Below are 111,221 nucleotides of genomic sequence, written 5' to 3' on the forward strand. Positions count from 1 at the left end.
CGATGGCCGGGCCGAAACGGAACGATTCCGTGAGGGCGCACTCTGGCGCGCGGATATGCTCCATGGCGTTGACGGCGCCGCGCCACTCGTAGATCTGCTGGTATGGGTCGCCGACGTAGATCACCTGCGACTGCTGGGCGCGCAGCACCGACAGCATGAGGCCATCGGCATCCTGCGCTTCGTCGAACAGGATGAAGTCGGCACCAATGCGCGGCCGGCTGCGCTCCCACCTCTTTACATAGACATCGTGAACGATCGCTGACGGGGAAGCGGGATCGAGGTATTCATCCCACAGTCGCTTGACATAGGGCAGCAGCGAGTCGCGCAAATGCTCCGCCTCCTCCTCCTTCACGATAGACTCAACAGGAATGTGACAGGCAAGAGGCTCGGCCTGTGCGGAGCGGCAGAAACGCGCTGCGCCGTCCATCACCATCCGGGCGACCTTGCTGGCGCTTAGTTCAAGGTCTTTTCCGATCGTGGTCGGCAGGCGCAGCTTGGCGAGACCGTAGCGCAAAGCGAGCTGATGCGGAGGCTCGACCGGGTTCTTGAGCTTGCGGGCGAGTTCCGGCGGTGTGGCGCTGTACGCGAGCGAGTGGACGGTCCGGCAGCGGGTGTTCTGCGGGAATTTCTGGGCCGCCTCGGTGGCGATGTCCTTGTTGAAAGCCAGATACAGTCCTCGCGCGCGGCCGCGCGCCTCGGCTGCCAGGCGCAGCGTCGACGTTTTGCCGGCGCCGGCATATGCCTTCACTTTCAGCGGCCCGCCGGCCTTAACCGCGTCGACAACAGCGGCCTGTTCGTCTGTGGGGACCATCAGGCGATCTCCAATGCAGTTTGCTCGGGCAGCGACGCCAGAACCCGTCGACGGATGGCAAGGGAGTCTGCGCGTGCGGCTTGCGAGCGTCGCTCATACTCGCCGCTGACGGCGTCCACGATGTAGGCAAAGTAGAGCGCGGTGGTGGGTCCGGTCCAAGCCTGCCACTTTGCGCGGATCTCGGCCCGCTGCGCTTCCGGGAGTGAGAAGTAGACGGCGCGCTTCTCGCGCCAGATGCTGGCGTGCAAAGCACGCATGGTCCTCTCAAGGTTGTCGGATCGCCGTTGCCGGCGCGCAAGTTCCTCGTCGGGAGAATGCTGCTCGGCCGCCACGTGGTCCGCAAAGAGCGGGTACCTGTCGCGCTCGCGCTGCTGTTTGCGCGCGAAGGCGGCCTGGCGACGGGTGTTGAAATCGACGGGGGTGTGGCGTTCGAGGCGGGAAAAGCGCATGGCGGGAAGGTCTGGATTGCTCTGACATCCAAGATACCGAGGCCTTGGCGAAGTCAAGGCGGCGGCGCGCATGTTGCGCCGCGTACCATTCTCAGGCCGATTTCCGCCGCACCTTCCCATGAAAACTATAGAATTTGCCGCGTCATTTACGGAAAGCTATGCCTGATCCCGTTACTTCCAAGTTCCGCGAGGTGTCCCTCGGTGCGCGCCCGAAGGGCGAGCGCGAAGCCATTCCACCGGGCGATCCGTCCTACGGCGATATCGCGCTGATGGATGCACTCACCTTCCGGCGCTATCTGGATCGTGTCTTCTGGCACCCGCGTAGCGAGGTGCTGCGCTTCGAAGTGCGGGCCGTGCCCTCGCTGAGGGGCAGGACCTATGACGTGGTGGCGCTGGTCGCGCCAGGCGAGGGCGAGGTCTGGTTCTCTGAGCAAGCGGTGCCAGCGCGGTGGGACTACGTGGCGATCACCGAGATCAACTACGGACTATCGAAGCGGCTCCGGTCGGAACTCAGGGCCGCAGGTAAGATCCCCGACGACTACCAGGCCTTCGACGATGGCCCATTGCCTGACTTCTCCAATCTGGAGAATCCCGAGGAGGTGGCGCAGCGGCGCTGGGCTGTGGTCCACCGGCTACGCGAGGCCAGCCGGCGAGCTCGTAACGCGGCAAAGCTCGGCTGAGGCAGTGCGACAAGCGCTGGGTCCTTGTCCCGGCGTTTGAGGCGCGGTAACATTCGCTCGACTCTACGCGCTACTGCGCATCGACACTGCCGGCGTACCGGCCATCAGCTTTTTCACCCATTGGGGCTATTCCCAATGGGGAAGGCCCCATTTTTTGGAGCCTTCTCATGCGTATTTCTTCCCGTATCAGCACGCTGGCTGTTCTTGCAACCGTCATCAACCTGTTCGCGGCGCTGTACTTCCTGGTGACGACTGGTGACGATCGTCTCGTTGCAATGCAACTGCACCTCGTTGCCGAAATCGAGTTCCTGGTGCTGATCAGTTGGCTTCTCGCGAAGCTGCTGAATCTGGATCAGAGCCCTGCCATCGCTCGCTGACCGTCCTGGCCAGCTGCCAATCCACTACCCACCGGGGAACGCTCCCCGGTGGGGCGTTTCCCGGAGCCACATCCAAAGGAAACGCCATGTTCCAGAAATTCCTCGAAATCGAAGTCGGTCCCGCACCGTGGGGAGAAGAATGCGCGCAGGTCGGCAGCGATGACTATGCCAAGCGCTCTTCTATGGAGTGCGCGGTGTACATCCGCCAACTTGGCCGGATCTTCGGTGTGCACGCACCCGAAGTGCTGTCGTTTGTGCGCAGAAGCTTCCCTCACGATTTCGGTCGCTACCACGAAGTGGTGGCCTGCATGAATGCGGCAGGCCACGCGCTGTTCGATGAATCGCGCTTGCCTGCGCAGTGGGATCACGTCGCCCGGGCCGAACTGGCCTGGCTATGCTTGAGCGATCGCTACCGCGGATTGCTGCGGGATGGCGAGTGCGAGCTGCAGGACGTGCCGGATCTGTACCGCCTTAGGTCGGTTCCGGATTTTCCGGATCATCCGGTCGCGCACTGGCTGGCGCTGGGTCTCGTGCCGATGCCTACCGGCCCTGCGCTGGCGTTCCACTGATCTAGCCTACGGTAGAGCAGATCGACGACTTCGCCGGTCAGCCTGCTGCCCCTTTTTGACCCCTTCGGGAGACCTCCCGTCGGGTGGTCTCCCATGCCATTCTTGAGAGACCACCATGTACAAAGAAATTATTGAGCAGTTTATCGCCGCACAGAAAGCGGCCCACGCCGCGTATGCTGCGGCCGCAGCTTTCGAACGCGAGACCGTCGCTGCGATCCCTGACCACTATCGATCGGTCGAGCTTCGCAGCGAATACCGTACGGCGCAAGAACTGGAGAAGTTCTGCCGATCGGTCGCCAGCGGCGTCGTCAATCGCGCCCGGCGCGAGTTCGCCCCTCAGGGCGCGCGTCTCGATATTGTCCACGAGGACGAGTACAAGCGCGCCGGGCTGGATATCGACGCGGCCCTGAGGGCCGGCAAGATCCCAGACATCGATGGGCTGTGGGCATCGATGGCCCGCCGCTACGGCGGCCATGGCGGCGCGGAACTGGCCTACCAGCAGGCGGCCCAGCGGATCATTTCCGGCTTCGGCCTCAACCGCAAGCGCGAAGTCAAGCGTACCGCCTCGGCAGTGGTCCTGCGCAAGCACGTTACCTCCGAAGCCTGCTATCGGCGGACGGCGCGCAAGGTGGGCTACTACAGCTACCAGAGCACGGCAGACTGCCTGTCCGGCCTCGCCACCTTTGCCACTAAGGCGGGTCATCAGTTGCTGGCAGGCGGGCTAAGCCAGGTCAACGTGCACGACGTCGAGTACAACTACCGTGAAAAGCTTAGCTACCCCGGTCTGGACATCGTGTTTTTCAAGGACGCGTGGGAATTCAAGCTTTCCCACCAGGTCGCAGACGATTTGATGCTCTTCCTCGGCGAGTACGGCGAGGCCTTCATGCAGGAAGCCGCGTAGGTCCCATGTAAACTTTCACTTGTGGTGCCTACGGGCGCCTCGTCTTCCTGGAGTAGAAGTACATGTACAACGCACGCATTGAGACTTTCCGCGCAGGGGAGACTCTCGCCGGAGGCCAAGGGACCGCACCAGCGTCTGCCGAACTCAAGCGATTCTGCCGCAAGCAGGTCGCCGAGATTATCCAGCGGGCTGGTATTGAGTTTGGCATCGATGGTGTACCTATCGCCATCGACGAAACACGGCTGCCCATCGACGGCTATCCCAACATCTGGGAGGCTATCCGGGCCGGTGTCGTGCCGGATCTGGATCGCTTCTGGAACCTGCTGCGCGAGACGTATGAGGCGGACGGGCCGGCGAAAGCCGAGCGGCAGACGGCGGCCACGCTCGTTCGTGCCTTCGGCCTGGTCAGCAGTTCGGCCGTGCGCCGCTCCACCGCCTTCGTTCGGCTCAAGCTCGTAGCGTTATCGGAGACGGTCAGCGATGCCTCGCGGCCCTCGCGCCAACTGCATTTCGGCTCGCTGGAGCCTGTGACGCAGGCGTTCGCAGCGCTCGCAGTCTTTGCTCGTCGCAATGGCCACGCCGTTCTGGCAAGCTGCCTCGCGCAGTTCCATCCCGCCGATGTGTTTGAGTCCCAGCAGCGGCGAACTTTTCCTGGTCTGGACGTCATCCAGTACAACGAGTATTGGGAGTTGCGCTTCGCCACGCCGGTCGCTGATGCGCTGCTGGCATTCGTCCAGCGGCACGCCGGAATATCACCTCAGTCCGCATAGCCGAACACGGCTTGCATTCCCCTTAACGCCCCGTCAGTGACTTTCACCGACGGGGCTTTTTGTTTTCTGGAACCCATCATGTCTACTACCTGGTACGCGCCCTTGCGGGCGATTGTCAGTCTTGGCTCTCAGGCCGAGAAAATCGCTCATCAGGGCGAGTTGTACGCGGCGCGTCAGCGTCATCTGTCTCAGTTCTTCACGCCCGACGCCATTGCCCGCTTGATGTGGGGCGCGGTAGCCCACTGGCAGCCAAACCGTAAGGTGTCGATACTCGATAACTCAGCGGGATCGGCACGCCTGCTGCAGTTCGCGGATCCGGGCACGCACAGCCTGTATGGCGTGGACGTGCACCAACCTACGATCGAGGCGGTGCAACTAGCCGTCGAGGCGGCTGGCTTTGACGGCAGCTTTCGGCACGCCGGCATGGAGGAAATCCATCCTGCTCGCTTCGATGTCGCCCTCATCAACCCGCCGTTCTCAATCCACCTCGAATCGCCGCATCTGAAGCCCTACGACTGCACCACCTGGGGGCCGCTTCGGCGCGGGCACCAGTGCCCTGAGCCACGAGTATGCGCTGTCACAGGCACTGGACGCGGCGCAGGTCGTGGTGGCACTACTGCCCACGACCTTTGTCGACAAGTTCGCCGGCCGGCTCATCGCTCACGGGGAGCCATTCAGCGATGCCGCCAGGCGCGTGGTGGGCGTCTTCGACTTGCCATCGAGCGCCTTCCGGGAGGAAGGGGCGGAGGTGCGCACCTCCATTGCCGTGTTCGCGCGCTACCGCATGCGAGCCAGCGATTTCGTGCGGCAAGCCGTGTCGGATCTGACCCAACCGCTGCCCGCACTGGAGCTGCAAGCCGAGGATCGCCTCTATGGTGAGCCGCGGCTCGGCCACCAGCTGCTGGACGACGAAGGTCCGGCCATCACGCGTCCAGTGACCTCGCAGAAACGGGTACGCATCTCGCATTTATTCCCCCCAACTATCCATACATAGTTAGAGCTAGATAAGCGGCATCTGACCCCCAACACCCCTGAAGAGGGAAGCTTTCTGTTCGGAATTTGATAAAGCTATTCCCTAAGCACACATATTGTGTAGAAGACGCACCGTCGTACATCGCAGCACTGATTGTTTCGAGTAGCTCGGCTTTCTTTGAAAGCCGAGTAGCCGGTGGGGGTCCGGGGGAGGGACAGATGAGGCGTCGGACTGTGGATAACTTGACTCTGGAACGCTGGCGGACGCTAGATGCCCTTGGGGTGCTGGAGAAGCTGGGTGGCTATGCGAAAGCCGATAACACCTACGAGCCGGTCAGTGCGCACGATACGAAGCGCTACCACGTCAGCATTGGGGGGCGCGACTTTGAGTTGCTACTTCGGGGTTCCAAGTTCTACGACACCCGGCTTGCCCGCGGCGGTGGTGGTGCGGTGGATTTGGCCATGCATCTGCACAACCTCGACTTCAAGGGTGCCACTGCGCTGCTGCGCAGCCTTGGGATTTAGGTCGCAGCATGTTCGTGACCATCAAGGCCCGCGTCTACACCGACGCCACGGGCGTCTACACGGAGCTCCCAGCACTGATGACGCCAGCCGGCGTGCTGGAGCCGTTGCTCGACTATTGCCTCCATCGCAGCCACGACCGCAGCCTGACGTGGATGTCGAAGGTCGCCCGCTCGGTGCGGATGTTCCTCGAATACGTGCAAACCAACCCGGCCGAGTGCGACACCTACCGCCTGTTCCAGAACTTCGCACAGCGGCTCTACACCGGAACCTTCGACCGGCAGACTGGCCTCGACCCCAGCTGCCTGTGCTGGGCGCCACGCTCGCCGCAGGATGCCTCCCACATCATCACCCATCTCTCCGACTTCTTCGATTGGCTCGGTGAGATGCGGCCCGAAGCGGCCAAGGTGAATCCCCGCTACGCGGGTGGCGCCTTCGACCGACAGACCGACGAGGCCGCCTACCAGTACCGACGCAGTAAGGCCTTCCTCGGATACACCTGGGCGGCAAACGCATCCCCCGCCGAAACCGGACACCGTATGCGAGGTCGACGGCTGCCCAAGGTCGAACAGGGTGAACCACCAGCCTTCCCGGAGGAGCGTTTCGAGGAACTGCTGACCAAGGGGTTCTGCGCGGGCGGGCGCTATGACTACCGCGGCATGCTCATCACCTTGCTGCTGCACGGCGCGGGCTTCCGCGAATCGGAACCGTTCCACGTCTACATACCCGACGTGTTCCCGGACCCCGGCAACCCGCACCAGGCCCAGGTCCTCATCCACCACCCAAGCCACGGTACCGCCCCCGTCGACTGGCGCGACGAGCGCGGACGATCCCGTCAAGGCAACCGCGCCGATTACCTCGCCCACCAGTTCGGCCTGGTGCCGCGCACCGACCTCATGGACCGTCGTCACGCCGGCTGGAAGGGCGGCACCCACGATGCCGCCTACTACAAGCGGGCGTACTGGTTCCTGCCTGAATATGGCGAATGGTTCCTGCACCTCTGGCGCTGCTACCTCGAACAGGTCGCACGCGTCGAACGTGGCCACCCCTTCGCCTTCATCAACCTGAACCGCGAGCCCGTCGGCGCCATGTACACGCTCACCCAATACAACAAGGCGCATGCCGCCGCGTGCGAGCGCATCGGGCTTACGGTCGGCAAGGCACTAGGCACGACGCCACACGGACACCGTCACGCCTACGGCCAGCGACTGCGCAACGCTGGCGTCGACAAGGCATTCATCCGCCGCTTTATGCATCACGCCTCGCTGGAGAGCCAGGAGGTCTATACCCAGGCGAATACCCGCGAGGCCTTGGCCGAACTCCATGCGGCCGCCCAGCGGCTGCGCGGCAAGTACGCCAGGCCACAACCGGCGACAAGACTGCCTCTGCCCGGCATCGAACTCAACGACTGAGGAACCTCATGGCCGAAAGGACGAAAACGACTGCATCCAAATCATCCGCCACCTCAGCCCGAAAGGTAAAAGGTGTGAAGCGGGATACAGATGTCACGCTCGGCTGGGTCGCCCGCGAATATCCGCAACTCGCCGCCTGGCGTGCCTTGGCCGTGGAGTGGTTAAAGGGCGAAACTCAAGGCATTGACTCTAAATTGGCTGCCCTCGTGGCCTTCTTCGAGCGCTACCTTGTCCGGCAGACGCTACCGCTCGACGTGGCGGTGCTCCTGGCGCGCACCACCGTCCTGCCAGACTTCTACCGGACGGCTTGCCCGGATTCAATTGCGGGTATCAAGTACAACAACTATATCCACGCCTTTCTGCACTTCGTGCTGATGCACGAGTGCAGCGAAGCCGCCGACGACGGCCAGCCGGTGGTCTCGCCGGCCTTCCGCAATCCCGTGCCACGCCTTTCCAATAGCGGCATTCCGAAGCGCGACGAGAGCGTGCATTCGCCGCTGCCCTACGGCTACATCGACGAACTGCGCCAGATGCTTGCGGCAGGCCCGTACTTCCGCGACTGGCAGTGGGCGCAGAGTGCGCTGGGGGCCGAAATCGGTCAGCGCGGGAGTTCCGGCCCCGACTGGTTCGAGGTGACCAAAGACCAGATTGACTGCAACGACCGGGACTGCGTGTGGCGAGTCCGCTCGGTGAGCCGGAACAATCGCCGCGTGCAGGTGCTGGAGATGTGGAGCCCGGTCCGCTGGGTGGCCCTGCTCACGAAGCTCATTCTGCCGCTGCGGAGCGTCCAGGTGCGCATGCTCGACTCGGGAGAGGCCGATACCTGGCGCTACGCAGCAGGGCACTGGACCCAGAACCCGAACCGGCTCGCGCAGGGCAGTGGACGCCGGCCGCTGCAACAGGGGATGTTCCGCCGCAGTGTCCCGCTCGCCGATGGCGAGCCGGTTCCGACCGTGCTCTACATCAACACCAACAAGACCGCCGACATGGCCAAGTCTGGCGCCGACAAGGGCTATGTGTTGCCGTGGTCCTTCGGCGGGCCGGTGTACCAGGACGTCTTCCACTGGTTGGAGAGGCTGCGCGACTGGCAGGAGAAGTACAACCCCGTCTCGCGGTGCACGGCCTGGGCGGAACTCGATGGTCGTCATATCAGCGCGAAGAGTGAGGTGCAACTGGCAGGCTATCCCGATGCCTGCTTCCTTTTCCGGATGGCTGAGGCGGGTGATGGCGAGTGTCATCTTCCGCTTAGCGAAAGGAGCCTGGATCCGCCATGGTTCAGCCTGCTGCAAGCATTGGAACAGCGGCTCGCCGACCGGCGAGAGACGCATCGCAACGGTGCACCGATTTGTTTCCTTCCGCCTCTCGAAGAGCGGCGGAACGGGGGAAAAACAACGCTCTTCCCGCTGCACAGCTTGCGCGTTTCCCTCATCACCGCGTTGGCACTCGAAGGCCAGGTACCGTTCCCCGTCCTGCAAAAGCTGGTTGGGCACAGCCGCCTGCTGATGACCTTGTACTACACCAAGCCCGGCGCGTCGCACATCCGCGACGTGCTGCTCGCCGCGGCCGAGCGGCTGGAGGCGAACAAGGAGGCCAGCATCCAGAACTTCCTGCTCGACACCAAGCATGAGGACCTGTTGCAAAAGGCCATTTGCAACAGCGTGCCCAGCCTCGCCGCAGCCATCCCGCAGCATCCGGCTGCGCGCAATCCGGCGGGCTGGATGCCGATGCACCATGGGCTGTGTCTGGTCGGCGGCAACACCAGTGAGGTCGAGGACAACGGCTCAGTGGGCGGCTGCTACAACGGCGGGCCGAACCTCGGCTCAGCTGCCAGGCCCAGCTATGGGCCTGTTCCGGGCGGCAGCCGCAACTGCGTGCGCTGCCGCTGGTTCGTGACCGAGCCGCATTACCTGCCGGCGCTCGCGGCCCACTTCAACACGCTCGCCTACCACTTCGACGAGGCGCGCAGCGCCTGTCTTACTCGCGAAAATGAGCTTCAGGACTTGAAGAAGCAGAAGGCCGATGCGGAAGAATCTAGTCAGCCGTTCAACCGACTGGACACTTTCCGGCAGGCTGAGCGGCTCTGGGAGAGCGCCCTGAAGCGCTTTAGCGACCTCGCCGAAGACCTGGTGGCCTGCTGGCGTCTCATCGAACGCTGCAAGGCGGCGCTCGAAGCGCAGGGTAACGGCACACAATTGGTGGCCGCAGGCACGGGGGGCGATGTACAGGTCGGCTTCGAGGAAACGGAGTCGGAGCTGCTCCAACTCGCCGGCGTGTGCGAAAGCGTCGAGGTCTACCCCGATCTGGAACCCGGCAAGGCAGTGTTGCGGCGCAGCCAGTTGCTCGATGCGGTCCTTTACCGAGACAACCTCCCGCCCGTGTTCATCCTGTTGAGTGAACAGGAGCAACTGCTCGTCGGCAACGCCTTCATGCGCCGCCTTGCCCAGCAGATAAATCCGGAGAATCCCGCGCTGGGCAAACGCCAGGTGATTCGCCTGATGGACGCAGGACTAAGCCTCAGCCGGCACTTCGATATGGACCTCGCCTCGCTGCTGCCGACCGCGAACCCCGTCATGGCATTCCCCGCCGGGCGCCAGGCCCTCACCGGAGATGAAGCATGAATGGCAAAACAGCGATCCAGCCGGACGCGGTCCTGGAGGCGTTGCTCGCCAAGGGCGGGCGCTCGAACCGGCGCGCAAGCCTGGCAAAGATGCACGAGCTTTGCCGTCGGCATTATGAAGCCGGTTCGCGTGATTTCTCGCTGTCCGCCATCGGCCGCCTGGCCGAAGCCGAAGGCATCATGAAGGGCCGCGCCCTCTACAACGCTCCGTCCGCCGACTACCGCGCGCTCATCGGAGCGTGGGCGGTCTACGCCGGACCTCCCGCACGGAAGCCGCCCAAGACCCTGGCGAGCCACGACTACCTGATGCGCATCGAGGACCCGGCCATCCGCTCCATCATGCAGGCCATCATTGCGGAGCGGGACAAGCTCAAGGCGCAACTTAACGTGCTGAAGGCCAACATCCAGGTGACCGTGGACCGGCGCCCGCTGGGCGCGGCTATTGCGGTCGCGCCAGGAGCGCAGCCGGTGACCGTGCTTGCCATGGCCGCGCAGCTCACGCCTTCAGAGCGCGAAGCCTTGCAGAAGGCGGTGTCGGCCGACTATCTCGAAGAGCGGGGCTTCCGGGAAGGCCGCCACGGCGAAATCGTCAACGAACGGGGCCGGACGTTGTTTGAGGTGGGGTTCGCGCGGGCGATTCGAAAAATACTTGCGTAGGCGAAGCAAAAATGAAAAGGAGAGGACCACATGAGTGTGACTTACTACCTTGCCTTGAGTCCGGGCAGTATGTGTGGGTAGGGGCACTAGGACCGAGCCGCCAAGTTATGCCGGAAGGGCAAGCCGACGCGATATCGCGCATTGCGCTGGCCCATCGTGGCAAGCCGCTGGTTGTGGTGAGTGATACTCATCCGATCCTTGATGATGGAGAGGAGTGGGAGGCATCGCCCGAGGCATAAGATGTAGAGAGTTGGACTTGGTCGGACAGACGATGTCAGATCGTCTGTCTCGGTTCGGCCAGAACGCGTCTTTCGCGCGCTCCTATCTTGAGACATTCGAGCGTCCGCCGGACCACAAAGCCTCCGTTCGAAGTCGGCCATGATGCACGCCGTCTCAGCGCGCCTTGGGACATCCTGCGAGCCGTGGCGTCGATGGGTCTCCAGTGTTATGCAGCGAATTGCGTACGCCGGCCAGACCTCGGTTATGCTTCAATTGCAGGGCATATAACGGACAGCAGACACGAGTACCACGGGAGCGAAGCAGTATTGAGCCTTTGGAGGCGAACGATGAGTGCAGACAATTCTGCAGGTGAGTCGGGTAAGACGTTGGTACAGCGCAGCGAGTTGGTCCTGAATGCGTTTGGCTACTGGCCAACCTTTCACGATTCTGAGGTTGTCACCTTCTGTATTAGGCTGGCTGAGGAATCAGGCCGGTATGTAGCTAATGCATCTATTTCGGTACGGCATGACGGCCAGGACAATCCAAAGTGGACGGGTTCAGGCGTGGATCGGATCGTTGAATTCCTATGCCGGGATATAGGTGAGACCAACATCAATCTCAATGAACTGTCTGGCGGTGGTTGGCTGGACGAGATCGTTATATCGACGCAAGACAATGGTCGCCTTAGCTTTGATATGAGGCCTCTCGCCGGCTTTGATGCTCGGTTCAATTGCCGATCTATCGAGATCCTGAGGGTTAGGCCGGTGCCCTCCACGTGAATTCAGCTACCGTCCTTCCGATCGCGCCGCCCAGAGTTTGAGGCGGTTCGACAATGACCTGCCGCCCTACAATTTCAGACGTCGTATTCCGGCGCTTGGACGGGGAGTTGCAATGGATACAAGGTTGTCCGATCCCGATAAAGAACTCTATCGAAGGGTCGACGAGGTTCTGCATTACATCTGGGATCCCATCGGCATCTCGACAGTTCCATCGGCGCGCGACGAATACAATGCCTACGTGCCTCATGTGTTCGAGCTTTTGAAAGAAGGTGCAAGCGCAGCGGTGATCACGGAGTACTTGATCCGAGTTGTTCGCGATCGAATGGGAATGGGCCAAGAGGTTGCTCATACCCAGAAGGTCGCCGATGTATTGATGGCTTGGAGAGAGGAAGCCAGGAGCGGAGGTTGATCCCAAGAAAGGCCGACATCATGACAACCGAAAACCGGTGCAGCGCAGTGGTAAGCGACGGCCAAACAACGCTAGTCGCAGAGGCTTACGATCGAGAAACTGACAGCATTATCCAGACCTACAACCTCGACGTTCATGACATTGCAGGGCTTTGCCGCGCACTCGGGGTTGAGACCTTCGAGTCGTGGGCGAGCTACGAGTTGGATAAGACGGACATCGAAACGCTCAACTGTGGCTATGGTTTCGGAATACATCATGACGGGCGGGTAACACTGAGGATGCGCGGCAAGGTTGACGAGCATCCCTACTTGCTGCATACGAACCGCGAACTGTTGCTTATGCTCCAAGGGCGCAAGCCACTTAGTGTTTTTACTGACGATGGGCCATCAACAGATTCCGTATCTTCGCTTTTTCCAGAAGCAAAATTTGATACACATGTGGAAACGGGTCGGTTCGTGAAGTATGCATATGCTGAACCGGTAGACAACGGCCTGCGTCGAGTTAGATGGGTGTTCTACGCGCTCCCTGAGGAGGCGTGGAGAATTAAAGCCTATGTTCTTCTATTTGAAACGTCAAAGCGCTCGGGGTGGAACGAAGGATTTGAGCGAATGCAGGGCTCGCTACTAGGCTATTCCGAGCAAGAGAACGACATCAATATCGAGCTCCAAAGGAAGCGCGCCCAGCGCCATGCATGACTTGACCACGGAGCTTTTGATGTCTGCTTCTACCGCTGCCAGAGGACCGCTTTTGGGTCGGTAGTCGCCTCTGGCGCCGGCATGCCCCCGCCCAAGTGGACCGAGGGCCGAGACCGGCCAGAAGCGGCCATCTGAGGGGTTCTTCCAAGCGTTCGGTAGGCAACATACGCGTCGAAGGCCAGACTGCCAACATTCAACGAATTGGCACAATCCGGCGCCCGAGCAAGTCGACAAGCGCGGGCTAGCTGTGCCGCGATAGGTCTGCGGCTATGTCCAAGCCGTGAAATTGGGCTAACGTACAAGCAGAAGAACCGCCAACTACACGATTCTAATACCCTAAGACGTCTCCGGGGTCGCCTGTTAAAAGCCAACTAAGTTCGTGTTCCAATAATCACGGTATGTCAGACCAACTGCTAATAGTCTTCCACTCTGGGAAGGTCTATAGTTACTCCGGCACTAGGCAGGAGACCTCGTCCTACTTCGGCGGTCCCATTTCAGGCAAGCTTTCAGGAATACCTCATGGCCCGGCCCTTCCGCATCAAGTGGCTAAGTTAGATCGCGCGGATCTTCCGCTACCAAAGGGCGAAAGCGAACTATCTGACCTCGTGCTGATCTATGGCTTCCGCTTTGACGGCTGCGAGTTGGAATATGAAATTGGTTCCGGTTGCGAAATCAAGATCGTTGCATCGGTCCAACGGGAGTCATCCGACGATTGGCCATATCAGGACTATCCTCACGAATTCCCGAAGGTATTTCTTGAGCTGACCGGTACACGAGCGATGGCCTATGAGGATTTCTCCTCGGAATGGCCGAACCTCCCTAGGTTGCAGCCGGCCGAGATTGTGGTATTGGTGCCTCCGCCATCAACCTTAGGAGTATCCCTTTGGGGGGAAGATGGAGACGCCGAGGGCGTGACGGTCGTCTTCGAGTGTGACCCAGTGAAAAGGAAGGTCAGAACTTACAATATCTGTAGCTAGCTGAATAGCCGCAGGGAACGGATCGTCATTCTGAATGAAACGTCGAAGCGCTCAGACCACGGGGACTATTCCTCCCGCATGCATTCTGGTGCTGCCGGAAGGCCGCTTCGGGTCCGAGAAGCGCCGATCGGCGCCCTCCCCCCTCAGTTGCCCGAAGCCGGCCTGTTTCAGTCTGTCGCTGGCCAACGACTGCTTAGAGCGGGACGCGCCGGCCACAATCGGTCATAGAACGAATCGAAGTCGGACCTCCCACGGTTGCAAGAGGCATGGACGGCAGCCGTTTAGCCGCCCATGTTTGCCAACGCACACGCAAGCTCGTCTGCGCTTGATAGTGTGTGGCACGTGCCGGTAATCGCAGATTTTCTACCTCGGAGAAACGGTCATCAAGATGCGGCAGGCAACTTTCGATATAGAACTGGCATTGTTGAGCCCAAGCAGCGTGTGGAAAGAGTTGCAGCGGCGCCTCGGTGATACCTGCACGTTAGAGGATCGGCTTGAGCAGGGTTGGGGATTAGTCATCCGCCCAACCAATCCCCATACCGGTTCACTTGCTGAGCAGATGCGAAATTTTCTGTCCTTGCTCGCGGGCAATGAGGCGCTGATTTGCAAGTGTGACCCTATTTTAAGAATTGCAGCCTTTAACCCAAACGCGAACCTTACCGTCCTTGTCGAAGAGTTGGACCGAGTTTACTCGCTGGGAGCCAGCGTTGAACTAAGTGTCTATCCGGTCGAATGAGTGCAGATACCCTTGGGGCGAACTTCGATAACTCCATTTACCTGGCGCCTAAGCGTAAGCGTCCGGGCAACCCGTCTTGAATTGCAGTGAGGATATTTACTCTACTGAACCAACTAACCGCAAAACCGGCCACCATAGGTTCAGGCCTCCAATGCGTCGAGACATGAATCGGTCAAATTCATATCTTTGATCTACAGCTGAATACTAAAGTGAACTAGGCACTGGCACAGGACAGAAGAAGAATTGTCCAAGTCAACAGGAGATTGATGTGACAGAAAATAACCGACGGTATGTAAATTATGAAGACCCAGCTTTTATCGAAATCTGCGACCAGTTTTTCTCTAATAATCAGGAATTCATCTTGATCTGCAATGACAAATCCCTAGAAAAATGCAGATATGCTGCAGAATTATATTTGAGATACGACTTGCAGCGGCCCAAAAAAAAGTGGGATAACCTAAAATCGCTTGCAAGGTTGGGGGCGGCAGGGATGAAGGTACTTCCTCTCATGGTTGTCTGCAACAAGGCTACGCTGCTGGGCTGGACAGTTGTTGTTGGAAACGAAACCAATCATGTCCTTTACGTAACTCCCAAGGCGCCGAATAGCAACAAACCATTCCCAAGCCCTACAGGCTGATAGGCCTTTGCTGGGTCGAGAAGCGGAAACTTTTTTGCTTTACACGGGTTTAGCTGGCGACACTTCTGGTCACTGGATTATCGCTAGCTGTACACAGTGAATGTCCTTAAACCGAGCGCGACTGGCCGTTATGGGTCGGCTGCGGTCCTTCCCTTACCCGCTTCTGTAAATAGAGCGTGTTGAAATGAAGAGGCCGGCGTTTCCACCGGCCTGCTGTGTTTGTATGTATTGCGATGTATCGATACATACATCGCCAGTGTACCTAAATCCCTTTGCTGGCAAGGCGTCCAGCAGACCATCCGCTTAACTATGCATGGTTAAGGTATAAGTCTCGCACGACGGCCGCCGCATCGTGCTTGGGTTCGACTGCGGGTTCGTCGAGGCGATGGTGCTCAACCGAGTGCTGGAGCGCCGCATCGTGTCGATGGAAGGCCAGCGCCTGCCCCGTGGCTTTCGCTACGCAGGCACGGGCCGCCTGGATATGGAGGCTTACCTGCTGCACCCCGAACCGATCGCGGCATTGGGCGATCTCGTCGGCATGGTGAAGGGCGCCGGCGGTGAGCCGGAGTTTGCGCCGGGCTTCCTCGAGCACTTCCGCCAGCGTATGCGACGCAGCATGCGTCAGGCGTTGCCTTTGCGCCATGCGGTCTGGACGACGGGCGTAGGTGCCGCCGATACCATCCTCGGTACGGCGACGAAGACGCATCTTGTCGATTCGTCGGTTTGGGGCGGCCCAGTTATTAAGGCCGGCCAGGTAGTACGCTTCGAACGGCAGCCCGATGGCCGCTACCAGTACACGGTGCGCGACAAGTGCTACGTCGTCTCGTTGGACGAGATTACCACCCGCTACAGTGTCGAGAAATCGGCGCAGGCATGGGAAATCGTGCATGAGGGCCTGGCCACGCGCTATCCCGGGCAGGCCGAGCGGCTGCGCAAGCGGTTGCTGGCGCTGGGCATCGATCGCTGGCTGAACTGGCAATTCCAACAGGACGACCTGGTCGAGCTGCTGCTCAAGCCCAACGGCGCGGTGGCGGCGTGGGAGCAGGGCTGCGGCAAGTCTCGTCTCGCGGCGGGCCTGATACTGCTGTCGGGAGTCAAGCACGGCATGATCGTCGTCGAGGCACGCCTGATCGCCGAGATGCGAGCCGAGCTGGAGCAGGTCATGCCAGCATCGGACGTGCACGTGATTCAGTCGCCTGAGGACTTGGTGCAGCTGGGCCGCCTCAATCTGATCGCCTACGAGCGCCTGCGCATGCCCGTCGACCGGCAGGCTTCGCCCCGTGTCACCTACGCGCACCGGCTGCGTCGTCGCATCGGCCTGCTGGTGGCCGATGAGGGTGAGCGTCTGTCCAACCCGGCCAGCGACCAGAGCCGGGCGCTCTGGCAGCTATCGGCAAAGCGGCGCTATATCCTGACCGGCAGCCCGATTGCCAATTACCCGCGCGACATCTTCGGACTGATCGCCTTTACTGGCGGTGACGGCACGGCGGCACAGCCGTATGGCTACCGGCGTGGCTACCTGGAAGCTAGCTGGCTCGCTTCGGTAGAGCATGCCGAGCGCGGCATCGACCGGTTCCGCAGCGACTTCGTGGTGCTGGAGTGGGTCACTTGGGAATTTGCCGAAAGCCTGCAGGATGGGGCCAAGCGTGAAGTGCCCAAGATCGGCAACTTGCCGCGGTACCGGCAGATGCTGGCGCCGCACGTGAAGCGTCGGTTGGTGTGCGAGCCCGAGGTAGCCCTCTATATCCGCATCGAGCCGCCCGCAGTCGAAGTGCTAGAGACGGACTGGGATCCTGCGCACTTGTCGCTCTATCTGCGGACGGCCGACGAGTTCGCCCAGTGGTACCGGGACGTGCGAAAGGTGGAAGGGAAGTCAACCAACCTGATCGCGATCCTCGCCCGCATCCGTGCTGTGCACTTCGCCGCCAACTACCCGCAGCATGGGGTGGACGGTGTCGGAGCGCTGAGGCAGCTGACCAGCAAGCAGCGCGCGGTGATCAAGCGCCTCGAAGCCATCGCCGCGGAGGGTAAGCAGGCAATCCTGTTCGCCGAAAACCCGGGTGTCATCAACCTGATCGCCACGCAGTTGAAGGCGAGGGGCGTTGAAACGGTGCCGTTTCACGGCGGCATTCCGATTGCGAAACGCGTGGCCGACAAGGACAAGCGTTTCGTGGGCGGCAATGCCACAGGGCTGCTGTGTACCAAGGCGTCGGGCAGGGCCGGCTACAACCTGCCCAATGCCGACTACGTCCTCTTCTATGACCGTTCGTGGACGTGGCGCATTGAATATCAGGCGATGCGGCGTGCGCTGCGGTGGAACCGAAAGGGGCAGTTGAAGGTGGTGTACTTTCACTTACCGGGGAGTCTCGATATCTATCAGGACCAGATGGTGGCGCACAAACGGGACGCCATGGAGGCGGGCCTGGACTGGGCGACGCCGGAACTGGAGGACGAGGCGTTTCTGCACATGGACACGCTTTTGGACGAATTTGTAGACGATCTCGCCAAGCTGCACGGCCGTAAGGCCCGGGATCAACGTGACCTGCTCAAGGAGGCCGCATGAAAGCGAACGAGTGCAGCATCAACATCGGCGAAGGAATGGCAACGATCAAGCGACGCGGCACGCGTAGCACGACCGTTGCCCAAATTCTCGGCACCATCGAGGTGGACGGGATGGAAGTCATCTGCCTCGACCGTCTCGTCCATGGCATCTCCGAGAGCGAGATGGACGGCTGGCAGGTTAGCGGCGCGGTGACCAGCGTGCTGGCCAGGCCGATCGGACCCATTCCGGCGAAAAGCAGTCGAAATTGACGAACTTTCGGTGGATGATCCAGGCACGAACCATCTTATGATCAATTCCGTAGCGTGCCCCGCTACGGAATTGCCCTCTCAAGATGTACCCGTTCCCTCAAGCCCTCCTCGTGAGGGCTTCTTTTTTTTCCAGTCTGCGAGGTGACCGAGGGGCTGAGAACGACCCGTTTGAGACGTCCGGTGCAGAGCCAAACGGACGTCGGGTGCGGGATTGCAACGGCCGTTAACGCTTCTGGCGGAGCACCCCGCGCCGGTCAGGCAGTAGGGATAAGCTCCGGATGCTGTGAATCAATCAGAATGACCCCTTCCGCGACTCGTTCGCGGATCTGCCAGCCTGCTAAATCTTCTCGGGCGGTACCAGAATCCCTAGGGAGATTCCACGTTTCGCAGCCTGGGTTCGCTTAGTTACCTCCAGTTTTCCGAAGATGTGCTTGATGTGCGTCTTCACTGTCTCCGGCGCAATGTTGAGCACCCGCGAGATTTCCTTGTTTGACTTCTCTTGTGCGATCAAAGTCAGGATGTGTCGTTCGCGTGGACTCAGGATGGTGCTGTTAGGGCATAGAGCTTGCGAGGTCGCCGCAACGCTCGGCTCGGTGAGCGCATGAAGTAGCGACGCTGCCGGCCCCTCCAGAGAGCGTGCGACAGGCGTGGTGGAGAAGGATTTCAATAGCGAGGCGACGGTTGACCCCGCATCCAGCAATGTTGCCTTGAATCCTTGTGGTCCGGCGAGCTCGAAATAGCGCGCCAAGGCCGCGTTAGAGCCGTCCCGCTGTCCGCCAGCGGCCAGGGCAACAGCCAGAAAAGCGGCGCAGTGAAGAGCCAAATAGTAATCGCCACGATCGTTTGCCCAGTCGTACCAACCACGTAAGCCGGCTATAGCAGCCTCGGTGTGGCCTTGCGCCGCGTCAAGCTGACAGCGTGACAGTGAAGCGAGCATTGCCATTTCGACTCGGATATCGGCGTCCGAATGTGGCTGCGCGACCAAGTGCTCAATGCGCTTGACGCATGCCTGTGCTTCCCAAAGACGAGAATTCCTTAGCAGGAGTTGTTCACGCTCATAGAGCATGACCACTTCCAGGTGCGCGAAGCCGAGCCCGTGTGCAATGGAGCAGCCTTGTTCGAGGATCTCGTTGGCCCGCTCGATGTTACCTTGCCGACATTCCAGGCGTGCGGCGACGGTAAACGCCGCAACAATCGCATCTCCAAAGCCCGTTGCGGAAACAATTGAAAGACGTCCTTCCAGGAGTTGCGCCGCTTGATTTAACTCCATTCGCTCGTAATGCAGTCTTGCCAGCACCACCGCAGGCAGTGTCGTCGGAAGCGATTGCTCCCCCGTATGGCGCATACCGAGTTGCAGTGCTTCGTTCAGGTTCTGCTGCGCCGCGCTGGCTTGCAGTTGCTGAAAGTGCCCGAGGCCTCGCAGGGTGAAGCGGTAGATCGAGCTGAACACATTGCTCTCGTGCTCGCCCTCGCGGTACGGCAGCACGGGAGAAGCGTAGAAATCCGCCCAGCGCCGAGCCTTGAGGTGACAAAACACCAAGACGTTGTAGGTCGCGTTGACCATCCATGCATCGCCTTGCGGGGCGCGCACGCACGCGTCGGCGATCTGGTGAGCTGCACAAGGTTGCTCCCCCTGTGCGAGGGTAATGGCACGAACGACTCGGCACTCCCAGTGGATGCGCGCTGCCTGCCCCTGGTCAGCCTGACGGGCCTCTTCTTCAATGGCGTCAAGCAGCCGGACATTCTCGGGCTGATACGCGCCCAGGACGTGCGCCCACAGGATGGCAAGGCGCAAGGATAGAGGGCAGCCGATCAGTGCGGTACGAAGCTGACTTTCCCAGTTCAGCAGCGTTAGCAGGTCGCCGCGCTTGACCAGGGTCATCGCACATTGCTCGATCCATTTCACCGCTTGCGTTGCGTCCCCCGCCAGCAGGGCGTGCCGAACTGCATCGGACCAACTGGATTCCCGTGCATACCACTGACTGGCGCTGCGGTGACACGCCTGAACGGCTTCGCGCCCGGTGGACCGAAGGCGCGCAATCAGGACATCCCGCAGCAATTGGTGGCTGGAGAACCAGATGCCGTCTTCCGTTAGACGGGTTAACAGCATTCGACGCTCTAGCCGCTCCAGCATCGCCTGGCTACTCGTCATGCCAGTCATTGTCTCGCATAGCGGCGCGCACAGTCGCTCGGCGACGGAGGTGTGTTCGAGAAACGCGACTTCATCGGCGGGCAAATGCGCCAACAATTCGCGTGCCAGTTCGCTCAGGCGGGCCGAACCGCCCAGCTTCGGCCCGGGTGCGACCTCCTCGCGATTCTGTCGGGCAAGCACCGCAAGCTGCAGGGCCGCCGCCCAACCACCTGTGAGCTCCTGCAACTCATGGGTATAGGTCGCGGGCAACGTGTTGGCGAGCAACAGGCTGTCAGTTTCGCCAGCGGTAAAACGCAAGTCGTGCGCACCCACTTCCAGCAACTCGCCATGCGCACGGAGGTGACTGAGCGGCAGAGCCAACACCTCTCGCGATATCAGTACCAGGTGGAGGTTTGAGGGGGCATGCCGCAACATGGTCATCACCAATTCCCGCGTCTTTGCGCCAGCGAGGTGATGGAAGTCGTCGATGAACAGGTGAACCTCTTCACCATGCTCCATGACGTAATTTAACGCCGAGGAAAGCAACTCGTCGGCGCTGGCACCGATCTGGCCAAACCATCCCGCGCCTTCGCCGGCGTCGCGCGCCGACGCAGGTTGTTCCAGCGCTCGAAGGACGTAGTGCATCAAGCGCAGAGGATCGTCATCTTCCGGGTCGAGCGACAGCCAGGCCACCAGTTCCCCATGACGGCGCAGCGCGTCTGCCCAGGCCAGCGCAATCGTCGTCTTGCCATAGCCTGCAGGGGCACACACCACGGTCAGCAGGCTCGTCTCGACCTTGTCCACCAAATCCGTCAGGCGTGGCCGGCCGATCATGCCCAACGGTGGCCGAGGCGGTGTCACCTTCGGCTTGAGGAAGGACAGACCGTCCTGATGCGAGGGGGGATTCCTGGAAGACTTCACGGGTCAGGTGGAGCGGCGCGTACGTTTGATCACTTGGATGCCCGACAGTATGGCGGCAAGGCATGCCAAGGGGGATGGCTGCTAGGGTTTTTCCCATCCCCCATTTTGTGCCTATGGCGGGGGATGGTGGGAGAGGTGGCGGAATGCCTAGTATTCCGTCATGACAACGACGGCCGCAGCGACCTGCGAGCCGTTCACTCCCAGGAGACCACGATGACCACCCAGGCACTGCAGGTGAGCTTGCCACCGACCGGATTCGAGGCACCGCTGAGCGAAGTGGAGCAGGCAATCCAGCATAGCACCCGAAAATTCGCGCAGACGGTCATGGAGCCACTTGCCGCACGCCTCGACAAGCTGGGCGCAGCCGAAGCCATCGAGAAGGACTCTCCCTACTGGCATCTGTTCCCCGAGTTTGGCAAGTTGGGTCTATCGATCGGAGAGTTGCTGCAACTTCCCGCCGAGGAGCGCGGCCGTCTGATGCCGATCATCTTCGAAGAACTTGGCGCAGGTGACGGCGGCTTGGCCATCTCTCTTGGGGCGTCGCTCCTGCCGTGGCTGATGATTTATGCCACCGGCAAGACAGGCCTGCTGGCGCGTTACCCTGAAGGTTCCGGCATCGGCTGCTGGGGAATTACCGAGCCCGACCACGGTAGCGACTCGCTCGACTTTGGCCGCATGTGCGCTCAGCCGGGAAGCGAGTATGGCCGCCCCAATTGTATAGTCCGGCCGGATGGTGATGGCTTCATTGTGTCAGGGCAGAAGTCCGCCTGGGTGTCGAACGGCACGGTGGCGCAGCTCTGCGTGCTGTTTGCAGCCTATGAAAATGGCGGCGGCGAGCCTGCGCAATGTGTAGTGCTGGTTCCATTGGACGCCGCAGGCGTCACGCGTGGCAAGCCGCTCGAGAAACTGGGGCAGCGCGCGTTGCCACAGGGCGAGTTGTATTTCGATGAAGTGCGCATCCCGGCCGACCACCTGTTGGCCGGCCCCGGCGCCGAGTACGAGCAGGCGGCCTACGCCATCCTTACCGAAGCTAATGCACTGATGGGCAGCATCTGGGTCGGAGCGGCGCGACGTGCCTATGAGCACGCTTTGAACTATGCCCACGACCGTAAACAGGGTGGCGTGCCGATCATCCGCCACCAGAACGTACGTTATCGGCTGTTCCACATGATGCGCCGCGTGGAGGCTGCGCGCGCGCTCAACCACCGCGTCCATTTTTTTAATGCTACCGCGCCGGTGCCTGCCCTGCAGGGTTCAATTGCCACCAAGATCACCTCCACGCAGACGGCATTCGATGTCGCCAGTGACGCGATCCAGATGTTCGGCGGCAACGGCCTCACTCGGGAATACCCGGTCGAAAAACTGATGCGTGACGCGCGCGCCTCGATGATCGAGGACGGTTGCAACGAGATGCTGGCGATCAAGGGCGGTACGTTGTTGATCGACAGCGAGCGGATCTGATAGGGCCATAGAAATGAAGATGAATGCATATGTGGCCGGGGTCGGCATGACGACCTTCGGCAAGCACGCCGACAAGACGCTCAAGGCGCTTGCCGCTGGCGCTATCCGTGCGGCGCTGGAGGATGCCGGTATTGCGGCATCCGATCTGGAGGCGGCCTGGATGGGCAACGCTGCGGCTGGCGTGATCACCGGCCAGGAGATGATCCGTGGAGAGGTGGTGCTACGCGGGATGGGAATCGGCGGGATTCCGGTGGTCAATGTGGAAAATGCCTGCGCGTCGTCGTCGACTGCCCTGCAGCAAGCCGCTGCTATGGTCACCGCCGGCTATCACGACATCGTGTTGGTGTGCGGCTATGAAAAGCTGTTCCACGAAGACAAGTCGCGCAGTCTGGGAGCGTTCTTGAGTGCGGTTGACGTGGAAGACCCCGAGGGCGCGCTCAATGTCGTCAAGCGAATCGCGGCGGCTGCGGGTGAGCCTTATACCGATGCTGGTCCGTCGTCGGCCCGCTCGGTGTTCATGGACATCTATTCGATGATGGCGCGTGGGCACATGAAGGCATATGGCAGCACTGCGGAGGATTTCGCAAGAGTGGTTGAGAAGAACGCCTTTCACGGCAGCCTCAATCCTCGTGCGCAATTCCGCGAGCGGCTGACGGTTGAGGAGGTATTGAAGGCACGAGCCATTGTCGATCCGCTGACGTTGCCGATGTGCTCGCCAATCGGTGACGGTGCCGCCGCCGTGGTACTGGTCAGCGCCCGTAAGGCCCGCCAACTTGGGCTGAGCAACCCCGTGAAGATCGCGGCGAGCGTGCTGGCAACGGGCTGGGATGGCAGCATCGACGAACACGACAGCGTGGGGGGCTTGGCAGCGCGGCAGGCGTACGAGGCCGCTGGTGTGGGGCCGGAGGATCTGTCATGCGTGGAACTGCACGACGCGTCAGCGCCGTCGGAACTGATTGCGTATGAGTACCTCGGCTTGTGCGCCACCGGGGGCGGCGCCTCGCTGCTGGCGGGAGGTCATACCCGCCTGGGCGGGCGGATTCCAGTCAACGTGTCGGGAGGGCTCCTGCGCAAGGGGCACCCTATCGGGGCGACCGGCTGTGCCCAGATTGTCGAACTGACCGAACAACTGCGTGGGCGCTCCGGTGCCCGACAGGTGGAAGGCGCTCGCCTTGCGCTGGCCCACAACGGCGGCGGCGCGATCGGCACCGACGCGGCGGCCACCGTCGTCACCATTCTTGAACGTGAGTAGAGCCATGGGCCTCGAAGAAAATATCTTCGGCCATATTGTGGCCAACCGGGCGCAGACCGACCCGGATCTCGCCATCGTCACCTTCGAGAGTGACGGGGGGCGCGATGACGTGCGGACTTACCGGCAACTGTGGGAAAACGGCCAGCGCGTCGCGCAATGCCTGATCGAGCGTGGCATGCAGCCCGGCGAGCACTTTGCGCTGCTGATGGCGAACCACGCTGAGTTCGTGGACTGCATGGTGGGCTCGTCTGTGGCTGGAACGGTATTCGTGCCGATCGATCCGCGTACGCGTGGGGACAAGCTCGCCTTCATGCTCAACAGCGCACGCTGCAAGGGCGTGATCGCTGCCGACTATGCGCTGGCGCAGGTCGCCGAAATCCGCGACCAGGTGCCCGGCCTGCAATGGGCGATCGGTCTGAAGACCGATGAAGGCGCGCAACCGATTTCGTCCTTTTCCGGCGTGACCGACTACGCTGGTGCGCTGCCCGCAGACGTGCCCTCGTTCGTCTCACGCACAACGGACCCGGATTGCGCGATGGAGATCATCTTCACGTCAGGCACCACAGGCGACCCTAAAGGCATTGTCATGACGCATCGGCGCTTCTGCGAAACGTCGGCGATCGTGCCGCGCGTGGTCGGATACCAACCGGGTGACCGCCTCTATTCCGGCTTGTCGCTGACGCATGCAAATGCGCAGGGGATCACGCTTGGGGCCGCGCTGAGTGCGCATATCCCGTGCGTACTATCGCGCCGCTTCACCAAGCGCCGACTTTGGGACATCACACGCCGCTATGGTTGTACGAGCTTCACCCTGCTGGGCGGCATGACAACGGCTGTCTATACCGAGCCGCCGCGCGAGAACGATGCGGATAACCCGGTGCGCTTTGTTGTCTCGGCGGGCATGCCCGCAGCTATCTGGGAGTCTTTCGAGCAGCGCTTCGGCCTGCGCGTGCTGGAATTCTACGGTGCAGCGGAAGGCGGTCTGACCTTCAAGCCGATTGGCGAGGGTCCGGTCGGCAGCATCGGCCGCGCCGCGCCTAATCTGCAATACCGCATCGTCGATGAAGATGGCAGGGACGTGCCCAAGGGCGAACCGGGCGAGCTCCTGTTCCGGCCGAAAGATGGTTCCGCCTTCCACGTGGCCTACTTCGAGAATCCCATAGCCTCGGCCGCCAAGGGCAAGGATGGCTGGCTGTGGATGGGGGACATCGTGCACGAGGATGAGGCTGGCTGGCTGTTCTTCCACTACCGCAAGGGCGGCGGGCTTCGCCACAACGGCGATTTCGTCAACCCCGGCTTTGTGGAGAAGGCGATCGCCGATAGCGGTCTGGTCGACGACGTCTACGTCTGGGGCGTGCCGGCCGCTAGCGGTGCGCCAGGCGAGAAAGACGTCGTGGCCACCGTGATCCCGAAACCCGCAACGGCTTTCGATCCGCAGTCCATCTTCCGTGCCTGCCGCAACGTGCTGGAGGCCAACTTCGTGCCGAGTTACGTGCAGGTCATCGATGCCATTCCCAAGACTGCATCCGAGAAACCGCAAGACCGCTTCCTGCTGGAGCAGTTCAATGCCAGCCGCAGTTCCATCTTTACCGAACAGTTGCCAAGCACTACCGGCTGAGCACGCCTCTTTTTAGCAACGTCCCGACAGGGACGCCAAGAACATCCAACAGGAGACACCACATGAACACCAAACATCCTATCGTCGTCTATGGCGTGACAGGCTATACCGGCAAGCTGATCGCCGAGTTCCTGACCAAGCGCGGCCTGCCGTTTGTAGCCGCTGGCCGAAGCCGCGACAAGATCGCCGCCGAGTTGGCCACGGTACCCGGCGATCACCAGGTCCAGATTGAGGCCGTGAGCCATGACGAGACGGGTCTGAAGAACCTGCTGGCCGGGGCCAAGCTGGTGATCAACGTCGTCGGCCCCTTTGGTCAACTTGGCGAGCCGGTTGTCAAGGCGGCGCTGGAAACCGGCTGCCATTACATTGACACCACGGGCGAGCAGGACTGGACGGTGTTGTTGCGAGACAAGTACCACGAAGCCTTCGCGAAGAAGGGCCTGCTGCTGTCGCCGGGCTGCTCATTCATGTGGACCGCGGGTATGATCGCAGCGGAAATCGCGTTGGAAGACCCGACGGTGGACTCGCTCGACATCCTCTATGCACCCCAAAGTGCCCCGACCGTGGCGTCGACGCTGTCCTTCCTGCGCATGCTGTGCCTGCCGAACCCGCTCAAGCAGTACGGCAGCATGACCGCGTGGCCGGCCAATACCGTGGTCGATGTGGCGGTCCCGGGCTCGCACGTCATTCATGCTGGTTTGCCGTGGGGTGGCGGCTTCGAACCCATCTGGCTGGAGCGCGAGCAGGGCGTGCTGAACTGCTCGGTGCTGGTGGCTTTCCCGAAGGGCCCTCTGGTGGACTTCGTCGTCGCCCGGATGAAGGAGTATTCGGAACTGGCCAAGACCAAGTCCCCGCAGGAGCTGGAAGATGTCACCAACGCCTGGGGCATGTCGATTGCCACCACGCCCGTCCGTGAGGTACCGAAGATCAACCAGACCATGATTTCAGTCTGGGCGCGCGGTACCACAGGAGGCAAACAAATCCTGCTCCATGTGACTTCGCCTTACCTCACCACCGGCGCGCTGTCGGCCATTGCAGCAGAGCGCATCCTTAAGGGCAAACTGCTGGGCGTCGGCTTCCAGCCCGCCACACGCGCCTTCGGCCATCGCCAGCTCATGGCCGGGCTTGCGGAGGAAGGCCTGCACTGCTGGAGCGAACAGGTTCGCTGATGTCACGAGCCGGCCGGGCACTTTTCCGGCTGGCCGCAACAATCCCGCTCGGGAGAGTTCACCATGACCCGACGAGCACGGAGTCATTTCGCCGTCGCTGCGGTCTTCAACTTCCCGATCGCCGCCGGCCTGGGCAGGCCGTTGCTGGCACTGCTTGTCGCGCGTAGATGCCACCAGAGGCACCAACGCCATGTTGGCCGACCTGCCCGCCGTGCTGATCGAGGGCCGTGGCTAACGGTCATCCCAAAGGAGCCTACGGCCTGAACAACCATGAATCGCTATTGGCGCTTCATGGTCCACGCCGAGAACGGGTTCGCCATATTCCTGTGTTGTGCCCACGTCGTCTTGCACACGCGACACTCATACCCCTGTGCTTCGGAGAGTATGCCCATGCCAATGCAGCGAAAATACTTGCCAGAGATCGGATGCAGCGCGCTATGACCGGTGGCGCAGTGCGAATCGCGCTGTAGGCCTTCGCAGTGCCGGCAAAGAGCCGCAGGCGGCAAAGCTTCGCCACTCCTGCGCTCTTCGCTGACGGAGCAAAGATGTAAAGAGCGCTTCCCGGCCGGTGTTCGGCCTAATGCCTCAACGCCTGAATCGCCTGCTCGGGATACGCTCGCCGTGGGACGCTGCATGCGACGCACTGCGGTCCAGTAGAGGACTCGTATGGCGTCGGATCCGGTGTGGATTGCAGCAAGTCTGCAGCGTTCTCCCTGATGGCGAAGAGTGAGTCCGATTTCCGCCGCCGATGCAAAGCATATGACTTTCTCGCGCGCATCGGCTCGTTCGATCTGCTCGTCGATCAGCACCGCAGCGTGCGCTAAATAGTCCGCATTACTGCCCCAGGCCCGCTTGGCCGCTTGGCCATGCACTCGCCGGGTCATTGCGCGGACCTCCTTTTGAAGCATGGCCAAGCCGGAAAGCAGGCCGCCACTGGCTTTAGGTTGATCCTGCATATCGGCTGGCAGACATTGCGGCGCTACGCAGAGAAAGAACTTCTGTACGGCCCATGGCGAAATCGGTTACCCCCTGAGTGGTCATTGCTTGTCGCGCACGCCATTCGGAAACGCAGCAACCGAACTGCTTGTTGAACCATCGCGAGAATGTACTCAGGGACGAAAAGCCCACGAGAGCCGCCACTTCGGAAAGCCGCCTTTCACAATTGTCGATGTAGCGGGTGGCAAGCTCGATGCGCACAGCATTGACAATCATCGAATAACTTTCGCCGCCACGCTTGAGCTTGCGGTGTACCGTGCGGCGGTCGATTCCCAACTGTTGTGCCACGCGATCGATCGAACAATCGCCCTGTGGAAGCAGGGTGGATACGAGCCGCCTTACATTGTCAGCCATGCTGTTGTTGGTTTTTGCCAGCATCGTATCGAGGTACTGCCTGACTTGTTGCGCCATCGCGGGATCATGGGACTTCACGGGAATCTGCAGGTCGGAGATACGATACACAATCCCGTCGAACTCCTGGCCGAAAGACACTGGCATGCCAAAGAATCGCGTATGGGTGGCAGTGTTGGCCGGGGCTGCATGCGTGAAGCAGACCTGGAATGGCGTCAGTGAAGCACTGTCCCTTCTGCCGAGGAAGCAATGCAGCGTGCGGTATAGGACGCCAACGACGAGTTCGACGGATTGACGCAACATGCCAGGAATCCCGCATATCAGTGCCGTCCGGATCATGAGCAGGTCGCCGGACTCCTCAATCCGGATGGCGAGGGCTTCGTTATGCAATCGCAGATAACGGACCAACGAATCGACGGCATTGCGAAAAGTGGGCTCTTCCAGCAATGCGAAAGCCAGTGGACCCAAGTCGGACAACTGGCGAGACTCTGCCATCCGCAGCCCAAAGTCGATATGGCCGGAGATTCGAGCGGATGCTTCAAGCAAGCCGCTCACGGCTTCAACGGGGATCCTGACCTCCGTGTTGAGCAAAACGTGGCGGTCGAGGCCAACATCGCTGAGCTGCTGATAGGGATTCAGCCCAACGCACCGCGCAACCTCGACGTAGTTGGCGAGGCTTGCGCTGCGCAAGAGATAAGGCATGTTAGTCTCCGGCGAGATCGATGACGGATTCTGCGATTGCCCACCTTCACGGTGTGTCCGCGAAGTCCAACTGCAACATCACCTTTCCATCAATCTCATCCACCTGGAAGCTGTGCGGGCACAGTCTTCCAGGTTCAGTGGGCTTCGCCAGGTCGAAGCGCAAGCCGTGCGCGGGACATTGCAGCACGCTGCCCTCAAGGCGACCGCTCGCCAGTGAGGCACCGTTGTGCGGGCATGAATTGTCGATGGCCCGATAGGTGCCGTCGATATTGAACAAGACAATGCTCCGGCCGTTGATAAAAATCAGCTTTCGTTGACCCGCAGAAAGCTCATTGGCGAATGCGATCTGTACTTGATTTTTCATGCTCTCAGTGTGCAACGGGCTTTCATGCCGCAGCGCGGTTGCCCTCGGCGGGTTCGTGCTGCCCGGCAGCCAGCTCGGTGAGCAAGATCGGCGCACCAAGGCTCATCGTATGAATGCCTAGCAAGCTGACGACCTGCAGGACTGCAGCGATCTCTTCCTTGGTGGCGCCTAGTTCAAGGGCCTTTCGGATATGGCGGCGCGTGCCTGGCGCGTACAGATGCGTACAAGAGGCGTCGACGGCAATGGCGATGAACTCGAGCACCTTCGGCTCCAGTACGCCTGCCATGACCGGATGCATGCCCGCTGCGATGAATTTTTCGGTCCAGACCGGATCGAGCTCAGCGGCTGCATCCCAATCGGGATTCCAGTATCCGCTGGCTCGCAAGTGATCGCAGAAGGGCGTGACAGCCGCGTCGGTCTCGGGTGTCATGCACGGACTCCAGCGTGTTCGCCATTGCTGGCATGCTCGCGCAGCAGCTTCTTGTTGATCTTGCCGACGCTCGTCTTCGGGATCTCGGCAACGAAGGCGATGCGGTCCGGGCCGGGCACGGCGTACTTGCTGATGCGCTTCGCATCGACGTGCTGCATTAGCCCGTTACGGATAACCTCCACGCCCACGTCCGCGTCCGGCTTGCACACCACGAACGCCATCGGCCGTTCGCCCCACTTTTCGTCACGCACGCCGACCACTGCGCACTCCTGCACGCCGGCCAGGCCAGCAATCAGGCTCTCGACCTCGATCGACGACACCCACTCGCCACCCGTCTTGATTACATCCTTGACGCGATCGACGATCTGGACGAACCCGTCCGGACCCATGACGGCGATGTCCTGCGTATGCAGGTAGCCGCCGGCCCAGAGTTCCTCCGATGCTTCCGCCTTGCCGACGTAGGCCTTCGTCAGGAATGGTGAGCGAAGGACCACTTCGCCCTGTTGCTTCCCGTCGCGCGCAACATCGTTCAGGTTCTCATTGACGATGCGGAAGTCGACGAAGGGCACCGGTCGGCCCGTCGCGCAGCGCATCCGCACTTCTTCCTGGCGATCCTGCGGCTGGTATCCCGGCGGCAGTTGCGCGAGCGAGACGATCGGTCCCGTCTCCGACATGCCATAGGCGGTGAAGACGTCCATGCCACGGTCAAGCGCCGCCTCGCACAGGACAGGCGACATGGCGGAGCCTCCGATGATCAGCTTCCAGCCGGACAGGTCCTTGCCTTGAGCGTCGGCAGCGTGAAGCAGCATCTGGAGAATGGTCGGCACGCAGTGCGAGAAGGTCACGCGCTCCGCCTCGCGCAGGCTTACCAGCCGTTCGGGGATGTAGCGGCCGGGCAGCACGGTCTTGAGGCCCAGCATGATCGCGATGTACGGCATCCCCCAGGCTAGCACGTGGAACATGGGCGTGATCGGCATGTACACATCCTCGCGATGCAGGCGCTGGCCCTCGCGCGGCGAGCACAGGCTCATGGCGGTCGACATGGCGTGCATGACGATGTCGCGGTGACTGTAGGCCACGCCCTTGGGGTCACCGGTGGTGCCGGTGGTGTAGAACGTCGCGGCCCGGGTGCGCTCGTCAAAGTCGGGGAAGTCGAAGTCGACAGACGCGTCATCCATCAGCGCTTCGTACTCGCCGGCCACAGGGACGGAATTCGCCGGAACTGCTTCACCGTCGGCGATGACGATTACGCGGCGCAGGGACTTGAGTTCGGCCTTGATCTCTTCCAGCATGGGGACAAAATCCGCATGCACGAGGACGACCTCCGCCTTCGAGTCGTTCAGCGTATAGAGGATCTGCTGCGCCGACAGCCGCACATTCACCGTGAACAGCGTGGCGCCCATCATCGGGATGGCGAAATAGCTTTCGAGGTAGCGGTGGCTGTCCCAGTCCATGACCGCGACGGTGGTGCCATGGCGGACGTCCAGCCCGCTCAGCACGGATGCAAGCTGGCCGATGCGCGCGCGGAACTGGCGGAAGCTGTAGCGCCGCTCGCCCCGGTACGTGATTTCCTGGTCGCCATGGATGCTCATCGCATTCAGCAGCAACTGCTTGACCAGCAGCGGGAAGGCGTAGGCCGACGGTGTCGGCGTGATCAGGTTGTCTTGCATGTCGGTACTCAGAAAGGTTTGCTGCCGATAATCCCGGCACGCTCCATCTTGCGATGGCTCGGCGGATAGTCCATCACGGCATAGTGCTGCGTCGCGCTGTTGTCCCAGATCGCGATACTGTTCGGCTTCCAGCGCCAGCGCACCTGGTACTCCGGGACGTATGCTTGGCTGACCAGGTAGCGCAGCAGGTCTGCTGCCCCCGGATTGGCATCGAAGCCGTAGCGCACCCGGGCGGGGGTGTGGAAGTTGGTGAAGTGAGTCGTGAACACATTGACGTAGAGGACTTTTTCACCGGTTTCTGGGTGCGTGCGAACGACGGGGTGTTCCGCATCCGGGTACTGCGCCTTGAGCGCCAGCCGCTTTTCGATCGGCATGATTGCGCCGAACACGGCCTCGATGCTGTGCCGGGCACGCAGGTCAGCGATCTCGGTCTTAACGTGGTCCGGGAGCTTTTCGTAGGCCAGTACCATGTTTGCCCACGTGGTGTCTCCCCCAACCGGCGGACACTCGACACAGCGCAGTACTGCGCCGAACGGCGGCGCTTCACGCCAGGTGGCGTCCGAGTGCCACGCGTTTTCATACCGGTCGTTCGGCTGTTCCGGCGTACGGTAGATTCGCACGAGGCCGGGATGCTCAGGATCGCTGCCTGCTACCGGGTGGTCCTCCAGTTCGCCGAAGCGGCGGGCGAATGCGACATGTTCTGCCCGGCTGATTTCCTGATCGCGCAGGAAAAGTACACGGTGCTTCAGCAGCGCCGATCGGATTTCGGCAAACAATCCGTCGTCATGAATGGCGTCGGCCAGTTTCACGCCGGTCAGTTCGGCGCCCAGGGCGCAAGTGAGTTGCTCGATACGCATGATGATGTCCTTAAAGCAGTGAACCTCAGATCACGAAGACCGAGGAGCCTGTCGTCTTGCGCGACTCCAAGTCGCGATGAGCCTGCGTGGCGTCCTGCAGGGCGTAACGCTGGTTGGCCTCGATCCGGATGCGGCCCGATGCCACGTGGCCGAACAGCTCGCCGGCCAGTTCGGCCTTCTCAGCCGGATCGGCGATGTAGTCGGCCAGCGCCGGCCGCGTCAGGTACGGCGAGCCCTTGAGGCCGAGGACGTGTGGATTGAACGGCGCGATTGGACCGGACGAGGTGCCGACGCAGACGATAAGCCCCCGGCGCTTGACCGAGTCGAGCGAGGCATCGAAGGTGTCCTTGCCGACGCTGTCGAGCACCACATTGACGCCGACGCCGTCGGTCAGTTCACGCACGCGCTTCGCGATGTCCTCGGTGCTGTAATTGATGGTGTGGTCGCAACCATGCGCCCGCGCTACCTCGGCCTTGGCTTCGCTCGAGACCGTGCCGATCACGGTCAGGCCGAGGAGCTTTGCCCATTGCGACACGATCAGGCCAACCCCGCCCGCGGCGGCGTGCAGCAGGATGGTGTCGCCGCGCTTGTAGTCGTAAATGCGGCGCATCAGATAGGCGGAGGTGAGGCCGCGCATCGTCATAGCCGCAGCAGTCTCGCAGGTAATGCCGTCGGGCAGCTTGATCAGCGGCGCGGCCGGAATCAGGCGTTCGGTGCAGTAGGCCCCCAGCGTGTTGTACGCGCCGGTGTAGGTCACGCGGTCGCCGACCGACACATTGGTCACGTCCGGCCCCACGGCCATCACCACGCCTGCGCCCTCGGTGCCGATGCCCGACGGCAGCGGCGCCGGATACAAGCCGGTGCGGAAATAAATGTCGGCAAAATTGAGCCCCACCGCCTCGTGGCGCAGGAGCACTTGGCCGGGGCCGGGTTCGCCGACTTCGACCTCTTCATAACGGAGGACCTCGGGACCACCGGTTTCATAAAAGCGGACAGCCTTCGCCATCTTCGTTCTCCAAATTCATTCAATGATTGACTGGCGGCTTCACCGGACGGCGGCCGCGCGGTCGCGAGCAAAGCCGGCGTACCAGGCCAGGCTCTCGGGATTCGCCATGGTGTCGGGATTCGCCACTTTCTCAAGAGGCTGGCCCAGCAACAGTTTCTTGATTGGCAGTTCCATCTTCTTGCCGGACAGCGTGCGAGGGATGGCGGACACCTGGAACACGTCGTTGGGCACGTGCCGGGCGGACAGCGCCACCCTGATGCGGTCGCGGATGGTGCCCGTCAGTTCCGGCGTCAATTCGACGTCCGGCCGCAGCACGACGAACAGCGGCATGTAGGACTCGCGGCCCAGGTATTCGAGGTCGACGACCATGCTGTCGAGAACTTCCGGCAACTCCTCCACCGCGCGGTACAGCTCGCTGGTGCCCATGCGGATGCCGTACCGGTTGATGGTGGCGTCCGAGCGACCGTAGATGACGGCGCCGCCGCGCGGCATGATGCGCACCCAGTCGCCGTGGCGCCAGATGCCGGGATAGGTGTCGAAGTAGCTGTCGCGATATCGCAGGTTGTCGGGGTCGTTCCAGAAGTACAGCGGCATCGATGGCATGGGCGCGGTACAGACCAGTTCTCCAACTTCGTCGATGAGTGGCTTACCGGCTTCGTCGAAGGCCTCGACGCGCGCGCCCAGGCAGCGGCACTGCATCTCCCCGAGGTAGACGGGCAGCGTCGGCACGCCGGCAACGAAGCAGCCCGCGAAATCGGTGCCGCCGGACAGAGCGTTGATCCAGACCGGACTGACGTGGTCGAGGATCCAGCGGTGGGCCTCGGGCGACAGCGGCGATCCGGTCGATCCGATGCCGCGCAGGTGCGACAGGTCGGCCACGGCGCGCGGCTCGACGCCAGCCTTCAGGCATGACTGGAAGTACGCGGCACCGGCGCCGAAGAAGTCGATCTTTGCCTCGCCGATGAAGCGCCAGAGCATCTCCATGTTCGGGTAGCCCGGGTTGCCGTCGAACAGGCACACCGTCGCCCCGGCGAGCAGGCCGCCGACCTGAAGATTCCACATGATCCAGCCGGTGCTTGCCTGCCAACAGAAGCGGTCGCCCGGATTCAGGTCGAGATGGAGCGTGGTGAGCTTGACGTGCTCCAGCACGATGCCGCCCTGGGAGTGGACGATGGGCTTGGGCAGGCCGGTCGTGCCGGAGGAGTAGACGATCCAAAGCGGATGGTCGAAGGGCACCAGTTCCGGGTCGAGCGGGACGTTCATCGCCGTCGCTTCTGGCCAGGGGATGCCGCCGCGGAAGTCGTAGCACGACGATTGCTCCGCGAGACCGGGCACCAGGATGACATGCTCCACACTCGGCAATTGTTCCACCAGCGCCTGCAGCAGCGGCCGGCGGTCGAACGCCTTGCCGCCATAGCGATAGCCGTCCACCGCGATCAGTACCTTGGGCTCGATCTGGCGGAAGCGGTCCAGCACCGCCAGCTCGCCCATGTCCGGGGCACAGGCAGACCACACAGCGCCGATGCTCGCCACCGCCAGGAACGCGACGATGGTCTGCTGCGTGTTCGGCAGGAATGCCGCCACGCGGTCGCCCGGGTCCACGCCCATGCCGCGCAGCGTTGCCGCCACCGAGGCCACCTGCTGCTGGAGCTCGGCCCAGCTCATCTCGCCCGTCTCGCCAGACTCGTTGCGATGGACGATGGCGGGGCGCTCCGTCGTGGCGTGGCGGAACACCTGCTCGACGTAGTTCATCCGCACGCCGGGAAACCAGTTCGCGCCCGGCATGCTGGCGTCCGCGAGTGCCACGCGGGGCGCGATCGGCGTCGGGATGTCGGCCCATTGCCACAGCGCCAGCCAGAAGGCGTCGATCTCTTCCACCGACCACTGCCACAGCGCGTTGTAATCGGCGAAGGCAAGCCCGCGCTCTTGCTCGAGCCAGCGCATGAAGGCGGTGATGCGCGCGCGGCGGACGATGTCGGGCGATGGCGCCCAAGCGGGGGCCGCGGCTTCAGGCAGGCGGGGGGCGGAAGTCGGGATGCTGGAATAGCTCATTACTGGGTACTGATAGTGGCTGCGTCGTGTCACGGCACAGCCGAGAGAAGTGGGGACCAGACGCAGCGTCAAGCGGATACGGCTGCCGGCAATGCAGTGGGCGACGCGGCATCCATGCGGATGTCGGCGACACTGGCGAGATCTTGTTCATAGGTGCGCATGGCGCGCAGGAAGCACAGTGCGGCAATCACGCCGAAGGCAGGCATTACCGCGAGCGCCGTCTGCAGGCCCCACGCATCGGACACCAGGCCGCCCACGAAGGGACCGACAGCCAGGCCGAAGAAGTTCTGGAACAGGCTCAGCACCGCCGCGCCGGTGGAGCGCACGCCAGGATGGACGACGTTGAACACCACGCTCGAGGCGGGCGCGACCGTGCACATCATCATCAGGCCGCCCAGCGCAATCAGCAGGAACTGGCTGTTGCGGTCCATCGGCAGGCTGAACGCGGCGATGAAGATCAGCAGCGTCGTCGTGGTCAGCGAGGCCATCAGCACGAGCTTGTTGCGTGGACGGCGCGCTGCGACGGCGTCTGCCGCCACGCCCCAGAAAAACGAACCCACCGCGCCACAAAGTACGATCACCGCGGCCAGCATGGCGGCCTTGTCCGGAGTGGCCTCGTGATAGCGATTGAAGTAGCTGGGCAGCCACGCCCAGATCGTCGAGACAACGACGAGCTGGCACGCCGCACCGACACACGTCCACCAGACGGTAGGCGAACCGGTCAGTGCCACGGCGGTTTGCCTGATGAACCCCATCGCCGATGGCCGGCGCTCGACGCGCGGCGCCATTTCGACAGTCTTGTAGTCTGGTACCAGCAGGTACAAGACGGCCAGCACAAGACCCGGCACGCCGACCACGCCGAACGCGGCTTCCCAGCCCCAGCGGGCTGAGACGACGCCGCCGAGCACGACGCCCAGCACGGAACCGATCGATGCCGCCGCGAGAAAGGCGCCAAGCAGCGTTGCGCGCAGCCGCTTCGGAAAGAGGCTCGCGATCAGCGCGCCGCCGACCGAGCCGTAGCCGGTCTCGCCCACACCGACGACGGCACGGGCCAGGAAGAGCTGGCTGTAGTTGCGCGTGAACATGCAGGCAATCGTGGCGAGGCTCCACACCGTCGCCATCACGAAGATGCTCTTGACGCGTCCGAAGCGGTCGGCAAGCAGCGCCACGGGCAGGCCGCCGATGGCGACGACAATCGAGATGATGGATACCAGGCCGCCGAGCTGCATGTCCGACAGGCCCCACGCCGCCTTCAGGTGCGGGAACAGCGACACGATGACTTGCCGGTCGATGTAGTCGAACAACATCAGCGCGAACGTCATCGCGAAGGCAAACCACGCCTTGGGCTTGCTGACAAGATAGCCATCGCGGCCGTCAATGGCCGGGGTGGCGGAGTGGAAGTTCATGGTGGTCTCCGGGGGGGGCGGGCACTTTTCCTTTGAAAGCGCCCTGTGTGGTGCTATGCCCGGCCGCCCTGCGGCAGGCCGGACAGGTGGCGTCAGGCCGCCGCGCGCAGCGGAACGCCGCGAACGCCCGGGACGCGGTTAGGGGTCATGCCGTTGGCGGCCAGCGTCTCTTCGACGCTGTCGTACCAGGTGCCGACGCGGTAGATCTCGCGGGCTTCCTTGCCGCTGGCGATCTCGCGGCCGAGTTCGTTCGCGACGCGCACGCACTGCTGGATCTGCTGCACTGAGGTCATGCGATTGCCGCGCTGGTCGGTCAGGGTGTCTTCCGTGCCGACGCGCGGATGGAAGCCCATGGCCATCGACATCATGTTGATCGGCAGTACGCTGCGCAGTAGCGACTCGGAGGTGATGCAGATGCCGTCGGCAGCGCGCTGCACGAGGTACATGAAATTCGACGGATTGGGACCATCAACGCCGCCGGCAATGCCGATCCAGGTCAGGTTCACCGGGCCCTTGTAGATGCCGCGGCGAATCATGCGCTCGAGCGTCTCGTAGGAGTGGATGCCGGCGAGTTGAAAGTGCGGCTGGATGCCGGCGTTTTGCAGTCGACGCAGGTGTTCCTCTACCCAGCCCGGACCGGCCGGAACCGTCATTTCGCGGTATGCGTGCTGCAGGGCCGGTTCGGCCAGCGTGGTACCCGCCACGGCGTCCGGCGTCATCAGCTCCATGATGTTCATCTGCGTGGTGTTGATCGCGATCGTCACCTGGTCCGGCTTGGGATCCAGTTCGGCCAGCATGTGGCGGGTGTCGTCGGACAGCCACTTGGCGGCCTGGCCTTCATCTTCTGGCGCAAATGAGATGGAGCCGCCGACCTGGATGATCATCTCCGGCACCGCCTTGCGCACGCCGGCAATCAGTTCGTTGAACTTCGACAGGCGCTTGGAGCCCTTGCCGTCGAGTTCGCGCACGTGCAGGTGCAGCACGCGGGCGCCGGCCTCATAGCAGTCGACCGCTTTCTGGATCTGCTCCTCCATCGTCACCGGGATATCCTCCGGGAAGTCAGAGGGCATCCATTCGGGCGCGTACGGCGCGACGGTGATAACCACCTTCTGCTGGTTTTCGGGGTGGAGCGAGTCGTCGAGGAATTGCATGGTTGTCTCCAGTGTGAGGGATCACCGCCGGTGTGGCCCGCATCTTCAGGCCCTGCTTGCTTTCCGGTTCGGTGCTGGACTCCACTGTAGGTCTTTCATACGGTAGACTTTTCGCATCCGGCGCCAAATTTTTTCGTTTTCGCGCCAACCGCGTAAACCCCAGTGGAGAGTGACGATTAGTCGCTTCCCCGGCAAATCAAGGCAGGAGCGAAGCATCGTGGCGGAACCCATGGTCCGTGCAAGGGCGTTGAGTGGCTATCTTCAGGTGGCGAGGCGATTGGGGTTCTCCCCGCAGGAGCTGTTGCGGCAAGTCGGGCTGGATGCCGCAGTCCTGGCGAACCCGGAGCACCGGATTCCCATCACGGCCGTTTGCCGGTTGCTGGAGGTGGCGGCCCTGAAAGCAGATTGTTCAACGTTCGGACTGCAGATGGCTGACACGCGCCAGCCATTCGATTTCGGTATCGTCGAGCTGCTGTTGTCGCACAAACGCACGTTGCGCGAGGTCCTGCTGGCCGCCGTCCAGTACCGCCACCTGATGAACGAGGCATTGGCCATCCATGTCGAATCCGGAGGCGACAGCGTGGTGATCCGCGAGGAGATCGTGGCGGAGCCGGGTACTCCCACGCGCCAGGCAACAGAACTTGCGGTCGGGCTGCTGTCGCGCAGTTGTATTGGCCTGCTGGGGGAGCACTGGAAGCCCTGGAGCGTAAATTTCGTTCACTCTGCCCCGTCGGACCAGCGCTTTCATCGACAGTTCTTTGGCTGCCCGGTTGTCTTCGACAGCGATTTCAACGGCATTGTCTGTGCTGCGGCGGACCTGGACCGCCCGAATCCCAATGCCGACCCGGAGTTAGTGAAATACGCGGAAAGTCTGGCAAGACCACTCAATGTGTCGGGGCCGGAATCCATTGTGCTGGACGTGCGCAAGACCATCCATCTTCTGCTGCCGATCGAACAGGCGACCGTCGAGGAGGTTGCACTGCATCTGCATCTGAGCGTGCGAACCATGCAGCGTCAGCTTGAGACGGCGGGTACGAATTTCTCTGATCTGGTCGATGGGGTACGCCAGGAGCTCGCAGTACGCTATCTGACCAATCGGCGTTACACGATCGGACGGGTCGCGGTGCTGCTCGGATATTCCCGGCAATCGTCGTTCACCCAGTGGTTCACCGCACGCTTTGGTACGACGCCTCGCGCATGGCGGAGCGCGCAGGTGGGATGATTCCTGCGTTTTCTCGATCCTTCTCTGTGGCTTGCGTCACTTCCTCTCTTTCGCACGCCACGCTCTCGGGGCCATCCCGAAACGTCGTGAAAACCATTGGGTAAAGGACGCCTGCTGGGTGTAGCCGAGCATCGTGGCTACCCGACCGATCGGGTAACGTTCGTTGCTCATATAGCGCACCGCCAAATCCTGCCGTACCTCGTCGACCAGGCTCGAAAACGTGGTCCCTGCTTCTTCCAGGTGGCGCTGCAGGGAGCGCACACTGACGTGCAGGTGTCGCGCCACGTGTTCGATCGAGGCCTGCTCGACAGGGAGCAGCAAATAGATGGCGTTGCGTACTGCGGCAGCGATCGTGAGCCGACCGGCCGCGCCCGCAGATTCAGCAAGTCCCTCCGCGTAGCGAACCAATTCGGGATCCGCCATGGGGTTCGGCTGATCCAGGTCGCTGGCGAGGCAGATGAATCCATTGAAGTCACTCTCAAAGACCAGTGGGCAACCAAGTACCCTTCCGTGGACCCTGAGGTCGGCCGGTGCCGCATGCGTGAAATGCACGCTGACCGGCCGCCAGTTCTGGCCGAGTACGGCGGCACAAGTGCGAGCCAGGACACCAACGGCAAGCTCCATCGTTTGCCGTGGCCAGACACCAAGGTCACAAAGATTCTCCTCGCGAATGATCACCTGGGGCCCCGCCGTCTCGAGGTAGAGCCCGAGGGCATCGTTGAGCAGGTGGCGATAGTGAACCATCGCAAGCAGGACTTCACGGAGCGTGCGCTTGTGCGCGAGAAGCAGCCCGATCACGCCGAAGTCGAATGCCGTGCGGGCTTCCGCCATCTGGATGCCGACGGAAGGCGTTGAGGATTCCAGCGCGGTCGCCTCAAGCAGGCGGCACAGCGACGCGAACGGAATGCGTTGTTCGCGGTTCGTCAGGGTTGCCGGATCCAGCCCGAACCGGCGCATGAATTCGTGGGGATTCAGCCCAAGACGCAGTGCCACCTGCGGATAGCTCGACAGGGCTGCCGCCCGGGCATTGGGTTCAGTTCCCGACACTTGATATCGCTGACGGATCGCCATGGCAGGTCTCGGTGTTTACGCGTAGTGGCGTGGTTACTAAAAACATTGGCATGGAAACTAAAGTTGATTTTCCACGCTGCCATATAGTAGCCAACAAATTCGCAGCGTGCCCGATCAACGGGGCCTCGCATCGATGCGCCACTCTTTACTGGAGATCTCACATGCCTCAGGCAATCCGTTTATATGAAACCGGCGGCCCGGAAGTACTGAAACTCGAACGCGTGGACGTCGGTGAACCCGGGCCTGGGCAAGCACGCATTCGACATAGCTATATCGCCGTCAATTTCATTGACGTCTATCACCGGACCGGCTACTACCCGCTGGCATTGCCGAGTGGCCTCGGATCCGATGCCGTTGGTGTCGTCGAGGCTGTCGGCGCCGATGTGAGCGATATCAAGGTCGGAGACCGGGTCGGCTACCTGATGGGCCCGCAAGGAGCCTATTCAGACGTCCGCGTGATGCCCGCGAACGTGCTCATTCCCCTGCCCGAGGGCGTATCGGACCGCACCGCGTCCACGCTGATCATGAAGGGGATGACCGCGCAGTACCTGTTCCGACAGGTCTACCCGCTCAAGGGAGGCGAGACGATTCTCTATCACGCCGCGGCCGGCGGCGTGGGTCTCATCGCCTGCCAATGGGCACGCGCCCTGGGCGTGACGATGATCGGTACCGTCAGCAGCGACAAAAAGGCTGAAATTGCCAAGGCGAATGGTTGCACGCACACCATCGTCACGTCGCGCGAGAACATCGCCGAGCGCGTGCGCGAACTCACAGATGGAAAGGGGGTGCCCGTGGTGTTCGATTCCGTCGGCAAGGATACGCTGCAGTCCTCGCTGGACAGCCTTCAGGTGCGCGGCACGCTGGTGAGCAACGGAACCAGTTCCGGTCCCGTGACATTTGATGCGCTGAGGCTTGCGCTGAAGGGATCAATTTGGGTGACGCGTCCGGCGATGGCGCATTACGCAACGCCGCGCGCGCACATGCTGTCGATGGCCGAAGAGCTGTTCGACCTGGTGCTGGCCGGAAAGATCACGAGCGAACCAAAGCAGACCTATGCGCTGAGCGATGCCGCGGACGCGCATCGCGCTCTGGAATCGCGCCAGACGACCGGCGCCACCGTTCTGGTGCCCTGAACCCTCGCACTGAGCGGGACCCCTATACCGACCAAAGTTCATCTCCTGCTATTGCATCATGCGAATCGAGCAACTGACTTATGCCTTGGGCGCTGAAATTACGGGCGTCAAGCTGGCCGATGCCATACACGACGACGGGCTGTTTGCGGAACTGCGCAAGACCTTGCTCACCCACCGGGTTCTGTTCCTGCGCGGGCAGGATCTCACCCCGGCACAGCATGTCGCGTTCGCGCGTCGCTTCGGCGAACTCGAGGATCACCCCGTTGCGGGCTCGGATCCCGAGAATGCCGGCCTGGTCCGCATCTACAAGACACCGGACCAACGGCCTGACCGCTATGAGAACGCGTGGCATTCGGACGCCACTTGGCGTGGAGCGCCGCCGTTCGGCGCAGTACTGCGCTGTGTGGAATGCCCGCCGATCGGCGGCGACACCATGTGGGCGAATATGGTTCTCGCCTACGAAAAGCTGCCTGAGCAGGTCAAGGCTGAGATCGCGGGCCTGCGTGCCCGCCATAGTATCGAGGCGACGTTCGGCTCCGCGATGCCCATCGAAAAGCGGCTGGCACTCAAGACACAGTATCCCGACGCCGAGCACCCGGTCGTGCGAACGCACCCCGAGACCGGCGAAAAGGTCCTGTACGTCAACGTCTTCACCACCCACTTCACCAACTTCCACACCGCGGCGCACGTCCGCTACGGGCAGGATGCCAACCCCGGCGCCGGCGAGCTGCTGCGCTACCTGATCAGCCAGGCATACGTCCCGGAGTATCAGGTCCGCTGGCGCTGGCAGCCCAATAGCGTGGCGATCTGGGACAACAGCGCCACGCAGCACTACGCGGTCATGGATTATCCCCCGTGCTACCGCAAGATGGAGCGTGCCGGGATTGTTGGCAGCAAGCCGTTCTGACGAAGTGCCGTCCTGCCAGAAAACGCATCACCACAAGTACTTGTGGGTCCCTCAGGCATACGCCATTAGCACATAAAGCTTGCTGAAATGCATCCAACCATCCTTATCGTACCCGGTCTGCGTGACCATGTGGCAGAGCACTGGCAAACGCTGCTCGAAGCGAAGTTGACGAACGCTGCTTCCGTCCCCCCACTCGAGCAAGACAAGCTGAGCTGCGCCGCGCGCGTCGCGGCAATTGATGAAGTGTATGGACGGATTAAAGGTCCCGTGATCCTCGTCGCGCATAGTGCCGGGGTGATGATTGCCGTGCATTGGGCAAGACAGTACCGCCGGCGAATCCATGGGGCCTTGCTTGCTACGCCACCGGATTTCGAGACGCCCTTGCCAGCGGGGCATACGACCCAGGACGAGCTGGCCTGCAATGGGTGGCTGCCGATTCCCCGGCAGGCGCTACCTTTTCCGAGCATCGTTGCGGCCAGCCGGAATGATCCGCTGGCACGCTTCGATCGCGTTACCGAAATGGCTGCGGATTGGGGAAGTCGCCTCGTGGACTTGGGTGAGGTTGGCCACCTGAACCCATCCGCCGGCTTTGGCGAATGGCCCGCAGCGGAAGAACTGGTCCGCGAACTCTGCTGAGCGAAGGAAAGACGCGCCCCGCGGCCATTCGCAAATCGGCTTTTACGGACCTCATTTTCAGGGTGCAGTACGCGCGCGGTTGGCATGCGTACTGCGATCGCATCGCCCTAAGCCATCCAACCTTCCAACTAAGGAGACAGTCGTGCAATTCCTTGATGATTCCCTCTTGCCTGAGAATCAGGAACCTCTTGTTATCCAGGTCGCTCCCTATGGCCCGCAATTCCTCCCGCGGGATTCGGATGACATCCCCGTTAGCATGGAGGAGCAGGTCCAGAAGGCCGTGGATTGCTACAACGCCGGAGCTACTGTCCTGCATGTGCATGTGCGCGAAGCCGATGGCAAAGGAAGCAAGCGCCTGTCGATGTTCAATGAGTTGCTGGCACGGCTGCGAGAGGCGGTGCCGAAAATGATTCTGCAAGTGGGTGGATCCATTTCATTTGCCCCCGAAGGGGATGGCTCGGCCGCGAAATGGCTGTCGGATGACACCCGCCACATGCTGGCCGAACTGAATCCCAAGCCGGACCAGGTCACGATCGTGGTCAACAGCGCTACGATGAACATCACGGAACTTCACCCCAAGGAAGAGTTCGCGGGAACTTCGCTTGCCGAACCGGCCTTCTACGAGGCCTATCGCAACATGTCCTACGAGGCTGGCCCCGTGTTTGTGGAGGAACACCTCAAGCGACTGCAGGCCGCCGGCATTCAACCCCATTTCATGGTAGGGCAAATCGGCAAGCTGGAATCCATCGAACGCCTGATCCGCCGCGGCATCTACAAGGGACCGCTGCTGGTGAACTGGGTTCAACTTGGGGGAGGATCCGAGGGACCGAACCCGCGCAACCTTCTGGAGATGGTCAACCGTCTGCCGGAGAACGCAGTCTTCACCGTCGAGTCCTTCATGCGCTACGTCCACCCGCTGACCACGATGGCGATTGCCATGGGTTTCCATGTGCGTTGCGGCATCGAAGACACGCTTTGGGGCCGCAAGGGCGAGCCCCTTACCTCCGTCCAGCAAGTCGAGCGCCTGGTGAACATGTCTCGCAGCCTGTATCGAGACGTGGCCACTGCCGATGAAGCACGCCGCATCTACCGGATCGGGGAGCAATACAAGACAGTCGACGAAACGCTGCAGAAGGTCGGCTACCTGCCCAATCGCCGGGAGAACGAGCGCGGTCAGCCGACCTGGGCCGTTGCATAGGCGCGATTGGCGTCGACACGGGTCGTCCTGCGCGGGAGGTCCCCGGCCGGATGACCCGTGGATTGCCAGCGCGGCATGAATCAAAGATCAAAGGAGACCTGGATGTTGATGTGCCTTTTCCGAAATGCGTGGATTCGAGCAGTGCTCTGCGCGGCGTTTACCCTGACGGCAACAGGTGTTGCTCATGCCTGGACTAACAAGCCGGTCAGGGTAGTGGTACCCGCTGTCCCGGGCGGATCGATGGACGTGGTGGCGCGCGTTCTGGCCGATCAGCTTTCCAGGGATGTCGGTACTTCGTTTGTCGTCGACAACAAACGCGGTGCGGGCGGCAACGTCGCCGTAGCATCCTTGTTGTCGTCGCCAGCGGATGGACAGACAATCATGATTGCCATCGACAACATTCTCACGGAGATCCCGCACGTCATCAAACAGAACTTTTCGCCGCTCAAAGATGTCATGCCGGTTGCAGCATTTGCGCGGTCCGGCTTCGTCCTGGTCGGAAGCCCTGATCTGCCTGCGACAGACTTCAAAGACCTGATCGCTTATCTCAAGGCCAATCCGCAAAAGGGTACCTTCGCTTCCTACGCTGTCGGCTCAGCTTCCCACTACGCCGGGTTGATGCTTGGCGAGCGTGCCGGCCTCAAGCTGCAACACGTGCCTTTCGTCGGATCTCCGCCCGCGCTGATCCAGGTCATGGGCGGTCAGGTTTCCATCATGGTCGACGGTATCGCAACTTCGCTGCCACTGATTCGCGGCGGCAAGCTCAAGCCCTACGCAGTGATTGCCAAGAACCGCTCGCCAAGTCTTCCAAACGTCCCAACCTTCGCTGAGCTGGGATACCCGGAGATCAACTTTAGCAACCTGGCCGTGGTCATCATTCCATCCGCCGTTCCTGCGGAATTGGCAGAGAGGATTCGTATTGCGACCTACAAGGCCGCGTCGGCCGGGCCGGTGCAAAAGCGGCTGACGGACTTGGGGCTGGAGCCAGTGCAGCCGCAATCGATCCACTCGCTGGAGAAAGTCGAAAGAGATGGCTTCGAGAATATTGGAAAGATTATCAAGCAGTTCAATGTCAACCTGAACCAGTAACAACAGCGTGGCCGCCTGAGCGACTCAGGGAAGAAAGGCGGGCCGCTTATTCAGAAATGGAGTGCGGCACCGGCTGGCCCATGCCGGTTGCGCCGAAATCCGGTTTGACTTCTTCTTGCCGCGCGACAACAGCGATGGCTGGCGACCGGTCCCTCACACAATTCGAACGTCCGTTGACGGAGCCGGTCCGGTCGCTTGAGTGACAGTGCTGATCGCCAGAGCGAACGGCCGAGATTGGCCGAATTCTGACCTAAGCGAGCGGGGAAGGGCTGATAGTTGCTCGCCCATACAGAATTCGAGTATCCTTACATCACATTCCGCGTCCCTGACGCATCGACCCCGCACCTTTTGGTGCCAAGTTCTGCAGTATGGTGGCAGCCGGCTTTGCCTGGCAGTCCATCCTTCCATCCCATCGGGAACCACGTTCCCGGTGCGGCAACGGGTTCCCATTCCGTCTCGGAGAACCCAACAATGCAAAATCCCACCGTTGTCATTGGCAAGATCCGTCCTGGCCGTAACCCGCGCAAGTACTTCGATCCTGCCCAGATGGCTGAACTGACCGAGTCCATTCGCGTGGACGGTATCCTTCAGCCGATTCTGATTCGTCCCGTTGAGGGCGATGAGAATGGACATGAGTATGAAGTGGTCGCCGGTGAACGCCGCTATCGCGCCGCACTGGCCGCGCATGGCGATGGATACCATATCCCCGTCACGCTTAAGGTGATCACCGACGCCGAGGCTGACCGCATGGCGTTGATCGAAAACGTGCAGCGTGCCGACATGGCGCCTTCCGAGGAGGCTGTGGCAGCATCGAAGATCGTGGGGCAGCTGAAGGGCGACCGCGACGAAGCGGCCCGCCTTCTTGGCTGGTCGCGCTCGACGCTCGACAAGCGCCTGGCGCTCATGAACTGCAGCGACTCGGTTCTGGATGCGCTCAACACGCGTGTCATCCAGCTCGGCCACGCCGAACTGCTGGCGACGCTCGCCAAGGCCACGCAGGACAAGCTCCTGCCCGTCATCGTGAGCGAGAAGAAGTCCGTATCCGAGTTGAAGAAGACCATCGAGGCTGCCGCTTGCAGCCTGGAGAAAGCCATCTTCGACAAGGCGGAATGCGCAAGCTGCCAGCACAACTCTTCGTTACAGACGGAGATGTTTGGCGAGGCTATCGCGACGGGCAACTGCACCAACCGCGCCTGCTATACCGAGAAGACCGACCGTAAGCTCGACAGCATCAGCTACGGGCTCAAGGACGAGTACCAGGTCATTCGCATCGTACGCCCCGGCGACAACCACACCCGCATCCAGCTTCAGGTCGATGGCCCGACTGGTGTGGGGGAGGAGCAAGCCAAGGCCTGCCACGCCTGCGAGAACTTCGGTGCTGCCGTCAGTGGCCTGCCCGATTCGCTGGGCAAGGTCTACAGTGGCCAGTGCTTCGACACAGTCTGCAACCAGCGGAAGGTGGCGGAACGCCTGAAGGCGGAGCGCGACGCGAAAGCGGCGGCGCAAAAGCCTGCAGGGGGTTCTGCCGGTTCCGGCAAGCCCGCGACTGCGAAAGGCGGGGACAAGTCGTCGGCGCCAGCCGAGAAGCCTGTCACGTCGATCAGCGAGTCGGAGAAGGTCAAGAACTACCGGACCGATCTCTGGCGCAAGGCGCTGCGCAAGGAAGTCGCGCAAAACGCCGACCAGGCCAATGCCTACCTGATCTCGATTGCCCTCAACGGCCTCGCACGCAACATCGGCGGGGACAAGATGGGCAAATTCTTCGAGAAGCTGACGGAGCAGAAGGCGTCTTCGACGCTGCAAGGCTGCCTGACTGCGGTGCATGCCCTGGACGCTGGCAAGCGGCAGCAGCTAACCGTGGCGTTGACTGTCGCGGCAATCGACGGCATGGAGGTGCCCAGCCTGAAGGAACTGTGCCGCTACCACAAGCTGGATCTGCGCGCGCACTGGAACCTGCAGAAGTCGCAGGACTTCCTGGAGATGCTCACCAAGTCCGAGATGAAGGTTCTCGCGGACGAACTGGGCATTCGCAAGGCGCTGGGCGATAGCTTTGCCAAGCTGTTCAACAAGCCAAAACCCGAAGTCATTGCCGGCCTGCTGGCTGTTGATGGCTTTGACTACACCGGCAAGGTGCCCAAGGTCCTGGGCTACTGATCTCTTTCACTCTGCCTTAGCGCAGGGCGCCAACCGGCGCCCTGCGTCATCCCATTTCCCCAAAAGGATTCACCATGTTCACTGAATTGGCGCCGCTCGTCCGCGCGAGCGACAAGGTTGTTGTTACGCTGTCCATGCAGGGCGATGTCATGTCCGTTGTCGTGCTGCCAGTCATCAAGAATGCCGCGGATGCCGCACTGACTTCGCCTCTGGTGCTGTCGGCAACGCCCGCGGAACTGGATGCCGAGTTCGCGTCGGCCGTCACAAGTGTGAGCGAAGCGCATCGCTCGCTGGCCGAACAGGCCGAGGCAACGAAGTCGATTCTCGATGCCGCCAAGTCCACGCAATCGTCCAAGGCGACGAAGGCGCTGGCCAAGGCCGCATCGCCATCGGCGTCGGAGGCTTCAAGCGCGTCGGATGATGATAACGAAGCAGGCGATGCCGAAGACGGTGATGCTGCGCAGACCGAGGCGGACGCCAAGGCGATTGCGCCGGCCTCGGCCGGCACGGATCTGGCGTCCCTGCTCTAAGGAGACAGACATGGCACTCGAAATCAAGAAGCTGCTTCGTCAGTTCTCCTACAACGGCATGACCCTTGTGGACCCTGGTCCGGCGTTTACGCCAGAACAGGTGCGCGACATCTATTCGGCTCAGTATCCCGAGCTGACCACCGCCTCGGTGGATGGCCCGGAGGTGAAGGGCGACGTCGCGAGCTTCACCTTCGTCCGCGCCGCCGGCGCCAAGGGCGCGCATGCGCAAATCTGACCTGATGAACGCACTGGCCACCGGTCAGTTCGCTACCACTACGGAGCCGCCCAAAAGGGCGGTCTTTTTACATTCTGAGGAGACCCAACAATGCTGTTCGATCCTCGGTCGTTTGTTCCAGAGGTCGATGCAGGACAACCCGCATGGGCGCCTGCGCGACAACATCCCGTTACCGGACGTCGACCTGCCCATGATTTTCTGACGCTGCCGGCCATCCCTGCTGGGGTTCCGAATAGCGGGCTGCTCACCTTCGGGGACGAGGTCGATGTGATGGACCTTGTCCGTGCACAGTTCGCCGCCGGCGTACTGCGGGCGAGCGATGTGTCGAACCCAACCGGTGCTGGCGATGCCTTCGCCCAAGCCATGTTTGCATGGCTGCGCGCCCGCACCCCAGAGTGCAAGCGACTGAGCTTCGGCTTCTCGCTGATCGACATTGGCGCTGCTAAGGATCAGTTGATGCAATTCGGCTGGGAAGACGAGATCGAGGCGCCGCTGTATCTCGCCATCGACATGCCCGGCGACGACGTCTACTTCATCGGTGAAGCGCGCACGAGCGCGCTGCGAGCGGCGCATCCGCACCTGCTCTACACCGCGATGTCGCTGGTCAACACCGCCAGCGCGAAGTCGCTCTTCCTGCGCACCCCTGAAGTCCTGCTTGACCTGTTTGCGCGGTGGCACTGGGAGTACGACAGCACCCTTGCCGACGACAACAACGCCAGGGAATTCCTCGCGGAAAGTTGTGGCATGGATGAAGGCGAAATCGAGCGATACCTGCCGTCTGTTGTGAGGCCGGAACTCGCACCGGATGACGTATTGCCACCGGCCTGCCACGGCTATCCAGCGTCGAGCAAGCTGAGAGCATTCGGCAGCCGGAAGCTCTATGAGCTGTCTCGTACCAACAATGGCTGGGTCAAGGACCTATGTGTCGCGCTGGCCGAACTGAACCTGACCCTGAAGAGGCAAGGCGATAGGTCGGCCGTTGCAGGATCACAGTGGGCCGAGCCGGCATACTCCGCGGCCACGCTCGCCTATAGGCAGTCGGACTACGTCACGCAGGTCCTCGATGACCTCTATGACGGGCTCAATAGCAACGGCGACGCGACGATGTTCCAGTGCTTCATCCCCGTTGCGAGCGAGCCTGTAGCGATCCGTCAGCAGTTCAGAGACCTGGACGGCATGCTGAAGACCATCTCGGCGCTCGATCGCGTTCTCACACTCATTTCTGACTAGGAGGGCCACATGGCCGAAATCCTGACCGCTACGCGGTCGCACGATGTGGCCCTGCAAGGGGCCATTTTGCTTTATGGGCAAGGACCAGGGCAGTTTTCCTACGCCACGGCCCATCGCATCGAGCCGGATGGTTCGGGTCGGCCCGTCATTGGCGCCGGCACGCCGTTGAACCGTATGGCGTTGATCCACGCAGTCCGTGAGGTGGCAGAGGCCTCGCTCCCCAAAGGCGAGTTCCTCACACCCAACGTCCTGTCGATCAGCCCGAGCGCGGTGACATGGTGGTGTCCAGCGGCACAGCGGCGCGTGTTCTTCGATTGCAAGGAATTCGGCAAACGCAGCGCGGTGGTGCCACACCCCGCGCTGGTGTTCCAGGCATCGCAGTCCGGGTTCCGGGTCTTCGCCCTGAAAGGGGACGAGCGCCCGGTACCGGCCAGCGAGCTTTGCGAGCCGCCGTACTTCAACACCTGGGATCACGGGAAGATCTGCATCGGCTCAGCACATGTGCCCAAGCAGATTGACGTGGCATCCATTGCAGGCTGGGAAGCCGGGTTCTTCAACTCGGCCTTCACCCATCCCAACCATGGCGCCAAACGCGTGACATATGAGCGCGGCGCCTATGCCTTCTGGAAGGACATGCTTGACGGGCAGTTTCCCGACTACCCAAGGCAAGTTCTCGTTCCCATGAAACTCAAGCTGGGCGATCTGATCGCCGGCAAACTGGACAAGTCATTATGAATCCTGCTGACGCTGCTCTGCAGCAATCCTTTCCTTCTGTGATGGTGCCGCGCTTCGGCGCGCTCGCCCCCATGGAACGGTCCGGCGAGCGTCTGCTCATCGCGGCCAACGGCGTGTTCCTTGAGATCGTCCGCCCCTGGCTGCGTGTCGTCCGCCATCTCGGCGCTTTCCAGCATCGCACCGCGATTCCCTACGGTGAGGCGATGGAAGCCACCGAGCTACGCTGCGGCCGTATCCCGGAGAGCCTGATTGGTGAGTTCGCCATGATGGCGCGCGTCACGCACCCCAAGGAAACGGGCGGATGGGTAGTTTGGAATGCCGCAACTGCGGCATTTCGGCTAGTCCCTGTGCAGATCTTGGAGCATAGCGGTGGTCATCTGAAGTACGACCGCCCCGCGCTCGGGAACGACGAGGTGCTGGTAGTCGACTGCCATTCGCACGGCCGTCATACCGCGAAATTCTCGCCGACGGACAATGAAGACGACCGGCACGACGTGAAGTTTGCGTTCGTGATGGGCAATTGCGATGCGCCAACGCCTTCGATGGCGCTGCGGCTGTGCGCCAAGGGCATTTTCGAGAACGTGGAGAAGGTTCCAGCCGACTGGTATGCCGCTGCGCGCGAGGAGGTGCTGGCATGACCTTCGAGCATCGCATTCCTTCGAGCATGACGACCCAAGCATGGAAGGTGGCAGTGGTTGGCGCCGGCGGCACCGGCAGTGCCTTGCTACCCAATCTGGCGCGGCTGCATCACGCCATGCTGGAGCTGGGCCATCCGGGCGGCATCGATTGCACGGTCTACGATGACGATACCGTCAGCGAGACCAATATCGGTCGTCAGGGCTTCTATCCCGTTGATGTTGGCCAGCACAAGGCCACGCTGATCGTGAACCGGCTGAACAATCTGATGGGGACGCGCTGGGAAGCGCAGACGCGTCGGATCGGCAGCGGGGATCGCTTAGTCTGCGACATGGTGATTGGCTGCGTCGATACGCGGGCCGCCCGCAAGGCGATCCTTGGAGCGATGAATCGTGGCACAGGTGGCTATTATCTTGACTGCGGCAACGAGTCGGACAGTGGCCAAGTGATCCTCGGCCAAGTGCGAGGCAAGGCGGCGCAGCGCTTGCCCCATGTGGGCGACCTGTTCCCCGAGCTGCTGAACCCGAAAGGGGACAAGGCCGACACTGCGCCGTCCTGCTCGATGGCAGAGGCGCTGCAAAAGCAGTCTCTGGTGATCAATCAGGCGATTGCGGTGCAGGCCTACAACCTGCTCTGGACGCTGTTTCGCACGGGGGCGCTGAAGTACTGCGGCGCGTTCGTGAATCTGGCTGTGGGGCATACCAACCCCTTGCCGGTGGACCCGCAGGCCTGGGCGCGGTTCGGGTATCACTTGCCCGAACCGAAGCGGCGCGCTAGACGCGCCACTCGAGCGGCCGATTGAGCCAGCCATCCCCGATCGCTTGGGGATGGCTTTCTCTCTTGGAGCGTCTCGGTCGAGACGCATCGAATTTTTATTCACCCACCCGGGGCACACCACCCTGGTGGGCTGTGCTTCGGGCAATCTGGAGCACACCACTATGCAAGACCCCCATGCACCTTTTTCTCTCGAATACCAACCGGTTCGGGTATCCGGCGACTGGCTACCGGAGAACTTCTCGGTTGACGCCTACTGGAACGGAGTCAGTTGGAACGGCTTCCTGGTGCCGCTGTTTACGCTTGCGTCAGCGCTGCAATTATGTGAGTCGATGCCAGCGCTCGAGTACGTAGCAAGTGATTCTTCCTTTCTGCTCTCCGATGAGCACGGTGCAGTTTCCATCCAGGGAAGGCCGCATCGCGTTGGAGGCGCAACTCTGATTCTTTATGGGATCGGCGACAGTTGGTGTTGGCGTGACGCAGAATGCGGCTGACCGGAAGCCGATGCGGGGTAAGTAAGCTGCGCCGATTGAGTGGCTCCACAAATCCGCTCGACGCTGCTAACATAGCTGCACCTACCGCGTCTCCGACGCATCGACACTTCCGGTTGTATAGCCGGACATCCCTTTTCTTCCCCCTACGGGCCTTCCTGCCCGTGGGCATGATGGCTCCATCTTCGTTGAGGCCATCATGTTCAAGCGATTCTTTCTGCTGTTCCTTTGCTGCGCCGTTTTCACCGGCTGCGCTGCACAGCCTACTTCGCCCAATACCTACCGGGCGACGGAAGCGCTGCGCATCAGTAGTGCGGAAGCTGTCACCGTCGTCAGGGTTCGCCCGGTCACGATTCTCGACAGGGACGGCATTATGTCGGCGCAATCCGGCGTGCCGGGTGTTCTCGGCGCCGTCGTCGGCGCGGTGCTTGGTGCGCGCATCATCGGCGACGGCAATGGCCGCTATCTGGCCGGCGCCCTGTCTGGCACCGTCTCAGCGGTCATCGCACAGACGGCGGCGAACCAGTTGAGCCGCCGCGATGGCGTGGAAGTCATTGTCCGCACGGATAGTGGCCGCCAGGTCGTCGTTACCCAGGATGCGGATCAGCAATTCGTCTCTGGCGAGCGGCTGTATCTCGTCTCGGGTGCCGGCGGCTACCGTCTCACTCGCTAACGAACTTCGGTTCCAATCCTGCAACTTCCCGCGCGGAGTCCCCGCGCGGGGCTCCGTGCGTTCATCGGAGCATTCCATGCCTGCATGCGCAGACGCACGACTGAAATTCGCACACGTCCTCACCGAGGGCAAGACCATAGCCGAAGTGGTGCGGCAACTCGAAGACGGACTACGCGGTACCGAGTTGGAGCCGGAGTGGCTGAACGCCGCCAACTTTCTCAATGACGACAACGAAGCCATGTATGGACCCAAGCCGAGTCGGCCATGGCCAGTCCTTGGCGCTCGCGATCGGCTCGCTGTCTACATGCAGCGTGGTTGGTCGGAAGGTTGGGGCGTCTTCGTCGATCGAATCGGCTATATCGGCAACGCGCCGAACCTCACGACGACGGCCGAGAAGCTGCTGATTGGCAAGACGCTGACGGAACGGCAAGGCTGGGAGGTCGTTCGCGCGATGGCAAAAATGCTTGATGTCACCTGACATCAAGAATGCAAGCCCCGAGAGGGCTTGCCGAAGCCGCCATGGCTTCGGCAAGTCGCTTTCACCTGCGTCGCTGACGCATCGACAAACTGTCCGGCACTGCTGGACCTACCCATTGCGGGACACTCGTCCCGTAGGGAAAGGGTGTCCCGCGCATTCTCGAGGACATCATGAAACTTCCCAAATCATTCTTCGGTCGGCACCCGTCGACCAACTCTTCGGCCTGCCAAGCGGTTCGCCGTGACGCATGCCGCGTGCTGCGCCGCTTCGCCGGCGACATGGCACTCAGCCCGCGGGACTACACGATTCGCGAGCATCGCCAGCAGCGCCGTGACGTCAACGTGTTCGCCTTGCATACGAGCTCGTTGCTTGTCGAGATCCAGCACGGTCCTGGCCAGGAAGGCGGGGTGCGCATGTCCTACCGGACGTGCCGCGGCCGCAATGACATGTCCGGAGGGCGCGACAACACTGTCAACGTGGAGTCGTTGGCGACCGACCAAGGCTATGACGATCTGGTTTCCACGCTCCGCGTGGTGGCTGGGCGGCGTAGCTGAGGAGTAGCCATGTCGACGCTAATAAAAGTGACATTCTCAGCAACCTCCGGTGAGGAGGTGTCTGGAAAAGCACAAATTGATCGAGCCAAGGGCGTTGTGACCTTGCCGGCGCGGTTCTCTGTTTCCATTGACCGGGCCCGAAATGCTGGCGAGGGATTCGAGATCGTGGCGCACGACAACGGTTACAAGTACCAGTTGGTGCATCAGGATGCGGACCAGTATCGCCTGGACAGCAATTCCCGCCGCCGTGATGGCTTTTGGTATCTCGCCTGGCGGGCCATCATTGAGCCGCACAAGGACCAACGCCAGCAGTATGGGCGCTTTGCGCATACCCTGTCGGCAGCTGCCTTGATCGGTCTGGTCGGTTACTTCAAGTCCGTACAGACATGGTCTCTTCTCGCTGCATGGGAGATCTTCTGCTTGCTTGTCGGCAGTGTTGTACTATTCGTAGTAGGCGCAGTCCTTTCCAAAGGAGATTGACATGTTCGGTTTAGCCGTCCTCGTCGTTACTGGCGTGGTCTCAGCGTTCCTGCTTTGGGCGGATCGCAACGGTCGTCGCGTCCATAAGGACTGAGTCCAAGCCATTCTCAGGGGCCGCCATCGTCGGCTCCCATTTGAACGCACCTCTTGGGGTGCGTTTTTTCGTTTCCACACCCACGCGGGCGTCGTCCCGTCGGGCGACTCCCATCGAAACAGGAGTTGCCCCATGAACGAAGCCATCTTCGGAGGTGGCCTGGCCAGCTACCCAGCTGGCGTGCTGCTGCGCGCCAGTGTCTATGCCACCAACCTGCGCGCGGCTTTCTCGCTCGTCTGCGCCGACGACGGCATGCCCTACGGCGCGCTGTCGGTGAACGTGCAGGACGCCGACCTTGCCGAGGACGAGATTCTTGCGTCGGCCGACTGGAACCTGCCGGCCGAGCTCAAGGCCGCGCTGCTGGCCACCGGCAAGTTCGTCCAGACCGGCCGGTCGAACCAGGTCGGCCTTGGCCGCGGCGAAATCTGGCGTGTTGTTGATCCTGATCTCCTGTCGCAGGTCGCTGCCGCACGCGTGGTCGCCCGGCGATCCAGGCCGGTACGCCGCGCTGCAGCGCTCGCCTGAACCTTGATTCCTTTCAACCCTTTCGGGGCATGTCCCCGAAGGGGCGTGCTCCGTCGCAGGAGCCACCATGTACGTTGTCCATATCGGCCAGCAGGCCGAGAATCGCACGTCGCTCGCCGGCGTGCTGCAGCTTCTGAACGATGACCGCGATGGCCGCGCGTTGCCGCGTGTCGAAGACATCTCCGTGCGCCACATCGAGCGCGGGGCAATCCCGGTAGTGCGCCTGGCGTCCGGCAATTTCGCGGTGCGCCCGACGGGCACCCGGCGCGCCATCCTGACCAGGATTCTTGACGAGGTCGATCGCTTCATCGTGCGCGTGGGTGGAAGAGTCCTGCGCCCGCACGAAATGAGCCGCGCGTCCTGGGGCGCTGTGATGGCCGCCGGCCGCTTGGCGTACTTCCCGGCGGAAGCCATCGACATGTCTCAAGGCGACGCGGGACCGCTCTTCCAGACGGCAGACCTTTTCGAGGAGAAGGGAACGTTCGACATCGCCGAGTTTGTTTGCGGCGAGTTCAAGCGTCGTTTCGGTTACGGCGTCAACGGACCGTTGTATGCCCCTGATGCGAGCCCCAATGCCCGCCATGAGGTGCACGTTGCCTATGCGCTGATGCGTGGCGAGAAGGTTCGGAATTGCATTGTCAATACCTACCGCGACAACCCGCACCACAGCCGCCATGACCTCTGGATGAAGCCGCTGATCGAGGTACCCGCGCTACGGGGTGCTTTGTCGGCGAGCGTGTTGCAGGCGCTTTGCCGGACCATGTGTGCCGAGAAGCTTGCGATCACGAACCACAATGTCGGCAAGCTGCTCGCCGCCCTCCGGCATGTGCCGCGCGACGGTTGTGACGTGGAGGTCGACGACGCGCTGTTCGTGGCGGGCATCCTGCCACCGCGGACGGTCCCGACGCCCAAGTCGCCGACGGCAGAGAACGCGCGGCCGGTGACGAGCCTGGCTGCACGGATTCACGCGCTGATCAGCCAACGGCAGTTCCAAGAGAGCATGGACAAGGCCCGGACCGAGCGGGAAGCGCGGAGAATCAGCCAGCGAGAGTTCGATCGCCAGGCCTGTGCCGCTGCAGCTTATCGCGCTGCCTATGGCTATGAGTGGCCGAACCGAGTTGCGCTCGCTGTCATGCAGCGCAATGTGGCGGCGGTCCTGCAGATCTTTGACGGCCCGAAGGACTGGAACACGGATTCTAAGCGCGCCCTCCGTGACGAGATCGGTGTCGACGTTCTTCAATGTTCAGCGATGACTCGCCGCCGCCGGCTGTTTGAACTGTGTGGCTTCTCGGAAGCCGAACAGGCCGAATGGGAGGCTCACGAAGCCATCGAGAAAGCTCAGAAGCGTGCCGAGCGTGAACTGGCTGAGGCCGTGCGCCAGGCCGAGGCGGTCAAGTACCGTCTTGAGACCGGCCAGGTGATGAGCGGACGCGAGTACGTCGACTTTTGCATTGACGCTGGCTTCTCGCAGCTCATCGACGAGCCCCGCGGTAGTGCCAGACGTTACCTGATCCACGATCCGGTAAAGCGGACTTCCCGACCGCTGCGTGCGAAGGACGGCACGCTCGACTATGCACGGGCTCGCTTGGCGCAGGTCGCCGTGCCCGTGCCGCTTGCCGCATGATTGTTTTGCCCCCCGGCCACTGGCCGGGGGGCGTCTTCTTCAAATCACGCGGGGATATCCTTAGCATTCGGGTCGGCCGGACGCGATGCTTGCGTTAGCCTTTGCACTACACACAAAGCTCTGTTCGCACTGAAGGACGTTCAGTCCGAACCGAGTTTTACCTGCGTCTACGACGCATCGACCAAGCCGGCATGCCGGTCATCCTCTGCAACTTCCCACAGGGACGATCCCTGTCGGGACGTCTCTCGTGGGCCTCCTCCCTTGCCCACATGCATCTCCAACTCTTGCTCTAGCCATTATGGCGCGTCGCCCTGGCCCCGCTTTGCGCGACCACGGGAAGCGCCAGTCTTGCCCGCACGCGCGTAATCCAGCTCGTTGCGGATTCTGATCCTTCCATTCCTTTCATGCGACCGGCCTTGGAGCCGTGTTCGCGCTATCCCATTTTCAGGAGTCTTCCCATGTCTCATCTCGTTCAAACCATGGCTTATGTCGGCGCTACCCCGTGGCACGGCCTGGGCAACCAGCTCGAAAGCAATCAGCCGCTCGAAGTGTGGGCGGACGCTGCTGGCATGAACTGGCGCATCGAGGAAACCGACGTGATGTATCGCGCCGGCTCCCACGATCTCGATCCGATTCATTCGTTTCCCCAGAAGAAGGTGCTGTTCCGCTCGGATACCAAGAAGGCGCTTGCGACGGTGTCGAAGCGGTACCAGGTGGTCCAGCCTTCGGAGATCCTCGACTTCTACCGCGACCTGACCGAGGTCGGGGGCTACCAGCTCGAAACGGCAGGTGTGCTCAAGGAGGGGCGCAAGCTCTGGGCCCTCGCGCGTACGGGGCAGTCGACCAAGATTGCTGGCGTCGACGAGGTCCGCGGCTACCTGCTGCTGGCCACGGCTTGCGATGGCACCCTGGCCACCACGGCCCAGTTCACGTCCGTGCGAGTGGTTTGCAACAACACGCTGCAAATTGCGCTTGGCCGCAACCGCGGTGCCGTCAAGGTGCCGCACCGCAGCCAGTTCGACCCGCGCGCTGTTAAGGAAGAGCTGGGCATCGCCATCTCGTCGTGGGGTGGCTTCATGGTGCGCATGCACGAACTGGCCGACCGCAAGGTGAGTCAGGTGGAATCGGAACGCTTCTTCCAGCGGCTGTTCACGTACCCGTGGACGAAGCCGGATTCGCACGGTCCCGACAAGGTGAATGAGCGTGGCCTGAAGGCAGTGCTCAATCTCTTCGAGGGCAATGGTCGTGGCGCCACGCTGGAATCGGCTGCCGGGACTGCCTGGGGTCTGGTGAATAGCGTGACCGAGTACGTCGATCACCAGCAGCGAGCGCGCAATGCAGGCAATAGGCTGGATTCGGCGTGGTTCGGTGCCGGCGCGGCACTCAAGCAGCGGGCTTGGGACGCTGCGATCGAACTGATTGCATGACGAAATCGTAATTGTCTAGCCCTAAAGCGACCGACGCTCCATGCCGATGTTTGGCATGGAAGTAGTCGTTTTAGGTTCACAAAGCCCCGGCACTGCCGGGGTTTTTTTTCGCTCGTTGCCATGATGCTGATTGATTTTTACTCCCGATACCCTCGATGGCTGTTCCGAACCACTGACGCGAAGCGTCCTGCGTTTCCTAGCCGCAATGTCTGTCGTAACACGATCGGTAGTGAGGGGCAACGAGTCGCGGAGCGACTGAAGCAACGGCAGCCCATTGATGTGGCGCATTTCCACAAGGAGCGCTTTCATGAACTCGTCGATGAGTGGCAGAGTTTGGTCAGGCAGGAAGCAGTCCAAGCCGAGTATGACGCCTGGATGGACCAGCGATATGAGCAAGGGCCCGCATCCTCAGTGACGCTAAAGCGGGGAAGGGTTGTATTTGATCTCGTAAATGGGGCCGTGTACGAAGTGCGCGGGAAGGACGGAAGCGGGCGCATCTTCAGAATGCAGTTGGTGAATGACTTTCCGTACGTGTCGTTTCGAGATCCCACCTGCGGCGTTGACTATCTATGGGTCGCGTTCCCTGAGGTATTCACGCAGGCGGAGCTGATGACGCTGCGACGCATGTACTAAACGACAAAATGCCCGGCATATTTGCCGGGCTTTTTGCTTTTGAAAGAGAGGGGGTGTAACCGAACTTTTCGATTTCTGAGAAGGAACATGTTCCTCAACTGCTCGCCGACTCCAACGCTTCGGCAGCAGAATCAGCGACGGTCACCCCCTCCTTTTGTGGGGATGGCGCATAGCCCACCGCCTGAATGCGGGTGATGGTGCCGTCCAGGGCGGCATTCGGGCCCAGGCGGATAGTGCCAGCGTAGATGATCCGGCCTTTCACCCGGCCGTTGATCAGCAACGACGCCCGACCGACCACGTCGCCTTCGACCACGCCGTCTACGATGACGTGCTCGCCATCGACGTTGCCGTGCACGACACCGCCTGCCGCGATATGCAGCAGGCCCCGGGAAGCGCCAACGTTGCCGGTGACCAGCGCCAGGCAGGTAAAGCCATGGTCCGAAACAATGTCGCCGTGGATGCTCATGCCGGCGCGCAGCACGCTGAAGATGGGAGGATTATCCATGGCGCTTAGAACATCTTGATGTCGGTGGGAGTGTTGGCATGTTGCGCCGCTGTGTTTCGCGCCGGCGCCGCGCTAGTGGGCAGCTGCTGTGCTGTCCTGGCCGGAGCCGGTACGGTCGAGGCCCTCGCCGATGCCGATGCCGGTGCAGGGGCAGGGGCAGGGGCAGGGGCAGGAGCCCCCGGGGCCGCAGGTCGCTTCACTGTCTCCGTCTTCGGCTGTTCAACCGGCACCGGAGCAACGGATGCTGTGGAGGCCGGGGCCCCTGCGGCTGCAGCAGATGCCGGCAATACAGTGCTCTGAACGACTTCCGATGCGGGAACGTTGTTGGACTTGCGCGGCCATTCGTGGCCGTCGCCAGCCGGAACACCCGCGGAAGCATCGGAAGCGGAGGGAAGTGGCTGCATCTGCTCGGTGCCACCACGCGATTCCCGTTTGCCAATCGACGCTCCAATGGCAAACATGAGCGCCGCGATGGCAATGAAGCCAAGGCCCCACAGCAGTTGATTTCGGCCCACCGCGAACGGGAAAGGAGAGGTGGATGGCTTTGCAGGTGCGGAGGAAGTGCCGCCATAGGCTAGATGCGGCGCCGTCGCTGCACCCGCCGGAGAGATGTCGATCGTGAGGGGTGGTTGGGCGTATTGAGCATGCAGCTGCTCGATGTCACGCATGTCCATCGGAAGAGCTCCTGTGAGAGGAAATCAGTGTGCCGTCGGCGTCGAACTTGTCGGTGTCCGGGATGCAAAGTTGGTGGATCGCGGCGATGCGCTTTGAGGCAATCTCAATTGTCGTGGCGCGCTGGTCCGCGGAGATGGATCCGCATTCCTGGCTGTACAGGGTCTCAACGAAGATGCGGTCGAATTGCATCAGCAATCGAAGCAACCGACCGGCGAAGGAATGGGAGACCTTGACCTCCTTTTCCTCGTAGAAGAGCGGAATCTCGATCTGGTCAGTCTTCGAAAGCCAGCTCAGCGCACTGCCATACCACTCCTCCGCGTCGCGGAACGCTTCGTCCAGCGCCTTAACCTTGCCGCCACGCGCGACAACGAATTTGGACGAACAATAGTAGAAGTGTGCATCCAGGAAGTCGCGCGCGAACTTTGAGCAGTAGGCGTGAAGGGTGGCTGAGGCCGTCGTCGGCGTGAGACGGCTGAGACGTTCTTCGCTGTTATGACGCTCAATGGGCTTGAGCCCACTGACAGATATCTTGGGTGGATCTTGTTCGGCCATTTTTCATGTTTTTCGGATGCTCTCTCAGAGTGAAATTGTCTGCCACAACTGGGGCGGCGATGACTTTGAAAGCTATGGCAAATTGGCGAGCATTCGCATTCCTTGCAGGAATTTTCTGTGCCACAATGCTTTCACACCTCGCGTCACTGACGCATCGACCCTGACTCCTGGCGAGTCCATCTTCTGCTTCAAGTCGTGCATTTGCGCACGCGCCGACTGGTTGGCTACCAGTGTGGATATTTCCTTGTGCTAAGTGTTTTCGCCGAACACTTCCCTCATCAGCTCGTAATACGCGTTCTCGCTGTGCCTCCTTGTGAGCGCACGCGATGGACACGTTCGAGCCCGGGATCATGTGGAGCTCTCTCTCAAAGGCCCCTCCCGGGCAGAACGGCAGCCGTCGAGCCGATCCGTGAACCTGCGGCCGAACCTGTGGGTTCGCGAAATGGGTTGCTGTGCAGCGTGACCATGCTGCACGAGGGCGACTTTACGTCCTCAGCATCGAGCAGCGCGCATTAGCGTGCCGCTCCCTCAGTGCCACGCCCCCGGAAGGGGCGTGGCATTGCAGGTTCTGAACATCAAAGCTCGCTGCCGGCGCAATCCGGAGCGGGCTTTTTTTCGTTTCTGGCGCGCCACTGGCGCCGCCAGTCTTTTTGGAATCCTGCGCGACAGGCTTTCCCATTGCCGCAACGACCCAGCGCGGGGCCGACACAGCCCAGCGCCTTCGGGAGCATGCTGCGTCCATCCGGGCCGACGTCGTTCGTTTTCCTGACAGGAGAAAGGACGTACCATGCATGCACCCATCACCTACAGCGAACCTGGCGGACGCCGCAGCCTCCTGGAGGAGCGGCCCACGCGGCCACCGATCATTGGCAAGATCCGGCCCGGCATCAAGGTGCTGACCAAGACCGCGCGCGAGAAGCCTGAAGCCGTCAAGATCCATGACCGGATGTTGGCGCAGGGTCAGAGCTTCGAGCGCATCGGGGCAGAGATCTCCCGGGCCACTGGAATCAAAACACCGCTGGTTCCCAAGAACGTGCCGTGGTTTACTTGCCGCGGCTCGGACTTCGCCAACCCGGCGGTAGCTGAAGACATCGTGCAGCGCTACGGTGAAGATCGTGGCGACGGCAACGGCTTTCGCCTCTGGCGCTTCCCGGTCATCTTCGCGTTCGACGACTGGCTGAGCAATATGCCCAATCAGCTCGTGGCATGGACGCAGAGCGGTCGCCAGTACTTTTCGGAGTACGGGCCGGACGGCAGGCGCTATTGCAAGATGTACGCGCCCCCCGTGCGCGACGCACGCGCCAATCGCGCAAAGCGAACCTGGGGCGGCCGCACCATCATCCTTCGCCAGGACGACGATATCCCGGACGGCATCTGTGATCCGCATATGTGCCCGCAGTACCAGGATGGGAATTGCAACCTGTCAGCCAGTTTCTATTTCGCGCTGCCGACCATTTCCGGCCTGGGCCTCATCGAAATGCCGACAACTTCTATTTACGTCCTGCAGAAGGCTCACGCCGCCATGCAGACCGTTGCGTTGGCGCGCGGCAGGCTGGTGGGCGTCAAGTTTTGGATGGCGAAGCAGGAGGTGGAGATCAGCCGTATCGATGATAGCGGAAGGGCCGTGCGCCAGATGCAGTGGCTCATCACGCTGGACGCCGAGATCGATATCGCTGCCCTGCTGGACGGGTCTGACCGTCGTGCGCCGGCACTCGAGATGGCGACACAGGCGGTTGCTGCGTTGGAAGACGAGTTGCATCCAGCGGAGCCGACGTCGCTGCCGGGCAATGAACCGCCGCAGCAATCGCCTGTTGTGGACGCTCCAGCGACCCATGCGCTGCCCGTCGACGGCGATGACTTGGAAAGTCAGTTCGAGGATCTGATGGCGCGCCTCGGCCTGGCCAATCAGGAGGGTCGGGCGCAGTTCCGCATCTACGCGTCTGCCACTTTCGGGCGCGGCTGGACCAAGCGTGACCAGGACGTTCGCCAACTGCTCGGCGAAATGCGCACAGCGCTGACCAATCCGCTTGCGTTCCGCGAACAGATTGCGGCGATTGCTGCGGAAGTCGCACCGTAACGTCGGCCTTGTGCCGGCATGACAGGGGAAGCCATATGGCTTTCCCTTTTTCCTTTCTTGCCGCGGGCCGGCATATTCTCTTGGAGGTCGTACCATGCACAAAGAAGGCGATAGCCTGCTTGTTGCGCATTTCTCGGATCTGCACTATTCCCCTGGCCACCTGGCAGAGTCAGATCGCTGTTTCGGCTTTGCAGTCAATGATGCAATTACCGCCGGCTGTCAGGTTGGCGTGGTGTCGGGAGATTCCACCGACCACCGCCTGGATGCGCACACGCCGGCGCTCTCGGCGCTGGCACGGCGCGTTCACCAGCTAACGGTGCGCATGCCCGTTCTGATGCTGCAAGGCACGTATAGCCACGAGCCGCCAGGCACGCTGGACCTGTTTCGCCTCATCGGCGCACAGTACCCGGTCTATGTCGCGGATCGCATCCAACAGGTAGCGCTTTGTGCGGGGCAATTTGTGCCGTCGGCGAGGCCGGTGTTCGACGGCGCGGAGATCGACGCGCTGCTAGCAGGGCACGGCATACCGGAAGTGGTGTTCACCTGTGTGCCGACGGTCAACAAGGCTGTGCTGGCGGCCGCGGCTGGCGTGGCGAGTGCTGCCACGGCAGTGGGGGATCACTTGGCCGACTATCTGAAGGCGGCGGGTACCGTCAATCGCCAATTGCGATCGCTTGGCGCGCGCACGATTGGCGTTTCCCACGGTACCGTCAACGGGTGCCAGACCGAGCACGGGGTGCCGATGGCCGGATTCGATCACGAGTTCACCATTGGTGCGCTGTTCGATGCCGATTGCGATGCCTTCATGCTTGGACACATCCACCGCGCCCAGCAATGGGCACAGGGGGGCAGGGTGGTGGCCTATCCGGGCTCCATCGGGCGCTTCCATTATGGTGAAATCGGAGAAAAGGGCTACCTGCAGTGGCAGATTGCTCCCGGTCGGGTCGAGGCCTCACTGGTGGCGACACCGGCTCGCCAGACAGTCTGCGTTGACTTCGACGGCCCGCCCGATATGGCGAAGCTGACCGAGATGGCCACCGACGCTGCCGGCAAGTTCGTGCGCATCCGTTGGACGGTCAATGAGGAGCACCGCCAGCTTGTGGACCGGGAGGCCATCACGGCACTCTTTGGTGCCAGTGCCGAGGTGAAGCTCGAAGCGCGGGTCCTGCCGGCGGTTCGCAGTCGCGCCGAAGGCATCAGCCGGGCCGCAACGTTGCCTGAGAAGTTGGGACGCTGGTGTGAATTGACGGGGGTTGAGGCCAATCCGCTCATGGATTGCCTCTCGATGCTGGAGACGCTCGATGCGCAGTCGATAGCCGATCGCATGCTGGCGGGTTTTGTTGCCGAGCCGGTGGCGATCGCACCCGACGCTCCCCCATCCGAGCCTGTCTCGCCACCTGTCCTAACGGCGCTGGTTGGCATGGAGTTGGCAGACGAAGTTGGGCTTCCGGTGCCGCCCGTCGCGGAGGAGAAGACGGACCTCACACCGGCTTTGTTCTCATCGTTGCCTGCAGCCCCAGCGATGGACTGGCTGACGGACGATCTCTTTGCGTAGCAATACGCACCTCAGAACATGAGCCATGTTCCGACAGCCCTGGCGGCTGTCGAAACCCGGTTTTACCCCGCGTCCTTGACGCATCGACCCCGCAGTATCCGTTTCTTTCATCTACCCAGACGGGTGCTTCCCGTCTGGGTCGCACTCCGTCCTTTTCCAGGAGTGCAAAATGATTCTGTACCACGCCGGTCCCGACTGGCTGTTCGTTGAAGAAGCGTGCATGGATCGCTCGGTGATGGCCAAGCGCCTGGCCGACGCCCATGACTTTACCCAATGCATGCTGTACGAGCCGTTCGGCCAGGGCCGCGGCACGGTGATCGCCAAACGCGGTCACATGCTGGTCCTGGCGCTGGGTGAGGTCGGCCGAAACACCTTCTTTGCCGTGGCACCTTCCAAGGAGCTGCAGGACCTGATCTGGTCAGTGTCCAATGGCTTGGCATCCCAGTGGAGCCAACTCGAACTCAGGGCCATCACCGGTCTTGAGGACTGGCCAGCGGTGCTCAAGATGGCCGCCGGCGAATTTGCCGAAGCGCGACGCTCGCTGGAGCGCGCAATCGCTGGCAAGCCGGAACGCAATGTCCCGGCCGTGGCCGAGATTCCGGTGTTTGACGACAACGTCATGGAAATGCCGCCGGAATACCTTCACTCCTTCAATGGTACGGAGGTGCCGGAATGCGTCCACTGAAACTGATGCTCACCGGATTCTATGGGGTCCGCGACGGCATGAAGCGCGATAGCGTCACGGTGGACCTGACGACGCTGCCCGGTGGCCTGATCGCCCTAGTCGGTCCCAACGGGGCTGGCAAGACCACGATCATGGACAACCTGCACCCGTTTCCCATTATGCCGAGCCACGCGAGCAAGATGTCGGCCGACGCGTTCTCATACTGGGACCATCTCTGCGCCCCGCGCGCGGAGAAGGATCTGGAGTGGGAGCACGGTGGCAAGACGTATCGCTCCGCGTTCGCGTTCCGCAATCCTGGCAAGAGCCGCAAGGCCGAGTACTACCTGTTCGAAAAGGACGCTGGAGGTGACTGGAAGCCGCTGCAGTTGGCTGACGGTACGCTGTCGGACGGCAAGGCGGACACCTACAACCGGTGTCTGGAAGCCGTGCTCGGGTCTCCCGAGGCCTTCTTTACCAGCGTGTTTTCTGCCCAGAACCGGCGCCCCCTCGCCAGCTACCAGGCCGGCGAGATCAAGAAGCTGCTCGCCGAGTTACTCGGGATCGAGCATCTGCGTGACCTCTCTGCGAAAGCGGGGGAGGTTGCCAAGCTGCTCACCCGCTCGCTGGACACCCTGCAGCGCGACGTGCTAACCCTCACGAGTAAGCGAGATCGTGCCGCGGTGGTTGCCAAGGAGATCTGGCAGGTTGGTGAAACCCTGGATGCCCAGCGGGAGGGCCGGGAACTGGAAACAGCCAAGGGTGCCAAGCTGATGCAGGAGCGCGCGACGCTGGCTGCGAAGCAGGAAGCCAATGCCGGTACCGAAGCGCGGTTGCGGGAATTGAACCAGCGCAAGGGCGAGTTGGACCGGCGTGCGGTATTGCTGGCCAGTGACGAACAGGCGGCTGCCGGCCGTGCTGCGGCGCGACGACGCGATCTGGACCGGAACGCGACAAGCCACCGCGCCGTGCTGGCAGAGGCCGCGGCCATCGAATCGGCCGCCGGCGAGCGGGATGCCTTGCAACTTGCTATCGGCAGGAAGCAGGCGGAACTGGCCAGCCAGCAGGCGACTGTGGAGAAGCTCGATGCGGTGCAGGTCGAGCACGCGGCGCTGAGTTCCGAGCTCAAGGGCCTGGAACAACGCGGTGCCTCGGCGGCGCAGTGGGTCAAGTCGCTCAAGCTGCAGGCCGACGTCATCGAGACGGTCCCTTGCCGGAACGACCCGATGCACGCCACCTGTCCGTTGCTGGAACAGGCGCGCAATGCCAAAGCCGGTCTCAGTGAGCAAGCGGTGACGGTTGAGGCGCTTCGTGACAGTTATCGCAAGAAGCAGGCGCAGGCGCAGGCGATGCAGGACTCGCTTGCGGCGCGCGCCCAGGCGCGGAGTGCCTTCGTGGCACTCCGCGATGACCTGGAGCGCGACCAGCAGTCGCTGCAGCGCTTGACGGCTCTGGCCGCCAGGAAGCCCATGCTGGACGCCGCGCGCGAAGGACTGGCGCAGGCCAATCGAGATCTGACAACCTTGGCTGAGGAGGAAGGCGCCCGAGCAGCTTGCCACAAGCGTGACGCTGCAGACGTGCAAGCCCAGCTCGAAGCGGTGCGCAGGGAACTGGCAACGCTGGCCACAGAGGATGTGACCGGCATGCTGGCCCAGCTGGAACGCCAGATCGCTGCCAGCCGGGAGGCTGGCGCTGCCATCGCCGGCCGGATCGAAGCACTGATTCGGCAGGAGAGCACGCTGGTGGCGGAGCGCGAGCGGCTGGATGTCGAGCTTGCAGGTTTGCCGGCGGTAGAGGCCAAGGCGCAAGCGCTGTCCGACCAGATCGCGCAGTGGAGGCTGTTGGCCAAGGGCCTGGGCAACGATGGCGTGATCGCATTGTCCATCGATGACGCAGGCCCGGCCATCACGCAGATCGTCAACGACCTATTGCTCGCCTGCTACGGACCGCGATTCACCATCGCAATTCAGACGCAGACGGAGTTAGCCAACGGCGAGAAGCGGGAAGGCTTTGCCATCGACGTGATCGACGCCGACAACGACAGCACGAAGGATTTCTCCGTCATGTCAGGCGGGCAGAAGGTCTGGATCAACGAGTGTCTGACGCGCGGAATCGCCCTTTACCGGGCGCAGGACGCGCAGCAACCGTTCCAGACCCTCTTTACCGACGAGGCCGATGGTCCCTTGGATGCGGAGCGCAAGCGTGCATTCATGAAAATGAAACGCGAAGTGCTTCGGCTAGGGGGTTACGAACGAGAGTTTTTCATCTCGCAAACGCCGGATCTGGTCGACGAAGCCGACGCTGTCATCGATGTAGTTGCCCTGGCGGCGCAGTAGGGCCGCCATTTTCATCATTCAACACGGCCGCTTCTCCGAAAGGGGAGCGGGCTTTCTCTTACCATGAACCTCATTGTCGACATTGATATTGATAGCCCTACGTTTCAGGGCACGGCCGGTCCGGACCGAAGCCGCGCAGCAATTGCGCGAATTGGCTAATGAGATCGAACGCAAAGTAGTCGATTTCTCCATCTGTCGCGAGGGCCAACGCCTGGCCGGCATAGAAGGCGGCGGCGCAATCGTCTATCTCGCTGATCTGTAGCACTTCCTCCACTCTACAACCCACAGGGGCACAGCCCCTGTGGGCTGGGGCCCCGCTCCGAAGGGGTCACATGCAAACCATTTCTCTCTTTCCGCAGGGCGCTCTCGATCCAATCGAGAACAAGGCAGACCGCGCCGTTCACGCCATTCTTACCCTCCTGGAGGCTGGCCACCCGCTCGTCCTTGCCTATAGCGGCGGCAAGGACAGCAGCATGGTCGCTGCGCTGGCACTGCATGCCGCAGCGCTCCATCGTGCGGCGGGCGGCAAGCCGCTGGTCGTTGTGACGACCGGGGACACTCTCGTGGAGTCCCCTGAAGTCGCGCATCATTACCGCCAAGAGCTTTTAGGGATGTGCCGGTACGGCCAGCAGCGTGGCTTCAAAGTTCTTGCGCGCGTGGTACAGCCGGCGATGGCCTCGACGTTTCAGGTGAAAATCCTTTCCGGTCGGGCGTTGCCCAGCTTTCCGGGTACGCACGGCGATTGCTCGACCGACCTCAAAATTTCACCGCAACGCACCTTCCGCCGACAGCTCTTTCGGTCATTGGCCGGGCATGGGCACGCGGAGCCGGTGACGCTGCTTGGCACCCGTTATGGGGAAAGCACGCGGCGCAACATCCGCATGCGGGAGCGCGGTGAGTCCGACACGCTGCCGGCGCGCAACCAGGACGGCGACCTCGTCTTGAGCCCGGTTTGCCACTGGCAAGACGACGATATCTGGGAGGGCATCGCGCTGTATGGAAGCGGGGCGCGTCCCGGCTACTCCGACTTCGAGGACATGCGACGCATTTACGCCCACGCGGTCGGGACGTCCTGCGCCGTCGTGGCGGACGCCATTCTTGAAGGCGCTGGCTCGCGCCGGCAGGGCAAGTGCGGCGCTCGTCTTGGCTGCCACGTCTGCCAGATGGCAGAGGACAAGAGCCTTGCCAATATGATCGAGTACGACGAGCGCTACGCCTACGCGGCAGGCCTGCAACGCCTGAACCGGTTCATCCGCAACACACGGTTTGACTGGTCGCGGCGGCATTGGGTGGGTCGAACTATCCGCGGCGGCTGGATCAAGGTCCAGCCGGACACGTACCACCCCACAATGGTGCGGGAACTGGTGCGGTACATGCTCCAGCTGGATTACGATGAGCAATGCCGCGCTGAGCGCGTTGGAGAGCGGCCGAAGTTCGAACTGCTGCCCCTGGACCTGCTTGTTGCCGTGGATGCTTTGCAGTCGCTGAATGGGCTCGCCAGACCCTTCGCCGCGTGGGCGGACTGGCGGGATATTCACCAGCGGGGCGTCAGGTACGACATTCCTGATGTGGCCCAAGTCGCCCAGACCGCGGTGCCGACGGCGCGCTTCTTGCACGTGGGCTCGGAATGGGACGACACCGCTGAACCGGCGGGATGGACTGGCCTACGAGATCCATACCTCGAGAGCTTAACGGCCGACTCGGCCTGTGGGCCTGCGCTGCAGGTCACAGCTGATGGCCGTGAGGTTTGGGCGTTGCCTACTGCCCAACAGTTCTCCGTTGACGCGGAATCTGCGTTCCTGATCTCGGAATTCGAGGTAGATCGGTTGTTGGAGGTTCATGACGCTGGCGTGGCGCCGGGGCAGGTGACTGCTGGCTACCGTTGGTACGCGCAGTATGGATGCCTGACGTTGTCGCACTCGCAGCGGGCGGAGCACGACGAAATCGCGCGGCGCACTGCGTACAAGGACCGCCTCGGGCTCACTATCGAGTACGACGTGGGGGCGTTGCGATCGCGGGCGGTTCCCTTCGAGGACCTGCCGGCGGCAGGCCAGTTGGCATGGCGGCAAGTTGCTACGCCTCAGCAAGTTCTCTTCTAAAGCCGATGAATAAAGCCCCGAGATCGTAAGATTTCGGGGCTTTTCCTTTGGCTCGCGGGAACCGTGATGGTTACATCGCGGCGTCCTTCAGCTTCTTCATTGCGCGGACCTTCACCTTCACGCTGGCCGGCTTGGCAGCGAACCACTGGTCCTGGCCCGTGAACGGATTCTTGCCGAAGCGCTTTTTCGTGGCCGGAACCTGGATGGCCGAGACCTTGAACAGGCCGGGGAAGGTGAACTCGCCTGCGCCTTTCTTGTGGATCGCGCTCACCATGGTGTTTTCCAGGTGAGTCAGAACGGTTTGGACGGTCTTCTTGTCCAGTTCGGTCTGGGCGACCAGATGGGCGAGGAGGCTCGACTTGTTGAACGTGTCCTTCAGCGGCTTGGCAACCGGGGCGGCTGCGGCAGCCTTCTTAGCCGGAGCGGCTTTCTTTGCCGGGGCAGCCTTCTTTGCGGGGGCAGCCTTCTTTGCGGCGGTCTTCGTTGCAGTCTTCGCGGATGCTTTCGTGGCCATGTCGTACCTGTAAGAAATGCGTGCGCGCGGGATATCGCGTACATCGCATCCGCGAAGAATAGCAAATGCAAGCGCGAGTGCAATAGTGAGATGCGCTGAAACCCCTATGATTTCAGGATTTTTCGTCGTCGGGCAGCCGAAATGGTAGCGGCAATGCGGTCGCAGGTGCGATTGCTGGCAAGCCCTAAGATCCGGGTCACGTCGTCGCGCGTACAGCCTGCGAGCAGCTGACGCCGGCAAAACGTATTGCGCAGCGTGCGGGGGCTTGGCTCGACGCCGGCGAATTCTATCGCTTCCAGCGCGGCGGCCACGATCCGGCCGAAGCTCATGTCGGTGATGGGGCGGCCATCCGGGGTAAGGGTAAAAAGCAGGTCGCCTTCGACGGGAAGCGTTGCGCGGCGGGTTTGCCAGGCCTGAAGTAGCGGTACGGCGAATTCGGCCAGGTGAACAGTGCGCGCGTCCCGCGCCCCATGTCCGGTCACGAAGAGATAGGGCGGGTTTGCATCCGGGACTAGGTCCCTCAAACGCGCGGCTCGCGCTTCCGCCGCGGTAATTCCCGTTGCGAGAAACATCGCGACGATCGCCCGGCTACGCAAGCCGGCCAGATCGTCGGCAGGGGATTGAAGATATGACTGCAGCCGCGCGTCCTCGGCCTCGTCAAGGAACTGGGGTGTGGGCTCTTGGTCTGGCCAGCGCTCGGCGGAGAGCATCAGGGCGGCTGGGTTGTCCAGGCGTACACCGGCGAAGACCAGGTGCCGGCACAGGCGGTCCAGCAGCTTCACGTACCGCATGCGTGTAGCCGAAGAGTACGACCTGGCGTCGGGCGTCTGCAAAAAAGCCTCGATATCGGCGGTGCCAAATGAGGCAACGGTTGCGCTCCTTGCCAGCAGGTGTCGTCGGAAGTTCTCGAACATCGCCTGGTGCTGCACGATCGAGCGCGGGGAGAAAGGGCGGCGATCAGCGCCAGCCGCCTCACGCGCCTGCCAGTCACGGTAGGCTAGGGTGGGATTGCTGAGCCAGAGAGAGTCCGTTTGTGTCATACCTGCTGTTATATACTGAATTGGACCCAGCGCACACCAATGCCGCCGCTATGCGGCGGATATGGCTTTCCAAGGCGAGGTCAGAACCGCGGCCGCCCATAACGGTTGCGGCGCGCGGCGAGCCTTGCGCGGGTGCAGGCATAGCGGGGATAGGCGGCATCGAGCATGCCCGCGATCCGCAGTTCGACTGCCTCTCGACGCAGCTCCGGGGCAAAATCGCTCATGCCTGCTCCTTGGCGAAAGGATGCAGATCGGCGACGCTGACCCAACGCGGGCAAATTCTCGCGCGCCCGCGCACGAGGTCTTCCACCTCAACATCAGCGGTGGGCCCGCTCGGCCCATTGAAGACCGAGAGCACGCGGGCCTGGCGAGCGGGGAGAGCGGGCGCTGCCCGGTAACGCAAGGTAACAACGTCGCCCGCCACAATCCGTCCATAGGCGCGAAAAATCGGTGTGCCGTTGGCATGCTGACCGACCTGGTCACGAAATGCAGGCTTTAGCCCGTCAAGAAAGGCGCCCAGCTGAGATCGCCGCATGCCGATACCACCATAAGATTCCTGCAGGACAGGCAGGGTAGGGCCGTACCGGCGCGCCAGCGCGGCGCGCATGACGCGCCGGTATTCCGCACCGCCGGCGAGCATCACCGATCCGACACGCGTTGGCCAGGCACGGGGCCGAAGATAACTCGACAAGTCGGCCATCATCTCGTCGGCGCGTTGCCGCGTCATGCGCTCGTCATATGGCGCAATTTCGGTGTCGGGATGCAGGAAGCCGTGACGCGCGGACAGGATCAGGACACTTGGCGCCGCATCGGTGCGCAAGTGTGCCCGGTACGATTGATACATGACGCCCCGGTATAGGTCGATAGCACGCGCATCCCGATCGAGCTTCGAGCCGGAGCAGGCCATCAATAGCAGGGCGGGCTCGGCGGTATCCTTGCAGAGCGTTGGCGGGACGGGAAACAGGGGAAGCTGTGTAGTGGAGAGCATGAGCATGGAGTCGGGTTGCATGCTTTTCACTCTACAGAGCCACCGACGAAGTCAAGTACGTCGCGCGCTAAGGCGTTGGTCCTCCAGCGTATTGTTTGCAAGCTTGGGCCGGGCAGCGAGGCTTTGCCAACTTGGTACGAGGCACGTTTGGCAGGTTCCCGTTTGGCAGGTTCCGGAACACTGGTTTCGCCACTTCATTACGCTAGCCTCATGGAAGAGGCGGCCGAAGCGGAGCGCGCTAACCCTACCAAGAAGTACTTGGAAATTCCGGAGTTGAATGCTCCGTTCAAGTCATTGCTGGCGGCGCTGCTTACTGATGCGGCGACACTGAAGTTCGGCTATCAGGCACTAATCGAAGGGGAAAAACGAGACGGCATGAGCGGTAAGCTCAATGAATTTAATCAGCGTCACCGTATTTGGCTCGCGGAGTGTGATCGCTTTGTCGGGGCCTTGAAGGAGACGAGCGCGCCAACAATCGTGCTGGAAGCGGTCGTTCCAGCTCTCGACCAGATAGCAGACCGCATTGCCAGCTCGAAAACGCGTCATCGCGGGATGATCATTACAACGATTGTCGCTGGAATAGCCTGTCATCCCATTGCACAGGCTCAGGTGTGGAAACCTGGATCCGCGGCGCATCGGGATGGTGGGGATTGACGAGGGCGTTCCACTCCAGACGGGCTACCACGGATGGCACAAGCAGGATCGCAGATCGCCCCTCGGCCAGCCAGCGATCACCGAAACTACGGGCGGCGCGGGGGTCTTCCAGCGTATCCCAGCCAGTCGGCAACTGATCGGCGATGGCTCGTTCCACTGGCATGTCGTCGGGCACGGAGCCAATGACGAGGACATGACGGCGCGGAACCTTGCCGATGCGGGCATGCACCAGCACCTCGAGCATTGCGCCAGCAAATGTCAGCGCGCCATAAATCAGGGGCCGCCCTGGGCTGTTAAAGCGCCCGCCGACCAGCATGGCGCCTGTGCCGTTCCAGACCTCATGCCGTTGGTCCGCAATCCGAAAGATCTGCATCAGGCGGACATGCCGTAGAAGAGCCGCCACAACAGTTCCTCAACGCGCCTGGCGCCGAGCTCCGTCATGGCGACATCTAGCGGCTTGCTGCCGCCGAGCAGCGGATGGGCGGCATTGAGGAATGCGCGTGCATCTTCCTCATCGTCCCAGACGAAGTTTGCAGTGGCAAAAATGCGCGCCAGCCGCTCTGTCTTTTCCGATTCGTCGGGGGTAAGTCGGTCCTTGCGACGTTTGAACGTGGCTTCCGGCACGATACGGGACATCAATGCGCGTCGTTCCTCGGACGTGCGCACGACGTGCTCGACGATTTCCCGCAGCGCCGACTTGGGAAGACCTTCGCGCACGGCCGCGTCGAGTTCGGCGATCGATAACAGTGGCGGGGATAACGCCATCGCGGCGCTAATGTTCTCTGGCGAGACGACGAGCATGGCATCACCTCTAGTATCAGTTGATACCAGATTGTAGTTCAAATGAGCGTGGAATGTCTTTGTGATGCATGCAAAGCCTGATAATGTGATCTAAAAGCCGCATAACAAGTATTATGTTAAATTGTGTTCGCGGAACGGGGTTCCTCAGCACCGGTTTATCAACACGCTACGCGGGACGCAGCAGCTAACGCAGTGTGCCAGTCTGGCAAAGCCCGCTCCACAAACGACTGATTGACAGGACGGCTTCCACCGGGCCGTTACGACTGTTCCCACGCTCTCTCGTCGCCAAGCGTGGCAGCATGGGTGGCCGCCTGCTCGAGCCAATGACCGTGGGCTTTCGGAACAACCAAAAGTGTCAGGTCTAGACCCTCCAGCACTCGAAGGACGTGCTCGAAATTTACGCTTTTACCATTTTCAAGTTTGGATAGCATACCGACGGAAACAGCGCAGTTTTTCGCAGCTTGATCAATCGGCATACCCTGTACAGCCCGACTTGCTCGAATGCGATCGCCCAACTGTGAGATAGAGCGAATGGTGGCCCGGGCTGGGGGCGTGGGATCTGGAAGCGGCCGTGGCATAGAGCAGCGCAAAAAGAGGTTGCCTATTCTTTCACGATAGTGAAAGTAAGGCAATATTCCTCGATCGCCGCCCGAACCGAGAAAAGTGGGTCACGCCCGTGCACGCCTGCAAGCACCAGACGTTCTATTTTTCAATCAGGTAGCGATGGGCCTGCACCCGCATTGGTGCGGTTCGCAACTCCTCACCGCTCAAACCTTAGCTGATCGAGATGATTATTCTTGCGGAATTAGGAAACGCTCGGGTCGTTTGCCGAGCCACGCTGGCGCCCGCCCTCTTCCCGACCAAGTCTTCCCAGTCTTGGGATCCATGTACTTTGGCGCCAGCGAAGCCTTCGTTGCTGAGGTAGATTTCGAAACTGCGGGACGTCCCCGACGGCGCCGCGGCGCTACATCCTCTGGAGAACGTGCCTTTCTGAAGGGGGCGGCGCTAGAGAGGCTAGGTGGGTATCGGGCCGACCGGCCCGCATCAGGGTCGAGCATGCCTTGGTGGGCCTCCCGTGAGTCGAACACGGCACCAACGGATTATGAGTCCGCTGCTCTAACCAGGCATGAGCTAGAGGCCCGATAAAACCAGAAACGAATCAGTTGTCGGCGCTAAGCGCAGCAGTTGATTTTTGCGTTCAGAGCGCAGCGCTAAGACACGCCCCACATCTTCGACCAATCGGCTGGTCGGCAACATCGCGTTCCAGCCGAGGCATAAATTAAGCCGCAGCTGCAGGCATGGCGGCCGGCGCAACAGCCTTCTTTGCCGGAGCGCGCTTTTTCGCCAGGGTTTTCACTGCAGCCTTTTTCGGAGCTACCTGCTTCGTCGCGACCTTATTGCCGACTACCGCCTTCTTAGCAGCGGGCTTCTTCGCAGCTACCTTGCCTGCCGTTGCCTTCTTTGCACCGGCGGCCTTAGCCTTCTTTGCGGCAGCTTTTTCTTTTGCGGCCTGTTTTTCAAAGCGAGTTGCAGCGTTTGCGGCTTCCGTTGCCTTTGCGACCTCACGCTTTGCAGCTTCGATGGCCTTCTTCGTGTCGGCGCGCAGCTTTAGCAGACGCTTCTTGGCGGCCTGTGCCTCGCGCGCAAGCACGCTGGCCTTCTTCGTCGGCACGGCTACTTTCTTTGCGGCAGGCTTGCTCTTGGCAACCCCATTCACCCGACTCGTCGTTTTATTTGCTGCGACCATGTTAGTTGATCATAGTGTTGTGAACTGCGGAGTATAACCATCCCAAATGTCCAACACAACGGAAATAGGCCCAATAACTACCCTGAGACGCGTCCGGGGGTGATTTTGGTCATGTCTTGGAGCGCTCCTAAGTTCGCCGCGCGCTGATCGAGGCAATGTGGCATGTTTCCTAAAACATCAAGCAATGTTGCGCACCATCATCGCGCGACAGCCACCGCTCATGTCGGAGAACGGCGTGGGCTTGGTCAGCCGTTCGATTAATTTAAGCCGCAAGACGGCACACAGCATGCTTACCACGAAGACATGGTTCTTCCCAGCCAAGATACTCTCAAACCTCGCGGTACATGGCTGGCCCCCCGATCAGACCCACCGCCGTGGTCTCGTTACGACCATAGTTGCGAGGCTCCTTGCGAATCTCGTATCCATCCTCATCGTGATGGAGGCGAGCAATGTGCTCTGCGACGGTGGCAACTTCATTGCGTACCGCCGCGAGATCTCGCATTGCGAGGTCACTAGGAAGAGACCTGAGACACTCGAGTAACGTTGCCATGCCGCACTTCTCCAAAATTCTTCTTGAGTTCAGCTATATGCTCAAAGAGACTGCTTCAGGACAGCAGCGCGGTACCGCGCTCGTAGGATCAAATCTGGAACCGGGGCAAGTACCTCCGCCATGAACTGAAGCTCAATGCAAGTGTGGACGCCATGGCCCTCCTGCGCGGCCCGATCAAATGCGGCTCGGGCTGCCTCCAATTGGGCTTTATCGCCTGAGGCCAAGCCTCGGATCGCGGCTCGCTCGGCGTCAGTAAGAATCCCTTCCATGTTTTTCCTTTCAAACTACTTTGAGGACGCGTGCGGCACGTCGGAGGCGAGCTGCAGCGGCGCTAGGCGTGTCGCTCACCTGACTCCAATTGTGGTGCCACCAGGCAATAAGAGCCGCTGCGACTACTATGTTTTCCGCACGAATAACGGCCGTCACTTCAGCAGATACCTCGGCCCACCAAGCGGGGCCCTCGCCGTCGCTCGCCTTCGCATCGATGGCGCGACGGTAGACCGCCTTCACAGCGTCCAATGCGATGATCATGCTCTTTCCCATTGGTTACAGCGCTTTTTCTTGGCGGTCCTTGGAGTGAGCCTGTTCCGCCTCGCTCTCAAAAATTCGTACACCAGTATTGACATGCTCGACCCATACGCGCCAGCCGTTCTGCGCTACCTTTGTTGCATCGATAAGGGCAACAGCTCGCGTGCGGGGGTTGTCTGCGTCGCTTCTTACCGTGGTGAACATCGCCGGATTGCCAGCCACGTATTTGAGATTCCAGACTCGCTTGCTCATTTTTCCTAAACTCGTTTCCCTACTCGTGATCCTGCAGGTCTACCTCGCCAAGCTTAATGCACTGACACGGCGTCAATCGCGGCACAAGACTAGGACAGGATCATCCGGCGCAACGCCATTTGCAATTGCCATCGCCCGATAGTTTTCGTGCAGCGCGTGGCCGCCATCTGCCACGTCTTCGAAACTCTCGCCTTGGATCATCTTCAGCCGCACCGACATACTATGATTCGCACCACGCAGTAGGAATCCGGCACACATCGCGGGCTTCATTGCGCCGGATTCGTGGCAACCAAAGGTGTGAGTCGCCATGTCGTAAGCCGTCGCCGCAGAATGGCGAAATGATTCAGCGGGGAACTCGGCCACCGCGTCAATCCTCCACGGACACTTCGCGCAGGGGCGACGACGGTAGCTCCCGTTGCCACCTTCTACCGTGACAACTTGGTGGTCAGGCCCAGCCGCGCGGGTACGCGTAATCGTCGCTTTTGATTCAGACATTTCGCTTCCCCCTATTCGTGATCGTGCAGCTCGGCCAGCGATGCTGCGAGCGTCTCAGCAGCAACGGCGTGCAGTTCCGCGGCAACGTCGTCGAGCACAATGCCAGATGGCATTCGGTGGGATTCTGCCGCGTCCCGAAGGACGTTGATCGCTAGCCGAAGCGAATCTCCTACGGTCAATGCTGTCATGCTTTTCCGTGCTCAGAACCTGATTGCGTTAGCCGGGACATCGATTCCGTGGTGCTGCAGAACCTTCGTGCGAAACACCTTCCATTCGCCCTCACCCGCGGGTTGGTGTGTGCAATGCAAGCACTGATCTGCGCCGGCCAATTGCTCCTCCACCGTCCGATGGACGTCGATTCCAAATCGCTTACTGAACCGCCCTACGCAGGAGCCGTCGTGCGCTGTTACCCACACCGTATCTCCGGTGGATGACACGTCAATGCTGTACGGTTTCATCGCGCTCGTTTCCTTTTGTTTAATCCACGTCTTCGGGCGAGGTGAGATTGAGGTCGCTGCCTTCAACATCATTTCCATGAACGACCGAGCCGTAGAAGCGTGAATTCCAGGCACGGTGCGCCTGTACCACACGGCGAATGACGCTCCCAATGGAATGAGAGCGCCAGGATGTTTTCATGGCAAATGATGATCCTATAACGTGGCGTCTATTTTACATCCCCAATGGGGATATTCAAGCGCGTTTCGCATTCCAAGCCAAAATTTCCTGAATGTAGGCTCGGCCCATATCAGGCAGGGCACGAAAGTCAGAGGATTCATTCGGCAAAAGCCACTTGTCAAGCGTTCGCCTAGATACGCTGATGCGAGTCGCGAACTCCTCTCTTGTCATGCCAAGCTGTACCATAGCCTCGCGTAGCAACTCTTGCTGAGGGGGCGGGGTAAGTTTCTTGTTAGTTGCCATCGAACCACTGATCATCGGCGTCACGTTCAGCAATGTATATCCCCAGCGGGGATTATCGTCAAGCGTTGATAAGACCCCGGCATTCCTCCGGGGGGCAGGCAAGTGTTTGTACCCTCGACCCCAGCGTCCCATTGCTCGCAACAGTCTGAGCAAGCCTTACGAGGGGTTGACGCTGCACGCGCGCCAACAGATGGTAACGGGCATGGCCACAAGCTCGAAACCTATGCACAAAACCATCGTAATCGCACTTGCTATCGCCTGCTCACCACTTTCCCACGCCGCGAAATGCCGCAGTGGCAAAAATATTCTCTACTCCCAAGACCGATACTGTCCCAGCGGCTACACAGACATCACCTCACCCATGGGCGGCACCGTGTCCACTGTCGGTAAGTCAGAAAACGTTCGCAAGGCAGAGCAAGAATATTTAGCCATGCGTGCCGCAGACGAGAGGCAATTCCAGAATCAGCAGGCGCAACTACAAGCACAGTATGCGCAAGAGCAACGCCAGTTACACTGGCAATGCGGATCCATCGAGGCACAGATCCGGGCCAACGAAAACCAGCAGCGCCAAATCAATGCGTGGCAACAGATGGACCAACTCAAGCAGATCCACCGAGGCTTGCGTGACCAGCAATACCGCCTTGGCTGCCACCGGTAAGTCGAAGTAAGAACTTAGCGACGTCCTGTGGCTAACCTCCATGGCTCGACCCTGTTGGAGCAGATTTCGTTGAGCTAGCCATTGGTAGCTCTTTCGAATTTTTCAATACCAGCAAGGATTTCGTCGAAATCCGTTGGGCGGGCCTAATTGATCTGGGGCCGATAAAGGGCACGCAGGAGCTTGGCTATCCCATATGACATCGCCGCCCAGCTGTCATCCGCAATCGTGGTCGCCAGAGTTGCCTCCGACGTGCTCGCGTTCATTTCGCCGATAATGTCGACAACGAAGCCGACCTCGTTCCGCCCGCGCACGAAGTTACCCAGGATGGGGGCGAGTATGAATGTCGGATCCACTGCCTAGTGAGCGGCCAGGATGACTGACTGTCCGTTGCACTTCGCCGTGAGGAACTGCGCGCGCTTGTTGTATAGCCCCAGTCTGCCGGCGTCCTCGATGCGGCAGCCCGCGGCGGACGCACAGGCAAGGATCGCGAAGTTCCCGATATCCGAGATCGTCTCCGCGAAGCCCGCGCGGCAAAACGCCTCCAACAAGATTTCCGTTCGCGTCAGTTCCAGCGGCTTGGCCGCCGGAGCTGCCCTGCAGCCGGACAGCGCTTGGGGCAATCGAGACGGCGGAATGGCGCCAAAGATACCACTACCGGTCAAGAACGGCGCCATGCTTTAACCGCATTTGTAGCCCTCCTGTTGCTGCGGTACACAGGCAGCCTGTTATCCGCAGCCCACCAATCGAGGGATGGCGCCGTTGTCGCCCCGGGAAGCGGGACAGGCTGTCATGAGGTTGGTTGATTTGGTTGACATGGTTGCAAAACCGAACTACAGTGAATCATCACCATAGGAGGTGCGCTGTGGCGAAAGCAACACATACACATGTCAGAGAGGCGGACGTCGTCTTCCTCGACCCCGAGAGCGAAGGAGCTCTTCGAAGCGCCGTGGGTGCGGCCTCAATGTTTAGTCAGAAGGCAACTCAGCGGCTTTTGGATTTGCCTGACGCTGCCCTCGGCCGCCTTATGAAAAATGGCCTGTCCCAGATATCTGGTTTAGTGGTTCAGGTCCAGTTCGGACGCAGCCGAGCTGCCGTGGACATCAAGGCATTCGAGGCCCGCGCGGAGCAATCGCGTAAAGAGTTGGTCGAATCGCGAGACATCCTCTCGTCGGACCAATTTATCAATGCGCTAGGGTTGACGCGACAAGCGCTTAGCAAAGCTGTGCTCGCCAAGCGCATGTTTACGATTAACGTGGGCACAAAAGTTTTCTATCCAGCGTTCTACACTTGGCCCGATATCGACCGCAAGAAAGTGGAAGAAATCACGAAGCTGTTGGGGGATCTGCCTGGTTGGACGAAGTGGCAATTCTTCACGACAGCAAAAGGTTCGTTGGACAAAGCCACCCCGCTGGAGGCACTCAAACGAGGCAAGTTCGAAGAAGTCAAGAAGGCCGCTGCGGCTTTTGCTGAGCGATGAGGAGTCATTTTGGCAATTAGTGCCCCGGGCAGCAAATTTGGTTTGTTTGAACTCCACATTGAGCAAGTCGCACCGGCAAGTCTCGTTCGAATTTCCCGCTACAACACAAATGAGCCGTACTTTGGCAAATCCGGCGGCAACCGGTTTGATGATCCACAAGCGGTCTATAGCACCAGCTATTTCGGCTTTACTCTGCCGTGCGCCTTTGCCGAGACGGTGCTCCACGATGAAATCGCGGGCCCGACCGGTTTTAAGCTGACAGCCGACCAACTCGATCGGTACGTTCTGACGTTCCAAGGCGAGCTTCTAAACGTTGCCGCCCTCTATGGGCCTCATTTGAAGAACTTGGGTGGCAACGCCGCCGTTTCAAGCATGACGCCCTACGACATTCCGCAACAATGGTCGCGCGCGGTGCATGATCATCCGGCACACGTGGATGGATTCTTGTATATGTCCAACCATCTGAACGACCAGAAGGCGCTAGTGGTTTTTGATCGTGCCAAGGGGAAGCTGGTAGTAAGTACCTCGGTGAAATTCGAGCAACACCCTGGCGCGGCTCAGGTGCTCGCAATCTTTCCTTTGATTCCTACCTAACGCCATCCGTTATGCGCGACGCGGCAGACGCACGTCAAATGCGGTCTCGGTCTGGTCGGACCGGCGCCGATTGACCCGTTATGGGCCTTGGCAATTTCGCTCGCGATGTAGAGCCCAAGCCCAGGGCCACCCGCGTGCTTGTCGTCCTGATCTGGACCTCGGCTAGACGCGCGTCCTGAGGGTCCGGCCAGCCTTCCCCCGCCATTCTCGACTCCAGAAACGAAAAAACCGGCTTTCGCCGGCTTTTTCCCCCGCGCACCAGGTGGTCGAGCCACACCGACATCGCGGATTAGTTGTTAAGCAAATGCTAACCTACTGCTGCGGTTTATGCAACGGCTTCTGCCCAAGCTTTAGCCAACAGGGGATCCCAGCGCTTGGTCCGGTGCCCCGCTCCATCTCACATTTTCCTCGCCGTAGGGCATTTGCGGCCGCGCGGAGCGGGTTATGTGTGGACATTGTCTGGAAGTGAATTGTCAGCCACCCACACGGGTTTAACGGCTGACACGCTATATGGGACGACGCGTCCCCCGCATGATTGTCACGTAACAACTCGCCGCTTAGCCGACCTCCGAGTCGTTTCCCGGGACGCGGTATTGGAGGCGTTCCGTACACGGTGAATACTGTATGGATATACAGTACACTAGTGGCAGGAGCCCTCCAATGCTAACCGTCGCCCCCGAAACCATTCACCCATCGCTATGGACCGCCGCGCAGCTGGCCCGCGGTAGCGCACGCACCGTGCCGACCGGCTATCCCGCGCTCGACAAGGAACTGCCGGGCGGCGGCTGGCCGACTAGTTGTCTGACGGAACTGCTGCAGCGCCAGCCCGGTATCGGCGAGCTGCGCTTGCTACGCCCTGCGCTCGTGGCACGCGCGAGCCGCCCGGTCGCGCTGTTGGCGCCGCCGCACGCGCCTCAAGCGCTCGCCCTCGCCAACTGGGGTGTCCCGCCCACGCAGATTCTATGGGTCGACACCCAGCACACCGCTGACGCCCTGTGGGCCGCGGAGCAGATCTTGCGCGCCCGGACCTGCGGCGCGCTCGTCTTTTGGCAGTCGCACCTGCGTAACGAGGCGCTTCGGCGTCTCAACCTTGCCGCCCAAGCCTCGGATGTCCTGTTCTTTGTGGTTCGTCCAAGCGCCTGCGCACGCGATGCCTCGCCAGCGCCGCTGCGCCTCGCCTTGGAGCCCGCATCGGACGGCATTCGCGTGCAGTTCGTGAAGCGTCGAGGCCCGCAGCAGGAATCGCCGCTGAACGTAACCCTGCAGCCCTCTCCCATTCTGTTGTATCGCCATGCTGCGCCTGTGGATCTGCCTGCGCCTGTCGTCCCTGCCCCTCGAAATATTCCGGCCGAACTGGTCCACTGAGCTGGCGGTTGCTGTCCTGGACAAGGAGCGCGTGCACTTGGCGTCGCCGCTGGCCATGGCGGCCGGCGTGAAGCTGGGCATGCGACGCGGCGGCGTACAGACGATCGCGCCGGACACCATTCTCTTTGATCGGGACACTTGCGCGGAGCTGGCGGCGCTTGAGCGCGTCACGATGGCGCTGCTGCAGTTCTCGCCCAATGTCGCGGCCTCCGAGGAGGCAGCGGTGCTGGTCGACGTCAGTACCACGCTGCGACTCTTCGGCGGTGCCCGCAAGCTGCGGCAGCGAATGCTGGCGGCCGTGACGTCAATGGGCTTCAGTCCTGTCGCGGGATGCGCCCCCACTGCCGAAGGGGCGTGGCTGCTTGCCCGCGCCGGCGGCGGCGTGGCGCTATGTCCGCCCTCGTTGGTACGAAAGCTGGCTGACCTGCCCGTTGCCATCTTGCCGGCAGCGCGGCCGTTCGACGAATGGCTCGATGGACTCGGCTGCCGGACGCTGGGCGACCTGCGCCGGCTGCCGCGCGCAGGCCTGCAGCGCCGTTGCGGCGCCGCCATCCTGGAGGCATTGGATCGCGCCCATGGGGAAGCGCCGGAAGTCTTCGAATGGGTCGAAGCCCCACCATCGTTTAACGCCGCGGTGGATCTTCCGGACAGGATGGAGAGCGCCGAGGGCGCCCTCGCCTACCTTCGCGGCTTGCTGGTCCAGATGGTCGGGTGGTTGACCGCCAGGCACCTGGCCATCAAGCGGTTTGCGGTCGAGCTACGCCACGAGCGCGGACGCGCCGCCATCGCGCCAACCGGGATCGAAATCGCACTGGCTGAGCCCAACTGGCACGAAGAGCATCTGGTGCGCCTGCTCAAGGAACGTCTGGCGCGGCTGAAGGTTGAAGCGCCGATGATCGCTGTCGCGGTGTCGGCCCTCGAGACCGAGCCGGTGGCACCGCCCAGCGATTCCTTGTTTCCCGAGCCGGGCGGCACGCCTGAGGACCACGCACGCCTGCTCGAACTGCTGGTGGCCCGCCTGGGCGCCGACAATGTTCGCCAGCCGTGCCTGCGCGCCGACTACCGCCCGGAAGTCGCCAACGGCTGGCAGCCGGCCACTGCCAAGCTGGCCAGCGCAACGGTGCCACAAGGCCTGCCGCGTCCCGCTTGGCTGCTCGGCAAGCCCATCCCGCTGATTGAGCGGGACCACCGACCCTTCTACGGCTCGCCCTTGCGGATCGTCTCGCCGCCCGAGCGCATCGAGTCGGGCTGGTGGGGCGGCCAGCTGGTGACGCGCGACTATTTTGTCGCGGAGGCAAAAGACCACACCTGCTACTGGATTTTTCAGGAACGCATGGGCAGCCGCGAAGGCGACGAGGCGCGGTGGTATCTGCATGGCCTCTTCGGCTGACAGCCATGGACTCCACCACCACGGCAGGTCTGCCCGCCTACGCGGAACTCCACTGCCGCTCCAACTTCTCCTTCCTCGCTGGCGCGTCACGACCGGAAGAACTGGCCGAGCGCGCCGCCCAGTTGGGCTACCACGCGCTCGCCATCACCGACGAGTGCTCGCTGGCGGGGATCGTGCGCGCCCACACCGAGGCGAAGAACGCCGGTGTCCGCCTGGTGGTCGGCGCCTGGTTCCGATTGCAGAACGCCGACGGCACGCCCGCCCTCTCGTTCCTGGCGCTCGCCCGTAACCGCGAAGGCTATGGCAACCTGTGCGAGTTGATCACGCTCGCGCGCATGCGCGCCGCCAAGGGTTCGTATGTGCTGACGCCACGCGATCTGGCCGCGCCCGAAGCGCCTTACGAACACCTTAAAGGGCTGCCGGATTGCCTGGTCGTGTTCACGCCCGACTACGGCGTGGCGGCCGAGAAGCTGGAGGCGCAATCGGCCTGGGTGAGCGCGACCTTTGCTGGCCGGGCGTGGATGGGATTGAGCCTGCTCTACAAGCCGATGGATGACATTCACCGTGGCACCGTCGAAGCGGCCGCGGCGCAGCATCACCTGCGCCTTGTCGCCACTGGCAACGTCACCATGCACGTGCGCTCGCGCAAGCCGCTGCACGACGTGCTGACCGCCATCCGCGTGCATCGCCCGGTTCCCGAGTGTGGCTATGACCTGCTGCCCAACGCCGAGCAGCACCTGCGCTCCCGCTTACGGCTCGCCAACATTTACCCGCACCGCTACCTGACCGAATCCGTCCACATCGCCAACCTGTGCCAATTCTCGCTGGACGAACTGCGTTACGAGTATCCCGAAGAAGTGGTCCCGGACGGCGTCACGCCTGCCGACTATCTGCGGGAAGAGGCTTATGTCGGCGCGCATCGCCGCTACCCGGCTGGCATCCCCCTTGCCGTTCAGCAGCAGCTCGAGCATGAACTCGCGCTGATCCGCGACATGGCATACGAGCCCTATTTCCTGACGGTTTACGACATTGTGCGGTTTGCCCGCTCGAACGGCATCGTCTGCCAAGGCCGCGGCTCCGCCGCCAATTCGGCGGTCTGCTACTGTCTCGGCATCACCGAAGTCGACCCGGCGCGCGGCAACCTGCTGTTCGAGCGGTTCATCTCCAAGGAGCGCGCCGAACCGCCCGACATCGATGTCGATTTCGAGCACCAGCGCCGCGAGGAGGTGATCCAGTACCTGTATCGCAAGTACGGGCGCGACCGCGCGGCACTGGCTGCAGCCGTGACCACCTACCGACCCCGCAGCGCCTTGCGCGACACCGGCAAGGCGCTTGGCGTAGACCCCGCCATCGTGGACCTGGTGGCGAAGTCCCACCACTGGTTCGACAGCAAGGCGGATTTGCTCAGGCGTTTTGGCGAAAGCGGCGTGGATACGGAAGCGGAGCTGTCCCAACGCTGGGCCCACATGGCGGTGGCGCTGCTCGGCTTCCCGCGCCACCTGTCTCAGCACACGGGCGGATTCGTGCTCGCGCGGGGCAAGCTTTCCCGGCTGGTGCCAATCGAGAACGCAGCGATGGCCGATCGCAGCGTGATCCAATGGGACAAGGACGATCTTGACGCCTTGGGGCTGCTAAAGGTCGACGTCCTCGCGCTTGGCATGCTGTCAGCGATCCGACGGGCGTTGGATCTGGTGTCACAGCAACGCAGCGAGGTCTTTGAGCTGCAGGACATTCCGGCAGAAGATCCGAGGACCTACGCGATGATCTCGCGAGCGGATACGGTCGGCGTGTTCCAGATCGAATCTCGTGCCCAGATGTCGATGCTGCCGCGCATGAAGCCGCGCACCTTCTACGACCTGGTGATCGAAGTGGCGATCGTCCGGCCCGGGCCGGTTCAGGGCGGCATGGTGCATCCCTACCTGCGCCGCCGCCAGGGATTGGAGCCGGTCAGCTATCCGAGCCCGCAAATGGAGCAGGCCCTGTCCCGGACACTGGGCGTGCCGATCTTCCAGGAACAGGTGATGCAGGTGGCCATGTTGGCAGCGGGTTTCTCCGCCGGGGAAGCGGACCAGCTGCGCCGTGCCATGGCGGCCTGGAAACGCAAAGGTGGCCTGGAGCGCTACCATGAGCGCATCGTCACTGGCATGCTTGAGCGCGGCTACGATGCGGAATTCGCCGAGAACATCTTCCGGCAGATCCAGGGCTTTGGCGAGTACGGCTTTCCGGAAAGCCATGCCGCGAGCTTCGCGCTGCTCGTCTATGCGAGTGCCTGGCTCAAGTGCCACGAGCCGGCAGTCTTCCTCTGCGCCATGCTCAATAGCCAGCCAATGGGCTTCTACACGCCCTCCCAGTTGGTGCAGGACGCCAAGCGCCATGGCGTCACCGTTCTTCCTGTCGATGTGACAGTCAGCGGCTGGGACGCCAACCTGGAGCGTTACGATGGGTCGGCGACGGCCGTACGCCTTGGCCTCTCGCAGCTAAGGGGCATGCGCAGCGACTCCGCCGAACGCATCGAAACAGCACGCGCGATCCGGCCCTTCAGTTCGGTCAAGGATCTCGCGCGCCGAGCGTCGCTGGACCGCCATGATGTCAACGTCCTGGCCGCCGGCAATGCGCTGCTTGGTCTTACCGGCAGTCGACGCCAGGCGATGTGGCAGGCGGCGGCCGCCGTCCCGGACAAGGATCTGCTGCGGCCTGCCGATCTGGACGAGCCAATACCCGAGCTCTCATCGCCAACCGAAGGCGAGGAGATCGTCAGCGACTATCGCTCGCTCGGTCTCACGCTGAACCGCCATCCGCTTGCCCTGCTGCGGCACAAGCTTGCCGCGTTGCGCTTTGTGCCCGCCGATGTGCTGGCCACCTATGCCCCGCGGCAAATCGCTCGGGGTTGCGGCATCGTGACCGTGCGGCAGCGCCCGGGCACGGCCAAGGGCGTGGTGTTCTTGTCGCTGGAAGACGAGACGGGCACTGTCAGCGTCATTGTCTGGCCGTCGGTGCTGGAGAAATTCCGCCGCGAGGTATTGACGGCCTCCCTGCTCGGGGTCTACGGCCAGTGGCAATGCGAGGGCGAGGTGCGACATCTGATCGCGCAGCGCTTTGTCGATTTGTCGCCTCTGCTTGGCGCTTTACATTCGCCAAGCCGGGATTTCTGCTAGCGGCCTCGTTGCCCTGATCAGGAACCGGAAGGTTCTCGTCGACGTGCGGCCTGGAACTCGGTGATGAATTGGAGGGCCTGCTCGCACTGCTCAAGCGACAGGGCATGGATGGTGGGGCTGTCGATTGGCAGGTCGAGCGATGCAATCAGCCACTTCATGGCCTTGCCCCGCGCCTCGAAGGCATTGACGCCGTCGCGCCGCATCTTCGCCGCGACCAAGGGCTCCAGGGCATCGTGCAGTTGGCTCTTCTTTTCACGCAGTGCGGCGTCGGCCAACCGTCCAAGCGGCGTATGGTGCTTGCTGCGGGCACGCACGCCGATCCACGCCTGACAGGGCGGACAGATCCACACAGGCCCGTGATCCTCCTGGTAGGGATAGGCCGCTTCTCCCATGCGGGCAAGAACCGCCTTTCCGCCGCAGGAATCGCAGAGGGGCTGAGGAGGCGCAGGGATGGGTCGGCCAACACGCATGAATACACCGAATTGCGAAATGCAGGAAGTGAGCGATTCTAGGGCAAGGAGACGGGATCGTTGGTTTCCTATGCCGCCAAGCGGTGCTCGTAGTACGGCTGGTCCCGGTCGTCCAGGATGGCATCGAGCGCGGCCAGATTCTTCGCATCGGGATTCAGCCACGTTTCCACGTGCTCTGGCTTGACCGGTACGATACAACGATCATGCCCTGCGGCCGACACCTCAGCGGGCGGCTCATCGGTGATGGCAGCGAAGGAATAGAGATCCGCCTCGCCCTCTTCTCCTTTGCTGATTGACCAGAGACACGCCACCAACATGTCTTGCTGCGGCCTGGGTCTGAATTCCAACACCACGTTCTCTTCGGCCTCGCCGGGCGCCAACTCGCGTTGCTCCAGGCGATGCCTCGAGACATTCTCGTAGAACGCATTGACGATCATGATGCCGTGGCGATAGCCATAGAGCTGGCGCCAAGCCTTTTTGAGGTTGTCGCGTCTGGCGTTATATGACCCGTTCTTTTGTCGCTCCATCGCCGGCGTCCACCCCGGCAGCCTGCATTGGTAGCGTATCGGAATGACGACCCGCCGGCCATCCTGCACCACCATTACCGGAGCATAGTGACCAGGAAAGATACGGGAATCACGATCCCGCATGTCCGTGCGCTGCAGGTCGGCGAGATTGCGTTGCGCCCGTGCAATCTTGTCTGTCGCGATGCGTTGATCGTTCTCAGCCTTCTTGGTCGGCTTGGCTGCCAAGGCGCGCTCCGCCGTCGTCAGCCGCGTCTTCTGCTGGAACAGCTCGGTCTCCCACGCGCTTGCCTGTTCTTGATCGCCCGCTTTGACCACGTCGGCGACAGCACGCTCCTTTTCATCAGCGGGAGCCAGGAACGCGGCACGCATGGCCTTCGGAAGTTTTGCCCAGCCACCCTCCCGACGCGTCTGCCAGAAGAGCTCGACGAAATGCTCAAAGCTGACACGGGCACCGAACTCTCGAACGAATTTCCTGTAGTCCGCCTGAATTTGCGCGGAATAGCACATCGCGGTCACCGTGGCGTTGTCGTCTGAAGGCACCATTGTAGTGTCGGCTGCCCGATCTCGCGCAAAGCGTCGTCACTGCTTGGCTGGGTGTCAGAGAGTGGGCTGCTGAGCCGGCATCTGCTCCCGATGCCTGTGGTCATTCCCAGGGACGCGGACCGACACGCGTGCGACCTCGCTCGCCACACTATGCTTTTCCATACGTTATGTTTTTTCATACGGTATCTATTTCACTTTCCGAGGTGTTGGGTCCGGACCGCCTTTGCCTTGCTGAACCCTAGTTGGCCTCCTCTCATGTGCCGGATACCGTATGCGCCGCGCCAGTTACGCGCCGAAAAGTGACCGCAAAATTCCTTCGCAATATCCGCCTCCCAGCCGGTTTGTAGGACACCGGCTGATAGCTCGCCAACTTGACCGGCAGCAGACTAAAGCCATACCAGCTCGCAGGAGGTCATCATGGCCACCGCAAACATCCACGTCGTACCCACCGGTGATGAATGGGCCGTCGAAGTCGCCGGCGGGGGAGCCCGTACCACCTATCCCACGCAGGAAGCCGCCATTTCGGCGGGCACAGAACGCGCCAAGCGAGACAATGTCGAGTTGCTAATCCATGGTCGAGATGGCCAGATACGAGAGCGCAACTCCTTCGGCCATGACCCGCGAGACGTCAAGGGTTGAAGTCATTGATTCCAAAGTCATGTCCGGCTGAGGCGCCATAGCGGCCCAGCCGGTCCTCTCAGGCTGGCAAGCCCGCTTTGAAAGAGCGGGCCGATATCCGCCCTTACCAGGAGTGCCAGATGGCCGCGCGCTCTATCGCCTCGCTGTCGATCAGCTTCGGACTGGTGTCCATACCGGTCAAGGTCTTTTCCGCTACGGAAAGCAAGTCGGCAATCAGCTTCAACTTCCTCCACAAGGGCTGTGGCTCGCGGCTGAGACAGCAATACATCTGCCAGCGGGAAGGCGTTGTCGTGGAACGCGCCGACATGGTGAAGGGTTATGAGTTCGAGAAAGACAAGTACGTGATCTTCGAGCCGAGCGAACTCAAGGCGCTGGAGGAGGCGACCCAGCCAACCATCGATATCGTCGCGTTCATGCCGCTCGCTGCCATCGACCCGATCTACTACGACAAGGCTTATTACCTGGGCCCCGACAAGCGTGGCGGAAAGCCATACAGTCTCCTGGCCGAAGCGCTGCGCGCCTCGGGCAAGTGCGCACTGGCGAAGTGGAATTGGAAGGGCAAGCAGTACATGGTGCAGATCCGCGTCGGCAACGACGGGTTGATCCTGCAGCAACTCCTGTACGCCGATGAAGTCCGCTCCATGGCAGACCTGCATATCGAATCCGTGAATGTCTCCAAAGCGGAACTGTCATTGGCGGAGCAGCTGATCGAACAAAGTTCGGTGGAGGGGTACGACCCGGCTGAGTACGCCGACGAGGAAAAGCAGCGAATCCTGGCACAGATCGACAAGAAGATTGCCGGCCAGGCGATCACGATTGCTCCAGAGACACCGGGTGCCGCGACTGGCGCCGAAGTTATCGACCTGATGGAAGCCTTGCGCAAAAGCATCGGCGCGCCCAAGGGGAAGGCTGCGGCCAAAGCGTCAGTCAACGAAGCGAAAGCTCCAGCGCGACGCGGCGCGAAGCGTGCCGATATTGCGGCCGCCGCACCAGCCAAGAAGACACGGAAGCAGGCCTGATGCACGCGTCCACGATACGCGGAGTTCACGAGGTCCTTGGCAAGGGTATCGTTGCGGCGCAGTCATGACGCCGGCCAAGCAGCATCGGCTGTTCACACTCCCAAAGCCTCTCGTGCCATGACATCGCACAAAGGTGGTCTCGAGCGCTATAACGCTAAGCGAAATTTCGCGATCACACCCGAGCCGTCGGGATGTGCCAAGCAAAAATCTGACACTACTCCGAAGCTCTCTTTCGTCATTCAGAAACACTGGGCACGACGACTGCACTACGACTTCCGGTTGGAACTCGATGGCGTGCTGCTCAGTTGGGCCGTGCCAAAGGGACCCAGCTACGACCCCGCCGAAAAGCGCATCGCGGTCCATACCGAGGATCATCCGCTCGACTATGCCAGCTTTGAGGGCGAGATTCCGGCGAAACAGTATGGCGCCGGCTCAGTCATCGTCTGGGACCGAGGCACGTGGGAGCCGGTCGGCGACCCGCGTGAGGGGATGGCCGCCGGCAAGCTGCTGTTCGACCTGTACGGCGAGAAGCTGGCGGGCCGGTGGGAGCTGGTACGCATCGCCAAGCCAGGCGACAAGTCGGAACAGTGGATTCTCTTCAAGAAGCGAGACGCCTGGGCGCGACCGCTCGCGGAGTTTGACGTGTTGGCGGCGTTTCCAGACAGTGTCATCGCCAAACCGCTCGGTGCACTGACCCAGGCGTCGCTGAATGCTCCCGACGTGGATGCCGCGGAGGCGATCAAAGACGCGCCGCTCGCGCCGTTGCCGGCCAAGCTGGCCCCGCAGCTTGCCACCTTGTCGCCCACCCTTCCAGCAGGGTCCGGCTGGGTCGTCGAAACCAAGTTCGACGGCTATCGGATGCTTGCCAGGATCGAGGATGCCAAGGTGACCCTCTTTACCCGGAATGGTCACGACTGGACGCGCAAGCTGAAATCCCTCGCGGCCGAGCTCGAAAAGCTCGACATCTCGGAGGGCTGGCTCGATGGCGAGATCGTGGTGTTGCGCGACGGCGTGCCCGATTTCAATGCGCTGCAGAACGCCATCGACCGGCATCGCAACGAGGCGATCGTCTTTTTCGCCTTCGACCTGCCTTTCTGGGAGGGCCGTGACTTGCGAAACGTGCCGTTGGTGCAGCGGCGGGCGAAGCTGGAAGCCCTTGTGGCGGGTCATTCGGATCGCGTGCGCTTCAGCGAGGCCTTCGATGCACCACCGGTGCAGATCTTCCAGGCGGCATGCAAACTAGGCCTCGAAGGCTTGATGTTCAAGCGGGCGGACGCGACTTATGTGTCGGCGCGTTCCCAGACCTGGATCAAGGCCAAATGCAAATTGCGACAGGAGTTCGTGATCGGTGGGTTCTCGGACCGTAGCGGGGCGGCGAAGGAGGTCGGCAAGCTCTATCTTGGCGTGTATGCGGAGGGAGAGCTGCGGTACGTCGGTGGCGTTGGCACTGGCTGGGACAGCGCCACGGCAGCGGACCTGAAGAAGCGCCTGACGGCCATCGAGATCGAGCAAAGCCCGTTCTCCACGGAGGCGCGCTCCAGCCGTCGATGGGGTGGTGGCCGAGAAGCCGTGATGCGCTGGGTAAAACCGACACTTGTGGCAGAGGTCGAGTTCTCCGAGTGGACCCCGGAGGGACAGGTCCGTCATGCGTCGTTCAAAGGCCTGCGCACCGATCATGCACCCAAATCGATCCGTCGGGAGGCTGTCCAGACCGCGGTGACGCCGCACGGCGTCAGCGCCATCAAGGTCACCAACCCCGACCGTGTCATCGACAAGTCCGAAGGCATTACGAAGGTTGAGCTGGTTCGTTACTACGAAAGCGTGGCCGAGCTGATGCTGCCCCACCTCCAGAATCGGCCGCTGTCTTTGGTGCGCGCGCCGGAGGGGATCGATACCCAGACGTTTTTCCAGAAGCATGCGGAGACGGCCATGCCAGGCCTGACCGAACAGCCCGCCTCGCTATGGCCCGGCCATGCGGCGCTGCTTACGGCGGATTCATCCGAACCAATCGTCGCCGCAGCGCAAATGAATGTGGTCGAGTTCCACACCTGGAATTCCACCGCTGGCAAGATCGACCGTCCCGACAGGGTCATCTTTGATCTCGACCCGGGCGAAGGGGTGCCGTGGGAAACCATGCTGGAAGCAGCCGTGCTGGTGCGCACGCTGCTGGATGAACTCGGCCTGCAGGCCTGGCTGAAGACCAGCGGCGGCAAGGGTCTACACGTCGTGGTGCCATTGGCCGCGCGGCGGTCCTACGATGAAGTGAAGGCGTTTTCCCGCGCGGCCGTCCAACATCTGGCCGCCACTCTGCCGCAACGCTTTACTGCCCGCTCCGGTGCCGCCAATCGCAAAGGGCGAATCTTTGTCGACTACTTACGTAACGGCTTCTCGCAAACGACCGCAGCTGCTTTCTCCGCGCGCGCAAGACCAGGGCTTGGCGTTTCCATGCCCGTATCCTGGGACCAGCTTCCCAAGTTGAAAAGCGGCGATCAGTGGACGATTCGGGATGCCCGCGAGTACCTCAGTTTCCAGGTGGCGGATCCTTGGGAGGCCTACTGGAAAACTAAGCAAGTCTTGACTACCGCCATCAAGCGGTTGCAGTAAAGCCCGCAATGGTGCGCAGCAATAAGCACTTTTAACCGCAACCCCCTCTGAAAGAAAAACATCCCCATTGGCGGCGTTACTTTCACGCTTGAAAGTTTCAATCCCTGACGCTCGAAAGGGAATCAGGGGCAAAAACGGGCGTTTAATTCAGAATTAGAAGCGGCTTACTGGGTCCTATGATGGCTGGGCAGTCCTGCTACCGCCCGCATCCACCGTCCCTCGGCATGCGGGCTTTTTTTTCGGTAGGGCAAACGTAGGCGAAACGTTAGGCAGGTCGATTGCGTAGCCCGGTGGGACGGGGTCATACTGAGCGCGGGTGATGCACCCATTGCCCGATTTCTTCTTGGACGTTCCGCGGCTCTCGGCTACCGGCTCGAGAACCGCTTTTTTTTTGCGCGCTGACCGCTCAGAGCTGGGCGGGCCCCTTGATGAATCCGCCCCGCAGTAGTCATCAACCGCTCCGGCGTGTGTCAATCATTCAGCTTTTCGATAAGGAAACGCTCGGGCCGCTTGCCCAGCCACGCCGGCGTCCGGCCGCGACCCGACCAGGTTTTGCCGGTCTTGGGATCCATGTACTTCGGCGGCAACGGGGTTTTCTCCGCGCCAGTGGTTACTGTGCCGGCAGGCCGGCCACGACGACGCCGAGGCGCCACATCTTCGGGCGAGAGGTCATACCGAATCATCAATTCGCGAATCTGTTCGATGACGCCCGCGACTTCAGTCGAACGTGCCTCTGCGATCTGCGCTTCCAAAGCTTCCTTTTGCTGCAACAGCTGCTGATACGTTGCCATTGTTGCCTCCAATTTTTAGATCCCCATTAACTTATACGCATTCCAAAGAAGACCTGCAAGGAATTCACTGTCTAAAACCGCCTCGTATATAGTTTGCTTCGTTCTATTCCGAAAGTGGTTTCTTTGCGTCCGTCAAGGCAATGAACCGCGTGAAGCGAATGGAGTTCCGAAGTAAAGCCACTCGCTATTTAGATCAATGTGTTCGGTCCTGGGCTCCGCAGAAACAGGTACGCTGGGCGCAGAACGTCGACTGCAGCAATGCTGTATTCGCGCTCATCGGGCGCAGAGCTATGCAGAGCAGAAGGCCTCTTTGTCTCGAGCCGACAGATGGCGATTTGACGGCTGGAACGCCAACGGTCTTGCCGTGGGACCGACTGTTCGAGTGCCTTGCTTGCGCTGCCGGCCCAACTGTTAGATCTTGCGGTGGATCAGGTCTAGGCCGCGCTTTCTGTGTCAAATTCATGTCCAACGGCCGCCAGGGCGCCTTGGACGTCCTCAGTATTTCCCCGAAGTTGTCTTTACATTGTCTTCCCTGAATAATCGCGCCCTCAGCTCATCACGCCGGTGCAGGGAGAGATTGTTGTCCACGAACAGAGGAGTCCACATGTTTCGCTTCGAGTATGGAACGAGCAATGTTTATGCGCAGCTTGGCTTCGCGGACGCCGATGAAATCCCGCTCAAGGCGGGCATTGTGAAGGACATCACTGACCGGATTCGAGGTGCCGGGCTGACGGTTTCGCAAGCCGCTGCCCTTCTTGGTACATCCCAGACGGACCTTCTTTTGGCGGTCTCCGGAAAATTCCAATCCTTTCGTGCAGCCGAGCTGCGTGGCTGGCTCAAGCGGTTAGGCTCGCCCTTGCAGTGTTCTTCCCAGTAAGCGATGGCAAGCAATTAAGCCACTGTAGCCTTGGCAAAGTGCTTTACTCGGTTAGAGTATGCGGCCCGCGCACGGGCGTCGCCTTGAGGGCTGCATCATCCAATTGGCAGCTTCGAGGCGGGCGACTTAAAAGACTTTTTTCCATTGAATTCGCAGCGCGGCCCTTGGCTGAGACTGCTGCTGCTATGCAGCATAGTTTTGACTTGCCGTTGGTGCCAAAGAAGTTTACGGTAACGGATCGGTGTGCGCATCCCCCGCGCGTCCCTCACACCGAGCTTCATCGCTGTTCTCATCACACTTCGTGGAATTCGATCCACGGACCAGCTGTCGTAGGTTCCATTTTCCGACCCCGGCAAAGGAGGCCACCATGCTAAGTCCGCACGAAATTGCTGCACTACTACTGCTCGGCGATGCACCGGATATCGATGATCTGGAACCTGACCAACTGGACGGCTTGCTGGCTCACAAACTGGTCACGATGGAGCACGGGCATGCCGGCGACAATGCCTATCCCCGCCTGACAAGCCAAGGTCATTCGATGCTCGAAGCGGTACGAAACGTTCGGTAAGTCCTTCCGAGATTGGCCTATCGCGGCGTTCCAAGTAACGTCGTCCCCACGGACGCCCTCATGGGGCCGAAGGGAGACGGAAGCACAACGGCGTGACCGTCCAGCCGCCCTCGTGGACATCAGCGAAATGGCGGTGATACCGTCCACTCAGCACTTGCGCAGCTAGCCTGGGCCGCGAAAAAAGCTGGTAGCGGTGTCGTTATGCGCAGGTTTCGGTCACCCCGCGAATAGGGGGAAGCCGGTATAGAGGCTAAGTGTGATGATGTGGGTGACAGGTCTGCGAACAACCCGTCAACACTCATAGCCCTCGACCACACTCGGCCGGGGGTTTTTCTCTTTACGCGGGCCGCGCTCAGAGGGAAAACGCCAGCCTGCCGGCCTAGTGGCAGCGCTATGCCGATCAGTGTTGGTCCGACCAGCGAATAATTTCGGGCCTTACTCGCCCAGCGAACGAAGGAACATCGGTACCTTCGCGCGGCTGGTGGCCTGAACACGGGCGCTGAGCGCGTAATCGACCGGCGCACTCCGTACGTCTTAGCGATATCGTGTCGCCGTCGATGCCACAGATGACAGGTCATTTCAGCGTCGACCATCGCTCTGTGCACGCGCCCGGTCCGGAGCCGGTGATTTGAGTGGGCGGGTACAGTCGAGCACCCAAGTAGAGTCGTCTAACGCCCATGCTCACGGATGATCTCTACTTGTTCATCGATGATGGCCAGGAGCTCGGCCATTGAGCCGGAGAAGCGCTGTCGTACCCGTTGAAGAGCTTTTCGCTCGCTGGCAGAACGCACGAGCTCATAGCTGTCGCCCTCTTGGGAAAGCCGGATAACACGCAATTCCTTGCTGGGAGGAACTTTCAGCCAGTACGAATACCCGTTCCTTATCCCTTTGTCTGTGCGCTCGCGGGGAATCAGATATGGCCGAGCAAGCATGATTTCGGCGTGGATCGCTTCAAAGGACATGACGCTATTCTAGAAACGCGAGACCCCAGGAGCTGCCCAAGGGTCGAATGCATTCTACGGACTCGTGCGTCGAACCGAACCTTAAGCTTCTTCGGCGATCAAAAACCGGTTCGGGTTCTTACCCAGCCAAGCAGGCGTACGACCCCGACCCGACCAGGTTTTTCCAGTCTTGGGATCACGATACTTCGGAGGCAGTTCGGACTTCGGCTTGCTTGCACCGCTGCCAGCCGGGCGTCCGCGTCGGCGTTTGGTAACGTCCTCGACTGTCAGGTCATACTCTTCCATCAGAGCCTGAATCTTCTCGATGACCCCTGCTACTTCCTGGGCACGCACTTCTTCAAGGTGGGCTTCGAGCGCCCGCTTCTGGGCAATCAATTCCTTGTATGTAGCCATACGATTCTTCCTTTCTAGTGGAGGTCCGAACAGTTTGAATTAAAACTGGAATTCACAACAGTGCTTACCTTATCACAGGAAGGCGTAGTCCGATCCCAAAGATTCGTAGAAGAATAATTCTCCAGCTTCCTGCTCGCAGCAGTAATAATGTCTCAACGCCGGCAAAGACTAGCGATTGGGCAGGGCGGGAATAAGAACTTCCGTTGATACCTTAACTCGGTGATCCGGCCGTGCTCTGAGCCCATTCCAGTATTGGCTCGAACCGAGATGGCAGGAGTCGCTGCGCTTCCGCAAATGTCACCCATCGAAACTCGTGGTGCTCTGGGCGCCCCAGTTCAGCGCTAATTGGTAAGCTCACGCCACCACGGGGTGATACAGCAAGATAGAAGCGTGCAATCTTCCCATTCGCATACGGTTCCGTTTCTCGATAGTCCTCTCCCCAACGAAGCTCAAGCGTTGACAAGCCGGTTTCCTCCCTGGCCTCCCGGATCGCGGCTGATAACAACTCTTCGTTAGGCTCTGGCATGCCTTTGGGCATGTCCCAATTTCGATATGCACGTAGGATCAGGCAGAGCCACTGACCGGCAGAAGGTCGAAGCACAACTAAACCAGCAGAATGCTTAATGGGCCGCATGGCCTGTCTCTCTCATACCGAGCATGTTCTCGATTCTGCCCGATGTTTTTTGTCGAGCTCACGTTCCACGCAGAAACGGGTACGCTTTGTTGTTGACCGAGGCAAAAAGCTGTACTGGCGAGCAGCGATCTGGACGACGGTGCGCGGGGGGCATTGCTCATCAATGCCGACGCGCGCGTGCGAATCGCGACGCTACGCTACGCGAGGGCACGACGGTACATCACGTGTTGCTGACGTCAGGTTTGGCGCATCTGATCCCCGATCATGGTCGGTTTCCGGCTCGCGCCACGCGTTGGAGTCGTCGTCAGGCGATGAACAGCAGTTTACGATGGTGGCGCGAGACGACAGCGATGTCGTGATAGTTGAACTCTTGAGATAGGAAGACGGGTCTGTTACCGGCTTAGGTCCGACGAAGGCAGAGATCGGCCAGTAAAAGTCGGCAGTCGAGCCCGTGCGCTCCGACCCTCACCCCATCACTTCAATTTTCGCCGAGGTTCTTGCATGCCTGACGTCTTCCAAGCACCAGCGCGACTAACGGCAATGTGGTGATGAATCCTACGGCGAGCAGCGTCCAGCCGATGGCGCGACGTTGTTCCGGATTCAATCGATTGCTGAGCAACCGTGCGAGGCCCGCCCCCCCCTGCCGCCCGTGTTCCGGCAATCAGTCCAATTTCTGGAATGGTGAGTGATACCTGTTTCATCTGTGCCTCCTGGGCGGATTCGCAGCCGCCAGTATGTCTTCGTTAATTTTTGCCGTCAGCAGTGTTTGCTTGCCCACAGACCGCCAGCCACACGCGCCCCACGCTACGGGGGTTTTTCGGGAGCAACGGGGTACAGGAAAAGGGCGGCTTCCGCCGACCGGCGCCAGCGTAACGGACGCCGGCTCGATCTGGCGCCTGCCGGCCCATGAAGAGCCGTCCGCTAGTGTCGTGGACCTGACATTCAGGTGTCGACTCCGTTCAGCTTCCGGCCATTCGCAGGCCGAAGATCTCCGTCGCATCGGCCAACCCGACCAATTTGTTGAAATGTCAGCTGCCAGCCAGAAGCGATAATGCCGGCTGCCGCGGCAGCAACCTATCCCTGCGCCGTGGGGCGGACGATAATCTCGCCCACGTCAACATCGGCCGGTTGCTCGATTGCAAACGCAATCGCCCGGGCAATGGCGTCCGGGGGCATGGCGAATTTATCCATCGAGGCGGAGATTTGCGCCTTGGCTTCCGGGTTAGTCACCGATTCTGCGAAGTTCGTCCGCGTGAAACCGGGTGAAATGACCGTCACACGCAGTTTGTCTCCCGCCTCCTGCCTTAACCCCTCCGAGATCGCGCGCACGGCACTTTTGGTCGCAGCGTAGACCGCCATGTTCGGCGCGATGCGATGAGCGGCGGTGGACGCGGTATTGATGAAGTGGCCGAAGCCCTGCTTACGAAAGAGCGGCAACGCCGCTGCAATACCGTACAGCACGCCTTTGATGTTCACGTTAATCATGTCTTCCCAATCGTCCACGCGCAGCTCGTCGAGAGGGGAAATCGGCCCGACGCCAGCGTTGTTGATCAGCACGTCGAGCTGACCGAATCGCTCGCATGCGAGTTTTACGAGTTGCGACATGTCCTCTGGGCGCCTGACATCGGTGCATGCCCATGCACATAGTCCCTGCGTCGTGGCAATTCGATCGGCGAGGTCGCGAAGCCGATGCTCCCCACGGGCGCCTATCACCACCTTCGCCCCGCGCTCCGCCAGTAGCAGTGCCGTTGCCTCGCCAATTCCGCTGCTTGCACCGGTGATGACAACGACCTTGTCCTTGATTGTCGACATGATATTTTCCTCATCGCTTGTCCAAGAGGGCGAGAATCAAATGGCCCCGCACTCTCTGTACATCCCATGTTCGTCTAGCAGGGTCGTCCAATCTATAATCGAATCAACGTATTTATTTATCGATCGTACGGATTCGGATGGACCCGCTCTCAGATGTGTTTCACCTGCTCAAAGTGGAGAGCGTGCTGTCGGCACGGCTGGAAGCGTATGGTGCCTGGTCGCTGCGCTTTTCTGCTTATCAACACATCAAGTTCGGTAGCGTCCTGGAAGGTGCTTTCTGGCTATGGTTCGAAGATGGCGACCCGCCGGTCGAGTTGAGGGCGGGCGATTTCTATCTGTTGACCCAAGGTCGGGCGTATTGCACCGGAAGCGACCCTTCACTTACTCCTGTCGACGGCCGTGAAGTGCTTGCCACGAGCCTTTGCGCAGATGGGATCGTGCGCTATGGCCGCAGCGGGGAGAAGGTCAGTGCAGCCGGAGGCCGCTTCGTCTTCGACGCTGATGCCAGCGAACTCTTGCTGAAGTCCTTGCCGCCGCTTATCCATATTCCGGCTGCTTCTGAAACGGCTCCGGCGCTGCGGGCCGTGCTCGATCTGCTGCGACTTGAAATGGAGACGCCCCGCCCGGGCGCGTCGGTTGCCGCATCGAGCCTCGCGAACATGGTACTTGTGCAAGCCCTGCGCGAATATCTGGCGTCGGGAGCGCATACGCCAGGTTGGCTTGGCGCCCTGACCGATCCAAAGATCGGGACCGCCCTTGCCCTCATCCATGAGGACGTAGCCCGGCCTTGGAAAGTCGATGAACTCGCGGCGGCGGTGGCCATGTCGCGCACAACGTTTGCCGACCGCTTCAGGACGCTAGTCGGCATGACGCCAATCGATTATCTGACCAATTGGCGTATCGCAAAAGCTGGCGCCGCGCTGCGAGAAGGGAAAAGTATAGCTTCGGTCGCCGAAAGCATAGGCTATGGTTCAGAGGCTGCCTTCAATTCCGCGTTCAAACGGATCGTTGGACAAAGTCCGGGGCGCTACCGGCAATCGCAATCCGCAGCATGCAGCGGGAAATAATAAGCCGCGCTCTGATTGCATTATCGTTCAATCGGCTCGCATGGTCGCTTCCGGAAATCGCGAATATCCCATGAAGATCAAGAGTCCGCGTTGCCACAGATAAAAAGCGTAGATTCGGTCCCGGTAACAGAGAAATGGCCGGTATGGAGGGACGGGGTAACAGACCGTTGAGGCCGATGGAAGTCGTTAGTTTCCGCGTATGACGAGTGACCGCTGTACTTCTGAAGCAGCCGACTTGGAAGCTTCACGAACTAGAATGACGCCCCCCGATCGTCTAGAGACAGCAGACGTAATTTCGAGATCGTGAAACTATCGATGGGGACTTTCATTCGCCGCTGTCACCTGCGAAATCCACCCTCCATCCCCTCCCCTGGATTTTCCCAACGGGCTAATAAGCGTCTTTCGCGCCCAGCGGCCATCGCTTACCTTTGCACCAACCTCCGCAGATAATGGCGCGTTATCGTGCCTTATCTCGGGTATATGCACGCCTGGCCAAACTGGAGGCATCAGCCGCGGGGCGCAATTCGGAGTTGTAGGAGGGCGTGGGTCGAGAGTCGCACTCGCGCTTGCGCTGCCGAGCCGTCAAATCCGGGGTCCCTTCTGCAAAGCGCTTACGCGCTAGTGCACGTACACAGCCTCCCAGGTCTTAAACCCCTTCACTTCAATCGGGTTACCGAAGGGATCAATGAAAAACATCGTCCACTGCTCGCCCGGCTCGCCTTCGAATCGCACTTGAGGCGCCAGCACGAAAGCCGTACCGGCCGCCGTTAGGCGGTCGGCCAACGCGCGCCATTCCGGCAGCAGCAAGATAATGCCGAAGTGCGGCATCGGCACGAGGGCATTGCCGACGTGCCCGGTTCGCGCGGTCTCGAATGGCTTGCCGAGGTGAAGCGAAATCTGGTGGCCAAAGAAATCGAAGTCGACCCAGGTGTCGGTGCTGCGGCCTTCCTTGCAGCCAAGCACGCCGCCGTAGAAGCGGCGCGCCTCCTCGAGATCGGTGATATTGAACGCCAGGTGAAAGACAGATTGCGTCATGATTCTTCAGGTGCTGGATTAGTGGATGGTGGGATTATGCGCGATCGCCGCGCCGGATGACTGTGCCGGCACGCGTGCCGGTGGTGGCCCCGTCACGCCATGCCATGTTGCCATTCACGAAAACACAGGCGATACCGGTGGCCTGGGCCACCGGCTGCTCGAACGTCGCCGTATCGATGATGCGTGCCGCATCGAAGACCGTGATGTCGGCGAAATTGCCTTCGGCGAGTACCCCTCGTCCGGTCAGGCCGAAGTGCCGAGCCGTCAGGCCGCTCATCTTGTGGACCGCCGTCTCCAACGAAAACAGTCCGACATCGCGGCTGTAGTGGCCCAGCACGCGCGGAAACGTCCCCCACAGTCGCGGATGCGGCACCGGATCGTGGGGCAGGCCGTCGGAGCCGATCATCGTCTGCGGAAAGGCGAGGATGCGCCGGACATCGGCCTCATCCATCAGGAAATAGATCGCGCCCGCTGGCTGCAGCGCATCGACCGCCTCCTCCGGTGACAGGCCCATCGCGGCCGCAATCGCGTCGAGGTCCTGGCCCGCATACTCGGGATGTGACTGCGAGCGGGTCACGATGACGCGGCTCGACACGGCGAGACGGTCCTTGCGCAGGATCGTCGAGCCGGCTTGGTACGGATAACAATCGAGGCCGACGCAGCGGTGGCGCATCGCCTGGGCGAGGTGGCCAAGCGTTTCCAACGAGCGCCCGTGATTCTTCGGCCCGATCAGCTTGTGATGTGACACCACGGTGCCGGCCCCTCCCGCTGCACCGATCGCCATGGCTTCGTCGATGGCTTCGCACACGCGATCGCCCTCATCGCGGATGTGGCTGGCATGCACGCCGCCTAAGCCTTGCAGCGCCGTGGCGATGCGCGCCATTTCATCGGTCGGGGCGGACCCGGCCGCGGGATAGGCTGCGCCGGTCGACATGCCGCAGGCACCGCTGACCATCGCAGCACGCAGCAGCGCCTGCATTGCAGAAATCTCGGCGTCGGTCGCGGCACGGTCCAGCCTGTCCATCACGGCCACACGCAAGGTGGTGTGGCCCACCAGGCAGGCCGCATTGACGGCAGGTGCGGCGCGCCCGAGTGCATCGAGATAGTCCCCGAATCCGGGGTAACGAAAGACCGAGGGGTCATCGCCGAGCAGGTCCAGCGGCGGCGGAACGGCCTGCCCCGGCGCCGCGCACCATGGCGCCAGGCTGATGCCACAATTGCCGGTGACGACCGTCGTCACACCCTGGCTCAGCTTTGCCGGCATCAGCGGATTCTGCATCAGGTAGCGGTCGTCGTGCGTATGGGCATCGATGAATCCAGGCGCGACGATGCGGCCACGCACGTCATGTTCGCATCGTCCGCGAGCCCCGGACAGATCGCCGATGGCCGCAATCCGTTCGCCGTCAATGCCCACGTCGGCCGCAAAGCGCGGCGCCGCGGTACCGTCGATGACCGTGCCGCCGCGCAGCACTACGTCGAAATCGGCCATGAACATCAATCCACGGTCGCACCCGACGCGCGGATCACCGCGGCCCAAACCGGACGCTCTTTCCTGGCCAGGTCGAACAGTGCGCTGCGCGGGCCTGTGGTGACCTCATAGGCCATGTCGGCCAGGCGCGTCTTGATGGCGTCGGCATTGGCCGCCTTGTTGAATGCGCGGTTCAGCAGGTCCAGGATCTGCGGGTCAGTGCCCGCGGGGGCGACGTAGCCCGTCCACGCCACGGCCTGGTAGTCCTTGAGGCCGCTTTCGGCCATCGTCGGCAGTTGCGGCAGACGGCTGTCGCGCTGCCTGCCGGTCACGGCCAGTGGCACGACGCTGCCATTCTTGAGGTACGGCGAGATCGACGTGATGTTCTCGAACACAAGGTCGACCTCTCCTCGCAGTACTGCCAGATCGGCCTCCGGCCCGCCCTTGTACGGGACGTGTGTGATCGACACACCGGCCATCGACTTGAACATTTCCGCGCTCAGGTGGCCCGTGGTGCCGTTACCGCCAGACGCCACCGCCAGCTTGCCGGGCGCACCCTTGGCCTTGGCCACGAGCTCGGCAACGCTCTTGACGCCAAGATCCTTGCGCACGGCCAGCACGTTCTGCACGAAGCCGGTCAGTGCCACGGGTGCAAGCTGCTTGTCGGCGTCATACGGCAGCTTCTTGTAGAGCGACTGGTTGATGGCCAGCGTCGCCACATTGGCAAAGCCGATCGTATAGCCGTCGGCCGGCGCATTGATGACGGCCTGCGTGCCGATAATGCCGGACGCGCCCACGCGGTTCATGACCACGACCTGCTGGCCGATGTCGCGGCCCACCGCATCGGCCAACAGACGCGACACGATATCGGGCGTGGTGCCGGCGTTGAAGGGCACGATCAGCGTGATCGGGCGGTCGGGGTAGGCAGCGAAGGCCTGGCCGGACAGCAGCAGCGATGCGGCGGCGAGTGCCATGCGCGCGAACGCGCGGAACGTGGTGGACTTGAGAGACATGACGAACTATTCCAATATCAGCGGGGGTTGGCAGTAGTCCGGCGCGCGTGAATACGCGTCGGCAGGAGCACGGATGTCTCAAGTCACGTGCGGAGCGGCTGCAGTGGGCTGCAGCATCGTTTGTAGAAGCGGCAGGTCGATATTCCCGCCTGACAGCACGAGCAGGGCATCGCGTCGGGCCAGGTCGATCCGGCCCGCGAGCAGCGCCGCCAGCGCCACGGCGCCGCCGGGCTCCACGAGCAACCGCAACTCTTCAAGCGCGAAGCGGATCGCGGCGGCAACCTCGTCATCGCTGACCGCATACGCCGCATCGAGATAGCAGCCATTGATCGCGAAGGGCAGTTCGGCTGGCGTGACCGCCTGCAGGGCGTCGCACAGCGACGCCGCGCCCGGTGCATTGGTCTCTCGCCGTCCGCTACGAAGCGATCGGACCGTGTCATCGAAGGCGGCAGGCTCCGCAGCGACGAGCTTCGTGCCCGGGCTCATGGCCTCGATTGCGAGGCCGCAGCCGGCCAGCATGCCGCCGCCACCGCACGGGGCGGCAAACGTGCCCAGGTTCGGGCGCGCAGCGTGCGGCAGGTCCTGCAGCGCCTCGAGCGCAAGCGTGCCCTGCGCCGCCAGCACATCGGGATGGTCGCCGGGTGGCACGAGCGTCCCGCCGGTCTCGTCGAGCAGCCGCATGCCGATGGTCTCGCGGCTTTCGTGGCGGCGGTCGTAATGCACGACCCGCGCGCCCTGCGCCAGCGCGCGTTCCACCTTGTTGCGCGGGGCATCGGCCGGCATCACGATCGTGGCATCCATGCCGAGTTGCTTCGCGGCCCAGGCGATGGCCTGGCCGTGATTGCCGGTCGAGTAGGCGATCACGCCGCGCGCCCGCGTGGCGTCGTCCATCGCCAGCAAGGCGTTGAGCGCGCCACGTGCCTTGAACGAACCCGTGACCTGCAGGCACTCCGGCTTGATCCAGACCGGCGCGCCGGCCATCGCGTCGAGCCTGGCATTGCGCAGTAGTGGTGTCCTGACAATATGCGGGGCCAGCGCCCGTGCTGCCCGCTCAACATCGGCAAATACGGGTACGCGCATCTCGCCCAGCATTTCGTGGCGGATCGTGGGCGGAAGCGCCGGCCTGGGCCTGGCTTGCATCGTTTGCATGGATAGCCCCTTCAGCGCGACGCGGGCGCCCATACCGGCGGCGCCTCGCTGGCGGTCTGTGCCGTGATGCGGCCATAGGCCTCGACCCGGCGGTGCAGCCCGAAATTGAAAACCGTGGAACGACCCAGTTCGCAGAGGTCAAGGTTGCAGTCGGCCACGACCAGTTCGTCATCCCATGTGGTGGCCTGCGCCATGATCTCGCCCTGCGGGTTGACGATGATCGAATGGCCGAACATCTCGTGACCATCCTCGGTGCCGGCCTTGGCCACGGCCACGGCAAACGTTGCGTTCTGATAGCAGCCGGCCTGGATCGAGAGCTGCGAGTGGAACACGCGCAGGTGATGGGCCTCGAAGCCGCGGTTCTCCTGGTTCATGCTGGGCGTGTTGTAGCCAAGCATGACCAGCTCCACCTGCTGCAGGCCCAGCACCCGCCACGATTCGGGCCAGCGCCGGTCGTTGCAGATCATCATGCCGACGTTCACGTCGGCTGCGCCGATCGGCGCGCGCGTGACCGGGAAGCCGAGATTGCCGATCTCGAAGTAGCGCTTTTCCAGGTGTTGCACCTTGCGGTGCGGTGCAAATTCGGCGTGACCGGGCAAATGGACCTTGCGGTACTTGAGCACGATTTCGCCGGAAGGCGCGATCACGACCGAGGTATTGAACCGGCGCTTGCGCACCACGCCAGTCTCGTCCGGCTCAAACGCGATTTCCGCATAGCCAAGGTACACGGTCAGGCCGTAGCGGCGGATCGCATCGAACAGCGGCTGCGTGGCCGGCGACGGCAGTTCGGTCTCGTACCAGCCGTCGGCTTCGTCCAGATCCTCGTGATACCAGCGCGGGAAAAACGTGGTCAGCGCCAGTTCGGGGAACACTACGACTTGCGCCCCACGCTGGTGCGCGCGTTCGAGCAGCCGCACCATGCGACCGACCGCGACATCGCGGCCCTCGTGTTTCTGGATGGGGCCAAGTTGGGCAGCCGCTGCGGTGATGAGTCTGGTCATGAATCGGGGGTGCTGGGAGCATCAGGCGTTGAAGACAGGTCCAGTGTAGGGAGCGCGGCAACGCGCTGAAAGCGCCCGACCCACGCGCCGCGTGGTGCTGCCCGGCTTCGCATCCGGCGCCCTATGCCCCTGATCGACAAGGCAAAACCAGGCGTGCATCGTGTCTTCGCCGCGCACACCCCATAACCGCGCGTTATAGGTGCTGGACAAACGTTGATGCCGCTACGCGCGCCGTCGTCGCAACGCCGCCACACTCAGGCCGGGCGCCGTTCAAGCAGGTGCGACAGCGTCGCGACAAAGCCCCTGGCCAGCGTCGACATGGCCTGTTGCCGCGGGTGGATCAGGTAGATCTTGTGCGTGAGCGCAGGGCGGATCGGCTTGAGCACGATATCGCCCGCGCCTTCTGGCGTGTATCCGAACGACTCCATCAGGGCCAGGCCAACGCCTTCGCGTACGAGCGCCATGGCCTCGGGTGTCGAGCGAATCTCGATATCGGGGGCGAGCGTGCCCCGCTCCGAGGTCAGGAACGGCGCCGAGAGCCTGCCGAACGGCGTATCGGCGCCGTAGCCGATAAAGGTGGAACCGCGCAGGTCGTCGACCGTCAGCTCGCCGCAATCGGCCAACGCATGGCCGCGCGGTACCGCGCACATGATGTTGCCTTCGCCGATCTCGCGCGCACGCAGTTGCGAGCCGTCGGGCGGCGCCATCGACGCGATGCAGAGGTCAGCCTGCCCCTGCTCCACGAAGGGCAGCAACGCGTCGAACGGCAATGGCCTGTAGTGAACCCGCACCGAGGGATGCCGATGCCGGAAGCGCTGGATCGCGCGCGGCATCAGCCATTCGCTGTAGCTCGGGCTCGACACGATCGACAGCTTCCCGTCGCCATGCTCGGCCAGGCTGGCCGCCACGGCGTTGAAGCGGATTACGCCATCGAGGATGGGACGGACCTCGGCAAACAGCCGGTGGGCTTCAGGCGTTGGATGCAGGCGGCCGCGCTCGCGGTCGAACAGCGCGAAGCGCATGCGCGCCTCGATCGTGGCCAGTACACGGCTGATGGCCGGCTGCGAAACGCACAGCATGCGGCCGGCTTCGCTGAGCGAGCCGGCCAGCATGATCGCGTGGAACACTTCGATCTGGCGCAGGTTCAACGGCGTGACGGATGGCCTGCGCGGCGGTGGAGAGGAGGACATGCGAGGAGAGGAGTACGGCTCAGGACCACCAGACCGGTGCAAGATCCGCGCCACCGGATACAGCGAACTACAGTGCCGCCATGGCCGCGAGCGCCCCGTCCAGCATGTTGCGCAGCACCGGCTGCACGCGCGCCGCGGCATCCGGCAGGTATGGGAATGGCGCCTGCTCGTCCATATAGACAGCCTGCACCATTTCGAGCTGGATCGTATGGACGCCGTTGGCCGGCTGGCCATAGTGACGCGTGATATGGCCGCCCTTGAAACGCCCGTCGGCCACCCATGTGAACGGACTGCCGGCCGCCGCCGCGATCACGGCTTCGCGCATGGCCGGGGCGCAGCTTGCTCCGCTGTGGGTGCCAATGTTCAAATCGGGCAGCCTGCCTTCAAACAGCCGTGGCAGCACGCCCGCGATCGAGTGGGCCTCCCAGACCAGCACATTCGCGTGCTGCTCGCGCAAGCGGGAAATCTCGGCGGCGAGCGCGTCATGGTAGGGCTGCCAGAAGTCGCGCTTGCGCATCTCGATCTCTTCAGCCAAAGGACCATTGCCCTGCGCATAGAGCGGTTCGCCGCGAAACGTCTCGGTCGGGCACAGCGTGGTGGTGGTCTGCCCCGGATACAGGCTGCTGCCGTCGCCGGGCCGGTTGACGTCGATCACATAGCGCGAATAGTTGGCTTCGACCACCGATGCGCCCTGCTCGGCCGCAAACGCATAGAGCCGCCGCAGATGCCAGTCAGTATCCGTACGCTGACGCGCCACGGGGGTCAGCCGTGGCGCAAGCCAGTGGGGCAGCAACTCGCCGCCGTGCGGGATCGAGAGGATCAGCGGCAGCCGGCCCCGCGTCATCTTGCAAACGGGCGCGTTCATGCCTGCACCTCCATCGCGCGTTGTGCCGCCCCGTTGCGGCGGCGCGCCCAAACCGATGGATCGAGCATATGTTCGGGCTGGCGACCGGCGAGCACGTCGATGACCTGCGCGGCGCACTGACTGGCGGTGTCGGCCAGCGCTTCCTGCGTCGAGCCGGCCTGATGCGGGCTCAGGACGACATTGGGAAGCGTGGCCAGTGGCGACGAGGTCGGCAACGGCTCGCGCTCGAATACATCAAGTCCCGCGCCAAACAGCCTGCCCGAGCGCAGTGCGTCGACGAGCGCCGGCTCATCGACCAATCCGCCGCGTGATGTATTGATCAGGATCGCGCCCGGCTTGATCGCCGCCAGCGCTGCGGCATCGATCGTGTGCCACGTGTCGGGACGCAGGGGGCGATGGAGCGAGACCACGTCGGATACCACAAGCAGCGCCTGCAACGTATCGACGCGGGCCGCGCCGTGCGCGGCCACCTCGGCCTCGTCGACACGCGGCGACCACACCACCACCTGCATGCCGAATCCGGCACGCGCCATCCGGGCCACGATCTGGCCCGTACGGCCAAAGCCGACAATGCCAAGCGTCTTGCCGTACAACGAGTGCATCGGCACGTTATAGCGATGCTGCCAGTCGGAGCGCCGCGTGGCTGCATCCGCTAGCACCGTGCCACGCGCCACGGCCAGCATCAGCATCATGGTGTGCTCGGCCACGGCCCGGACATTTGCAGCAGGGGTGGAAACCACCGGAATACCGCACGCATGGGCATGCGCCACCGCGATCTTGTCGGTGCCGGTGCCGTGGTTGCTGATCACGGCCAGGCGTGGTGCCGCGTCAATCGCGGCGGCCGGGAGGCCTTCGCGGACGATCACCGCATCGACATCGCGGACTTCGGCAACACGTTCGGTTTCGTTCGTGGCGGTGCTGTGGCGCACCTCGATGCCCGCCGCGCGCATGCGTTCGGCGCCAATCGGATGAATCGGCTGGGTAATCAGGCAGACTGGCATAAATTCAAAGAGATAGTAGAAAGAGTGGCACCGGCCCGCGCGCCCAGCACGCTGGCGAGCACGCGCGTTGCCTGTGAGAAATCATCGAGCCGCATCGACTCGTCGGGGTTATGGCTGCCGTTGGCATTCCGCACGAACAACATCGCGGCGGGCACACCCTGCGCGGCAAACAGCGCCGCGTCGTGGCCCGCACCGCTGGGCATGGCACGTGCCGCCACGCCGGCCAGCGCGGCGGCATTCGCCAGCATGGCCTGTAGCCCCGCATTCATTACGGCGGGCGCGCTGGACGTGGCCGCGCCAAGGTCGATGTCGACGCCGCACGCCTGCATGATCTCGGTCCGTGCGGCCTGAACGGCCGCATCCATCGCATCGAGCGTGGCACGGCTGCGCGAGCGCATGTCGAGGCTGAAATCGACGCGTCCCGACACCTTGCTGAAATCGGCCTGCGCTGCATCGGTCATGCATTGGCCCACCGTGACGGTCAGCTCGTGGCCAGCCCCCTCGAGCGCCACCCAGGCGCGCTGCAGCGCCGTGACGAGCATGGCGGCCGCCACCACGGCATCGCGGCGGTGACTGCGGGGCGTGGCGCCCGAATGCGCATACTGGCCGCGGATCGTGGCGTGCCGGTAGCGCTGGCTGCCGCAGATACCGGTCACCACGCCAAGCACATCGGCGCTTGCGTCGAGCACGGGGCCCTGTTCGATATGGAGTTCGACAAAGCAGTCGATATCGGCGGCATGCAGCGCGGGGATTCCGGCCGCAACCTTGCCGGGGTCGCCGCCCGCTGCACGCAGGTGGTCCGCCAGCGTGCGGCCAGTATCGGTGCGGCACAGCTGCAGCGCGCTGGCATCGAGCAGACCGAAGGCAGCCTTGCTGCCGGCGTAGGACACGGGAAACCAGGCGCTCTCTTCCGCGCGGACGGCCATGACGGTCACGTCGCGTTCCGGCATGACTCCTGCATGGCGCCAACCTGCCAGGATCGCCAGTCCGGCCACCACGCCGGCGGCGCCGTCGAAGTTGCCGCCACGCGGCACGGAGTCGAGATGCGAGCCGGTCATCACAACCGGCGCGGTGCGATCCCGTCCCGCCAAGGTCATATAGAGATTGCCGGCGGCGTCGCGGCGCACTTCCAGCCCGCGCGACTCGGCTGCCGCGCCAACCAGCGCATGGGCCGCGTTCTCGCCCGCGCCATAGCTGTCTCGCGTAATGCCCACGCCGTCGTGGCTTTGCTCGGCCAGCTGCGCGAACAGCGCTGCCGCCAGCGCGTGATCCGGTTCCGCTGGCAGACTCATGACGCCTCCATCGCTTCGGCTTCCGGCACGTTCGTCGGCTGCACGGCGTGTGGATCCCATGCCTTGCCGGGCATCGCCTCGATCAGTCTGCGCGTGTAGGCATCACGCGGCGATTCGAAAATCTCGGCAGGACTGCCCTCCTCCACCACGCTGCCACGGTGCATGACAAGCACCTTGTCGCAGATCTGCGCGGCCACGCGCAGGTCGTGCGTGATGAAGATCAGCGCGATGCCGAGCCGCTTCTGTACATCTGCCAGCAGCTTGAGCACCTGCGCCTGCACCGAGACATCCAGCGCCGAGACCGACTCGTCGGCCACGATCAGGCGCGGTTCCATGGCCAGCGCCCGCGCGATACCGATACGCTGGCGCTGGCCGCCCGAGAACTGGCTCGGATACCGGTCGAAGGCGCTGGCATCCAGTTCCACCAGTTTGAGCAGCTCACGCGCGCGCGCCTCGGCCTGCGCACGCGGCACGCCGCTGGCGATCGGTCCGTCGCAGAGGATCCGGCCCACGGTATGGCGCGGATTCAGCGACGCGAACGGGTCCTGGAAGATCATCTGGATATGGCGGCGCAGCGGGCGGAACGCCTGCTCGCTCATTGGCGCGATATCGCGCCCTTCGAATGCCATCACGCCGCCGTCGTTGGCGGTCAGCTTCAGCAGGCACTTTCCGATCGTCGACTTGCCCGAACCTGACTCACCGACAATGCCCAGGGTCTCGCCGGCGCGGATGTCGAAGCTCACACCCTTGACGGCCTCGACTACGCGCTTGCGCTGGAACAGGCCACCGGGCGTGGTGTAGGTCTTGCGCAGCCCTTCAACGCGCAACACCGGATAGCCATTGGTGTCGTCCGCAGGCGCCGCAGCCGGTGGGCGGTGCGACGGTACGCTGCCGATCAGCCGCCGCGTATACGGATGCATCGGCCGGTTCAGTACCTGCTCGGCCGGGCCCTGCTCAACGATGCAGCCCTTCTCCATCACAATCACACGGTCGGCGATTTCCGCCACGACGCCGAAGTCGTGTGTGACAAACATCACCCCCATGCCCTTTTCCTTCTGGATCCGGGCGATCAGCGACAGGATCTGTGCCTGCGTGGTCACGTCCAGCGCCGTGGTCGGCTCGTCGGCAATCAGCAAGGCCGGTTCGAGCGCGAGCGCCATGGCGATCATCACGCGCTGGCGCTGTCCGCCCGACAACGCAAAAGGATAGGCATGGTACAGCGATGGCGGATCGGGCAAGCCCACGAAGGCCAGCAGTTCGAGCACGCGCCCGCGGCGCGCAGCCAGATCGCGCTCGCCATGCACGCGCATGACTTCGGCGATCTGGTCACCGACCCGGTGCAACGGATTCAGCGCCGACAGCGGCTCCTGGAAGATCATCGCCATGTCCTTGCCGCGCATGCCGCGCAGCGTGGCTTCATTCTGCGTCAGCAGGTCGCGACCCTGGAGGAGGATCTGGCCCGACTCGGGCTTGAGGTAGTTGGGCAGCAGGCCCATGATCGCGTTCGCGCTCATCGACTTGCCCGAGCCCGATTCCCCAACGATGCAAACAAGCTCTCCCGCGCCGATATCGAACGTGGTGTCACACACGGCATAGGGTCGGTCACCGCCCTTGGGCAGGGCGATGCTCAGGTTTCGGATCGACAGCAGTGGCGCCTTGTCTCCGGATTCGGTCATGGGTCAGTTTCCTCGCTTGCGCAGTTGCGGGTTCAGGGCGTCGTTCAGCCCCTCACCGATCAGGTTGATTGCGAGCACCGTCAGCATGATTGCGATGCCGGGCCACAGGCTCATCCAGGGGGCCTCGCGCAGCATCGTGCGCGCGGCACCGATCATGAAGCCCCAGCTCATCAGGTTGCGGTCGCCAAGACCAAGGAAAGACAACGCCGACTCGGTCAGGATTGCCGTCGCAGTCATGAGCGACGCCGTGACGATGACCGGCGACGCGGCATTGGGCAGGATCTGCGTGAAGATGATCCGTGCCGGCGATTGCCCGATCACAACAGCTGCCTGCACAAATTCGCGCTCCTTGAGCGTCATGAACTCGGAGCGGACCAGCCGCGCCACGGGTGGCCACGACACGATCGCGATCGCGCCCACGATCGAGTAGAGCGAGGGCTTGAAGATCGCCACCAGCACCAGCGCCATCGCGAGTTGCGGAATGGTCTGGAAGAACTCGGTGCCGCGCATCAGGCAGTCGTCGATGCGGCCGCCGTAATAGCCAGCCAGCGCGCCGACCACAATGCCGATCAGCACGGCCACCAGCGTCGAGATCACACCGATCATCAGCGAGACACGGGCGCCATAGGCAATACCTGCGGCGATATCGCGCCCGAGCATGTCGGTGCCCAGCGGATAGGCGCTGTCCTGGAACGGCGCCAGCAGCGGGTCCGCCACCATCATCCACGGCGGATCTTCATAGAATGTGGTTGCCAGCGCCGCTGTCACCATCACGACCAGCAGCAGCACCAGGCCCACGGCGGCGCCGCGGTTGGCGCCAAAGCGTTTCAGTAAGGACATCTTGCAGCTCCTCAGGCCCGGCCGATGCGCGGGTCGATCAGGCGATAGACCAAATCGGTCAGCAGGTTGAAGACCACCACCATTGTCGAGGTGACCAGGAATACGCCAAGCAGCAGCTGGTAGTCGCGCTGGA

At 61.9% G+C, this 111,221-nt stretch carries 112 protein-coding genes, 1 tRNA gene and 2 pseudogenes (2 of these 115 only partly in view); 62 read left to right on the forward strand and 53 right to left on the reverse strand.

Translation table 11 applies throughout. The annotated features are described in order from the left end of the window. Positions 1 to 811: the 5' portion of a 3'-5' exonuclease gene (locus ACAD63_RS34310; RefSeq protein WP_434034724.1), read on the reverse strand. Its footprint begins 650 nt before the window's first position; only the first 811 of its 1,461 coding nucleotides appear in the window; its start codon is at positions 809 to 811; its stop codon lies beyond the left edge, outside the window. After that, entirely contained in the window at positions 811 to 1,260 is a 450-nt protein-coding gene (locus ACAD63_RS34315; protein ID WP_434034725.1) for a hypothetical protein, read from the reverse strand. Before ACAD63_RS34315 ends, ACAD63_RS34310 begins: the two co-directional genes overlap by 1 nt. 158 nt (positions 1,261 to 1,418) lie before the next feature. Here ACAD63_RS34315 and ACAD63_RS34320 point away from each other — a divergent pair, with 158 nt between their 5' ends. The 18 genes from ACAD63_RS34320 to ACAD63_RS34405 all read left to right on the forward strand — a co-directional run bounded on the left by ACAD63_RS34320 (position 1,419) and on the right by ACAD63_RS34405 (position 18,000). Continuing rightward, positions 1,419 to 1,940, forward strand: coding sequence for a hypothetical protein (locus ACAD63_RS34320; protein WP_434034726.1), 522 nt, complete (start codon positions 1,419 to 1,421; stop codon positions 1,938 to 1,940). Between the two features lie 167 nt (positions 1,941 to 2,107). Next, positions 2,108 to 2,317, forward strand: coding sequence for a hypothetical protein (locus ACAD63_RS34325; protein ID WP_434034727.1), 210 nt, complete (start codon positions 2,108 to 2,110; stop codon positions 2,315 to 2,317). 86 nt (positions 2,318 to 2,403) lie between these two features. After that, positions 2,404 to 2,886 carry a hypothetical protein gene (locus tag ACAD63_RS34330; protein ID WP_434034728.1) on the forward strand — a complete coding sequence of 161 codons (483 nt, stop codon included), beginning with the start codon at positions 2,404 to 2,406 and terminating at the stop codon, positions 2,884 to 2,886. Positions 2,887 to 3,001: 115 nt separating this feature from the next. After that, a complete protein-coding gene (locus tag ACAD63_RS34335; protein ID WP_434034729.1) occupies positions 3,002 to 3,787 on the forward strand; it encodes a hypothetical protein in 786 nt (261 codons plus the stop codon). 62 nt (positions 3,788 to 3,849) lie between these two features. Next, positions 3,850 to 4,557: a hypothetical protein gene (locus ACAD63_RS34340; protein WP_434034730.1), complete on the forward strand. Its 708-nt coding sequence runs from the start codon at positions 3,850 to 3,852 to the stop codon at positions 4,555 to 4,557. A 607-nt stretch (positions 4,558 to 5,164) separates the two neighbouring features. Next, positions 5,165 to 5,551 carry a hypothetical protein gene (locus ACAD63_RS34345; protein ID WP_434034731.1) on the forward strand — a complete coding sequence of 129 codons (387 nt, stop codon included), beginning with the start codon at positions 5,165 to 5,167 and terminating at the stop codon, positions 5,549 to 5,551. A 212-nt stretch (positions 5,552 to 5,763) separates the two neighbouring features. Beyond that, the gene (locus ACAD63_RS34350) at positions 5,764 to 6,054 is read left to right on the forward strand and encodes a hypothetical protein (protein ID WP_434034732.1); all 291 of its coding nucleotides are present in this window, start codon (positions 5,764 to 5,766) and stop codon (positions 6,052 to 6,054) included. A gap of 8 nt (positions 6,055 to 6,062) precedes the next feature. After that, positions 6,063 to 7,463, forward strand: a complete 1,401-nt coding sequence (gene gmtY / locus ACAD63_RS34355; RefSeq protein WP_434034733.1) for a gamma-mobile-trio recombinase GmtY — start codon at positions 6,063 to 6,065, stop codon at positions 7,461 to 7,463. An 8-nt stretch (positions 7,464 to 7,471) separates the two neighbouring features. Beyond that, positions 7,472 to 10,081 carry a gamma-mobile-trio integrase GmtZ gene (gene gmtZ / locus ACAD63_RS34360; RefSeq protein ID WP_434034734.1) on the forward strand — a complete coding sequence of 870 codons (2,610 nt, stop codon included), beginning with the start codon at positions 7,472 to 7,474 and terminating at the stop codon, positions 10,079 to 10,081. Beyond that, positions 10,078 to 10,737 carry a gamma-mobile-trio protein GmtX gene (gene gmtX, locus ACAD63_RS34365; RefSeq protein ID WP_434034735.1) on the forward strand — a complete coding sequence of 220 codons (660 nt, stop codon included), beginning with the start codon at positions 10,078 to 10,080 and terminating at the stop codon, positions 10,735 to 10,737. The genes gmtZ and gmtX overlap by 4 nt, the downstream gene beginning before the upstream one ends. Before the next feature lie 566 nt (positions 10,738 to 11,303). Then, on the forward strand, positions 11,304 to 11,735 hold the full coding sequence (locus ACAD63_RS34370) for an Imm50 family immunity protein (protein WP_434034736.1): 432 nt from the start codon (positions 11,304 to 11,306) through the stop codon (positions 11,733 to 11,735). 124 nt (positions 11,736 to 11,859) lie between these two features. Continuing rightward, on the forward strand, positions 11,860 to 12,144 hold the full coding sequence (locus ACAD63_RS34375; RefSeq protein ID WP_434034737.1) for a hypothetical protein: 285 nt from the start codon (positions 11,860 to 11,862) through the stop codon (positions 12,142 to 12,144). Positions 12,145 to 12,164: 20 nt separating this feature from the next. Then, a complete protein-coding gene (locus ACAD63_RS34380; RefSeq protein WP_434034738.1) occupies positions 12,165 to 12,839 on the forward strand; it encodes a hypothetical protein in 675 nt (224 codons plus the stop codon). 398 nt (positions 12,840 to 13,237) lie between these two features. After that, positions 13,238 to 13,816 (forward strand): hypothetical protein, encoded by a 579-nt coding sequence (locus tag ACAD63_RS34385; RefSeq protein ID WP_434034739.1) that lies wholly within the window; start codon positions 13,238 to 13,240, stop codon positions 13,814 to 13,816. A gap of 388 nt (positions 13,817 to 14,204) precedes the next feature. Beyond that, the gene (locus tag ACAD63_RS34390; RefSeq protein ID WP_434034740.1) at positions 14,205 to 14,552 is read left to right on the forward strand and encodes a hypothetical protein; all 348 of its coding nucleotides are present in this window, start codon (positions 14,205 to 14,207) and stop codon (positions 14,550 to 14,552) included. A gap of 268 nt (positions 14,553 to 14,820) precedes the next feature. Then, the gene (locus ACAD63_RS34395) at positions 14,821 to 15,189 is read left to right on the forward strand and encodes a hypothetical protein (RefSeq protein ID WP_434034741.1); all 369 of its coding nucleotides are present in this window, start codon (positions 14,821 to 14,823) and stop codon (positions 15,187 to 15,189) included. A gap of 424 nt (positions 15,190 to 15,613) precedes the next feature. Continuing rightward, on the forward strand, positions 15,614 to 17,752 hold the full coding sequence (locus ACAD63_RS34400; protein WP_434035081.1) for an SNF2-related protein: 2,139 nt from the start codon (positions 15,614 to 15,616) through the stop codon (positions 17,750 to 17,752). After that, on the forward strand, positions 17,749 to 18,000 hold the full coding sequence (locus ACAD63_RS34405; RefSeq protein ID WP_434034742.1) for a hypothetical protein: 252 nt from the start codon (positions 17,749 to 17,751) through the stop codon (positions 17,998 to 18,000). The genes ACAD63_RS34400 and ACAD63_RS34405 overlap by 4 nt, the downstream gene beginning before the upstream one ends. Positions 18,001 to 18,337: 337 nt before the next feature. Here ACAD63_RS34405 and ACAD63_RS34410 read toward each other — a convergent pair whose 3' ends face one another. Beyond that, positions 18,338 to 20,935, reverse strand: coding sequence for a LuxR C-terminal-related transcriptional regulator (locus ACAD63_RS34410; RefSeq protein ID WP_434034743.1), 2,598 nt, complete (start codon positions 20,933 to 20,935; stop codon positions 18,338 to 18,340). A gap of 330 nt (positions 20,936 to 21,265) precedes the next feature. Between ACAD63_RS34410 and ACAD63_RS34415 the strand changes: the two genes are divergently transcribed. The 4 genes from ACAD63_RS34415 to ACAD63_RS34430 all read left to right on the forward strand — a co-directional run bounded on the left by ACAD63_RS34415 (position 21,266) and on the right by ACAD63_RS34430 (position 26,552). Continuing rightward, positions 21,266 to 22,513 carry an acyl-CoA dehydrogenase family protein gene (locus ACAD63_RS34415; RefSeq protein ID WP_434034744.1) on the forward strand — a complete coding sequence of 416 codons (1,248 nt, stop codon included), beginning with the start codon at positions 21,266 to 21,268 and terminating at the stop codon, positions 22,511 to 22,513. A 13-nt stretch (positions 22,514 to 22,526) separates the two neighbouring features. After that, positions 22,527 to 23,765 carry a thiolase family protein gene (locus ACAD63_RS34420; RefSeq protein ID WP_434034745.1) on the forward strand — a complete coding sequence of 413 codons (1,239 nt, stop codon included), beginning with the start codon at positions 22,527 to 22,529 and terminating at the stop codon, positions 23,763 to 23,765. Then, positions 23,686 to 25,383 carry an AMP-binding protein gene (locus tag ACAD63_RS34425; RefSeq protein WP_434034746.1) on the forward strand — a complete coding sequence of 566 codons (1,698 nt, stop codon included), beginning with the start codon at positions 23,686 to 23,688 and terminating at the stop codon, positions 25,381 to 25,383. Before ACAD63_RS34420 ends, ACAD63_RS34425 begins: the two co-directional genes overlap by 80 nt. A 62-nt stretch (positions 25,384 to 25,445) precedes the next feature. Then, positions 25,446 to 26,552, forward strand: a complete 1,107-nt coding sequence (locus ACAD63_RS34430) for a saccharopine dehydrogenase family protein (RefSeq protein ID WP_434034747.1) — start codon at positions 25,446 to 25,448, stop codon at positions 26,550 to 26,552. A 278-nt stretch (positions 26,553 to 26,830) separates the two neighbouring features. Here ACAD63_RS34430 and ACAD63_RS34435 read toward each other — a convergent pair whose 3' ends face one another. The 10 genes from ACAD63_RS34435 to ACAD63_RS34480 form a co-directional block, all read right to left on the reverse strand. Then, entirely contained in the window at positions 26,831 to 27,508 is a 678-nt protein-coding gene (locus ACAD63_RS34435) for a hypothetical protein (RefSeq protein ID WP_434034748.1), read from the reverse strand. Beyond that, complete coding sequence (locus tag ACAD63_RS34440; protein WP_434034749.1) at positions 27,492 to 28,601, reverse strand: AraC family transcriptional regulator ligand-binding domain-containing protein; 1,110 nt, start codon at positions 28,599 to 28,601, stop codon at positions 27,492 to 27,494. The genes ACAD63_RS34435 and ACAD63_RS34440 overlap by 17 nt, the downstream gene beginning before the upstream one ends. 46 nt (positions 28,602 to 28,647) lie before the next feature. After that, a complete protein-coding gene (locus tag ACAD63_RS34445) occupies positions 28,648 to 28,965 on the reverse strand; it encodes a Rieske (2Fe-2S) protein (protein WP_434034750.1) in 318 nt (105 codons plus the stop codon). 22 nt (positions 28,966 to 28,987) lie between these two features. Beyond that, positions 28,988 to 29,395, reverse strand: a complete 408-nt coding sequence (locus ACAD63_RS34450; protein WP_434034751.1) for a carboxymuconolactone decarboxylase family protein — start codon at positions 29,393 to 29,395, stop codon at positions 28,988 to 28,990. After that, positions 29,392 to 31,065, reverse strand: a complete 1,674-nt coding sequence (locus ACAD63_RS34455; protein WP_434034752.1) for a fatty acid--CoA ligase — start codon at positions 31,063 to 31,065, stop codon at positions 29,392 to 29,394. Before ACAD63_RS34455 ends, ACAD63_RS34450 begins: the two co-directional genes overlap by 4 nt. A gap of 8 nt (positions 31,066 to 31,073) precedes the next feature. Beyond that, the gene (locus ACAD63_RS34460; protein ID WP_434034753.1) at positions 31,074 to 31,922 is read right to left on the reverse strand and encodes a TauD/TfdA dioxygenase family protein; all 849 of its coding nucleotides are present in this window, start codon (positions 31,920 to 31,922) and stop codon (positions 31,074 to 31,076) included. Positions 31,923 to 31,947: 25 nt separating this feature from the next. Next, a complete protein-coding gene (locus tag ACAD63_RS34465; RefSeq protein WP_434034754.1) occupies positions 31,948 to 32,928 on the reverse strand; it encodes a quinone oxidoreductase family protein in 981 nt (326 codons plus the stop codon). A 39-nt stretch (positions 32,929 to 32,967) separates the two neighbouring features. Then, positions 32,968 to 34,980 carry an acetoacetate--CoA ligase gene (locus ACAD63_RS34470; protein WP_434034755.1) on the reverse strand — a complete coding sequence of 671 codons (2,013 nt, stop codon included), beginning with the start codon at positions 34,978 to 34,980 and terminating at the stop codon, positions 32,968 to 32,970. Positions 34,981 to 35,048: 68 nt separating this feature from the next. Further along, positions 35,049 to 36,386, reverse strand: a complete 1,338-nt coding sequence (locus ACAD63_RS34475; RefSeq protein WP_434034756.1) for an MFS transporter — start codon at positions 36,384 to 36,386, stop codon at positions 35,049 to 35,051. Positions 36,387 to 36,478: 92 nt separating this feature from the next. After that, positions 36,479 to 37,537, reverse strand: coding sequence for a 3-keto-5-aminohexanoate cleavage protein (locus ACAD63_RS34480; protein WP_434034757.1), 1,059 nt, complete (start codon positions 37,535 to 37,537; stop codon positions 36,479 to 36,481). Between the two features lie 229 nt (positions 37,538 to 37,766). On the opposite strand from ACAD63_RS34480, the gene ACAD63_RS34485 reads away from it, so the two are divergent. Beyond that, entirely contained in the window at positions 37,767 to 38,759 is a 993-nt protein-coding gene (locus tag ACAD63_RS34485; RefSeq protein ID WP_434035082.1) for an AraC family transcriptional regulator, read from the forward strand. Between the two features lie 36 nt (positions 38,760 to 38,795). Here the strand turns inward: ACAD63_RS34485 and ACAD63_RS34490 are convergent, their stop codons facing one another. Beyond that, on the reverse strand, positions 38,796 to 39,830 hold the full coding sequence (locus ACAD63_RS34490) for an AraC family transcriptional regulator (protein WP_434034758.1): 1,035 nt from the start codon (positions 39,828 to 39,830) through the stop codon (positions 38,796 to 38,798). Positions 39,831 to 39,991: 161 nt separating this feature from the next. Between ACAD63_RS34490 and ACAD63_RS34495 the strand changes: the two genes are divergently transcribed. The 21 genes from ACAD63_RS34495 to ACAD63_RS34595 all read left to right on the forward strand — a co-directional run bounded on the left by ACAD63_RS34495 (position 39,992) and on the right by ACAD63_RS34595 (position 58,066). Beyond that, a complete protein-coding gene (locus ACAD63_RS34495) occupies positions 39,992 to 40,963 on the forward strand; it encodes a quinone oxidoreductase family protein (RefSeq protein ID WP_434034759.1) in 972 nt (323 codons plus the stop codon). Between the two features lie 58 nt (positions 40,964 to 41,021). After that, entirely contained in the window at positions 41,022 to 41,870 is an 849-nt protein-coding gene (locus tag ACAD63_RS34500) for a TauD/TfdA dioxygenase family protein (RefSeq protein WP_434034760.1), read from the forward strand. 87 nt (positions 41,871 to 41,957) lie between these two features. Continuing rightward, positions 41,958 to 42,506 (forward strand): RBBP9/YdeN family alpha/beta hydrolase, encoded by a 549-nt coding sequence (locus ACAD63_RS34505; protein WP_434034761.1) that lies wholly within the window; start codon positions 41,958 to 41,960, stop codon positions 42,504 to 42,506. A 142-nt stretch (positions 42,507 to 42,648) separates the two neighbouring features. Then, positions 42,649 to 43,704: a 3-keto-5-aminohexanoate cleavage protein gene (locus tag ACAD63_RS34510; RefSeq protein WP_434034762.1), complete on the forward strand. Its 1,056-nt coding sequence runs from the start codon at positions 42,649 to 42,651 to the stop codon at positions 43,702 to 43,704. A 102-nt stretch (positions 43,705 to 43,806) separates the two neighbouring features. Next, positions 43,807 to 44,793: a tripartite tricarboxylate transporter substrate binding protein gene (locus tag ACAD63_RS34515; protein WP_434034763.1), complete on the forward strand. Its 987-nt coding sequence runs from the start codon at positions 43,807 to 43,809 to the stop codon at positions 44,791 to 44,793. Between the two features lie 471 nt (positions 44,794 to 45,264). Further along, positions 45,265 to 46,947, forward strand: coding sequence for a PRTRC system ParB family protein (locus ACAD63_RS34520; protein WP_434034764.1), 1,683 nt, complete (start codon positions 45,265 to 45,267; stop codon positions 46,945 to 46,947). Positions 46,948 to 47,021: 74 nt separating this feature from the next. After that, positions 47,022 to 47,477, forward strand: coding sequence for a PRTRC system protein E (locus tag ACAD63_RS34525; protein WP_434034765.1), 456 nt, complete (start codon positions 47,022 to 47,024; stop codon positions 47,475 to 47,477). 10 nt (positions 47,478 to 47,487) lie between these two features. Next, positions 47,488 to 47,712 carry a PRTRC system protein C gene (locus ACAD63_RS34530; protein WP_434034766.1) on the forward strand — a complete coding sequence of 75 codons (225 nt, stop codon included), beginning with the start codon at positions 47,488 to 47,490 and terminating at the stop codon, positions 47,710 to 47,712. A 90-nt stretch (positions 47,713 to 47,802) separates the two neighbouring features. After that, the gene (locus tag ACAD63_RS34535) at positions 47,803 to 48,942 is read left to right on the forward strand and encodes a PRTRC system protein F (RefSeq protein WP_434034767.1); all 1,140 of its coding nucleotides are present in this window, start codon (positions 47,803 to 47,805) and stop codon (positions 48,940 to 48,942) included. Positions 48,943 to 48,951: 9 nt separating this feature from the next. Continuing rightward, positions 48,952 to 49,677, forward strand: coding sequence for a PRTRC system protein B (locus ACAD63_RS34540; protein WP_434034768.1), 726 nt, complete (start codon positions 48,952 to 48,954; stop codon positions 49,675 to 49,677). Further along, the gene (locus ACAD63_RS34545) at positions 49,674 to 50,315 is read left to right on the forward strand and encodes a PRTRC system protein A (RefSeq protein ID WP_434034769.1); all 642 of its coding nucleotides are present in this window, start codon (positions 49,674 to 49,676) and stop codon (positions 50,313 to 50,315) included. Before ACAD63_RS34540 ends, ACAD63_RS34545 begins: the two co-directional genes overlap by 4 nt. Then, the gene (locus ACAD63_RS34550) at positions 50,312 to 51,115 is read left to right on the forward strand and encodes a PRTRC system ThiF family protein (protein ID WP_434034770.1); all 804 of its coding nucleotides are present in this window, start codon (positions 50,312 to 50,314) and stop codon (positions 51,113 to 51,115) included. The genes ACAD63_RS34545 and ACAD63_RS34550 overlap by 4 nt, the downstream gene beginning before the upstream one ends. Positions 51,116 to 51,251: 136 nt before the next feature. Further along, a complete protein-coding gene (locus tag ACAD63_RS34555; RefSeq protein WP_434034771.1) occupies positions 51,252 to 51,581 on the forward strand; it encodes a hypothetical protein in 330 nt (109 codons plus the stop codon). 196 nt (positions 51,582 to 51,777) lie between these two features. Continuing rightward, a complete protein-coding gene (locus ACAD63_RS34560) occupies positions 51,778 to 52,251 on the forward strand; it encodes a glycine zipper 2TM domain-containing protein (RefSeq protein ID WP_434034772.1) in 474 nt (157 codons plus the stop codon). 76 nt (positions 52,252 to 52,327) lie between these two features. Beyond that, entirely contained in the window at positions 52,328 to 52,729 is a 402-nt protein-coding gene (locus tag ACAD63_RS34565; protein ID WP_434034773.1) for a hypothetical protein, read from the forward strand. A gap of 170 nt (positions 52,730 to 52,899) precedes the next feature. Then, positions 52,900 to 53,283, forward strand: coding sequence for a hypothetical protein (locus tag ACAD63_RS34570; protein ID WP_434034774.1), 384 nt, complete (start codon positions 52,900 to 52,902; stop codon positions 53,281 to 53,283). A 9-nt stretch (positions 53,284 to 53,292) separates the two neighbouring features. Beyond that, positions 53,293 to 53,763, forward strand: coding sequence for a hypothetical protein (locus ACAD63_RS34575; RefSeq protein ID WP_434034775.1), 471 nt, complete (start codon positions 53,293 to 53,295; stop codon positions 53,761 to 53,763). A gap of 226 nt (positions 53,764 to 53,989) precedes the next feature. After that, on the forward strand, positions 53,990 to 54,382 hold the full coding sequence (locus ACAD63_RS34580; RefSeq protein WP_434034776.1) for a hypothetical protein: 393 nt from the start codon (positions 53,990 to 53,992) through the stop codon (positions 54,380 to 54,382). A gap of 67 nt (positions 54,383 to 54,449) precedes the next feature. Next, entirely contained in the window at positions 54,450 to 56,006 is a 1,557-nt protein-coding gene (locus ACAD63_RS34585; protein WP_434034777.1) for a hypothetical protein, read from the forward strand. A gap of 458 nt (positions 56,007 to 56,464) precedes the next feature. Then, complete coding sequence (locus ACAD63_RS34590; RefSeq protein WP_434034778.1) at positions 56,465 to 57,433, forward strand: DUF932 domain-containing protein; 969 nt, start codon at positions 56,465 to 56,467, stop codon at positions 57,431 to 57,433. Between the two features lie 120 nt (positions 57,434 to 57,553). After that, on the forward strand, positions 57,554 to 58,066 hold the full coding sequence (locus ACAD63_RS34595; protein ID WP_434034779.1) for a hypothetical protein: 513 nt from the start codon (positions 57,554 to 57,556) through the stop codon (positions 58,064 to 58,066). A 94-nt stretch (positions 58,067 to 58,160) separates the two neighbouring features. On the opposite strand, the gene ACAD63_RS34600 is transcribed toward ACAD63_RS34595, so the two are convergent. From ACAD63_RS34600 to ACAD63_RS34610, 3 genes are read right to left on the reverse strand one after another with little or no spacing between them, the layout of a single operon-like run. Next, on the reverse strand, positions 58,161 to 58,571 hold the full coding sequence (locus tag ACAD63_RS34600; protein ID WP_434034780.1) for a polymer-forming cytoskeletal protein: 411 nt from the start codon (positions 58,569 to 58,571) through the stop codon (positions 58,161 to 58,163). Between the two features lie 5 nt (positions 58,572 to 58,576). Then, entirely contained in the window at positions 58,577 to 59,245 is a 669-nt protein-coding gene (locus ACAD63_RS34605; RefSeq protein ID WP_434034781.1) for a hypothetical protein, read from the reverse strand. Beyond that, positions 59,232 to 59,798 carry a hypothetical protein gene (locus ACAD63_RS34610; RefSeq protein WP_434034782.1) on the reverse strand — a complete coding sequence of 189 codons (567 nt, stop codon included), beginning with the start codon at positions 59,796 to 59,798 and terminating at the stop codon, positions 59,232 to 59,234. Before ACAD63_RS34610 ends, ACAD63_RS34605 begins: the two co-directional genes overlap by 14 nt. 787 nt (positions 59,799 to 60,585) lie before the next feature. Here ACAD63_RS34610 and ACAD63_RS34615 point away from each other — a divergent pair. The 4 genes from ACAD63_RS34615 to ACAD63_RS34630 all read left to right on the forward strand — a co-directional run bounded on the left by ACAD63_RS34615 (position 60,586) and on the right by ACAD63_RS34630 (position 66,427). Next, positions 60,586 to 61,875, forward strand: coding sequence for a hypothetical protein (locus ACAD63_RS34615; protein WP_434034783.1), 1,290 nt, complete (start codon positions 60,586 to 60,588; stop codon positions 61,873 to 61,875). 94 nt (positions 61,876 to 61,969) lie between these two features. After that, entirely contained in the window at positions 61,970 to 63,430 is a 1,461-nt protein-coding gene (locus ACAD63_RS34620) for a metallophosphoesterase family protein (RefSeq protein WP_434034784.1), read from the forward strand. A gap of 220 nt (positions 63,431 to 63,650) precedes the next feature. Next, positions 63,651 to 64,115: a hypothetical protein gene (locus tag ACAD63_RS34625; RefSeq protein ID WP_434034785.1), complete on the forward strand. Its 465-nt coding sequence runs from the start codon at positions 63,651 to 63,653 to the stop codon at positions 64,113 to 64,115. After that, complete coding sequence (locus ACAD63_RS34630) at positions 64,103 to 66,427, forward strand: SMC family ATPase (protein ID WP_434034786.1); 2,325 nt, start codon at positions 64,103 to 64,105, stop codon at positions 66,425 to 66,427. Before ACAD63_RS34625 ends, ACAD63_RS34630 begins: the two co-directional genes overlap by 13 nt. 97 nt (positions 66,428 to 66,524) lie before the next feature. On the opposite strand, the gene ACAD63_RS34635 is transcribed toward ACAD63_RS34630, so the two are convergent. After that, positions 66,525 to 66,692 carry a hypothetical protein gene (locus ACAD63_RS34635; RefSeq protein ID WP_434034787.1) on the reverse strand — a complete coding sequence of 56 codons (168 nt, stop codon included), beginning with the start codon at positions 66,690 to 66,692 and terminating at the stop codon, positions 66,525 to 66,527. Positions 66,693 to 66,759: 67 nt separating this feature from the next. On the opposite strand from ACAD63_RS34635, the gene ACAD63_RS34640 reads away from it, so the two are divergent. After that, complete coding sequence (locus ACAD63_RS34640; protein WP_434034788.1) at positions 66,760 to 68,526, forward strand: phosphoadenosine phosphosulfate sulfotransferase; 1,767 nt, start codon at positions 66,760 to 66,762, stop codon at positions 68,524 to 68,526. A 70-nt stretch (positions 68,527 to 68,596) separates the two neighbouring features. Here ACAD63_RS34640 and ACAD63_RS34645 read toward each other — a convergent pair whose 3' ends face one another. The 4 genes from ACAD63_RS34645 to ACAD63_RS34660 form a co-directional block, all read right to left on the reverse strand. Beyond that, on the reverse strand, positions 68,597 to 69,040 hold the full coding sequence (locus tag ACAD63_RS34645; protein WP_434034789.1) for an HU family DNA-binding protein: 444 nt from the start codon (positions 69,038 to 69,040) through the stop codon (positions 68,597 to 68,599). Positions 69,041 to 69,144: 104 nt separating this feature from the next. Then, a complete protein-coding gene (locus tag ACAD63_RS34650; protein ID WP_434034790.1) occupies positions 69,145 to 70,080 on the reverse strand; it encodes a tyrosine-type recombinase/integrase in 936 nt (311 codons plus the stop codon). A gap of 80 nt (positions 70,081 to 70,160) precedes the next feature. After that, complete coding sequence (locus tag ACAD63_RS34655; protein ID WP_434034791.1) at positions 70,161 to 70,304, reverse strand: hypothetical protein; 144 nt, start codon at positions 70,302 to 70,304, stop codon at positions 70,161 to 70,163. Next, on the reverse strand, positions 70,301 to 71,089 hold the full coding sequence (locus ACAD63_RS34660) for a DUF6884 domain-containing protein (protein WP_434034792.1): 789 nt from the start codon (positions 71,087 to 71,089) through the stop codon (positions 70,301 to 70,303). Before ACAD63_RS34660 ends, ACAD63_RS34655 begins: the two co-directional genes overlap by 4 nt. A 189-nt stretch (positions 71,090 to 71,278) precedes the next feature. On the opposite strand from ACAD63_RS34660, the gene ACAD63_RS34665 reads away from it, so the two are divergent. Continuing rightward, positions 71,279 to 71,722: a transposase gene (locus tag ACAD63_RS34665; RefSeq protein ID WP_434034793.1), complete on the forward strand. Its 444-nt coding sequence runs from the start codon at positions 71,279 to 71,281 to the stop codon at positions 71,720 to 71,722. Here ACAD63_RS34665 and ACAD63_RS34670 read toward each other — a convergent pair. From ACAD63_RS34670 to ACAD63_RS34715, 10 genes and pseudogenes are all read right to left on the reverse strand, one after another. Then, positions 71,628 to 72,095 carry an RES family NAD+ phosphorylase gene (locus tag ACAD63_RS34670; protein ID WP_434034794.1) on the reverse strand — a complete coding sequence of 156 codons (468 nt, stop codon included), beginning with the start codon at positions 72,093 to 72,095 and terminating at the stop codon, positions 71,628 to 71,630. The genes ACAD63_RS34665 and ACAD63_RS34670 overlap by 95 nt on opposite strands. Beyond that, positions 72,095 to 72,523: an antitoxin Xre/MbcA/ParS toxin-binding domain-containing protein gene (locus ACAD63_RS34675; protein WP_376992126.1), complete on the reverse strand. Its 429-nt coding sequence runs from the start codon at positions 72,521 to 72,523 to the stop codon at positions 72,095 to 72,097. The genes ACAD63_RS34670 and ACAD63_RS34675 overlap by 1 nt, the downstream gene beginning before the upstream one ends. A 791-nt stretch (positions 72,524 to 73,314) precedes the next feature. Beyond that, positions 73,315 to 73,497 (reverse strand): annotated as a pseudogene (locus tag ACAD63_RS34680) (H-NS family nucleoid-associated regulatory protein); the annotation flags it as partial. Between the two features lie 88 nt (positions 73,498 to 73,585). Continuing rightward, positions 73,586 to 73,664: transfer RNA gene (locus tag ACAD63_RS34685), tRNA-Ile, on the reverse strand. A gap of 138 nt (positions 73,665 to 73,802) precedes the next feature. Continuing rightward, complete coding sequence (locus ACAD63_RS34690) at positions 73,803 to 74,270, reverse strand: fumarate hydratase (protein ID WP_434034795.1); 468 nt, start codon at positions 74,268 to 74,270, stop codon at positions 73,803 to 73,805. Between the two features lie 177 nt (positions 74,271 to 74,447). Further along, positions 74,448 to 74,591: a hypothetical protein gene (locus ACAD63_RS34695; RefSeq protein ID WP_434034796.1), complete on the reverse strand. Its 144-nt coding sequence runs from the start codon at positions 74,589 to 74,591 to the stop codon at positions 74,448 to 74,450. Positions 74,592 to 75,366: 775 nt separating this feature from the next. Next, a complete protein-coding gene (locus ACAD63_RS34700) occupies positions 75,367 to 75,600 on the reverse strand; it encodes a hypothetical protein (protein ID WP_434034797.1) in 234 nt (77 codons plus the stop codon). A 72-nt stretch (positions 75,601 to 75,672) separates the two neighbouring features. Then, positions 75,673 to 76,095, reverse strand: coding sequence for a DUF6283 family protein (locus ACAD63_RS34705; protein WP_434034798.1), 423 nt, complete (start codon positions 76,093 to 76,095; stop codon positions 75,673 to 75,675). Positions 76,096 to 76,572: 477 nt separating this feature from the next. Continuing rightward, on the reverse strand, positions 76,573 to 76,731 hold the full coding sequence (locus tag ACAD63_RS34710; RefSeq protein ID WP_434034799.1) for a hypothetical protein: 159 nt from the start codon (positions 76,729 to 76,731) through the stop codon (positions 76,573 to 76,575). 54 nt (positions 76,732 to 76,785) lie between these two features. Further along, complete coding sequence (locus ACAD63_RS34715; protein WP_434034800.1) at positions 76,786 to 77,145, reverse strand: helix-turn-helix domain-containing protein; 360 nt, start codon at positions 77,143 to 77,145, stop codon at positions 76,786 to 76,788. A gap of 91 nt (positions 77,146 to 77,236) precedes the next feature. On the opposite strand from ACAD63_RS34715, the gene ACAD63_RS34720 reads away from it, so the two are divergent. Next, positions 77,237 to 77,671 carry a hypothetical protein gene (locus ACAD63_RS34720; RefSeq protein WP_434034801.1) on the forward strand — a complete coding sequence of 145 codons (435 nt, stop codon included), beginning with the start codon at positions 77,237 to 77,239 and terminating at the stop codon, positions 77,669 to 77,671. A 356-nt stretch (positions 77,672 to 78,027) separates the two neighbouring features. Here ACAD63_RS34720 and ACAD63_RS34725 read toward each other — a convergent pair whose 3' ends face one another. Continuing rightward, complete coding sequence (locus tag ACAD63_RS34725; protein ID WP_434034802.1) at positions 78,028 to 78,345, reverse strand: hypothetical protein; 318 nt, start codon at positions 78,343 to 78,345, stop codon at positions 78,028 to 78,030. Positions 78,346 to 78,533: 188 nt separating this feature from the next. On the opposite strand from ACAD63_RS34725, the gene ACAD63_RS34730 reads away from it, so the two are divergent. Together ACAD63_RS34730 and ACAD63_RS34735 are read left to right on the forward strand one after the other, a co-directional pair. Then, complete coding sequence (locus ACAD63_RS34730) at positions 78,534 to 79,148, forward strand: hypothetical protein (protein WP_434034803.1); 615 nt, start codon at positions 78,534 to 78,536, stop codon at positions 79,146 to 79,148. 42 nt (positions 79,149 to 79,190) lie between these two features. Continuing rightward, complete coding sequence (locus ACAD63_RS34735; protein ID WP_434034804.1) at positions 79,191 to 79,742, forward strand: RES family NAD+ phosphorylase; 552 nt, start codon at positions 79,191 to 79,193, stop codon at positions 79,740 to 79,742. Positions 79,743 to 79,751: 9 nt separating this feature from the next. Here ACAD63_RS34735 and ACAD63_RS34740 read toward each other — a convergent pair. Next, positions 79,752 to 79,903: pseudogene (locus ACAD63_RS34740) on the reverse strand (ATP-binding protein); the annotation flags it as partial. A gap of 499 nt (positions 79,904 to 80,402) precedes the next feature. On the opposite strand from ACAD63_RS34740, the gene imuA reads away from it, so the two are divergent. From imuA to ACAD63_RS34755, 3 genes are read left to right on the forward strand one after another with little or no spacing between them, the layout of a single operon-like run. After that, positions 80,403 to 81,107 (forward strand): translesion DNA synthesis-associated protein ImuA, encoded by a 705-nt coding sequence (gene imuA, locus ACAD63_RS34745; protein WP_434034805.1) that lies wholly within the window; start codon positions 80,403 to 80,405, stop codon positions 81,105 to 81,107. Further along, positions 81,034 to 82,497 carry a Y-family DNA polymerase gene (locus tag ACAD63_RS34750; RefSeq protein ID WP_434034806.1) on the forward strand — a complete coding sequence of 488 codons (1,464 nt, stop codon included), beginning with the start codon at positions 81,034 to 81,036 and terminating at the stop codon, positions 82,495 to 82,497. The genes imuA and ACAD63_RS34750 overlap by 74 nt, the downstream gene beginning before the upstream one ends. A 5-nt stretch (positions 82,498 to 82,502) precedes the next feature. Next, positions 82,503 to 85,652, forward strand: a complete 3,150-nt coding sequence (locus ACAD63_RS34755; protein WP_434034807.1) for an error-prone DNA polymerase — start codon at positions 82,503 to 82,505, stop codon at positions 85,650 to 85,652. A 17-nt stretch (positions 85,653 to 85,669) separates the two neighbouring features. On the opposite strand, the gene ACAD63_RS34760 is transcribed toward ACAD63_RS34755, so the two are convergent. Together ACAD63_RS34760 and ACAD63_RS34765 are read right to left on the reverse strand one after the other, a co-directional pair. Continuing rightward, positions 85,670 to 86,122: a zinc-finger-containing protein gene (locus tag ACAD63_RS34760; protein WP_434034808.1), complete on the reverse strand. Its 453-nt coding sequence runs from the start codon at positions 86,120 to 86,122 to the stop codon at positions 85,670 to 85,672. Positions 86,123 to 86,190: 68 nt separating this feature from the next. Beyond that, positions 86,191 to 87,156 (reverse strand): SOS response-associated peptidase family protein, encoded by a 966-nt coding sequence (locus tag ACAD63_RS34765; RefSeq protein ID WP_434035083.1) that lies wholly within the window; start codon positions 87,154 to 87,156, stop codon positions 86,191 to 86,193. Between the two features lie 453 nt (positions 87,157 to 87,609). On the opposite strand from ACAD63_RS34765, the gene ACAD63_RS34770 reads away from it, so the two are divergent. The 3 genes from ACAD63_RS34770 (at position 87,610) to ligD (ending at position 91,454) form a co-directional block, all read left to right on the forward strand. Then, positions 87,610 to 87,831 (forward strand): DUF2188 domain-containing protein, encoded by a 222-nt coding sequence (locus tag ACAD63_RS34770; RefSeq protein ID WP_434034809.1) that lies wholly within the window; start codon positions 87,610 to 87,612, stop codon positions 87,829 to 87,831. A gap of 119 nt (positions 87,832 to 87,950) precedes the next feature. Beyond that, complete coding sequence (locus ACAD63_RS34775) at positions 87,951 to 88,850, forward strand: Ku protein (RefSeq protein WP_434034810.1); 900 nt, start codon at positions 87,951 to 87,953, stop codon at positions 88,848 to 88,850. 117 nt (positions 88,851 to 88,967) lie between these two features. Continuing rightward, entirely contained in the window at positions 88,968 to 91,454 is a 2,487-nt protein-coding gene (gene ligD, locus ACAD63_RS34780) for a DNA ligase D (protein WP_434034811.1), read from the forward strand. Between the two features lie 470 nt (positions 91,455 to 91,924). Here the strand turns inward: ligD and ACAD63_RS34785 are convergent, their stop codons facing one another. Then, positions 91,925 to 92,245 (reverse strand): H-NS family nucleoid-associated regulatory protein, encoded by a 321-nt coding sequence (locus ACAD63_RS34785; RefSeq protein WP_434034812.1) that lies wholly within the window; start codon positions 92,243 to 92,245, stop codon positions 91,925 to 91,927. Positions 92,246 to 92,849: 604 nt separating this feature from the next. Here ACAD63_RS34785 and ACAD63_RS34790 point away from each other — a divergent pair. Together ACAD63_RS34790 and ACAD63_RS34795 are read left to right on the forward strand one after the other, a co-directional pair. After that, positions 92,850 to 93,122 carry an XRE family transcriptional regulator gene (locus ACAD63_RS34790; protein WP_434034813.1) on the forward strand — a complete coding sequence of 91 codons (273 nt, stop codon included), beginning with the start codon at positions 92,850 to 92,852 and terminating at the stop codon, positions 93,120 to 93,122. A gap of 367 nt (positions 93,123 to 93,489) precedes the next feature. Further along, positions 93,490 to 93,690, forward strand: coding sequence for a hypothetical protein (locus tag ACAD63_RS34795; protein ID WP_183300341.1), 201 nt, complete (start codon positions 93,490 to 93,492; stop codon positions 93,688 to 93,690). 668 nt (positions 93,691 to 94,358) lie between these two features. Here the strand turns inward: ACAD63_RS34795 and ACAD63_RS34800 are convergent. From ACAD63_RS34800 to ACAD63_RS34815, 4 genes are all read right to left on the reverse strand, one after another. After that, the gene (locus ACAD63_RS34800) at positions 94,359 to 94,652 is read right to left on the reverse strand and encodes a hypothetical protein (protein WP_183300340.1); all 294 of its coding nucleotides are present in this window, start codon (positions 94,650 to 94,652) and stop codon (positions 94,359 to 94,361) included. 81 nt (positions 94,653 to 94,733) lie between these two features. Next, positions 94,734 to 95,045 (reverse strand): H-NS family nucleoid-associated regulatory protein, encoded by a 312-nt coding sequence (locus ACAD63_RS34805; protein WP_183300339.1) that lies wholly within the window; start codon positions 95,043 to 95,045, stop codon positions 94,734 to 94,736. A gap of 211 nt (positions 95,046 to 95,256) precedes the next feature. Beyond that, the gene (locus tag ACAD63_RS34810; protein WP_183300338.1) at positions 95,257 to 95,679 is read right to left on the reverse strand and encodes an NUDIX domain-containing protein; all 423 of its coding nucleotides are present in this window, start codon (positions 95,677 to 95,679) and stop codon (positions 95,257 to 95,259) included. Between the two features lie 1,074 nt (positions 95,680 to 96,753). Continuing rightward, positions 96,754 to 97,491, reverse strand: a complete 738-nt coding sequence (locus ACAD63_RS34815) for an SDR family oxidoreductase (RefSeq protein ID WP_434034814.1) — start codon at positions 97,489 to 97,491, stop codon at positions 96,754 to 96,756. Between the two features lie 137 nt (positions 97,492 to 97,628). Between ACAD63_RS34815 and ACAD63_RS34820 the strand changes: the two genes are divergently transcribed. Continuing rightward, a complete protein-coding gene (locus ACAD63_RS34820) occupies positions 97,629 to 98,558 on the forward strand; it encodes a cupin domain-containing protein (RefSeq protein ID WP_434034815.1) in 930 nt (309 codons plus the stop codon). A 618-nt stretch (positions 98,559 to 99,176) separates the two neighbouring features. Here ACAD63_RS34820 and ACAD63_RS34825 read toward each other — a convergent pair. The 12 genes from ACAD63_RS34825 to ACAD63_RS34880 form a co-directional block, all read right to left on the reverse strand. Next, positions 99,177 to 99,593: a VOC family protein gene (locus tag ACAD63_RS34825; protein ID WP_434034816.1), complete on the reverse strand. Its 417-nt coding sequence runs from the start codon at positions 99,591 to 99,593 to the stop codon at positions 99,177 to 99,179. Positions 99,594 to 99,627: 34 nt separating this feature from the next. Further along, a complete protein-coding gene (locus tag ACAD63_RS34830) occupies positions 99,628 to 101,082 on the reverse strand; it encodes an N-acyl-D-amino-acid deacylase family protein (protein WP_434034817.1) in 1,455 nt (484 codons plus the stop codon). 5 nt (positions 101,083 to 101,087) lie between these two features. Beyond that, positions 101,088 to 102,074, reverse strand: coding sequence for a Bug family tripartite tricarboxylate transporter substrate binding protein (locus ACAD63_RS34835; protein WP_434034818.1), 987 nt, complete (start codon positions 102,072 to 102,074; stop codon positions 101,088 to 101,090). A gap of 78 nt (positions 102,075 to 102,152) precedes the next feature. Beyond that, positions 102,153 to 103,166, reverse strand: a complete 1,014-nt coding sequence (locus ACAD63_RS34840) for a threonine ammonia-lyase (protein ID WP_434035084.1) — start codon at positions 103,164 to 103,166, stop codon at positions 102,153 to 102,155. A 68-nt stretch (positions 103,167 to 103,234) separates the two neighbouring features. Then, positions 103,235 to 104,224 (reverse strand): N-carbamoyl-D-amino-acid hydrolase, encoded by a 990-nt coding sequence (locus tag ACAD63_RS34845; RefSeq protein WP_434034819.1) that lies wholly within the window; start codon positions 104,222 to 104,224, stop codon positions 103,235 to 103,237. A gap of 254 nt (positions 104,225 to 104,478) precedes the next feature. After that, positions 104,479 to 105,414: a LysR substrate-binding domain-containing protein gene (locus tag ACAD63_RS34850; RefSeq protein WP_434034820.1), complete on the reverse strand. Its 936-nt coding sequence runs from the start codon at positions 105,412 to 105,414 to the stop codon at positions 104,479 to 104,481. Between the two features lie 67 nt (positions 105,415 to 105,481). After that, complete coding sequence (gene hutG, locus ACAD63_RS34855; RefSeq protein ID WP_434034821.1) at positions 105,482 to 106,279, reverse strand: N-formylglutamate deformylase; 798 nt, start codon at positions 106,277 to 106,279, stop codon at positions 105,482 to 105,484. Beyond that, positions 106,276 to 107,229 carry a hydroxyacid dehydrogenase gene (locus ACAD63_RS34860; RefSeq protein ID WP_434034822.1) on the reverse strand — a complete coding sequence of 318 codons (954 nt, stop codon included), beginning with the start codon at positions 107,227 to 107,229 and terminating at the stop codon, positions 106,276 to 106,278. Before ACAD63_RS34860 ends, hutG begins: the two co-directional genes overlap by 4 nt. Positions 107,230 to 107,264: 35 nt before the next feature. Continuing rightward, positions 107,265 to 108,572 (reverse strand): Zn-dependent hydrolase, encoded by a 1,308-nt coding sequence (locus ACAD63_RS34865; RefSeq protein ID WP_434034823.1) that lies wholly within the window; start codon positions 108,570 to 108,572, stop codon positions 107,265 to 107,267. Beyond that, on the reverse strand, positions 108,569 to 110,248 hold the full coding sequence (locus tag ACAD63_RS34870; protein ID WP_434034824.1) for an ABC transporter ATP-binding protein: 1,680 nt from the start codon (positions 110,246 to 110,248) through the stop codon (positions 108,569 to 108,571). Before ACAD63_RS34870 ends, ACAD63_RS34865 begins: the two co-directional genes overlap by 4 nt. 3 nt (positions 110,249 to 110,251) lie before the next feature. Continuing rightward, entirely contained in the window at positions 110,252 to 111,088 is an 837-nt protein-coding gene (locus ACAD63_RS34875; RefSeq protein WP_434034825.1) for an ABC transporter permease, read from the reverse strand. 11 nt (positions 111,089 to 111,099) lie between these two features. Next, a protein-coding gene (locus ACAD63_RS34880; RefSeq protein ID WP_434034826.1) for an ABC transporter permease crosses the window boundary here: on the reverse strand, positions 111,100 to 111,221 show its end. Its footprint extends 868 nt past the window's final position; only the last 122 of its 990 coding nucleotides appear in the window; the start codon falls outside the window, past its right edge; the stop codon is at positions 111,100 to 111,102.

It is taken from the genome of Cupriavidus sp. a3, from assembly GCF_051015765.1.
Taxonomy (GTDB): domain Bacteria; phylum Pseudomonadota; class Gammaproteobacteria; order Burkholderiales; family Burkholderiaceae; genus Cupriavidus; species Cupriavidus oxalaticus_A.

What these genes read in the sequence shown, in the direction of transcription:
- gmtY (WP_434034733.1), top strand. Translation starts at nt 6,063, where the DNA reads ATGTTCGTGACCATCAAGGCCCGCGTCTACACCGACGCCACGGGCGTC.
- ACAD63_RS34670 (WP_434034794.1), bottom strand. Translation starts at nt 72,095, where the DNA reads ATGCAGATCTTTCGGATTGCGGACCAACGGCATGAGGTCTGGAACGGC.
- ACAD63_RS34565 (WP_434034773.1), top strand. Translation starts at nt 52,328, where the DNA reads ATGCCTGCATGCGCAGACGCACGACTGAAATTCGCACACGTCCTCACC.
- ACAD63_RS34415 (WP_434034744.1), top strand. Translation starts at nt 21,266, where the DNA reads ATGACCACCCAGGCACTGCAGGTGAGCTTGCCACCGACCGGATTCGAG.
- ACAD63_RS34785 (WP_434034812.1), bottom strand. Translation starts at nt 92,245, where the DNA reads ATGGCAACGTATCAGCAGCTGTTGCAGCAAAAGGAAGCTTTGGAAGCG.
- ACAD63_RS34555 (WP_434034771.1), top strand. Translation starts at nt 51,252, where the DNA reads ATGCAAGACCCCCATGCACCTTTTTCTCTCGAATACCAACCGGTTCGG.
- ACAD63_RS34530 (WP_434034766.1), top strand. Translation starts at nt 47,488, where the DNA reads ATGGCACTCGAAATCAAGAAGCTGCTTCGTCAGTTCTCCTACAACGGC.
- ACAD63_RS34625 (WP_434034785.1), top strand. Translation starts at nt 63,651, where the DNA reads ATGGATCGCTCGGTGATGGCCAAGCGCCTGGCCGACGCCCATGACTTT.
- ACAD63_RS34720 (WP_434034801.1), top strand. Translation starts at nt 77,237, where the DNA reads ATGCACAAAACCATCGTAATCGCACTTGCTATCGCCTGCTCACCACTT.
- ACAD63_RS34315 (WP_434034725.1), bottom strand. Translation starts at nt 1,260, where the DNA reads ATGCGCTTTTCCCGCCTCGAACGCCACACCCCCGTCGATTTCAACACC.
- ACAD63_RS34575 (WP_434034775.1), top strand. Translation starts at nt 53,293, where the DNA reads ATGTCGACGCTAATAAAAGTGACATTCTCAGCAACCTCCGGTGAGGAG.
- ACAD63_RS34775 (WP_434034810.1), top strand. Translation starts at nt 87,951, where the DNA reads ATGGCCGCGCGCTCTATCGCCTCGCTGTCGATCAGCTTCGGACTGGTG.
- ACAD63_RS34535 (WP_434034767.1), top strand. Translation starts at nt 47,803, where the DNA reads ATGCTGTTCGATCCTCGGTCGTTTGTTCCAGAGGTCGATGCAGGACAA.
- ACAD63_RS34835 (WP_434034818.1), bottom strand. Translation starts at nt 102,074, where the DNA reads ATGTCTCTCAAGTCCACCACGTTCCGCGCGTTCGCGCGCATGGCACTC.
- ACAD63_RS34800 (WP_183300340.1), bottom strand. Translation starts at nt 94,652, where the DNA reads ATGTCCTTTGAAGCGATCCACGCCGAAATCATGCTTGCTCGGCCATAT.
- ACAD63_RS34710 (WP_434034799.1), bottom strand. Translation starts at nt 76,731, where the DNA reads ATGAAAACATCCTGGCGCTCTCATTCCATTGGGAGCGTCATTCGCCGT.
- ACAD63_RS34445 (WP_434034750.1), bottom strand. Translation starts at nt 28,965, where the DNA reads ATGAAAAATCAAGTACAGATCGCATTCGCCAATGAGCTTTCTGCGGGT.
- ACAD63_RS34480 (WP_434034757.1), bottom strand. Translation starts at nt 37,537, where the DNA reads ATGCAATTCCTCGACGACTCGCTCCACCCCGAAAACCAGCAGAAGGTG.
- hutG (WP_434034821.1), bottom strand. Translation starts at nt 106,279, where the DNA reads ATGAACGCGCCCGTTTGCAAGATGACGCGGGGCCGGCTGCCGCTGATC.
- ACAD63_RS34405 (WP_434034742.1), top strand. Translation starts at nt 17,749, where the DNA reads ATGAAAGCGAACGAGTGCAGCATCAACATCGGCGAAGGAATGGCAACG.
- ACAD63_RS34435 (WP_434034748.1), bottom strand. Translation starts at nt 27,508, where the DNA reads ATGCAGGATCAACCTAAAGCCAGTGGCGGCCTGCTTTCCGGCTTGGCC.
- ACAD63_RS34830 (WP_434034817.1), bottom strand. Translation starts at nt 101,082, where the DNA reads ATGGCCGATTTCGACGTAGTGCTGCGCGGCGGCACGGTCATCGACGGT.
- ACAD63_RS34325 (WP_434034727.1), top strand. Translation starts at nt 2,108, where the DNA reads ATGCGTATTTCTTCCCGTATCAGCACGCTGGCTGTTCTTGCAACCGTC.
- ACAD63_RS34770 (WP_434034809.1), top strand. Translation starts at nt 87,610, where the DNA reads ATGGCCACCGCAAACATCCACGTCGTACCCACCGGTGATGAATGGGCC.
- ACAD63_RS34385 (WP_434034739.1), top strand. Translation starts at nt 13,238, where the DNA reads ATGTCAGACCAACTGCTAATAGTCTTCCACTCTGGGAAGGTCTATAGT.
- ACAD63_RS34570 (WP_434034774.1), top strand. Translation starts at nt 52,900, where the DNA reads ATGAAACTTCCCAAATCATTCTTCGGTCGGCACCCGTCGACCAACTCT.
- ACAD63_RS34760 (WP_434034808.1), bottom strand. Translation starts at nt 86,122, where the DNA reads ATGCGTGTTGGCCGACCCATCCCTGCGCCTCCTCAGCCCCTCTGCGAT.
- ACAD63_RS34545 (WP_434034769.1), top strand. Translation starts at nt 49,674, where the DNA reads ATGAATCCTGCTGACGCTGCTCTGCAGCAATCCTTTCCTTCTGTGATG.
- ACAD63_RS34390 (WP_434034740.1), top strand. Translation starts at nt 14,205, where the DNA reads ATGCGGCAGGCAACTTTCGATATAGAACTGGCATTGTTGAGCCCAAGC.
- ACAD63_RS34520 (WP_434034764.1), top strand. Translation starts at nt 45,265, where the DNA reads ATGCAAAATCCCACCGTTGTCATTGGCAAGATCCGTCCTGGCCGTAAC.
- ACAD63_RS34655 (WP_434034791.1), bottom strand. Translation starts at nt 70,304, where the DNA reads ATGAGCGATTTTGCCCCGGAGCTGCGTCGAGAGGCAGTCGAACTGCGG.
- ACAD63_RS34475 (WP_434034756.1), bottom strand. Translation starts at nt 36,386, where the DNA reads ATGAACTTCCACTCCGCCACCCCGGCCATTGACGGCCGCGATGGCTAT.
- ACAD63_RS34525 (WP_434034765.1), top strand. Translation starts at nt 47,022, where the DNA reads ATGTTCACTGAATTGGCGCCGCTCGTCCGCGCGAGCGACAAGGTTGTT.
- ACAD63_RS34505 (WP_434034761.1), top strand. Translation starts at nt 41,958, where the DNA reads ATGCATCCAACCATCCTTATCGTACCCGGTCTGCGTGACCATGTGGCA.
- ACAD63_RS34595 (WP_434034779.1), top strand. Translation starts at nt 57,554, where the DNA reads ATGATGCTGATTGATTTTTACTCCCGATACCCTCGATGGCTGTTCCGA.
- ACAD63_RS34755 (WP_434034807.1), top strand. Translation starts at nt 82,503, where the DNA reads ATGGACTCCACCACCACGGCAGGTCTGCCCGCCTACGCGGAACTCCAC.
- ligD (WP_434034811.1), top strand. Translation starts at nt 88,968, where the DNA reads ATGACATCGCACAAAGGTGGTCTCGAGCGCTATAACGCTAAGCGAAAT.
- ACAD63_RS34485 (WP_434035082.1), top strand. Translation starts at nt 37,767, where the DNA reads ATGGTCCGTGCAAGGGCGTTGAGTGGCTATCTTCAGGTGGCGAGGCGA.
- ACAD63_RS34460 (WP_434034753.1), bottom strand. Translation starts at nt 31,922, where the DNA reads ATGCGTATCGAGCAACTCACTTGCGCCCTGGGCGCCGAACTGACCGGC.
- ACAD63_RS34490 (WP_434034758.1), bottom strand. Translation starts at nt 39,830, where the DNA reads ATGGCGATCCGTCAGCGATATCAAGTGTCGGGAACTGAACCCAATGCC.
- ACAD63_RS34495 (WP_434034759.1), top strand. Translation starts at nt 39,992, where the DNA reads ATGCCTCAGGCAATCCGTTTATATGAAACCGGCGGCCCGGAAGTACTG.
- ACAD63_RS34805 (WP_183300339.1), bottom strand. Translation starts at nt 95,045, where the DNA reads ATGGCTACATACAAGGAATTGATTGCCCAGAAGCGGGCGCTCGAAGCC.
- ACAD63_RS34860 (WP_434034822.1), bottom strand. Translation starts at nt 107,229, where the DNA reads ATGCGCGCGGCGGGCATCGAGGTGCGCCACAGCACCGCCACGAACGAA.
- ACAD63_RS34765 (WP_434035083.1), bottom strand. Translation starts at nt 87,156, where the DNA reads ATGTGCTATTCCGCGCAAATTCAGGCGGACTACAGGAAATTCGTTCGA.
- ACAD63_RS34630 (WP_434034786.1), top strand. Translation starts at nt 64,103, where the DNA reads ATGCGTCCACTGAAACTGATGCTCACCGGATTCTATGGGGTCCGCGAC.
- ACAD63_RS34580 (WP_434034776.1), top strand. Translation starts at nt 53,990, where the DNA reads ATGAACGAAGCCATCTTCGGAGGTGGCCTGGCCAGCTACCCAGCTGGC.
- ACAD63_RS34605 (WP_434034781.1), bottom strand. Translation starts at nt 59,245, where the DNA reads ATGGACATGCGTGACATCGAGCAGCTGCATGCTCAATACGCCCAACCA.
- ACAD63_RS34420 (WP_434034745.1), top strand. Translation starts at nt 22,527, where the DNA reads ATGAAGATGAATGCATATGTGGCCGGGGTCGGCATGACGACCTTCGGC.
- ACAD63_RS34440 (WP_434034749.1), bottom strand. Translation starts at nt 28,601, where the DNA reads ATGCCTTATCTCTTGCGCAGCGCAAGCCTCGCCAACTACGTCGAGGTT.
- ACAD63_RS34615 (WP_434034783.1), top strand. Translation starts at nt 60,586, where the DNA reads ATGCATGCACCCATCACCTACAGCGAACCTGGCGGACGCCGCAGCCTC.
- ACAD63_RS34675 (WP_376992126.1), bottom strand. Translation starts at nt 72,523, where the DNA reads ATGCTCGTCGTCTCGCCAGAGAACATTAGCGCCGCGATGGCGTTATCC.
- ACAD63_RS34795 (WP_183300341.1), top strand. Translation starts at nt 93,490, where the DNA reads ATGCTAAGTCCGCACGAAATTGCTGCACTACTACTGCTCGGCGATGCA.
- ACAD63_RS34705 (WP_434034798.1), bottom strand. Translation starts at nt 76,095, where the DNA reads ATGTCTGAATCAAAAGCGACGATTACGCGTACCCGCGCGGCTGGGCCT.
- ACAD63_RS34610 (WP_434034782.1), bottom strand. Translation starts at nt 59,798, where the DNA reads ATGGCCGAACAAGATCCACCCAAGATATCTGTCAGTGGGCTCAAGCCC.
- ACAD63_RS34320 (WP_434034726.1), top strand. Translation starts at nt 1,419, where the DNA reads ATGCCTGATCCCGTTACTTCCAAGTTCCGCGAGGTGTCCCTCGGTGCG.
- ACAD63_RS34660 (WP_434034792.1), bottom strand. Translation starts at nt 71,089, where the DNA reads ATGCAACCCGACTCCATGCTCATGCTCTCCACTACACAGCTTCCCCTG.
- ACAD63_RS34820 (WP_434034815.1), top strand. Translation starts at nt 97,629, where the DNA reads ATGGACCCGCTCTCAGATGTGTTTCACCTGCTCAAAGTGGAGAGCGTG.
- ACAD63_RS34810 (WP_183300338.1), bottom strand. Translation starts at nt 95,679, where the DNA reads ATGCGGCCCATTAAGCATTCTGCTGGTTTAGTTGTGCTTCGACCTTCT.
- ACAD63_RS34330 (WP_434034728.1), top strand. Translation starts at nt 2,404, where the DNA reads ATGTTCCAGAAATTCCTCGAAATCGAAGTCGGTCCCGCACCGTGGGGA.
- gmtX (WP_434034735.1), top strand. Translation starts at nt 10,078, where the DNA reads ATGAATGGCAAAACAGCGATCCAGCCGGACGCGGTCCTGGAGGCGTTG.
- ACAD63_RS34700 (WP_434034797.1), bottom strand. Translation starts at nt 75,600, where the DNA reads ATGAGCAAGCGAGTCTGGAATCTCAAATACGTGGCTGGCAATCCGGCG.
- imuA (WP_434034805.1), top strand. Translation starts at nt 80,403, where the DNA reads ATGCTAACCGTCGCCCCCGAAACCATTCACCCATCGCTATGGACCGCC.
- ACAD63_RS34790 (WP_434034813.1), top strand. Translation starts at nt 92,850, where the DNA reads ATGTTTCGCTTCGAGTATGGAACGAGCAATGTTTATGCGCAGCTTGGC.
- ACAD63_RS34500 (WP_434034760.1), top strand. Translation starts at nt 41,022, where the DNA reads ATGCGAATCGAGCAACTGACTTATGCCTTGGGCGCTGAAATTACGGGC.
- ACAD63_RS34815 (WP_434034814.1), bottom strand. Translation starts at nt 97,491, where the DNA reads ATGTCGACAATCAAGGACAAGGTCGTTGTCATCACCGGTGCAAGCAGC.
- ACAD63_RS34370 (WP_434034736.1), top strand. Translation starts at nt 11,304, where the DNA reads ATGAGTGCAGACAATTCTGCAGGTGAGTCGGGTAAGACGTTGGTACAG.
- ACAD63_RS34590 (WP_434034778.1), top strand. Translation starts at nt 56,465, where the DNA reads ATGTCTCATCTCGTTCAAACCATGGCTTATGTCGGCGCTACCCCGTGG.
- ACAD63_RS34400 (WP_434035081.1), top strand. Translation starts at nt 15,614, where the DNA reads ATGGAAGGCCAGCGCCTGCCCCGTGGCTTTCGCTACGCAGGCACGGGC.
- ACAD63_RS34645 (WP_434034789.1), bottom strand. Translation starts at nt 69,040, where the DNA reads ATGGCCACGAAAGCATCCGCGAAGACTGCAACGAAGACCGCCGCAAAG.
- ACAD63_RS34600 (WP_434034780.1), bottom strand. Translation starts at nt 58,571, where the DNA reads ATGGATAATCCTCCCATCTTCAGCGTGCTGCGCGCCGGCATGAGCATC.
- ACAD63_RS34540 (WP_434034768.1), top strand. Translation starts at nt 48,952, where the DNA reads ATGGCCGAAATCCTGACCGCTACGCGGTCGCACGATGTGGCCCTGCAA.
- ACAD63_RS34715 (WP_434034800.1), bottom strand. Translation starts at nt 77,145, where the DNA reads ATGGGACGCTGGGGTCGAGGGTACAAACACTTGCCTGCCCCCCGGAGG.
- ACAD63_RS34455 (WP_434034752.1), bottom strand. Translation starts at nt 31,065, where the DNA reads ATGCAAGACAACCTGATCACGCCGACACCGTCGGCCTACGCCTTCCCG.
- ACAD63_RS34650 (WP_434034790.1), bottom strand. Translation starts at nt 70,080, where the DNA reads ATGACACAAACGGACTCTCTCTGGCTCAGCAATCCCACCCTAGCCTAC.
- ACAD63_RS34690 (WP_434034795.1), bottom strand. Translation starts at nt 74,270, where the DNA reads ATGGTCGCAGCAAATAAAACGACGAGTCGGGTGAATGGGGTTGCCAAG.
- ACAD63_RS34335 (WP_434034729.1), top strand. Translation starts at nt 3,002, where the DNA reads ATGTACAAAGAAATTATTGAGCAGTTTATCGCCGCACAGAAAGCGGCC.
- ACAD63_RS34560 (WP_434034772.1), top strand. Translation starts at nt 51,778, where the DNA reads ATGTTCAAGCGATTCTTTCTGCTGTTCCTTTGCTGCGCCGTTTTCACC.
- gmtZ (WP_434034734.1), top strand. Translation starts at nt 7,472, where the DNA reads ATGGCCGAAAGGACGAAAACGACTGCATCCAAATCATCCGCCACCTCA.
- ACAD63_RS34725 (WP_434034802.1), bottom strand. Translation starts at nt 78,345, where the DNA reads ATGGCGCCGTTCTTGACCGGTAGTGGTATCTTTGGCGCCATTCCGCCG.
- ACAD63_RS34845 (WP_434034819.1), bottom strand. Translation starts at nt 104,224, where the DNA reads ATGACCAGACTCATCACCGCAGCGGCTGCCCAACTTGGCCCCATCCAG.
- ACAD63_RS34640 (WP_434034788.1), top strand. Translation starts at nt 66,760, where the DNA reads ATGCAAACCATTTCTCTCTTTCCGCAGGGCGCTCTCGATCCAATCGAG.
- ACAD63_RS34665 (WP_434034793.1), top strand. Translation starts at nt 71,279, where the DNA reads ATGGAAGAGGCGGCCGAAGCGGAGCGCGCTAACCCTACCAAGAAGTAC.
- ACAD63_RS34465 (WP_434034754.1), bottom strand. Translation starts at nt 32,928, where the DNA reads ATGGCGAAGGCTGTCCGCTTTTATGAAACCGGTGGTCCCGAGGTCCTC.
- ACAD63_RS34620 (WP_434034784.1), top strand. Translation starts at nt 61,970, where the DNA reads ATGCACAAAGAAGGCGATAGCCTGCTTGTTGCGCATTTCTCGGATCTG.
- ACAD63_RS34450 (WP_434034751.1), bottom strand. Translation starts at nt 29,395, where the DNA reads ATGACACCCGAGACCGACGCGGCTGTCACGCCCTTCTGCGATCACTTG.
- ACAD63_RS34750 (WP_434034806.1), top strand. Translation starts at nt 81,034, where the DNA reads ATGCTGCGCCTGTGGATCTGCCTGCGCCTGTCGTCCCTGCCCCTCGAA.
- ACAD63_RS34430 (WP_434034747.1), top strand. Translation starts at nt 25,446, where the DNA reads ATGAACACCAAACATCCTATCGTCGTCTATGGCGTGACAGGCTATACC.
- ACAD63_RS34585 (WP_434034777.1), top strand. Translation starts at nt 54,450, where the DNA reads ATGTACGTTGTCCATATCGGCCAGCAGGCCGAGAATCGCACGTCGCTC.
- ACAD63_RS34870 (WP_434034824.1), bottom strand. Translation starts at nt 110,248, where the DNA reads ATGACCGAATCCGGAGACAAGGCGCCACTGCTGTCGATCCGAAACCTG.
- ACAD63_RS34470 (WP_434034755.1), bottom strand. Translation starts at nt 34,980, where the DNA reads ATGAGCTATTCCAGCATCCCGACTTCCGCCCCCCGCCTGCCTGAAGCC.
- ACAD63_RS34340 (WP_434034730.1), top strand. Translation starts at nt 3,850, where the DNA reads ATGTACAACGCACGCATTGAGACTTTCCGCGCAGGGGAGACTCTCGCC.
- ACAD63_RS34515 (WP_434034763.1), top strand. Translation starts at nt 43,807, where the DNA reads ATGTTGATGTGCCTTTTCCGAAATGCGTGGATTCGAGCAGTGCTCTGC.
- ACAD63_RS34380 (WP_434034738.1), top strand. Translation starts at nt 12,165, where the DNA reads ATGACAACCGAAAACCGGTGCAGCGCAGTGGTAAGCGACGGCCAAACA.
- ACAD63_RS34825 (WP_434034816.1), bottom strand. Translation starts at nt 99,593, where the DNA reads ATGACGCAATCTGTCTTTCACCTGGCGTTCAATATCACCGATCTCGAG.
- ACAD63_RS34550 (WP_434034770.1), top strand. Translation starts at nt 50,312, where the DNA reads ATGACCTTCGAGCATCGCATTCCTTCGAGCATGACGACCCAAGCATGG.
- ACAD63_RS34850 (WP_434034820.1), bottom strand. Translation starts at nt 105,414, where the DNA reads ATGTCCTCCTCTCCACCGCCGCGCAGGCCATCCGTCACGCCGTTGAAC.
- ACAD63_RS34875 (WP_434034825.1), bottom strand. Translation starts at nt 111,088, where the DNA reads ATGTCCTTACTGAAACGCTTTGGCGCCAACCGCGGCGCCGCCGTGGGC.
- ACAD63_RS34840 (WP_434035084.1), bottom strand. Translation starts at nt 103,166, where the DNA reads ATGCTGGGCGAGATGCGCGTACCCGTATTTGCCGATGTTGAGCGGGCA.
- ACAD63_RS34865 (WP_434034823.1), bottom strand. Translation starts at nt 108,572, where the DNA reads ATGAGTCTGCCAGCGGAACCGGATCACGCGCTGGCGGCAGCGCTGTTC.